Genomic DNA, 115,343 nt, shown 5'->3' with positions numbered 1-115,343 from the left:
AATACCGACCTTGTCTAAAATAAGAAGTACGTTTTTCTTTGCTTTTAGAAGTTTTTCTAAATCAGCTTTTTGTGTTCCGTAGCAATGCCCAAAAACGGTGGCATATTCAACAAAAGCTTGTTTCTTTATTAATGACTGAAAGCGTTCGTTTGAAATAAAGTGGTAAGAACTATCTTGAACTTCACCACGACGCATGGGGCGTGTTGTGGTTGTGATGCATCGAGCAAGCTCAAGATTTGATTTTTTCAACAATGTTTTTACAAGCGTTGATTTGCCTGTGGCTGAATTACCAGCAATAAGAAAGAGCGAGGTGCGAGACATAGATTAACGTGGGAGATCGGCCATCACCTGCGCAAAAGCAGGGTCACGTTCTATAGTATAGCTTTTTCTTTCTCCTGTCTCGGGATCAGTAAATTGAATCCCAACACTTTGCAGAAGAAGTTTTGGACTCTTTGTGCGATCAAACTCGGTTTTTTTAATGGTATAGAGACCGTCGCCAATAACAGGGCATCCAAGGGCGTGCATATGAGCACGAATTTGGTGCGTGCGACCACTTAAAATTTCTACCTCCGCTAATGTTGCAACACGAAAGCGTTCTAAGACGCGATAGTGTGTCCAAGCGGCCTTACCCTCGCTGTCATTTTGGGGGAGTGCCGCCATACGAGCCTTGCTTGTCGAGCGTGCGATACGAAATTTGATATCGTCTTCATCGTGTGGAAGTGCTCCGTGTACGAGAACGATATAGGTTTTCTTTACATTACGTTGCGCAAACTCGTCTTTAAGAGCATCAAAGCCTTTTTGCGTACGAGCGATAAGCATGAGGCCGCTTACATCTTTATCAAGACGATGCACAATACCAGGACGTGATGGATCTTCACCAACTTTTACGATCTCTGGTTCTGCCGTCAAAATAACATCAACCAAGGTGTCACCTTCGCCACGATTATCAGGGTGAACCATGAGTCCCGCTGGTTTGTTGATAACGTAATAATCTGGATGTGTATCAATTAAAATGCTCGCAAGCGTTGGCAAGCGTAGTTCTGGGTTTTTTACTTTTTCTTCGGCGCGTTCAAGGGCGGTTGGTTTTACTTCTGGTGTAAAAATAATTTCGTCACCTAAACGTAAAAAGCGGTGCACCGTCGGTTTTTGACCGCTTACCGTAACGAGGCCTTTTTTAATCGCGTTTTGCAAAGACGAACGGGTCTTATCCGTTTCTTGAGTCAAGAAGTGATCCAAGCGCATATCAACTTGGTCTTCTGTGACAGTCCATTTGAGTGTCGGGGAGGTCTTTGGCATGCGGCGATACTAGCCGAAATTGGCTTTTTTGTCCATGGTAAGCCAATAAACAAGGGGATTGATCACTCGGAGCAAAAAGCGTACCGTAGGGCCACATTAGGGACCATAGCTCAGTTGGTTAGAGCAGTCGTCTTATACACGACCGGTCGATGGTTCGACTCCATCTGGTCCCACCATCATAAAACCCTCCGATCGGAGGGTTTTATGATTATCTTCTGAGAAGACCGCCCCATTCAACCAGAGTGAATCCTGATCGTTTTGCAGTAGTAACTTCCTTAGGTTTTTCGATGGTCGCATCTGCGCTTACCGGAGACCAGTCCATAAAGAGTCTAATCGTAGTATCCGGCTTTGGTGTTACATCTAGAGGTACATTTTGATCCCATTCATCAGTGATAAAGGAAACACGCGTGGTTGGGTACTCTTTCATGATCGGCACCCAGAACTCACTAAATTCTTTTGTTTCTTGATCATTTAACCCGTAGTTACGCAGTGTGGTGTTCAAGAATGATTCTACGTCTTGTCCTTTAACAATAAAGCCTGTTGTTGGTGTTTTATAGGTAGCTCCATAGCCTTCCCAAAAAAGTGAGGTGTAACGGCTTCCGTCAGACATGGTGAGATCTCCATTAGGTTTCGCTACGGTCGTCCAGCCGTTTTTTGGATAGGTAGGTTCAGAGACGGTTACATCGATACTCGTAGGGAGCTTAACGTGTACTTCGGTTTCTTGTGGAGGATAGAGGTAGATAACGGGCTTACCACACTCAGCAAAAGATCCAATGCCAGCAGCGGTATACATCGTCCAAGTACCAACAGAATCTTTAAAGAGGAAAAACGGTAGGTCATTCATTTTTAGAAACTCTTCGTAAGTTGGTTTTAGGCCGTCTTTCCATGACGGTAGATACCATTGTTCATAAGCACGTTCGTAAGCCGGGTGCTGAAGATTTGTTACGCGGTATACTGTGGATCCTGTGCCCGTTCTGATCGCTTTAAGTTCACTACTTTTGAATGTGCTTTCTGCAGCATTCTTGTTTGAGGAAGAATCGATAAAGACGACCGTCGCAGGGCCACCACAGCCACCGATTTCATAGGGAGCTAAGCTACCTGGAACGAATAAGAGATTTTTTTGAATTCCTGCACTTTGTAACTGAAGAGAATCATCGCTACGGTCATTATCCCTAATCGGTTCTTCAAAGTACGTAGTGAAAATACCACCTGGATATTCAATAAAATAGTAGCCTTTATCAGTCAGACTCACAGTGTATCCTTCTTTCGTCTTCATTGTTTTCATGATTAAACCGGAAAAAGCAGTGTTTAAATCCCAGGAAAAATATGAATCGTGTACTGAAACGACTTTGCCACCCGGTAAAGTAGCGCTTTGGTTTGGTATCTCGAAGTAGGATCTATTCTCATAGTCTTCCGTAGAACCACCATTCTTTAACATAGGTAGCAACACTGGTTCTTGATTCGCATTATCATTGGGAGGGATTAATGCATATGAATAATTATAGCCTCCCATACCAGGCTCGCTGCGCATAACAACAAAATTCCAGTTAAGGTATTGAGCATTTTTTACGACACCACTAATTTGTCCAAAATTAGAATCAATACCATATAAGCCTTGGTCCCAGGGCATATCTCTAAGGCGATATTTAAAAATCATCTCTTCCGAAAGCGGCACAGGCTTTTGCCAATCAATATCAAGAACAATATGTTCTATCTCTTCTGGTTCATCCGTATTCTCATCTGTCAGTGGCTGTTGAGGGATGGGTTTAGAAGCCACAGGAGTTGATTGCGTTACCGTAGTTTTGATTTGATCAACGAGTTGTTTTGTTTGATTATACAAAACACCGTTCATCACAAGGCTGACAAGCAAGACAGCCCCTCCCGCCATAAGAATGGCATTTTTTATTGTTGGAGAAATTTTCATAATTATAGGTAAGTGTAGCTTAATATACTGATGTTAACGAGCTTGTACGCTATCGATGACAGGTTTATTTAATCCATCGATTCGTTCAAAGGGTAGATCGATACGTGTGGTGGTCGTTGGGGTAATAACCTCAGCCCAATCTTGTTTTGTCGACGTTGTGATTATTTGATCAAACCCCCAATAATAACGGTCTTCTATGCTGTAGATCTTTCGACTTGGGTCAGTGTAAAGAATGGTTGAAACTTCTTCTGGTACTTCGCCTTCGTTTGAATAACGAATAATCACATGGCTTGTGCCCTCGCGTTCTTTTTTAGATTGGACCAAGCGCAATGAATTGGTATGGCTTTGAACGCTACCTTTAAGACCTAGGTCTCTCGAGAGCGTTTGGACAATCCTAGCGATAGGCGGATTATCAATTTCCATTGGTTTCCAGCGCTCTGGGTCTGGTGTCAGCAGATCTCGGATGGTGACGAGGTCATGAATATCGGCAAGATAAGCAGGGAGATAGTGTGAAAGATCAATGGTTGCAACGAGATAGGTATCGCCTCGTTGGAGTTCGGTGAGTATCCATTGAGCGAGACGATCAATCGTTTCAACGTCAGCATCTGCTTTAATAGTAATGGGAATGAGTTCAGATTCAGGCCAACGCTTTTTAAGAAAAGGCAGCAGTCCACGGATAGCATGCTCTCGTGTGAAGAGAAAATCTGATTTCGTGATAGGAGATTGTTCTGCGGCTACTGTAGGTATCGTGATTGCTTGATAGGAGAAGTCAGCTTCGGTTGTACAGACAAAAGTTGGACAACCAGAAAAATGATCTGGTGCTAGCAGAATAACGCGTTTTTCATTTGGCGCCGACGCAAATGCTTCACCAATTTGTTTAACGGGGAGCAGGTGATGAGGGACAAGTAGTATTTTAGAGTCAATCATTGGTTGATCCTGCTTAATAAAGGATAGTCCATAATCAATGTAGAACTCAGGCTGATCATTAATAGGGATAAGTGTTTTCTGTATGGTTGGCTTTGTTGCTGGGAGTTGCTCTACTACTTCTTCTGTTGCCGGTAATCGTAGCGTTAAAAGCAATACAAAGAATACTATAAGCGATACGCCAACCAATCGTTTCATGGGTGCATTATAGCACGAAAAAGAACGTCTTATGGACGTTCTTCAATCTTTTGTACCTCTTCTTGGGTCTTAAGCCATTCGCTTTCTGTATGGGTGATAATTGTAGCGAGTGTTTGTAATCGGCGGTCGCGCTCAACATCTATTTTGGTAGGGTCAGTGAGAATAGACTTCATGAGTATTTCTCTTTCTAGCTCGAGATCTTCTAATTGCTTTTCAAGTTTTTGGACATTGCGTAAAAGTTCTTTGCGTTTTTCGTGACGTTCTTTTTTATTTACGGTTTCTGTAATAACATCGTCGTCTTGTTTTTCTTGTGGAATGCCTGCTTCAAGACTCAGTGCATAAAGATACTCTTCGTATGTACCAGGAAAGTTGCGAATAGCTTTGTCCTTTACCTCAAGAATACGCGTCGCAAGAAGATTAACAAAACTACGGCTATGACTAATAAAGAGCACGGTGCCGTTCCAGCGATGAAGAGCATCCGCCAATGTTTCAACGGTTTCCAAGTCTAAATGGTTCGTTGGTTCATCAAGGAGAAGAGCATCAGGAGCTTTCAAAAGAATACCAGCGAGTACGAGACGCGCTCTTTCGCCTCCTGATAAAACGCTGACGGTTTTATCAAGATCTTCGAGCTTAAATAAAAAGGCACCAGCCATACGCAAAACATCTTCAGCTTCAAGATAGCCTGCTTGTCGTTTGAGATAGTCTCCAATCGTGTCTTTTGGATGAAGTGTTGCTGCAGAAAACTGATCGTAGTAAGCGATTTCAATACGGTTATTCCAAGTAAATGTGCCATCAATTTTCTCGAGCGTTCCGCCAAGTGTTTTAAGAAGAGTGGATTTACCTGCGCCATTTTCACCGAGAATCGCGACTTTTTGACCACGATCAATTTCAAAATTTCCATCACGAGCAATGATTCGATCGTCATATCCAACAACGAGGTCTTTCGCTTTTACCGCAAACGTTTTTCGCGGATCTGTTGATTGAATGCGGATATTTGTACTTTTTAATCTTTGCTTGATTTCAACCGGTTTTAATTTACGAATTTGTTTGAGCTTTGATTGGGCTTGTGTTGCTTTCGTCGCTTTTGCACCAAAACGTGTGACAAAATCCATCAGATGCTTTTTTTGCTGATCAATTTTTTGATTGAATTTGATATTGAAAGCAAGCCGCTCTTCTTTAAACGCTTCATACGTATTTACGTCGCCATCGTAGAGTGTGATGTCGCCTTGATCAATCTCCATGGTGTGATCACAAACGTTCATCAAAAAAGAACGATCGTGCGAGATGACTAAAACAGCGCCATTCCAGTTACGTAAAAACTCTTCAAGAAGAAGCTGGGTTTGTACATCAAGATAGTTAGTTGGTTCATCAAGAAGAAGGAGATTTGGATCATGAAGCAAAAGCCCAGCGAGCTGAACGCGCATTTGCCAACCACCAGAGAGTGATGACACGGGTACATGGAGCTTCTCTTTTTTAAGGTCAAAAGCACCTGCTATTTTTGAACACTCCCATTCAGCTTTGTAAGAAATGCGCTCTAGATAATGTAAAACGGTTTCATCGCCTTTAAAGGCAACATGCTGCGAGAGGTAGGCGACTCGGGTTCCTGGATGGACAACGATAGTACCTGAATCTGGTTTTTCTACACCAGCCAGCATTTTCATAAGGGTCGTTTTACCGGCGCCATTTCGGCCAATAAGGCCTATTTTTAGTCCTTCATATATGGCAAAAGTACCCTCGTGAAAAAGCACGCGAGCACCCAGGGTCTTCGAAAGACCTTCGGTATGAAGGAGAACGGACATAAGATGTGGCGAACCTTAGCCTTTTTTACAAAAAATAGCCATATTTACGTAAACTATAATATTGACAAAATATCGATATTATGATATAGATAGTATGTGCTTTCGGTTATCAGTCGGCACCGGGAGCACGCCAATAGGTGCGCGCATGAACGTAAGTTCTAGGATGAAACATCCATTAAGTAGCGTGCTTGGCGGCACTGTAAGTTCGACTGATACCCTCCTCACAAAGGGGGAGAGCATGTGTGAAACATAAAAAGTCCTTTTACCAGACACTGAACTACAGTGATAGGTAATTGGACTACTTCCTGGAGCCCGCCAAATGTACGATACCCTACTTAGGATGTCTGTACACTCGGCGGGCTTCTTTAATTGTTTTTATTTCACCCCTTTTTTAGCGTACTTGATGAGGATTTTAAGGCTTTCAGCAAGGTGTTTGTCGTCTATAGCTATAGAGTGCATTTTACCGCTCAGAGTTGTGAGGATAAGAGTGTTTCCAAAAACAGTGATATTAGATTTAAATGATTCTATCGAGCTAGGTAAATAGTCGTAGTGAGGTTTCTTGGCTCCGGTACTTGCTACGCGGTACAGTGAGTGGACAGTGTGCTTTCGATCTTGTATAGCTTTTTTTATTGGGTCTCTCTCATTGTTTACAAGTATCGTGCTCAATGCATCAAGATCTGAGAACTCATAAATATCCTTAGCGCGTGTTTTGCTAACTTCTTCTAAGTGAACACGGACGCTCTCCTTACCTTCATAAAGGCGTACAATAGGTCTTTCGCCGGCAACTTGAAGCTCGAGTTGTGGAATTGCTTTTTCTAAATCAGCGATATATTCATCAACTTTTTGCGCTTGTCTTTTTGCGTGTGCAAGAAGCTTTGTTGGGGGCTCTGCCGTAAAGTAACGCTTTTTACCACGTTGGATACTCGACATGAGGCTGCGCTCGGTCATGGCGTCAATTGAAAGATAGACAGCCTGACGTGAGAGCCCGGTGCGTTTAGCAAGGTCAACAACGGTGCTAGGACCGTTCTGAAGTGCGTTTAAATAGGTGGTTACATCGCTCTCAGCAAGGCCAAGAGAACGTAAAATAGGAGAAATGTCTTTCATAGGTATAGAGGGAGTCTAAACGAAAATGGACATTTTGGCTAGGGGCAAGCCTAAAGCCATCTGTTACGGAGAAAGATATAGAAGGTAAAGACGGTAGATGTAACAATGGTCCCAAAGACAATAAAGAAGGCGAGCGGATGTTGGTCGAAAGGTAGTTTTACATTCATCCCATAAAGACCAGTAATGAGATTTGGAATCATCAAAATAACCGTTAAAGACGTAAGGAGTTTAATCACACGATTCAAGTTATTCGTCATGATGGTTGCCGTGGCTTCGCGAAGCGAGACAATTGTTTTGAGATTGGCTCTACATAACTCGACAAGTTGATTTGTGCTCAAGACAAGATCTTCGACAAAATCCTTATCTTCTTCGTAAAGCTTGATAATGCGACCTGAAAGTATCTGTGTAAGTATTGCATTCGTTGGGATAAGGGATGACATGAAGTCTTGTAAGACTCCTTCATAGGCAACGAGCTGACTAATCTCACGGTTTTTAATGTCGGCCGTATGGAGTTGTAAACTAATGGCGCGAATCTGACGCGCGATGGTATTTACATGAGTAACGAAAGCGGTATTAATGTGCTGAAGGATCTGCAATAAAAGTTTTGTACGTTGAGTGGTGATAATAGTCTTGTCACGACTGATCCATTGGTCGATAGACGTAAGTTTTCTATTACTGACAGTCACGATATTGTCAGTAGTATAGGCAATAAGGATCGGAACGGTCACCGCTGTGCCGTCATCTTTTACAGGGATACGAGTAAAAAGATATACGGTTTTATCTTCTACCTCAAGACGTGGTACCTCAAGCGGATCTGTCGCATCGTGCAGATGACCGGGTTCCAAATCAAACTGAGAAACAAGCTTAGCGAGCTCTTTTTTATCTGGATTTTCTGAACGAATCCAAACACCGCTCTTATGCGTCTTTATTTCGGTTAGGGCTTCTTCTTTTAATGAGCGAAAGTACATCGAATACATGTGAACATTGTAACATAAAAAACACTGCTCGGTTGAGCAGTGTTTTCATTATTTGTGAATCACCATCGATCCATCTTGCTTGAGTACGAAGCTAAGAGTTTGATCGCTCTTATAGAGAGGAATATAGATATAGCGTTCCTTATAGTAATCCAGTGAACTCACATGGATGTCCGTAAAGAGTATGCCCCATTGCTCGCCGTACATTTCTGATAATGAACAGTTTACCGTGTAAGGTTTATTAAGGGTAATAACTTCATCGTTAACCAAGAGCTTCGTGATGACGGACTGTGTTGTAAGAGCCTGTGATTTAGAGCCATGACATGTTTCACCTTGTGGTTTAACGGTATAGCTATGATTTTTGCTCTTTACGGTAAATTCCATGTCCGATGATTGCGAAATAATCGTAACGATATTTCCTTCTTTATCAAGCGTAATACGCTCAACAATACGGATTCCTTCCCACGCTTCATCGATGGTAAGAATATATTCGTTACGGCTAAAGCTTCGTTCAATAGTTGTTGTGAGTCCATCAGGTACATCGCTTCTAAACTCGTGGATATTCTCAGCGATATTTTTGTCTTTATCTACGCGCCACAAGCTTAACGTGGTGTGATAGTTACCGTCATCAGAAAGTGGAGTATAAGCAATGACAATGTGTATAGAGTCAGAAACCCTAAGCACTTCTTGGATGGTAAGGTTTTCTGGTAATAGCGAACGAAAGTCATTTTCTGCTAGCACTTCAGAGCGTTGTTCGATGGAAAAAGGGATTCCGTCGGCTTTGCTAGGATTTGTGGTATTAAGGCGCATATATGCGGCGGTAGCAGTACCTACGAGCAGAGTCGCTGCAAGGAGGCTAAGTAAAGCGATTTTTGGTGTGTATTTCATAGTAGAGTGTGTGGTTATACTTAAAAAACGGCCGAAGCCGTTTTTATGACAGTATACTTTGATGCCCGTTATTTAACGGGAGTAACGAGCCTCTACTTTGCTCCAATTGAGATTCTTCCAAAAAGCCTCGATATAGGCTCCGCGTTGAGTTGGAGTGTAGTCAACGGTATAAGCGTGCTCCCAAACATCCATTGCAAAGAGGATGTCCGTACCTGCGAGATGGCCGTATTCGTGATCACTTACCCAAATCGTGTGGAGATTGCCTGATTCTTTGTCGTTAATAAGTAAGACCCAGCCAATGCCACGCATCATGCCGGTAGCCGTTACTTGCTGCTTCCAGGCTTCAAATGAGCCGTATTGAGCTGCGAGAGCGTCTTGAAGTGCTGTTGCTGATTCTCCACCTTTTTCAAATTGTGAAAAATAGATTTCGTGGAGACGCATGCCATTCCATTCAAAGCCCATGCGACGCGTGAGCTCTGAAAGCTCGATCATCATCGACTCAGAATTTTTCTTATGCGTCTCAATTTTCTCGATGAGAGCGTTAGTATTTTTGACATAGCCCGCATAGAGCTTAAGGTGTTCTTCGATTTGTTTTGCGCTGAGGCCTTCGAGCTCTTCAAGAGCAAAGGTTTTTGCTTCGTAGGTTTTCATCATATGCAGATAGGCTAGTCTTTTAGAGCAAAGTAGGCAAGTAAAACAATAACGCCCAGAGGGCGCTATTGTTTGATATGCGTAATCATCGCATTGATAGACTCAGAGGTTTCTTTTAAGAATTTCACCTGATAATCATTGAGATTTGCCTCATTGTCGAGTTGAGCGAGAACAAAGTCTCGATACTCGCTAAGGCTATTGATGTCCGCATCACGAGCTTGCTCACAAGAGTAGGCAAGAAGGTGGGTTTGATTGGTTGAAGGGTCTGTATTGAGAACACCCTGACGGACATAGTACGTTTCGGTGCTATTGCCGTGACGGATCTCAATCGGTGCAAAGGAGAGTGTCGCTGTCATCGCCATGTGACCGGGGTAGATCTGAAAGGCCCCGAGTTCACTCACACCGGTAATGACACTTGCTGGACCTTCGTAGACAATCTCGTTAGGCGTTCGAAGTATCAGCTGCATGTCGTTCATAAACTTCTTCGATCGTGCCCGCCATATAGAAATGCTGTTCTGCGATATGATCACAGTCACCATTTAAAATAGTGCCAAAGCCCTTCACGGTGTCTTCACGTTTTACAAATTGACCAGGAGTGCCGGTAAACTGTTCTGCAACGTGAAAGTTTTGTGTTAAGAATTTCTGAATCTTACGTGCGCGATAAACGGTGAGCTTATCTTCTTCTGAAAGTTCATCCATACCAAGAATCGAGATCACATCTTGAAGTTCTTTATAGCGTTGAAGAGTGCGTTGTACGCGGTTAGCAACGTCATAATGATCTTTGCCAACGATAGCCTCGGTAAGAGCTGTTGAGCTTGAATCAAGCGGATCAACAGCAGGATAAAGACCCATCGAAGCTTGCTTACGCGAAAGCGTAATCGTTGCATCCAAGTGGGCAAAAGTTGTTGCAGGAGCAGGGTCAGTCAAATCATCCGCTGGCACATACACCGCCTGCACCGAAGTAATGGAGCCCTTACGAGTTGTTGTAATACGCTCCTGAAGAGCCGCCATCTCAGTAGCGAGTGTTGGTTGATAGCCTACCGCAGATGGCAAACGACCAAGAAGGGCAGAAACCTCAGCACCAGCTTGCGTAAAGCGGAAGATATTATCTACGAAGAGCAAGATGTCTTTGCCTTGGTCGCGAAAGTTTTCAGCGATCGTAAGACCTGTAAAACCAACGCGTAAACGTGCACCTGGCGGTTCGTTCATTTGGCCAAAGACCATAGAGACTTTGTCGATAACACCAGATTCTTTCATTTCACGAATAAGATCATTGCCTTCGCGTGAACGCTCACCGACACCTGCAAATACTGAGTAGCCACCATAGGACATGGCAACATTGTGAATCAGCTCTTGCATGATAACGGTTTTACCAACACCAGCACCACCAAAAAGCGCTGTCTTACCACCCTTAATAAATGGGACGAGTAAATCAACAACCTTAATGCCAGTCTCAAAAAGCTCGACGCTACCACGTTGTTCTGCAAACGTTGGAGGCTTTGCATGGATTGAACGTGTTTCTGTTTTTGCTGGTAATGGTTTACCGCCATCGATGATTTGACCTGTTACGTTGAGCACGCGACCCAAGACCGCTTCACCAACTGGTGTTTGGATTGGGGCACCGGTATCAGTAACTTCTTGACCTGCTTTGATGCCATCCGTTGAAGACATGGCAACACAGCGAACGATATTATCGCCGACATGTGATTGGACTTCGAGGATGCAAGTCTCTCCATTGATTTGCGTCGTGACGGCGGAGTAGATGTTCGGGATGGCGTCCGTAAAGGCGACATCGACGACCACGCCCACGGCGCGAACGACGGTTCCTGTTGCTTGTTTCATAGTGTGGATTGTTCCATGGCGCTAATGGCTCCAGCGAGCTCAGCAAGTTGCTGAGTGATAGAGGCTTGGCGCGCTTTATTGTAAACGGTGGTAAGCGATCGAACTTGTTCACCGGCCGATTCAGTTGCATTTTTCATGGCAACCATACGACTTGAATATTCACTGGCCTTTAGTTCGAAAAATGATTGGGTCATGAGTGACTGAATCACTTGTAACGTTAGGGCTTCGATAACACGTTCTTGTGAAGGCTCGTAGAGATGATCCCGTGTAGAGACGGCGTCTTGTTGAGGAAGAGCGTGGCTTTTGAGCATCTCATCAGTAAAGGGGAGATATTGTTTAACCGTTGTATTGAAGACAAACGGATTAACATACTCTGGAGCAATGAGGTGAATAGCCTTACAGCTTTTGTCATCCCAGTAAGCCATGATGCTCTTCACAAGTTCTAGGGCAACGAGCGGTTCAAAGGTTTCTTTAATACCTTCAAAGGCTTCGATAACTTGAATGCCTTCATTACGTGCAGCTTCTGCCGCTTTGCGACCGATCGTGATAACAAGTTGTTGATCGCGAGGTGTTGCCTTCCAAGCTGGGCTTTGGAGAAAGGCGCGAAAAAGCTTTGCATTTAATGCCCCACAAAGGCCTTTGTCGGATGAGAGTAAGACAAAAAGCGTCTTACCTTCTTTACGATCTTCTCCGTAAGGACTTTCGCTTAGCGCTTCTTGTCTTGATTGAAGGAGTTGCAGCAAGTCGGTGGCATAGGCACGAGAGCTCAGAGCTTTACGCTGAAATCCTTTCATGCGACTGGCGGCAACCAATTGCATGGCTTGTGTGATCTTCTTGGTATTTTGTACCGATTGGATTTTTTTACGGACTTCGATGAGCGATGCCATAGACTAGTTTGCTTGGAAGAAGCGTTTGATAGCTCCTTTGAGCGCATCAGCAACTTCGTCCGTTAACTTTTGTCCTTCTTGAATGGTTTTTACGAGTTCTGCTTCGTGCGTTTCAAGATGGATCAAGAAGAGTTCAATAAATTTACGTACTTCTTGTGGCTCTACATTGTCGAGCGCGCCTTCTTTTGCTGCCCAGAGGGTTGCGACTTCTTTCCAAAGCGAGAGAGGCTTATGGGCTTTTTGTTTAAGCGCTTCTACCGTGCGTTGTCCGCGGGTGAGTTGCTTTTTGGTTGCGTCATCGAGCTCACTCGCAAATTGTGAGAAGGCAGCCAACTCATTAAATTGTGCAAGATCAAGTTTCGTTGTACCCGATGTTTTCTTCATGATATTGGTCTGTGCCGCAGAACCAACACGTGAGACCGAGATACCGACGTTAATAGCAGGACGAATACCACGATAGAACAAGGTCGTATCCAAGAAGATTTGACCATCAGTAATCGAGATCACATTTGTTGGAATATATGCCGAGACATCTCCAGCCTGCGTTTCGACAATTGGAAGAGCGGTGATTGAGCCTCCGCCAAGTTTTTCATCAAGCTTGACGGCGCGTTCTAAGAGACGTGAGTGCAAGTAGAAGACATCACCAGGATAGGCTTCACGACCAGGTGGCGTACGAAGCAAGAGTGACAATTCACGATAAGCAACAGCATGTTTTGAGAGATCATCGTAGACAATAAGCACGTCTTTGCCTTGATGTAAGAAATGTTCAGCAATTGCACAGCCAGAATATGGTGACAAGAATTGCATAATCGCCGGAGACGATGCGCTTGAAGACACAACTACCGTATAGTCGAGTGCGCCGTGTTCACGAAGCGTACGAACAACTTCAGCCGTTTTGCTATCACGTTGACCAATGGCAACGTACACACAAATCATGTTCTGATCTTTTTGGTTGATGATGGTATCAATAGCAATGGTTGTTTTACCCGTCTGACGATCACCGATAATCAACTCGCGCTGACCACGACCAACAGGGATAAGCGCATCAATCGCTAAGATGCCTGTTTGCACAGGTGTCTCAACAGGAGAACGAGACATTACGTCTGGAGCAATTTGCTCGATAGGACGAAGATGTTTGGTAGAAATAGGCTTGCCTTCATCGATTGCTTGACCAAGAGAGTCAACAACGCGGCCGAGCATTTCATCACCAACAGGGATAGAAAGTGTTGAGCCCGTTTGTTTAATGGCCTGACCTTCTTTTACGCGCTGGCTATTGTTTAAGACCACGGCAAGACCGCCATCAGCTTCGATATTCATCACCAATGCTTTCGCATCAGCTTCTTCAATCTGAAGCACTTCGCCGAGGGATAAGCCTGGCAAAGCGATTATTTCAATAATGCCGTCCTTGGTAGAACGGATGAGCCCGCTTTGTACTGGTGTCGATTCACGCTTGTCTTGCGAAAGCGATTGATCGATAGCGGTGATAAGGGATTGTAGAGAGTTACGAGACATAGAGACGTTGTTGAATCGATTGCATCAGTTTACCTAGGGTACCGTTCCACGTTTCATCCAAAAGCGTACCGTCTAAGAAGAGTCGCATACCGCCATACAGTTCTGGTGATACACGCTGTTGAATAATCGCTTTCGGATATTTTTCTGTAAGGGCATGAATCATGCCGTCACGCTGTTCTGTCGAAGGCGTTGCCGCACTTTGAATGATAAGGAGTTTTGGCTTACCAAAGGCTTTTGCTAAACGATAAAGTCTTGTACTTAATTCGTGATAGCTGCCGGTGATAAAAAGTTTTACCGTAATCTTAATAGCCGTTGAGTGTTTTTCGGTAAAAAGATCAAGTGCTTGTTGACGACGACGAGGTGAGCTTGCGAAGAATGATGCATCAACCGTATTGAGAAAAATGTTGAAGTCTTCTGTTAAAAAGGTGAAGAGTTCATCACGAACACGTTGCGAGATCATAGCTTCGAAGATTGTTTGAGTTTGTCCCAAGCATTCTTTACGCTCGATTGTACGGTTTTTTCGTCCGTGCGTGTCTCATCAAGCACGTGGCGAACAATGCTTTCGATGCGACCAAGAAGATCACGCTCGATGTCAGATAAAAGACGATCTTTCATCCCGGCAATATCCTCATTTGTTTTCGCGAGGAGTTGTTCGCGTTGTTTTTCCGCCTCTTTCAACAAATGCTGTGCTTGTTTTTCAGCGTTTTCACGAATTGCTGTGAGGTCGTGATTTAATTGTTGATCACGATCACTTGCTTCGGCAGTCTTACGCGCCATCTCTGTTTGAAAGTCGATGCGTAGCTGCTCAGCTTCTTGAAGGTTTGTGCGGATTTGATTGCTGCGCTCATCCATTGTCTTCGTGAGCGGACGTATGACGAATTTGTTTAAGATAAAAAACAAAACACCATAGTTCACCAAGTAGAAAAGAATGCTGGCGCCATCAATGCCGAGTTTTTGCAAAGCTTCCATAGAGGTATGGCGCGCCTCGCGTTAGACGGCGAAAAGAATGATCAATGAAATAACCAAAGCGTAAATACCGGTTGATTCGGTAATAGCCATAGCAACGATCATGTTTGGGATGATCTTGTCACCTACTGCTGGGTTACGACCAATAGCTTCCATAGCCTTTGATGCAACCATACCTTCACCAATAGCAGGACCAATAGCACCAAGACCCATACAAATACCTGCAGCGATAACTTTAGCGGATACGATGTCCATAGAGATAATACAATAAAAATAAATAAAAAAGCCACAAGATTGTGGCTTTTTTGCGAGAAAACGTCAACTATTTACTCGCCCTCTCTTGTAGCGCTGTTCCAGCGGTACCGGCAATGAAGAGCATCGAGAGCATGGTGAACACCGCGGCCTGAACAAAACCAGAGAAAAGACTAAGAAAAATGAAAGGAATTGGCACAAAATAATAGGTTGCCGCAGCCAAAGAAGCAATAACAACCACCATCACATCCCCGGCAAAAATATTTCCAAAGAGACGACCAGAGAGCGAAAGGACCTTGGCGATCTCGCCAATAATGTCCATAAGACCTAAAAAGACCTCAATCAAGGCATTACCAAAGTCCTTTAGCGAGCGAACTTGCAAAAGGGGTTTTATTTTAATGTAATTTCCGAGATGCTGTAGAGGATGTGCGGTAAAAGCTACGATATGTGCAAAAGCAATTACCGCAATCGCAAGGGCAATCGTATGAGAAAGATCTGAGGTTGGCGTTCTAAAAGCTGGCACGCTACCGAAGAACACAGATCCAGCAAGAGGGATTAAAGCAAATTGATTGGCTAATGTTAGCAAAATAAACAAGGTAAAGAACATCGGGAGCATCTTTTTTGCGAGCTCTTCTGAGCCAAAAGCCGCCGTGGCTTGTTTGATCCAAAACCCATGAACAACTTCCATCGTCGTTTGTGCACGACGTGGCACAATCTTTAACGTATAACGAAACCAAACAGCAAAAATAGCCACAAAAAGCGTAATCGCAGTTGTTGCTAGCATGCTATTTGTGACAGGCAGAGGTCCGATATTGAAGAGGACTTCGGAGGGGAGTTGGATATTTAACATAGGGTTTGGCGATTTATCGGCCGTTAGTATGCTCGCTTTTGAGGATTTTAATCAAGATCCACTGTCCTAATGGAAATGAGGTAAGAACACCAAGAATCAAAAAGAGGGGTTTCTTGTCGAACTTTACATCAAGCCAATAGCCAATGCCGGCAAATACGCCAATCATGACGAGATTTGTCAAAATGACCCAGACTCTTTGGCGCCACGTAAAAATCTTCATGGCCGGAGAGTAGTCTTTTTTAAAGAAAAAGAAAAGCCCTTACTATTAAATACCCAAAAACCTCTTCACAAACGGCAACCACTGTTCAATAAAGGCTGGTTTTTCTAGGTGATGGTCACCGTTTTTCACCACAATCTCGTTTTCAAAGGTAGCGGTGACATTTTGACGCGGCGAAGAATGATCTCGATCACCGTGCACAAGAGCGCGTTGTTCTTGCGGAATGGTCTCAGCAATCGGATTTACATTGAGATCAAGAAGGTCACGATAAAAATCTGAAGAAATCTCATGTGAGAATTTTGTTGGATGAAACGGTTTTTCAAAATCTTATCAATCAGGGCACATTGTTTGAATCGCCAAGCAACCCTCTCTACGAGAGAGCGCGCGGGGTGAATCGAACGAAAGGGAGAGTAAGCAGCGCGCGTTTCAGCGTTACAAAACGACTGATGCTCGCATGATCAAAAGCTGCACCAAAGAAAATAATCTTTCCGATACGTGATGGATTATTTTTCCAGTACAACGATGTGATGGCTGTACCGATGCTGTAACTTGCGATCTCAACATTTTCGTCTGGTGCAACATGATCGAGAACCAAAGAAAGATCTTCGAGCATGGTTGCAATACGTGTGTCACGAAACTTTCCGTCAGATAATCCATTGCCGCGATAATCAAAACGAATCACGCGATAACCGTGCTTCGGTAATTCTTCGGCAAGGACACGAAATTTTTGATCAATGCTTGCCGGCCACTCAAACCCATGAACGCAAACGAGTGTCTTTAATTTGTGTTCAGCCCCCTCTTTAGTAAAAGAGGGGGTAGGGGGAGTTCGTTCAGTAATGGTGCCGCGAATCAATCCGTCTTTAAATGGCGCCTCAAGTAAAGATGTTTTATACGTCATAATAAGCCTTCTTGTTGAAGAAACGCGAGCGCTTCTTCTTTTGTTTTAATGCGTCCGCTATCACGTTCATTCTCAACGGTGCGTAGTAAATTACCTAAGTGTTTACCTGGTTGTACACCAAGTTGAATCAGCTCCTCGCCGGTGACAAGAAGTGTTTTAGCAGCAGCATCGAGGTTAAATGTTTGGACGGTATCATAAAATTTTTTACCAATTTCAAACGGATCATTTTCTATATCTGGCAATGTTCGTCCACGATAGTCGGCCTCACAACAAAGTAAAAAGATTTTCCAGTCATAAGGTAAAATCTTTTTTAAAAATTTACGAACGGCATTTTCATATCCGCCTTCTGAAAGATTGCCTTTTTCCCATTCACGAAAAAGCGCGGTTGGTTGTAAGTGATAGTGCGCGACATATTCGCAAAAAAGATTTACGTCTTCACCAAAAGTAAAACGGCTTAATAATGTTCGTGTTGGTTCGACGCCGGCTTTTTCGTGACCGAGTGATCGCATGCGTATGATGCCATCTTTTTCTTGCGGAGCGGTGGTCAATGCCTTGCCAAGGTCATGACAAAGCGCACCAAGAACACACTGGAGTTTTTGTGACGGCGTAAGATTGTCACGTGTAGACAGTAGCGCCGCTTGATCAATAACCATCATTGTGTGAATCCATACGTCACCTTCTGGATGCCACTCAGGTTCTTGGGGAGTCTCTTTAAGTTTGGCGAGTTCAGGATGATAACGATCAATAACGCCTGTGGTCTTAAGCATTTCGAAGCCAAGTGAAGGCTTATCGGAGAGGAGAAGTTTTTTTAATTCATCGGTAATACGCTCTGACGGTAACTCATCTAAACTACCATTTTTATTCATGGTTTTTAGTAATTCGAGGGTCTCGCCTTCGATATCTAGACCGAAACGCGCAACAAATTGAGCCGCACGATAAAGGCGCAATGGATCCTCGATAAAGGTCTGCGTATTTACGACGCGTAGCTGTCGCAAGCGAATAGCCTCTTGCCCGTTATAAGGGTCGATGAGCTTTTTTGTAAGAGGATCCTGGAAAATAGCATTCATCGTAAAATCACGACGACGCGCCGCGTCTTCAAAAGACATGGTCGGGTCACCCGTAACTTCAAAACCACGATGACCGGCAGCGATTTTTGATTCGCGTCTCGGTATAGCAACATCAAGAGTTCCGTTTGAGCAGGGGATATGAAATACACCAAATTGACGACCAACAAGGTGTACACGCCCAACAAATAATCGTTGCAAGAGTTCTTCTAGTCTTTGAGGTTCTAGGCCATAGATCTCGATATCGGCATCATCTGTCTCTACTTCAAGGAGCATGTCACGAACATAGCCACCCACAAGCAGCGCTCGAGGCGATCCTGTCCATCCTGATACGGCCTGAAGTTTTGCTACTTCGGTTGCAATAAGCTGAATTCCTTCTTGAATCGTTTGCATAAGGCTATCATGGCTATTTTGGAGCAAAAGAAAAGACCCACCCCATCAGTAGATGTAGGTGAGCCAAGCGAGCTTTATCGGACTTAATGGCCACGCGGTTAAACGTGCTTTGAATTGATAAAGACAAAAGTACGGAATCCCTTTGATGGTTTCGATGCCACAATGAATGCCATTGCACATTAAGGCGTCATACACATTGTACAGCTTGGCTAAATCATCCTTACCTAGTCTCAAGAAATCAAGGTAGTCTGGAGTGGTGGATTTACATCGCAAAGCTGTGTAGTTGTGGTTGACCGTGTGTTTGAGCGGTGACTTGGTTTTATATTCCCATTCAAGCGTTTGAGTAACTTCTCGCGTGGGCGCAAAGACAAACAAGTGAATATTCTCCAAAAGGATATTCTTTTTGTCTTTGTTTTTACCCCGAAGAGTTTCTGTTTTTGGATGGGGATAATGAATCGATTCTCTCGCAAATCGTATTCATGAGAGATGAATTCAATATAGCAATCATCACTCATTATTTTTGCTTTCGTCGGACAGACGATGAAGTTTGTTGAGTGGGTTTTTGCATCGCAAGCCAACGCATCTGAAATGCCTCAAGTTCAACAAAGGACGGATCGTAATGCCTCCTGTTCATGTGCGCGTAGAGCCGACGGTGCTTCATATCAAGCCTGAGTGCGAGACGTTGATGCTCAAACAATTCACGTAGTGCTACGGTGCAGCATATCTGATTTGCTGTATAGTCATCTTCGTTTTCTATGTCTTGCAATAGCTCTAGATAGGCGGTGTTAATCTCAGCTTCATCAAAATCAAAAATTATTCTTGGTTCGATGGATATCATGAGATGTAAGCTAGCGCTCTTCGCTTTTGATCGGTTTGAGAAGCGAATATGAAAGCCTTTTGAGAGGAGTGCCGGACCTCTGATCATGAAGCTGTCAGCGTTACTAGCCACCTCTATCAATAGGTTGTCGCGCACATTATGTAGTTCATCGGTGCAGCGAAAAAAATGTGAAGGTACTTCGAGAAAGAACGGTTTCTGATAGTCATTGGACATGATGACCCTCCTGTCTAAACGACGTTATGCCGAACTTCGTTGCACGTCAAGAAAGAAAAACCTCCATAAACTGGAGGTTATTGACCAAAAAGCCAAGAGGCTTGAAGGGTATTGAGTGTAACGGGTTTAGATTCTTGTCCGTTGTAGCGGATATAAAGACAGTAGATACATTGAGATTGAAATTGAATGGTTACCGAAAGGTGCGGTAATATGTCTTGCAAAAGGGCGATCCAGAGATATTCTGACTGACTTAGGACAGTTAGCGGAACTTCTGCATAACGGCCGAAGAGCACGGCATATCTGAAGAGTACGTCAAAGCTGTCATAAGGGATGCGTAGAGCATCGCTAAATATGCACGGAATGTTAATGTTTTTATTGAGTGAATTCTGATGCAGTATCAGTCCAAGTTCATCACAAAACAATGTTTCATCATGTACGCGAGGATGCTTATTTAGAGCTACATACGGAGAGACGTGTCGCTGAAAATTTGAAGGTCCAAGCAAAATTAAGGATTGAGCAGGGAGCGGTAATGCAGCGCCCTGGAGTGTTTTGCTAAAATAACGAATGTCCATTGTAGCCTCCGCTTTCCTTTCTATCAGGTTCTTTTTTGCGCTGTCAATCAGCAAGAAGCTTTTTTTGTAATAGTGTTTTTAACGCATCAAGTCCCTCGCCTGTTTTAGACGAGACAAAGAGAGGGGTATATTCTTTATACTGTTTTTTTAATGCTATCTTTGGAATCTTTTTAAGAAGATCGATTTTGTTAAAGACGTAGATCTTAGGAATCTCATGAACCTTGAGTTGTTCTAAAATGGCCTCAACCTCGGCAATTTTTTCGTGGACATGTTCATCAGCCACATCAATAACATGGAGCAAGAGATCCGCATCAACCGTCTCATCAAGTGTAGATCGAAAGGCATCAATAAGCTCTGGTGGGAGATCTTGTATAAAGCCAATGGTATCTGAAACAAGCAGCTCTTTGCCTTTGCCGGCTCCATCTTCGCTTGGATACCAAATCTTTCCTACGCGTGTATCTAACGTAGCAAAAAGCGCATTAGCTACATAAGCGCCTTTTTGCGTAAGAGCATTTGTGAGTGAGGACTTACCGGCATTGGTATAACCAATAACAGATACCGTTTTTAGACCTAAACGTTCTCTTCGTGCGCGATGCCCTGCTCTCGAGATGGCGATTTTTTCTAATTCTTTGCGTGCGTGTTGTTCTTCTTTAAACACATGGCGCTTCATGAGCTCAGTGTTTGTTTCACCTTGTCCACCACGCGTTGAGGTACCACCTTTTTGTTGCATCATTTCAAAACCCATCCCGTAAATGCGCGGACCCATATGTTTGAGTGCCGCGAGCTTGATTTGGAGCTTTGCTTCTGCGGTGGTCGCATGCTTATCAAAGATCTTTAAAATCAGATCAACACGATCCCATACAGCGGCAGTAGATTTTGCTTTGCGAAAACGCTCTTGCAGATTATAGACTTGTCCTGGTTTTAGAAGGTTGTTCACGACAAGAAGTTCTGCTTTTTCTGCTTTTGCTAGTTCAATAAGTTCATCCACTTTGCCGGTTCCAACATAGGTTTTGTAATCAGGTGTTTGCCGACGTTGAATCATTTTAACGACCAAAATACCACCAAACGTATTGAGTAACGATGTGAGTTCAGTAAGTCGGCGCTCAGCTGCAATCACATCCATAGAAGGAGGAATCACATCAATGAGTATAGCTCTTGGTACTCGAGTGGTCTTCATAGGTTAGAGTCTCCAATTGCCAGAAGCATACCAATCTGGTGCATGTTCTAAGATCCAGTTTTGAAAGACGATGTCAGCATGGGTAAAGATAACAAAAGCAACCAAAATAAGGAGTAGACCAAATACGCGTTGAATCCACGGGATGCTCTTCATGACTTGCGCGAGTTTTTCTGATGCTTTTGCTCCGCTTTTTGCAATAAGGAGCATTGGTACACCGACGCCAAGAGCAAAAATCGTTAAGAGAAATGCGCCACGTACGATGCTTTGACTTGAAGCGATAAGAACAGCGATAGAGCCAAGCGCAGGCCCAGCGCATGGTGCCCAAACAAGTGCGAGAGCACCACCAGCGAAAAAGGCGCTACCAAGATCTGTTTTGCTAATGAGGTCGTTTGGACTTGCTTTTGCGAAGGCAAGCTTCAGTCTATTAAACACGAGTGCACCCAGAGTTGGTAAAAGTGAAAGAATACCAAAAAAGCCAAAAAAGAGAGCCGCAACTGTACGCCATGTGCCAGATGAGATGCCTAAAAACGATCCAAGCGTTGCAATAGCAAGTATTGAAATGACTTTTGTGCTCACAAAACCGCCAACGATCGCATAGGGTCGATGAGGGTGTTTACCATTTGCTGCAATGCCAAAAACAATCGGTAAAAGTGGCAAGGTACAAGGACTTGCTATTGTTACGATGCCTGCCGCAAAGGCAATGAACGCTTCTAGCATGGTTTATTGTTGAGCAATAAGTGTCAGCGCTGAGCGAAACTTCTCTTCATCCAACGAGCCGGTAAGTCGCATTTTTTCTTTGCCGTCTGTTCCGATAAAGATGGCGGTGTTTACGCCCGTTACATCGTAGGTCTTTCGAAGGGTCGCTTCATTATCAAAATTTACTCGCATTCCACGTAGTCCTCGAATATCTCCATTAATCCAGGTTGCAATACGACGATCATTTGCAAGAGTAGCCTCATCCCAAGGAGCAAAAAAATACAAGATAATTGGTCGTTGTTCGCCAAGGGCTAACTGAAGTTTTGATGGCGCGAATTCTTCATAATAAGAATTTCCGGTAGTAGGTATTGTTGTAGTGGCTCCGAGAGCGCTGCTCGACGAAGGCGCAACTTGAAGGTCTTGCTTTAGTGGTACGAGGGCATAATTCTCCGAACGGCTCGCTTCAGAGGGGACGATGGGCTGATTGGTCTGTGGCGGTACGGTAGGCACGGTTCTTTTTTGGCAGCCCCAGCCCGTCACAATAAGTACTGCGGATAATGCTCCGAGCGCAAACTTTGTGGTTGAAATAGTAGACATAAAGCTAGTATAGACTGTATGTAGGAGCATGAGAATAGAGTTATCGTATATTGGGTAACTTTCGTGTTCAGTAATCCTGTCATTAGTGCTATACTCCTGTCATTAATCCTATGATCGACCGTTATGAGTAATACACGATCACCCAATGTGGGTGTCGACGAGCAACAGCTCCTTATGCGGGCCAAATCCAATCCACAAGCCATTGGTGAGATTTATGATCTATACGCTGACAAGTTGTATGGTTTCTTATTGCGCCGTTGTGGGCATCAAGAGACCGCAGAAGATCTGGTTTCGAAAGTCTTTATTAAGTTTATCGAACAGGTTCCTCACTTAGAGTGGAGAGGTATCTCAATAGGCGCCTATCTCTATCGAGCAGCAACAAATACGCTCACAGATCATTGGCGCAAAACAAATAATCGTGAACAGTACGTCTTTGATGGTGAGGACGGCTGGGAGCTCCCATCCGAAATCACCTCGCCTTCATGGCATGCCGAGATCTCTATAGAGAAAGAAAAGCTACTCGAACTGATAAAGGATTTATCACCACGAGATCAGCAAGTGCTAGACCTTCGTTTTTACGCCGGTTTAGAACCGGATGAAATAGCGGAAGTGCTCGACATTTCATCCAATCATGCCTCGGTGCTGGCTTACCGCGCCCTAGGTCGGTTACGAGACCGTTATATAACACGATATGCAACAACAACCTGAACGCAATGACATGCTTCCTCCAGCATTGGAGAAGGTATCGCAAGAGCTCAAACGAGCGTCATCTGAACGCTCAGATGTCCTCGCAAAAGATATTAAGGACCGACAACGGGCCATGCTTATAGAACACGCAGAAAAAACCCTTATGCCAAAAAATGTCCCTGAAAAGAAAGCTATTACTCAAGAAAAGACCTCGCGCGCACCGTTTTTTGCTTGGGGAGGCTTTGCCTTAGCTGGTGCCTTAGCGGTATTCGCCTTTTTTGTCGTAACAAAAGATCTTCCTACTGGCGAAAAAGCCATTCGTGCTCTGCATATTTCTGCAGCGCATGCGCAGGATGCATTTTCGTTATCCGCTGAAAAACAAGATGCTCAAGGCGTTGATACGGAATCAGCTTTTAAAATCGAATCAAAAATAGTACTGCAAGAACAAGATCTAAAAGACGCTTTGCGTATTTCTCCTCCCATTCAATACGAACTTGAAAAGACAAATGACAATGAATATCGCATTCTGCCAAAAGAGGCATTAGAAGAAGGCACGGTTTATAAAGTGAGTATTGCTACGGTTGTTGATGAGTCGATGCCGATCGCTCGTGAATTTTCTTGGGCAATGCAAACAAAAGAGACCTTTAAAATGGTCTCATCGATCCCAGCGACGGGTGCTAGCAATGTTCCGATGAATACAGGTATTGAGTTTAAATTTACCCAAAGTGGGTTCGAAGCTCCGACAGGCTCTCAGTTCACTATTACTCCAGCAGTAAAAGGACGTTTTGAGATTTACGGCCGTACATTAGCCTTTATCCCGACTGAGCCATTAACGCTCGGAACCTTATACGAGGTTCGTCTCGAAAAAACATTTGCTCCTACAGGTTCAGAAGAACACATGGACGAAGATGCGGTGATTCGTTTTGAAACGAGCACGAATAAGCCAGGAGAATACCGTCGCCAAATTCGTGCCGAGGTACCAGAAACCGTCTATAGCGCATCAAATAAAGATGTTACCATTGATTTAGGTTACCGTGACGATAAGCTAAACGCGATAAAAGTAAGTGGTTATGCAATTACACAAGATGTCGCAAAATCACTCATGGAGCAAAAGCTTTCTGTGCCTGGATTTGCCTATGCGACAAAAGAAAGCAACGATCCATACGAAAAAGCAAACAAGACACTTTCGTTTGATCTTGAAGCGAACGTCACAAATAATAAGCTCGGTTCACCAGAAATTGTTTTACCAAAAATCGATAAAGGCTTTTACTTGGTACGCTTTGAACCAAAAGATGTTGAGAACAGCAAGGCATCTTGGACGCTTCTCCAAGTAGCGGATATTGCGGCGTACACAACCGTAGATAAAGACGGCATCTATGTTTGGGCAATAAACTCAGTCACAAATCGCCCGCTCGGCGCATTACCAATCCAAAAAGACCACGAGCGTGTCATCACAGACGAAACAGGTGTTGCACGTCTTGCAACTCCATCATCGTTTACAGATACGACGAGAAGCTTGGGACAAGCGATGCCGTTTGCATTGCTAACGCTAGGAGATGGCAAAGACGCTATCGTTATCGCTTTGCAACAAAGTTACTACTCCTATCTTGATTTTGTTCGTCCTGGTTATCCAACGACGATACATAATCGCACCATGGCCTTTATTCGTGCAGAGCGTGCGCTTTATCGTACAAGTGATGAAATGAAGGTATTTGGTATTGCGCGTGATCGTGAGGCAAAAGTAGGTCTGCATGACGTAACCGTACGCATCACAAAAGGCGATCAGCTTTACGATCTTCGTACGGGTGGTCTTAAGGTCTATCAAGAAGTTCAGGCAACCCCAGATGCAACAGGTCGTTTTACAGCAGACCTAAAATGGTCAGATCTTGCGCAAGGTAATTACAACGTAGAAGTCGTTCGTGACGGTAATGAAGTTATCGCAACACAAGGCGTAGAAGTAAGAGAGTTTATCAAGCCAAGTTACTCTATAGAGGCATTACCTGAGCAGGATCGATACTATATGGGAGATACGGTCACGGCTCCTGTAAGAGCGAGATTCTTTGACGGCACTCCTATTGCAAATACCACCTTGCAAGTTGATGTTGAGGCTACGGGTATGACGTATCATGGCCAAGTCATCACTGATCTTAATGGTAATGCTACGGTACAGATTCCTACCCAATACGTTGCTTGTGATGCCATCACGCCAAAAGATACGAATTCTTGCAATCAAAACGTAACGGCCTTTGTGTATATTCGTCCTACCGTTGGAGAAGAGGCTGATCAAGAAACAATGTTTACGGTTGAACTTTACCGTTCTCGTGTAGGTATTAATCTAGACGTTGATATTGTTGATACGGCGGCAAGCGGAACCATCTCTGTTTGGGCAAACGATTTACAATCACCAAACCTTGGTCGTGATCGCAAGCTATCGCAAGCGGTCAAAGTAACCGCCTATCCAAAATACTATGTAAAGAAAGAAAATGGCTCCTACTACAATCCAATCACAAAACTCAACGAGCCTACGTATACGTATGAGCAGCTTAATGATGATCCAATTGTCTTATCGCTAGTAACAAATACAAATGGCATTGCAACGTTTAAAACAGAAATGCGTGCAGATAGACACTATAGCTTTTACGTAGACGCGCTTGATGAAAGAGGTCAGGTTGCACGCGATGAGCGCTATATCTCGAGAATGTATGATACGTCTTATCCGGACCGTTTAGACAATGTGTATCCAGAACTACGATTCTCGGCACCACAGCGTCAGTACATGATCGATGGTGAAATGCGCGATGCAGGTTACGAATTAAACGAAGAGATTACGGCGACCTATCACATGGGTAACGATCCGCTTGATACGGCAAATACGCCAGGCGTCCTCTTTGTGCTGGCAAGTCGCGGTATTGTAAAAACCACGGTACAAAATTCACCAAAGCTCGACTTCAGATTAGAAGAGCGTCTTACACCAAATGCACAAATTATTGCGGTAACATTCCGTGATGGTGCATTTGAGACAGTGCGTGGAGGCGTAAGTTATGCGAGCGTAAACAACGAGCTCACGTTTGATATTAAGCCTCAAAAAGCGACGTATGCACCAGGCGAAAATGTCACCGTTGATATTAGCGCAAAGCGAAAAACAACAGGCGAACCAGTAAGTGATGTTGTGATGAGCTATGCGGCGGTTGATAAGGCATTGCTCGCGCTTGGGGGTGGTTCTTATATCAATCCATTACAACAAATGTATGGCTGGGTTGCTGACGAGATTCTTATTGAATCAAAAACACACGCAGAACGTTTTGGTCCAGGTGGTGCCGAAATGGGTGGAGGGGGAGCTATGCTCGCAAAATCAGATATCCGAACCAATCTCAAAGACGTGGCTATCTCCGGTACTGTTCGTACCGATAATAACGGTAAGGCAGAAGTATCATTTGTCGCGCCTGATAATCTCACGACATGGCAATTTGATGTTGCTGGTGTGAGTGATCGTTTGGACGGTGGGCTTAGCTCTGGAGAAGTGCTCGTAACAAAACCTATTTTCGTCGATATCGTGATGCCATCTGATATTTTATCAACGGATAAACCAACGATAAAATTACGTGCTTTTGGCGTCGGGCTTACTGATGAAGAAGAAGTTACTTTTGAGGTTGACGCACCAACCCTTGGTATCCAGAAACAACTCTTTAAGGGCAAAGCAGGAAGACCTATTACCTTTGCTATCGAAAACACAACCGTAGGGACTCATGTATTAACGCTCGGAGTTATTACCTCAAAAGGTTCGGATGGGATTCAACGTACGCTTACCATTAGTGATACGCATGCCCGTCACTACGAATTGCAGTCTATTGAAGCAGCACCAGGCACAACGCTTCCAGAGGCAGATGCACCAGAGACAGCGGTAACCTTTGTTTCGCATGGTCGCGGTTCCTATCTTGGCCAGGTCTATGAATTGGCTTGGGGAGATTATCCACGTGCGGATGCTGTTATTGCGCAACGCTTAGCAAATCGTTGGTTAAAAGACTACTTTGGTAGAACGGATGGTATTGCCGATGATGCAGCACTCCAGGCAGCCTTTACGGACTATGTAGAATACAACGGAGCTATTCGTCTTAAGCAATACGGTTCTACCGATATTGAACTCACGAGTGAAATTGCCGCTACAGCGCCAGAGCTACTTGATAAAAAGACCGTCGCTCAATCCCTTTGGGCATCACTCGACAATCGTCGATCTTCTCGCTCAATGCAAATGAGTGCACTCGCTGGTTTAGCCGCCTTAGGTGAGCCAGTGATCTACGAACTAGATCGTATGTCTGCAGTAGAAGATCTCACGGTGCGTGAACGTTTGGTTTTGGCGCGCGGCATGGAAGCGGCGGGTAATCGCGAAGCAGCAAGGTTCTTATTAGAACAAATTCTTGGTACAGCCGTTGTTCATGATCAATTGCTCTCTATCGAAGTTTCAGAAAACAAGAGTGAAAACATTGAAGCCACTGCTGACGCTGCGGCGCTCGCTATGCTTCTTGCTGATACACGTGCTGAGAAGCTCATGAACTATGTAAAGACAAATTGGTCGAATGAAGCGTTTCCGGTTTTGGCAAAAGCGCGTTTTGTAAGCGCTGGGCTTGCAACAGCTGTTAATCGCGACATCCAATTAAAATACGCTATTGGTTCAAACGAAAAAGAATTGGTATTTAACGATGCACAATCTGCTCATGAGCTTATCTTTACGCGAGAAGAGATGAAGAATCTTGTTATTACATCGGTTAATGGTCCAGTCGATATTTCTTATGTTAGAAACGTCGCAGGCAATATACCAAGCACGCCTGGCTTATCGATTAAGCGTACATATACACACGCCGACGGTATAAGCTCGAGACCATGGAGCGAAGGAGACCGTGTAAAAATTACGCTCGAGGCAAGCTGGGAGAAAAATACACAAGACGGTTGTTATACGGTGCGTGATTACTTACCAGCAAATATGCGCGCCGTCTTCTCATGGGAGAATTACGGTACGTACTATCTCACAAAAGGAACGGCGACAAATGCAGATTTCGTAGTTTGTAAAACAGAAAAACCACAAAAAATTGAGTATACAGCACGTATCTTTAGCCGTGGTAGCTATACAGCTGAAGCACCACGTATGCAGCATCTCAATGCACCATCCATTACAACGATGGGCAACAATGAAATAATCACTGTTGAATAAGAATGAGCAAAACACGAAAAATCATTATCGCATGTATAACCGCGGCCTTGGTGGTCGCGGTTATTGTGATGCTCCAATTCTTGCCTCAAGCGCCAAAAAAGAGTGCTTCGCAGAAACAAGGCGTTATTCCTTATCAATTTGCTTTTGATGAAGCGATAGAAAAACCTTTTGTTGTACAGACAAAACCATTTGTTGCAGAAGATCGTGTTCGACAAGCGTTTGCTACGAATGCCCCATTGATGGAGTGTTATTCATTTCGTGCGGGGATCGTAAATCATCACGCGTTGGCCGCGGACTTAATCGCGCAAAGTGCACGACTATTAAAAAAATGTCGTCCAGACATTGAGACGATCGTGATTATTTCGCCTGATCATTTTTATCGTGGAGCGCATTCGATAACAACGGCAAATCCAAGTTATGAAACCAGCAGCGTTACGATAAAAACAAATGAAATATTGTTAAATCAATTACGCCAAGAAGTTCCTGTTATGGGTTTTGAACAAGCGGTTTTTTTAAAGGAGCATGGCATTGCGGCCCTTATTCCATTTTACGCGCATGAGTTTCCTGACGTGGAAATCCTGCCAGTAACAGTAAAAGGACGTATATCCGAGGAAGACGCAGATCTTTTTATTAAGTGGCTAGAAAAGGTGCTTCAAGATTCTAAAACAATGGTATTGATCTCGGCTGACATGTCGCATTACCTTGATAAAGAGCAGGCACTCATTAATGATCAAATAACACTTAAGGCATTAGACGAAAATAATGCTACATTTTTGCCACAGCTTCTGATGATTATATTGATAGCGGTGTTCAGGTATCATTGCTACTCCGTGCTTTAAAGAATCCAACTTGGCATCTTTCTCAACAGAAAATTTCAACGGATTATACAAACGATCAAGCAAATACAACCAGCTATATCACGGGATTTTGGAAATAGAAAACGCCATGTAAGGCATGGCGTGTGGAATGACGGATAAAAATCAGCCTTTGAGTTTTTTGTAGAGGTCTCTACTTGGAGAGCTCTTATACAGCGATAGATCAACAAGAGGTTTGTCTGTAGTATCGTTATTTTTGATTCTCTCTACTAGCCATCTATCTGCTAGCGAAGCAGTGCTGTCATCAATGTCGCTCAGCAGAGTCAGCGTTGGTTTGTAGATATAATCTTTTTGGTCGTCTTGATACAAAAGCACAAGACTCGCTTTAAAAGCTGCATCGATATTTGGGTGTTGTTGAATCGTGTTGCGGATATCATCCTTGATGAAGGGATGAAAACGCGCACCAATGGTGAGCGTATCCGCATAATTCAAGATATAGCACTTATTGCCACCCTTATAACCAACGGCATCTGCAAAAACGACGGCTGAGCCTTTGTTTTGCAAAACCCCGTCAATCGTTGTGTTGATGGTAGGATGCCACATGTCGATGACGACGCCACTCTCGTCTAACGTTGCGATACCTATCGCAAAAGCGAAAGGTTCTTGATAATCAGGGCGCGATCGTGCTTCTGACACGTATTGATCAAACGCTTCTTTCGTATAGATCGTTGCGGCATGCAGAGGCATTTGAGAGACACGTTCTACTGACATGTGGTTCCTTTCAAAGGTGCAAAATTGCTTACTGTCATTAACAATAAAATGTTATTTTGTCAATCATCTCGCTTGATGAAACCGTAAAAAACCTATACGCTCTGCGCACGTTTAAACGCGCCTATAGCTTAACGGATAAAGTCCCGGTCTTCGGAACCGGTTATGGGGGTTCGATTCCCTCTGGGCGTACCACGCAAAAAACCACCTATTAGGTGGTTTTTTGATAACAAAATCCCCGTCATCAAAACGGGGAGAGAAATATCAGGGATTAAAAGGTGATTCTGCTCTACCAAAGGACTCGCTGTCGATTTTGATATGACCACGGCGTGTCAGCGGATCATATGTATAGATGACGTCTGATGGTAGCGGCATACTGAGTTCGATAAGTCGCTTCACTGCTTCTATGTAGAGGTCAATTGGCGTCGCAAGGGTTTGTGTACGATGTGTTGGTGATTTCGCTTGAAAGTGTTTTCTTCTGCACAAATTGCAGTAGCTTTTTCCGTTCGGTAGAAGTTTTTTTGGAGAATGGAATTGTCTGCAAGTGTTATTGCTGCAGCGAATTTCGCCAAGATCTCCCATGATTTACCGTGCCTCTTTGGATGTATGACGATAAGGTTCGGTATCGAACAAAATCGACGCTACGATGTTTTGAGAGGATGGTCAATAGGCTATTGTAAAAATATGAGAAAATAAAGAACCCGCTCAAGACAGTGATGTCGAGCGGGTTCAGGTAGGTAATAGGGTGGGGAGTAGGAGGCTACTTCCGCTTGCCCTTGTTCTTGGCGTCCTTCTTCGAGCCCTTGGGCTCATCGGCGATGCGCTGCCGATTCTCGAGGCGCCGCTTGTTGGAAGCGGCCTTGTTGGCACGCTTCTCTTCGTCGCCGATGGGCAAGAAGAACTTGTGGAAGAAGTCCTTCTCACCGTTCTCGCCCACGAACTTCAGGATGATCTGACGATCGACCTGATGGTGCATCGTGACACCGGCGGGCAACGGGTTGCCCGCGATGTAGGCCTCGGCGGCCGAAGCCTTCAGGTCCTTGCGGGCCTGAGTCTCCGAGAGCTCCTTCTTGGGCTTGATAGGAGGCGCGGCCTGCTGCGCCGGCGTGCTCCAGGGAGCCGCTTTCGGCATCAGATGCCTCTTCTGCCGGAATTCCTCCCGGCACTTGAAGCAGTGGAACTCCCAGTCGGGGTTGTACCCCTTGCCTGGGGCCTCGATTGTTTCGCAGCCCGGCGTGACGCAGAGAAGCGCCTTGCCGTTGCCAGCCTCGAAGTCTTGCAGGAGCTGCTCTTGCTTCTCGAGATCCTTCTCGAGCTTGCGGAGCTCCTCTTTGGCCTTGCGCTCTTCTTCGCGCTTGGCCTTGGCGATCTCCTGCCTACGCCGAGCGCAGGCCGGACAGATCTTGTAGCTCGCCTTGGCGGGCACGAAGAGCCCTCCTTCGAGCTGACATTCCTCATCCTTGCACTTCACCATCTTGGGTGGTGCAGGCTTCGGGATGACCTTCGGGGGCGGCGGCTGCAGCGCCTTCTGGATGGCGCTGAGCTTCTTCTGCTTGAGCTCTTCTGCTCGCGCCTCGAGGGCGGCCTTGCGGTTTTCGATGCTGGTCAGGCTCAGGGCGGAGTTGTTCGTGTCGTTCATGTACCTTACCGGCTATTGCCGGCCTCCTTTATATGTGGAAGAACGTATCGCAAAAGCAACAGTGCCTTTGAAATGCCCAGACATAGTAGCAAAAACCACCTATTTTGTCAATAAGTGGTTTTACATATGAATCATCTCCCTCATTCCCTCTTCTTTGGGAAAGAAGAGGGAGGTCTGAATCTGAATCGGTTGCCCTTCTTTCTCAAAGAAAGAGGAAGGGATTATTTGGCTCTACTTAGCCTCTTTTGGCGCCTCGCGTGTACGTCTTGTGCGCCATTGCTTAGCCTCGAGTCCAGCTTCGGCGGCGGCAACCTGAGCTTCTTGCTTAGAGGTACCTTTGCCAACGGCAACCAAGTCTTTGTCCAAGAAAACACCTATAGTGAACTCTTTAAGATGATCTGGCCCGACTTCTTCTAGTACTTTATACGTTGGTGTAATACCTAAGAGTTCTTGCGAGGTCTCTTGAAACTTGCTTTTAGGATCCACATAGAGCTCAAATTCAAGAATTTCTTTCAGTTGACTCAAGATGCATGAGTGTATGAACTTTTCGGCGGCAACCATACCTCCATCAAGATAGATAGCACCGATAATAGCTTCGATAGCATTTGCAAGAATATACATGCGCGCCTTGCCATCTTTGTCACGTGCCTCACCTTTGGACATCAAGATATAGTCTTCAAACTCAAGTCCGCGTGCAATGCCAGCTAATGTCTTTGCATTAACAAGTGCGGCCCGCCAATTAGTTAAATCGCCTTCGTCATTTTCATACGTTTTATACAAGTGCTCAGTCACAATGAGCTCAAGCACAGCGTCACCTAAAAATTCTAGGCGTTCGTTATGAGGAAAGGTGTGATCGGTGTTTTCGTTCAGATAAGAACGATGGGTGAGGGCCTGCAGGAGGAACGAGCGGTCACTGAATGTGTGTCCCAATCGTTCCTCCAGCGGGCGGTAGTCTGCGTCTGGTGGATACATAGTGATGATAGAATAGCGTAAAACCCCTCCTTTTAAAAGGAGGGGTTTTGTTTGTTTATGCTGTTGGCAAGAACCATTTAGGATCGTATTGAACACGATCATTGACGTGCTCATAAGCGTAAAGCTCGGTATCAGTGAACCAGATTTTGATTTCGTTGTCGGCTTCTTCAATAGTACCGGATGCGTGAATCAAGTTACGCAATGGGCGACCTTGGGAGTTTGCGAGTGCGTAAGTATCATGTGAAAAGTCTCCACGAATCGTGCCTGGAGCAGAAGAGGCAGGCTCGGTTGCGCCAACAAGTTTGCGCACGAGGCTTACGGCCATCTCGCCTTCAAGAACGAGTGCGACCACAGGGGATGACTTAAGAAAATCGACTAAACCCCGTTTGATTTCGCCACCGTAAGCTTTGTGATCAGCAAATGGAAATACTTCACCATTTGCGTCATATTTTGCTTTTGCCTTGGTGTAGACGGTTTGCATCCACTCCTCGGTCATTTGATAATGGCGATCAACATCTTCGTGTGAAGGGTGAACCATTTTCATGGCGACGAGCTTAAGGCCTGTTGTTTCGAGGCGAGTGATGATTTGACCGACCAAACCGCGTTGAACGCCGTCTGGCTTGATGAGGATGAGAGTTTTTTCCATAGTTGGCCAAAGAATAGCCGATTTGTAGGCTTTTTGGCAAGCCAAAGGCGATTATTCTGATATTTGTGCGATATCTCCCTTCTAGAGTGTTTTGGGGTTGCTTTTTTTTGTAGGTTCGGCTATGATCCCGTCATTCAATTTATCTCTCAACACTATGGGTCTTCCTGGACATCGCCGAACATCATCTCATAAGCGCCGTCGCGCTTCACACTTTGCGTTGACTGCACCTGCACTCAGCACAGATAAAGCTAATCGTACTCATCGTATGCACGTTGCTGCCCCAGGCGCGACCGAATACAATGGTATTAAAATTCATGTAAAAGGTCTCGAACGTAAATTGCGCAAGCTTGTCGCCAAGACCAAATCACATGACCACGACCACGCTGGTCACGAGCATGCAGATCACGCTCATGACGAGAAAGCACCGAAGATTGGCAAGACAAAACCTGTTGCAGGAGCACCGGTTTCAAAGCCACGTCGCACAGGTTCTCGTAGTAAATAATTTGTGTTATAGTAAGGGGCGTTAATCGCCCCTCGTACTTTCTCTATGTCCAGCCGCCACCTTGCCCGCGCCCTTGCGCTGCAGTCACTCTATGAGTGGGATTTTTATGGTGGAGCCAAAGACCCGCGCGTCATGATTGAGCGAAATCTAACCGATGTCGCTCCAGAATTTGACGAGCGGGATTTTGCTATCCAAATTGTCGAAGGCATCGTCAAAAATCAAGCTATTATCGACGCTTCGATTACGAAGTTTGCTCCTGATTGGCCATTGCCAAAGATTACCGCTGTAGATCGCAATGTGTTACGTCTCGGTGTGTATGAACTTCTGTTTAATTTTGAGATTCCAAGCAAGGTAGCTATTAATGAAGCTATCGAATTAGCAAAAACATTTGGCGGTGAGTCCAGTGGTAAATTTGTTAATGGTGTTCTTGGTGCTGTCTATCGTGATCAGGTTGCTCAAGGTATTAGCAAAGAGTCAGATAAACCAAAGGAACCCAAGGTAGAAGTCAATGAAGATGCAACAAATGCTAAACCTGAAGTCAAAACCCCAACAAAAAATCCTTTCGAAGCAATACCTGAGAGCGAAGTAGCTCAAGAGCCAGAAGAGAAAGCGATGACAGAAGAAGCTGCTGAATCTGTAGCAGCATCAGAGCAAGAATAATATGCAGAAGTTTAAGGCATGGCTTCGCCGCCTTGGTCCTGGACTTGTAACGGGAGCTTCTGACGATGACCCAGCCGGAATCGCAACCTACGCGCAAGCAGGCGCTTCGTTTGGTTTTCATCTTCTTTGGACGCAAATGCTGCTATTACCATTTATGGTTGGTGTTCAAGAGCTTTCAGCTCGCATCGCACTGGTAACGAAAAAAGGCATTGCATCAAATATTCGTAGCCTATCGCCATTCATGGCATTTTCATCTGCAGTATTATTGCTATTTGCAAATATTTTTAATATTGCTGCAGATCTTAATATTCTTGCACTGACGCTTAACCTTGCTCTACCAATAAGCGTACCAGTAATGATGGCTGTGTTGACGTGTATTGTAATTATTCTTGAAATATTTTTAGACTATGCAACATATGCAAAAATGTTGCGCTGGCTCTCTATAAGTCTTCTCTCATATGTTCTTGTTGTCTTTTTCTTACGTATTCCTTGGTTAGAAGTAGGTCAATCGCTTATACGTCCAGAATTTCATTTTCATTATCCGTATCTTTATTTGCTTGTTGCCTGTATTGGTACAACCATTTCTCCATACCTGTATTTTTGGCAAGCAAGCGAAGTGATAGAAGAAGAAGAAAAGGGGAGTCTAAAGAAAAAAATAACAATGATGCGAGGCGATACAATCGTAGGAATGGTTTTTTCAAATGTTATTGCATTATCCATTATGCTCGTTGGGGCATTGCTTGCTACGCAACTTGGAGGATCAGTGGATTCGGTATCAGAATTAGCACTTTTGCTCGAACCACTAGCAGGTAAGGGAGCGCTAACACTTTTTATCGTTGGTATTGTAAGTTCTGGTTTATTAGCGATTCCTGTGTTAGCGGGTTCTGCTGGATATGCCTTAGGTGAATCACTGGGCTGGAATGTTGGAATGAAGAAAAAATGGTTTCAAGCAAAGGGCTTTAATGCGATTCTCGCCGCCGCTACCTTATTTGGCTTTATCATTAATGCCGCAGGTTTTGATCCAATTGATATGCTTGTAGGCTCTGCAGTATTAAACGCTGTCGTTGCCATACCTTCATTGGTTGCAATCATGATATTGGGCAATAATAAGGACTTAATGGGTAAATTAAAAAGTGGTTGGTATTCGAATATTGCCGTTGGATTTGCGTTACTTTTACTTACGGTTTCTGTTTGTTTTATGGCATGGACCACGATACCGGCCGAGGCGTTTGCGAGGTTTTTTTGATGATGTTATTGTTTCATTATCCGGTGTGTGGCTTCGGGCTAAAATTCGACTTCGTGAGATCCGGTCTGCATTCACCTTGGTGAATGGGCGACGATCTCGGGCGGCGTACCACCCATTTGTTACTCAGTGTCGGTCATTCATACCCCCAGACTTGGGGGCAGGGGGGCTGATGCGAGAGAACAGGTAAGGCATGGCCCCATTTCTATAAGCCGAATGCCACATATCGGATTTTGCGTACCTTTTTTGGAGGTTGTAATGTCACAAGAAATAGATTTCGAAGATACATGGTTAGCTCAGGCGTATTTTATTCGCCAAGCACATCCGGTCGGTAAGCCACCACTCAAGGTGAAATATGAAATCGACGTGAGAAGCTTCGATAGGGATATCGTGCAATTAACGGATAGCTATTCTGTGGTAATGCCATGGTTTAAGCCATCAACACCAGATCATTTACTCCCACAAGAAACGCTCGATTTTCTCAAGGAGTTAAGGGGTAATATGCCGCCAATCGCTCCTGTGCTCGAAAGAAACGTAAAAGATCTTGTTACTGTTTTGCTTGGAAGGGCAGAAGTTGCGCCTAATGGTTGGCTCGTTTGTGCCTGGGGTAATACCAAAGAAGAGGCAGTAATGCTTGCAGAAACAAAGCTATTACAATTAAGACAGTAATGACGGCAAAAAAAAAGCCACGAAAAAACCCACCAGACTGGTGGGTTTTAACATGGTGCCGGGAGTCAGGATTGAACTGACGACGCAAGGCTCTTCAGGCCTTCGCTCTACCACTGAGCTATCCCGGCAAAGGGTGCGAGGACAATACCAAATCTCGTAAAAATCGGCAAGAGAAAGGCGATTGAAGCGCTGCCTATTATGATATGAAAAGAAGCCTCCGAAAAGGCTTCTTCAGTAGGGTGTCTCTATGAAAGTTTCACGAGACGTTTACGCATTGCCGAGCAGCTTCGAAAAGCTTGCCGTAAAACATCGTATCAATGATGTTTCGCATGTCACTAAAGCTTGTATAGCCAGCATTGAAACAGGCAAAGTCCATCGACTCAATGAGACGAGGAGCATACCCTTCAACATGATGTGGCGTCAGCAGTAGGAGCGGTATGTTCTGGGTACTACAGGTTTGTATGATGACGCTCATGAGCTCACCACCGAGTGATGGTAGAGCGAGAACAGCGTAATCTGAATTTCGCACATCATCGATGCACTGACGAATCTCTTCTGCTTCTTGTTCGCAATGCGAGCAATGTTGCTGATGACGTTCGTTATTTGCATGAACAATAATGCTTGGAAAGGTATCACTTTCGCGCTTTGTTGAAAGCGGATTTGTGATAATGGCATGCTTTGCAATTTGAGCATGCAAAGCGGTATCAAAGTCAAAGTGTTCCTCAGCTTCTTTCAAGATCTTGTCGACCTCTTGAGAGCCAAGTTTACTCAACGCACCGTTATCTGCACGGCGCGATTTGACCGTGTGAACGAATACGTTGGGTTTTGTTTTCACGTGAACTCCTTTCGTAAGAAGTATATCACAAAATGTTTTTTCATTTTTCTTTTTGTGTGCAAAAGTTTTTTCAAAGAAAATTTTTCAATTGTGTTTTCTTGTTTTGAAAATGTTCCATCAAAAAATCACTCAACAATGTGAGTGATTTTTTGATGGAGCGGGTAGCGGGAATCGAACCCGCCTCTCAACCTTGGAAGGGTCGCATAAAAGCCACTATACTATACCCGCGTTTTGAAATGTTGGTTCAGATGATAGGCGTTTTACCAATATCTTGCAAGATTGTGTAAAGGTGATATGATCCTGCCACATTGGTCATATCGGGCTGTAGCGCAGTTGGCTAGCGCATCTGCTTTGGGAGCAGAGGGTCGTGGGTTCGAGTCCCACCAGCCCGACCATACAAATAACCCGCCGAAAGGCGGGTTATTTGTATTCCAGAACAGAAAAATTGACATTTTGATAATAAAATGGTTGGATTTGCAAAGATTTGTACCTTTGCACCAAGGAGGTGTGTCAATGTCTGATATCAAGGAGGAGAATGTCGCGAGAAGAACCATCGACCGCAAGACCTATATCGTTGAAGGCGTTCCAAATGGAGAGCGTAACACGACGATTACGGCGAACATCAAGTGCTTTTCTGAAGAGTGGGCATTTGAAGGTACGCTGAGTCCAAAGCGCATAGAGCTTTGTATCGCTGCTTATCTCGTGCACGAAAAGTCACTCTCACAAAATGAGTTACAGTTTTGTGCAGGTATTGGTACGGGCATGGGGCTTAATGCTTACCACGGGCTAGGCTTTGCTTCACCAGCAGAATTTGAACAAGCCCTCAAAGTGCAGGCTCATCAAGAAAACTCGTTTATCAAAGAACGGGTGGAGTCTATCGTAAAAGAAGTTGTGAAGAACGGGGACCGTGTCATTTACTCCATGATGCTCCGAAGCAGAATGGTAAATGATGCCCGTGTTTTTACTTGGCTCAATCCATCTGTGCAGAGTGCATTTGATGGAGTGAAAGAAGCTTTTTCTGAATCAGATTCGATCTTTAGCAGGGATCCATTCAACGAGAATGGCTCTTGATCTGTCTACGAGCAAGCGTTGCCGCAAGGTGGCGCTTTTTTCATTCTCGTTTTAGGCTATGGCTATGCATATCGCAATCGATGCTCGGATGATGGGCGCGGGTAAAACAAGAGGGATAGGCCGTTATATTGAAGAGACGGTAAAGCAACTCGCCACTCAGCAACCTGATTGGACATTTACCTTGCTCGTTCGTGATCCTGAAAACACTTCTTTTCATGCGTCGAATATTGTTTTTAAAAAAGCGGATTTCTCTTGGTACGGATTAAAAGAGCAGCTGCTATTGCCGCGTATCGTAAAGGAGATTGATGCAGATCATGTTTGGTTTCCGCATTGGAATGTTCCTTTGTTTTTTCGAGGAAAATTTTCTATAACGATTCATGATTTGTTATTGGTGCACCAGCCACAAAGCGCCAAAGCTTCTACACGTCATCCCATGGTCGCTTGGCTTAAGAGAGTGGGGTTTTATCTTGTCTTAAAAAACGCCATACGGAAATCACAAACGATTTTTGTACCAACACAAGCCGTAAAGAAAGATTTGTGTTCTTTTGATAAAAGCGTAGAGCATAAAATATTGGTAAATGGCGAGGGACTATCTTCGTTGCCACAACCTCAACAAGAAAGAATCTTTCCTACACCATTTCTCTTTTATGTCGGATCAGCTTATCCGCATAAGCGTTTAGAATTGTTGTTGGATATGTGGCAAGTTATTTCAATAAATCACCCTGAGCTCACATTGATTGTTGGCGGCGAAAAAGATGTGTTCATGAATAGAATCATGAAGTGTTGCGAGGATCTTGGATTGCCAAGGGTAATCTTTACAGGTCAATTATCGGACCAGCAAATGGCTGATTATTATGCACAGGCAAGCGCCTTTGTCTTTCCGACGTCTTTTGAGGGATTTGGATTGCCCCCTTGTGAGGCATTATCGCTAGGTACACCGGTGATTTCTAGTGATATTGAAGTCTTAAAAGAAGTGCTCCCGCAGCAAGGCGTTTTCTTCTTTGAAAATGGTTCCGTGGATGGTATGATAAGAGCGATCGAAACCGTTCTTGTTCAAGGAGAAGATGCTCGAACACAAGCTTTACTCGGAGGCGAAGAAGTCCGCCGTCGACATAGCTGGGCTTTTACCGCAAAGTCCATGATCGAATCTTTTCAAAAACACGAAACAAAACGGTGAGACATTCGTGTATCATGCCACGCTCCCGCTCTAAAAAAACAGAAGTGCCAATGTGGAAGATGATGAATCTTCGCAAGCAACTCGAATCACAGCTCGAGAGCGTTATTGTTATTGACGAATCAATAGCGAATGATCAAGTAAATACTGACGATCGAAAAAAAGAAGATCGTGTTAATGGAACAAATCGTCGATTTGAATCTATCGCTGTCCAAGATCCGTTTATTTCTAGAGACCAAGAATTGCTCGAGTCTTTATTTGTTGATGATCGTCCCTCTGTTGTTGAGATAAAGCGCATATCCCACAAACCAAGCGAGCATGTTCTCACCTTAAAAAAAATAGCACAGCGCATTGAGACGCCTACTCAGGATGATGCATGGAAGCACGCACCTTCTTGGCAGGCTCCGACAAAGGCAGCGGCAGACATGGGGGTTTTAGAAGGGCTTACGGCGTTGCAGGTTCCTTTAATTCGCGAGACTTGGCTGATCGATCAGTACACACCGCATGATGCAGAAGATGCGTTTGAAGCTCAAAACAGCTTTTCTAGTCGTCTACGACTGCCATTGGTAAGAATGACATCACTTACGCCAGTAAGCATACCGATGCCACTTTCTGCCGAGTCTGTAGATCAAGAGGTTGTTGTCCATGATTCATGGTTCGCGCGTTTAACAGAGCGACTTCAAGGATTCTTAGCAAATATAAAAAGCAAATCGGCATCTACAGCAGCCGATATTCATTTTGCAGAGGCGGATATTTTAACGGAGGCAGAAGAGGCTTGGCATATTCCTATTGTCGTCCCTCGTATCTCGTATTTGCGGGTCGTTTCGAGTTTTATGGTTTTTGCCTTGTTATTGTCATTGCCTGCGGGCGCTGTGTCATTGGCGCGCTCCGCAAAGTCATCTTGGACAACGATTGAAACCCAAGGTCGATCAACGCTCGCAAAAACGGAGCTTGCTCTTGCCACAAGTCCAGAAAAGGCAAGTGAACAATGGCAGCAAGCTGCTCAAGGGTTTGCCGATTCTGACAAGGCGTTAAACGAGGTAAATGTATTAGCTGTCGCTTTATCAAAGGTATTACCACAAACACGTAATGCGTATGCGTCAGCACGCGCACTTCTTGATGCGGGCGAACAAGCGTCTCAAGCGGCAGCCTTATTTTCTCAAGGAGCGGAGGCAGCGCTTGCTCGCGATGCGCGTCATCCGACGGATCGATTAAAAGTATTCACAACCTACATTGATCAAGTAGAAGAACGTATCGCAAAAGCGAATGAAGCTATGTCTCAGGTTGATATGGCAGTGATTCCATCTACGCAACGTACACAGGTAGGGGAGTTAAAGTCCCGCTTACAGCAAGCGTCAAAAGCGCTTCAAGAAGTAAGACAGTTTAGTCAGATCATGCCGAATATCCTTGGAGAAGACCACCAACGTAGATATCTCGTTATTTTTCAAAACTCATCAGAGCTAAGACCAACCGGTGGGTTCATGGGCTCAATGGCAGAAGTGGTTTTAGATCGTGGTTCTTTAAAGCAAGTTCACGTGATGGGAGGTGGGCCATACGACCTACAAGGGCAACTAAAAACACGTGTAAAATCTCCTCAACCACTCTCGTTGGTTTCTGCGCGGTGGGAGTTTCAGGATGCAAACTGGTATCCTGACTTTTCTGCATCAGCAGAAAATATTCGTCGTTTTTGGAGTGATGCTGGTCAGCCAACGCTCGACGGTGTGATTGTGCTCAATGTGGGTCTTATGGAAGGATTGCTTGAGGATATCGGCCCGATAGAAATGCCAGAATACGGAAAAGTCTTTACAGCAGAAAGCTTTAGAGAAGAGCTTCAGCGTGCGGTAGAAGTTGAGTACGACAAATCAGAAAATAAACCAAAAAAGATTATTGGTGATTTATTGCCGCTCGTACTTGAGCGTGTACTATCGGCCGATAATACCCTTAAGCCAAAGCTACTAAAGAGATTGAGTAAGGCGCTTAACGAAAAAGACGTCCAGCTCTATTTTACCCGCGAATCTGAGCAATCCGTTTTCTCACGTTATGGTTGGACGGGCGAATTAAAACCCGTTATTGGTGATGCGCTAGCGATTATCGGCGCAAATATTGCAGGTCAAAAATCTGATGCAGCGATTCATGAGAACGTGCATCACGATATCCATATTACAGAAGACGGAAGTATTACCGATACAGTAACCATGGTCCGTGAGCACACTGCTGACAAAGGTGCAGAGTTTACGGGAGTGAATAATGTACAGTTTGTACGCTTTTATGCACCAGAAGGATCCGTTCTTTTATCAGCGGATGGATTTAATGCACCAACAACAAGTTTATTTGAAGTTCCATTACCTCAAGACGGTGACGATCTTTTCTTGTCAGAGATCGAAAAAAGACAACGTCAAACGACAGCCGGTTTAGTAGCAACAGATGAGTTTGGGAGAACATCTTTTGGGGGATGGATTCAATTAAAGCCAGGACACACGGCAACGACAACCATTAGCTATAAGCTACCAGTGAATGCTTTTGATTTAGCAAAGCGCTGGTATCCATCACAAACCGAAGTGCATCATGCTGCGTATGTGTTAAACTCGACGAGTCAGTCAGGTTCACAGCGTTCACTAACACAGACGATTACTGTGCCAGAAGGCTGGAAGGCAATCTGGTCAAATACGGATCTCGCAACTGAAACTCCTTGGAAGCAAGACCAACTTAATGCCATTCTTTTTGAAACACCATGAGCGAGCAACAGCCAAAAGAACCTAAAGCAAAGCGAGAACGTACCACGGCTAAGCCTTGGAAACGCGCTTTTTTTCGCTTTGATACCAATACGGATGAGATGAAGTCCCAAGAAGAAGAAATGGAAAAGGGCCTCGAAAAAATCTATGCGGAGAGTGGCGACTTAAAAGAGATGCAACAGGGGAGTTCTTGGTGGTGGGTGAAATGGTTTGTTTCTATTAGTATCGCGCTTTGTGTTATCTCAGGCTTGTCTTGGTGGGGACTTTCTGTTTTACAGCCGCATTCAAAACAAGAGGTGGCGGCATTACAGGTAAGCATTCAAGGCCCAGAAGATGTTGTTATTGGAGAAGAGACGGAATATGTTATCGAATGGAAAAACGCTTCATTTCAGGCAGTCCAGGATGTAGAGATACGATTAGGGATCCCACCAGTATTACAGGTTACTTATATGGACCCATGGCCAATTGATCGCGATACAATGTCCTGGAAACTTGGTCTCGTGGCTCCTGGCGCAGAAGGAAAGGTTACGTTGCGAGGTATTCCTTTTGGACGTATCGGTGATACAACGGCACTACAAGCTGTACTTACCGCTCCTGATCAAGGCGCTACTGATATTAAAGATGCCTTATCAACAAAATCTATCGCGATGAAATCATCAATTATCGAAGGCAATTGGTCGGTGCCGCCGCGTATAGTGGCAGGTGATGAGATAGAAATTGCACTTGATCTAAAAAATACGGGCAAAACGGATCTAGAAAAATTAGATATTGCGATTCGTTATCCAGAAGCATTTGTTCCTCAAGCATCCTCGACGTCAGCAAATACTTCTACGCATACATTTTTAGCATCTATCCCTCGTTTTGGCGCAGAAGCTACAACAACGATTCGTTTTCAGGGGGCATTTGCTGCAGGCGTATCAGGGGAGCAGTCCTTCTACGCAGATATCAAACAGCAATATGAAAAAGCCGCAATTGCGATTTATAGTGCCTCAACATCAGCGCCTGTATTAGCGAGCGATCTTTCAATTCAGGTAATTGCAAATGGCTCAAATACCGGGCGCAGTATTTCGCCAGGAGATCCTGTGCGTGTGACGGTAGCCTATTCAAATACAAGTGCAGATACTTTGTCTGATGTATCATTATTGCTCGCCTTTGAATCACTAAGGGATGGAAAATCAGCAACGGGCACGTCATTTTTATCTTGGTCAACCCTTGATGATACAAATAAGGGTGTTACGAGCACTAAGACTCGCATTCAGACTCTTCTTTATGATAAAAAGAGTATTCCTGCCCTCGCATCGCTAAAACCCGGCGATCGTGGAACGATTGATATTACTTTACCAACGCTAGCGGTTACAAAGCCTACAAATGATGCAGTGATTCGCATTGTATCTACGGGCAAGGTGGGACGTGTTGGTGAACAAGAGGTTCAGCGTTCTATCTCTACGCAGCCATTAAGCTTACGCTATCGATCAGATGCGGTATTTGTTGGTACAGCGCGTTATTTTACCGAAGAGGGCGCACCAATTGGTTCTGGTCCATTACCGCCAGTTGTCGGAGAGCCTACTACGTACAGAGTATATTGGGCGATAGAAAAGAGTCTTCATGAACTTGATGCCGTAACCGTTACAACAACATTGCCTGAATCTGTTGTATTTGGTGGGTCAAAAGAAATTGGTGCAGGCTCACTCGTCTTTACAACATCAACCAGAGAATTACGCTGGTCATTAAATAAATTGCCAGAGGACGTTTCGCTTGCCGAAGTGTCATTTGATCTTGTATTAACGCCAAATCCTCTTGATAGCGGTAGATTTGCTCCATTAACAACCGGCATGCTGTTTACCGCTAAGGATAGCCTTTTAAATGAAGCAATTACGCAAAATAGTACAGCGCTCTCAACCGACCTTCTTGATGACGATGGCGCAAAAGGAAAAGGCGTCGTGAAAAAATAACAAAAGTGGATAAGTTTGAAGAAAAAGTGGATAAACTGTGGTATACTCCATTATAACTATGCACCCTCCAAGACGGCGTCCAGGCGCGGTCCATATTTCGGCCCCAACCTTCTCAACATCAGCGCGTACAAGCGTCTATCGCAAGATAGCGTATGTCTTTATTGCGCTTACAGTAGCGATTATTACCTTGGTGCTTTGGCTTACCTCGGTAAGGGCTGATATCATCGTCCGTGTTAAAAAGGAAAGTGTGCGCTTAGACGGCGTTGTTGAGGTTTCAAAAACAGCACGAGCAGGTCAAATCCCAGGACGTGTATTACAAGGTGTATTTGATCGTACGCAAGAATTTCAGGTAATGGACGTCGAAGAAGACGTCGCTCCACCAACGGCAGTAACAACAACACCGATTGAGCCAACGCCACCCCCTGTTAATCAAGACGTTATCGCTCGCGGTAAGGTAAAAATCGTAAATAAATACTCAAAAGACCAGCCTTTAGTTAAAACAACGCGTTTATTAACCACCGACGGAAAACTCTATCGCATCGATAAAACCATTACGGTACCTTCTGGTGGATCAGTTACGGTAGATGTTTACGCTGATAAACCGGGTACAGAATTTGCCATCGGCCCGACAAATTTTACGATTCCGGGTCTCTATATCGACTTACAAAAACATATTTACGGTGTATCTGACACCGCATTCACTGCTGTACCACGTGGCACGGTTGAATCCTCGCAGACTTCAACACCAACAACGGCAGCACCCGTTGTTGCTACAGGCAAAGGAAAGCCCGTCACATTTGCAGATATTGATCGTGCAGAAAAACAACTCACTGAAGCAGTGTTAAAAAAGGCAACCGAGACACTCACGGCTGATATCCCTAATCGCGAATCGTTACAACCAATTGTTGTGTATAACGTGATCGAAAAGAAAAGCAATGTCACCATTGGACAAGTTACCGAGTCATTCCTTACATCGGTTAAGCTTGATGTAACGATTATCTACTATACGCAAGAAGATATGCAGTCACTCATTCGCTCAAGAATGAAGGAGCGCGTGCCACAAGGTCGTGAATTTGTCCCAGCAGATAATGGTAATACCACCTATGCTCTCGAAAGTTCTGATCCACAATCTGAAACAGCAACGATTCGCGTCAGCTCAGATGCTCAGTATCGCCTAAGTCCGCAAAGTCCATTGCTGCAATCTTCCGTTATTGCAGGCAAAACAAAAGGCGAAGCAGAAGCAATTCTTAAAGCGGTAGACGGTGTTGAGTCCGTTACGATCACGATTAAGCCACAATGGCTAGACACGATCCCAACCCTTAAAGATCGCATCAATTTGACGGTTGAATAAGAGTTTGCCACTATAGTTACATCCTTCTGGACTCACCAACCAGACGCAGACAATTGCAGAATGAGCGCCCCGACGAAACTCGGGGAACTCGGGTGGAACCACCGTGGCTTGCCACGGTCCCGAGCCAAATAGCCCTTTGGGTTATTTGGCTCATTTCTTTTCTCTTCATACACTATGTCTTCACCATCCTATCCAATCGAAACTCGTCGTCACAGCGCCGCACATGTCATGGCAGCTGCTATTAAGCGTCTTTATCCTGAGGCAAAGCTTGGTATTGGTCCTGCTATTGAAAATGGTTTTTACTATGATGTTGATACAGCAAAACCAATCACCGAAGATGATCTTAAGCTAATCGAAAAAGAAATGCGTCGGATCATGAACGAAAAACCGGCGTTTACACGCGAAGAAATCACGCTTGACGAAGGTATTAAGCTTTTTACGGATCTTGGTCAAACGTATAAAGTGGAGCTTTTAAACGATCTCAAAACAAAGGGTACAACCAAGGTAAGTGCCGAAGAAGCGCAAGATGTAGATCCGCAAAATATCGGTTCGATCACACTCTATCGTACAGGTGACTTTGTTGATTTATGTCGAGGCCCACATGTCACAACAGCAAATGAAATCGGTATTATAAAACTCAATAAAGTAGCTGGCGCTTATTGGCGCGGTAAAGCGGAGAATCCACAAATGACGCGTATCTATGGTCTTTGTTTTGCTACTGAGCAAGAGCTCAAAGACTACGAGTACATGATGGCCGAAGCTGAAAAGCGTGATCACCGTAAACTCGGTGTTGAACTCGATCTTTTTGCTTTCTCACCACTCGTTGGTTCTGGATTGCCACTGTTTACACCGCGCGGTTATCAATTGCGTCAAAACCTCACGGACTTTGTTTGGGATTTGATGAAGCCATATGGCTATCAACGTGTTTGGATTCCTCATATCGCCAAGACGGATCTTTATAAAACATCAGGTCACTGGGATAAATTTGAAGATGATCTTTTTCATGTCTCAAGCAAAAAAACCGATGATGCGTTTGTGTTAAAGCCGATGAATTGTCCGCATCACACCCAGATCTTTGCATCGAAGCCTCGTTCGTATCGTGATTTGCCTTTGCGTTTGTCTGAAGTGACAACGGTATATCGTGATGAAAATACCGGACAACTCGCAGGTCTCACACGTGTACGTTCTATCACGCAAGACGATGCTCACGTTTTTTGTCGACCTGATCAAATTGAAGCAGAGGCGCTAGCTATTTATCGTATCATTGAGGGCTTCTACTCGGTAATGGGGATGTCGCTCAAAGCGCGCTTGTCTGTGCGTGACCCAGGAGCACCAGAAAAGTATCTTGGTAGTGACGAGGTCTGGACGAGCGCGGAGAAGTCATTAATGAATTTACTTGTGTCAGTAGACCAAGAATATGAAGTTGGAGAGGGTGAGGCTGCCTTCTATGGACCAAAAATTGATTTCATGGCCCAAGACTCGATTGGACGTAAATGGCAGCTAGCAACGATTCAGCTCGACTTTAACCTCCCTGAACGATTTGAGCTCGAATATGTTGCCGAGGATGGCACAAAACAACGCCCGGTGATGATTCATCGCGCAATTCTAGGTTCGTTGGAGCGATTCTCAGGTGTAGCGATTGAGCACTTTGCCGGATCGTTTCCGCTTTGGCTCGCACCAACGCAGATCGTTATCTTGCCGGTTGCTGATCGTCACGTAGAATTTGCAAAAGCTTTAGCTACCGAACTTGAGTCACATGATCTCCGTGTTGATATTGATGATTCAACAGAATCTGTTGGTAAAAAGATTCGTAATGCAGAAAAAATGAAATACCCACGCATGATTGTCGTAGGGGATAAAGAAGTTGAAGGCGGAGATCTTACGGTGCGTATTCGTGGTCAACAAGATCAAATCACGATAAGCAAAGAAGCGTTCATTACAAAGACCGTTGAAGAAAACAAGAAGCGGTTATCGTAAAAAAAGAAAAATCGACAAAATAAATTCGACCCATCGGAGTATTCCGTTGGGTCGATGTTATTTTTGCGCTAACTCTTACTTCAGCGAACTAACGTAAGAGTTGCTCTAGGTCGTGGCGAAGGTGACTTGTCTTGCGGATGCAAGATATTCAAATATGAATCAACATCTTCTTGGTAGTCACGAAGCGCTTTGTCAAAGAGCGTATGGTCGCTATCTACACAGTACCAGGTTTCGACAAGCTCACGTGTCGGCTGACACTGATAAGCGAGGTGGATCAGAATATCCTCGTAGATTCGCAAGACAAGTTGCAAAGCACAGAAGGTCGGTAGATGATCAGCGTGCTTATCACGTGTATTGAGCAAGACATTGTAGTCTCTTAAGCAGGATGATGGTTCAAGCCCGTCTACTTGAACCGCAAAGCAAGCACTGACATAAGCATGACGAATCTCATTTGTCAGATAACGGTAGTTCGTTTTCATCCATTGAGGTTCCATTTTGCACAAGGATGCCATCCAAAGAACAAATGTGTGCTCAGGGTTTTTATTGAGAAACCGGTCTCTTGAGGCTGTCTTCATAATAGCTCGAAGAGGCTCTAGGGCTACTTCGACGTTATCCGTGCTTATATGCCTTTGTTCATGGCTATCAACCAAGTAGAGAAGAGCCTGGCTACAAGGGCCAGGCATATTCGAGCGTGACATATCATGGCCCAGATGATGATCGATAGAAGAAACGAGTTGTTCCCAATGACGATAGCGAGCTTTGAGTGTCTTCATGTTGCCTCCAATAAAATGTGCTCGCGCAGAGTAATAGATCTATAATAAATTGTCAATCAAAATACCCTCCCTGCTAGTAGGCATGGGAGGGTTTTCGTAACCAGCATTCTCAGATGGCTCCACCAAGAATGAGGCGGAGCATAGGACGACTTTTGGATGGCGTTGGTTCAGTCTTCGTTTGAAGATCTTTGCCTTCCAATCGCTTTAGTTCGCTTTCATATAGGGCAAGGTGCTTTCGATAAATCGAGCGTGCCTTTTGGGCCTGATGATCCGCTCTTGGGACCATAAAAGGATCGCGTTGTATTCGCGAGGTAACCGTCAGAAACCCTGGCTCTGTTGCATGAGCGATATGCGCAAGGAGATTGCGATAGAGCTTCGCGCAACGGTGCAAAACAAATCGTCGAGCATGGCTGCTCTTGCGTTCAGCAATCACTTTTTTCTCGAACGAGTCTAGGGTCGCTTGTAGCTGCTTCGGATGAAGTCCGAATAGGTGATCCTTACGGCAAGGATCGGTAGCCATTGCTACGAGAATCTCTCGCGTTTTATTATCAATGCCACAACGAAAGAGATTGAGCTCATTTTCGTGAAAATGTTCTTCGTGATCAATGGTATTGCCTTCGTCGGCGAGTTGCCAACCAAAGTTATTCAGCTCAAGTCCCGTAGGCTTATCTGAGTATGGATCTAACACCATATAATCATCTTCTGAGGTAAAGACCTCAGAAGGTACATGTGTATAGATCTCCTCTAGCGCTGCAAAGAGATGGTCGTGATCTGCACGCGTTGAGAGGCCATGCTCACCGAGTTCGGTGAGCATCCAAAAGATTTCGGTGATGGGATAGCTAAATGGGCTAAAATGACCATCGAAATCATGTGGTGTAATGGCTGCGTCTTCTGTTTTCATGGTGCACCTCGTAGAAATGAACCTAACAGAAATATAATATTTTGTCAATATTTTAATCAAATAAAAAACTCCGTATAAACGGAGTTTTTTGATTAGCCAGCCTTCTTATTTGATCTTGGTTTTATTGTGCCTTGTAAAGACTTTGCGAGTGGCGGTACCGCTCTTGATCGAACGGCTTTAGCGGTTTTTTGGGCTTCTTGACGATCTTGCTCCTTTAAGCGAGCTTGTTTTGCGTCGTTCTCGGCCTTACGAGCTTCAAAGGCGGTCATTTCTTCACGCCCTTGTGCAGATACCTGGGCCATCTTCGTTTCTTCGCTATCTTCTACATCAAGTAGGTCTTCTTCTGTAAGTTCAACAGTAACAGTGGCTGCAAATGCTTTGACAGCGGCGAGCTGCGCTTTGACCGCTTTGAGACGTTCTTTATCAGCTTTTGTGACGCGGCTTTTTGTCTTTGCTTCTATCATTTGTTCTTCGGTAGCCATTGCTCGATAGGTGTCTGCCATTGCACGAGCTGTAACAGCTTTAAGTGTAGCGGCTGATGCATCAGGCACCATAAGCTTATAGGCCTTGGCAGCATCTTCTTTGGAGAAGGCTGCTAGCCAAGCAACTTCACGATCCTGTTGTTCATTGCGTTGATCAACTGGTGAGTCGATGGTCTCAGTTTTTGTGGACGTCACTACAGGTTTTGCGACTTCAGTTTTTGCGAGTTTTGCCTTTGCTTTATTAATGGCATTAGTCCATTCAGCTTCTTCGACTGTCTCTTTGGCAGCTTCTTTATAAGCATTAGGCGTCTCTTCATTGATGAATTGCGTATCAAGTTTCTGTAATTGATCATAAAGCGCACCTGAAGCGCTGCCTACTTTGCCAGAAATTTGTGTACCAGGGATAAAGCCACCTGTTTGTGACCCACCACGTTTTGTTTTTGAAGCTGTTGTACTTTGCTCATCTTCAGTGCCTAGCGTTGAGCCAAACTTTTCATAACGTGCACGAGCAACTGTCTGAAGAAGGATATTGGCACTCTTCTTATCTTTCGTTAAGAGCTCGTTATAGGCTGCTTCAAGCTGTGCCTGATGGTTAACCGCGTCATCAAAAGAGATAGCGAGCTCTTCATTTCTTGACTCTAGGTTTGCAGCGACAGGTTTATCCATCTCCATCGGAGTGTTATTAACTAATTCAGCGTTATCACCACGAGTTGGCATATTGCCACTACGTGTTGGCCGACTGCTAGGCGCATCTTGCATTTGTCGAAGAGCTTTATTTTTGTCTTCGTTCATGATCGATTCAGCTTCGGTATAGCGCTTCATAAGAGCGTTAAGTTCGGCAGGGTTTTTACCGGCCCAAGCTTGGCCAGCGAGACGACGGAAGAAATTTTTTGTACCGCTAAAGCGCTCGGTTTGTTCTTCTAAGGGATAGCTCTCTAGCATCTTTAAGAACTGTGACTGTGAGAGACCTGATTGAGCGATCTGCTCCTCCTGGGTTTTTTTAGCTGCTTCTCTACGTGCTTCAAAGACCGCACCTGGATTCGTGCGATCCTCGTTAGATTCATTCATTTGTTTACGAATGCTTTCAACGGCGCGTTCATCGCGTGCAGCGGTACGTTCTTCTGTTGCAAGCTTATCAGCTTCGGCCTCAAGAGCGTTTTTACGGCTTTTGCTCATGAGTTCTTTTTTTGCAGCAGGCATTGTTGCTGGATTCTCCATCACAGGTGTGTTTTCTATTGGGCCTGTCTCCAATTTTTTGAGTTTACGTGGCATAGATAATCGCAGTATAGCAAATTAATTCACTATATATTTTATACTAGTGGATAAGTCATGATATACTGACACTATGAAAAGCGAAGTACCGTCTTCAAGAAGACGTCATCAGGCAGATTCTCCCGTATGGGAAGAGGTTTCAGGTGTGAGAATCAGACCAGCGTCACCAATATTTGTAGATGATGGGGGAGACATCATTACTTCGCTCGACTTAAAGAAAACGGCTGCTGAAGACGCAGAACGTTTAGAGAGGCGTCAGCAAAATATCGACGCTCTCGAGAGTCAACGTTTAAGTCTGCGTTCACGTTTGTTTAAAGCGGGGTTAGATGAGTATAAGCTTCAACTCGCGTTGGTATATGCCGACCAAGAACCTAACCCATATATCCAAAAAGAATTTTCGCGCTATCGTGGTTTATTGGGCCTAGCTAAACGTGAAGAAATAGAACAATGGGCAAAAGAATTACTTGCTATTGAAAAGAGTCTCGAGTCTCTTCGAATACAGCAGAGCCCTTCTAACAGATATCCTCAAGAAGAGACGGGTGTTCGTGCACAACCCGTTGGAAGACTCGCGGTTGAGCGTAAATCAGTATCAATGTCGGGAGGATCTCCAACGAGCGCCCCTTCTTTTAAGGGCTCAACACTTGCGATTGGTCAAAGAAATAACATGATACGTTCTGAGCAGCCTTTTGATGCAAAGAGCTATCGGTTAAAGTGGCAAAAAGTCATTCAGCAGATGTCCCCAGAAGAAAAGGCTACGGCATCACAACGTTTTGCGAAAGCAAAGAATTTTCTTGAAGATAAGCGTTTTCACCCTATTAACCGAGCGGCACTTCAGAGATTGTTTGGCACAGAAGATATTGCTACGGCTTATGCTTTGCATGCCTATCAACTAGATCGCGCAGAAGCTACGGGCGTATCTGATATGGGTGGCGATATCGCGCAACGTGTCTATCAGCGGGCGACGAGATTATTAGAGCACGGTATTCCAACACGCGATAAGCAAGACATTGATCGCGCTCGCACATTGCACGGACTTGTTTCAGAGCGAGCAAAAAGTGCAAAGAAAAATCCAGTAGTTCTTTCAAAACCTCGCGGAGTCCCTCCTTTGGCAAAAGAGCTTCGGATGGATCGACTTAATACGTTTGCGGATAAATTGGTAGCAGAAGAACAGCAACAACAAGCGTTTCTTGCAAGCGAACCTAAAGCACAAAAATCACCAGCAATCCCCATGACGCCAAATGGCGAGATGTTAGATAGAGAAAAAGACAACGATGATTATACAGAAGCTTTTACTAGTAACCCTGTAAGTTGGGAGTCTATCGATGAGTATCTTGACGAGCCTCCAACCCTTACTGATCTTTCTGCTCAATTCGAACAAAGTTTTCAAAAACAAGAGCCTATAAGCGAGATGCATCAGCCTCAAGAGCAGCGCGTATCGAAAACAGAAAGTCTACGTCGTAGAATTATAGAAATGGATTCAAATCAGAGCGATGGTAGTTATGTCACGCCATCAACCAAGTCACCCAAAGCCAGTATTCCTGAGTCTGCAAAAAAATATCCAAAGGTAGATCGTGATAATCAAAAGAGGAATGGAGCAGACGAAGATCGAGCATCTAATATCGCTGATCAGCTCATGTCAGCAATAGTGAACCATAAGCCTACTCCTACAGAATGGATCACCACTGAGCTTTACAGCGTCCCTACACGTGAGGCGAGAGCTGAGGTCTTAGAATATCTCATTAAGACGTTTGATTTGGGTCCTGCCTATAAAAAAGATATCGCTTTTATTAAACGTGGAACGCATCAAGAGGCAGAAGCGCGTTATGATAAAGTGGTAAAACGTTTTATCCCTGTATTCATTAAGTCATTAAAAATAAAAAGCTTGTTACGAAAACCGGGGTTGAAGATTTTGTGGAGAAGCTCCAAACCTTTTCGGTGAGTAAAAAGCTTCATAGTAAAAAACACCTCGAGATGATCGAGGTGTTTTTTTTATTGGGATTAACCCTTTGCAATTTTTGCAAAAATGTTTGGATGCTTTGCAGCGATTTCTGAAAGAACCACACGGTTCAATGAGATATCACGTTTTTTGAGATCACCCATGAGCTTTGAGTAGCTCACGCCGAGTTCACGAGAAGCAGCGCCGATGCGCATTTGCTGTAAGCCGCGATTTTCACGCTTCTTGAGCTTGCGACCGACATACGCATTTTTACCTGCCTTTACAGCAGCGATTTTTGCGAGTTTAAGTTTGGATTTGCGACCCCACATCATGCCTTTAGTACGGGCAAGGATATTTTTGCGACGTTTTACATGTTGGGTACCGCGTTTGACTCTTGGCATACGTTATTCAGAGGATAGGTTAGTTATGCGGGGTGAGCGTCTTCATGGTGCGGACAAATTGGTCTGCAACGGCAATATCGCGACGCTTATTGCGGGTTACTGTACCGCTTTCGCGGCTATTGAAGTGGCCTTGGCCGCCTTTACGCTTCAAGAGCTTGCCGCTCTTGGTTTTGATAATGCGCTTAGCGATGGCTTTTGTAGTTTTAATCTTCATAAACTCGGATGGGTGTGATGAGGCCGAAGGTTAGGTTATTTTCAAAAAAAATGCAAGAGCTTAGGTCTTTCTGGCGATAATAGCCGAAACATTGCCTCCGCTACGAGTAATAGGTTGTTCTACGGTAACGCCATACTCAAGGGCGATTTGATCAATAAAGACCTGTATTCGATCCTGGGCAAGGTGACCATGCTCTTTTTCGCGGCCACGTAATCTGATCTCTACTTTAACCTTGTCGCCTTCTTTAAAGAAGGTTTTTGCTTGGTTTACACGTGTATCAAAGTCATTTTGACCCATTTTTACCGATAAACGAATACCCTTAACATCAATTTTCTTGGCATGAGCTTTTTGGGTACGAAGCTCCTTTTCTTTGTGGTATTTAAATTGACCGTAATTAAGGATTTTACAAACGGGAGGATTCTCTTTTGGGGAGACTTCGACCAAGTCCATTTCGCGTTCTTGGGCTAAGGCAAGCGCTTTTTCGGTTGCCATGACGCCTAAGAACTCTTCGTTATCATCAATAACACGTACTTCAGGTACGCTGATCTGCTCATTAATATTGTATTTAACGAGTTCTTCTTTCTTTTGTTGGCCGCCGCGGCGACGATAGTGGATTCGCATTGTATGTAAATAGTGTTGTCACCCCGAGCAAAGTCGAGGGGTGGTGGAGATGGGGGGTATCGCACCCCCGTCCGTCTAACCTAATCACCCTTTTCGCTCACAAGCTTAGTTCTTTCTAAGAGCTAGTCTAGATGGGATAAAAGAACAAGATCATCTAGATGGATGCTCAAGCCTGTCCTCCTTGTGCCGAGCATGGGCACTTGGAGCTAGCCTCGAAGTATAACAGCCGTTTGCTTAAGAAGGCGCTTAAGCAAGGACCGGTCCGAAGGTATTCGCGTTAAGCGAAGGTCGGAACAAAGGCTGGAGCACGGAATGCGTGAGCAACCGTTTCGCGAACCTTGGAAATGACGTTGGCAATTGTCATGTGTAAAACGATATTTACGAGCGGTTTTACAGGCTCGGCTTGCAAAGATGTGAATGGACTAAACGTCGATGCTGATTCATCCCCGTTATTCGTCTTCGCCACGCATAACGCGACGGACGGTGCGCTCAATGTCTCGCTGTTTTAAGGCATCACGTTTGTCATGGGCTTGTTTACCCTTGGCAATCGCAAATGAGAGCTTGATGCGTCGCCCGACAGGGTAGAACGAAATAGGCACCATTGTCAAACCTTTTTCTGCTGATTTTTCTGCTAATTCTCGCAATTCTTTCTTGCTTACGAGTACGGTAATTGTTCGGTTTGGGTCGATGGTCTCGCGATGCGCTGCCTTGCTATAGGGCCGAATATGGCTACCGACAAGCTTGAGTTCACCACCAAGTATTTTAAGATAACTCCCATCGAGCTTTGCTCCACCTTCGCGTATCGCTTTAACCTCGTGGCCCTCCAATACCAAGCCAGCCTCAATGGTTTTGAGAAATTGATACTCGTGCCGCGCCTTACGGTTCTCGGTAAAAAGCATGGCCGTATCATGTCACTATTTACCCACAGTGGCAACGTTTTTACGCAGGCGTTATGCTTTGTCTATGGATCGCGTTTACAATGTAGAGCTATCACTTAACTCCTTGCTTAAGACCTTGGCTTTTTTGCTTGTCATAGGCTTAACATGGGTACTTCGCGATATTCTTGTATCGGTGTTTCTTTCGATCTTGTTGGCTGGCTTGCTCTATCCGCTTGTTGTTTGGGCAAAGCAAAAAAACATTCCGAAAACGCTAGCCATCGGTGGACTCTTACTCGGGTTTGTTATTATAAGCGCAACACTCGTAGCGTTATTGGTGCCGGCAACGCTTACACAAGCAAGGCTCGCTATTGATTCATTTAATATCCTTAGCGCCAATCAACAATGGTCATCCTATATTGATATTGGTAGCCTGCAAGATATTATTCCTGATCCAAAAAGCCTTCTTTCTCAGTTTGCATCGAGTATTGATATTGTCGCCACGTCATTTGCAAACATCATCATTGTCATTGTTTTAGCATTCTATATGCTCTTAGAAGAGAGTGCGGCAAAAACATTATTTCGTTCTACGATACCTGATAGATATCAAGAGTTTGCCACAAAAGCATTGTGGCAAGTCGTAGAAAAACTTGGAGATTGGGTACGTGGTCAATCGTTTCTTTCTGCGGTAATCGCAGGAGCTTATTTTGTTGGTTTTAGTATTGTTGGTGTGCCGTATGCCTTGCTCTTGGCGCTTATTGGCGGGCTTTTAGAATTCGTTCCGTATATCGGTCCAGTGATGGCCGCGGTGCCGGCATTGTTTTTTGCCTTCGGTATTTCGCCATGGCACTCATTGGCAGTCCTCTTATTTATGTTGATTGTTCAACAATTACAAAATCATGTGCTTTCTCCGCTTGTGATGCGCCGCGCAGTGGGACTAAGCCCAGTTATTAGTATTCTGGCTTTTCTTATCGGGGCTAAGCTTTTTGGGATTGCTGGTGCGCTTTTTGCGATCCCGGTTGCGACAGCGCTTTCAGTCGTGTATACCGAATACAGAAAAGCCTTTTCTTTACGCGTGACATGATATTCTTGCTTTTACGATCACTGCCGCTTCTTGCTGCCATCAGCATCTTGTTTTTGAGTCGGTGGCAATTTATTGCTTGGAGAACGTTTCCTCTTTTATATATTGCTTCGGCGCTCGTATTTATTGTATCGGCGGCACTCATTGGTTACCGTCGTCTTGCATGGCGTGAATGGATAAAGGTAATCCCACCGGTTGTGACCTTTCTAATCGCTGGTGGTGCAGCATTACTTGTAGAGAGCGGTTCACAACAAATACTATTTAGTCTTTTTGTGAGTGGACTTGCTTACCTCACATTAGAACTGCTTTATCTTTTAGGCGTAGAGCCAAGTAAGTATCCCGTACATGGATTATCGAGACTTAACCTCGCACTTATTCCATTAGGGATGTTCTTTTTGACGATGACACTATCAGGTTTGCAAGCCTTCATTCGTTTTCCGTTTTGGATGAGTCCGTTTTTTGGTCTCGCATATGGTGTTTTAACATTTGCCTGCACCTCTCATCATACGGCTGACAAAGAACAAAATAAACGCTGGTTATTTATGGGTGGTCTTGTAGGATTGCACGCAGGTATCTTTGCTATGATATTGCCTCTTGATGTTATCGCTAGCGGAGTTATGGCAGCGCTTCTCTTTGCATTTCCGTTTCGTGCACGCAGATATAGTCACGAACCAAAACCAAAACGAAGAAGTGGCCTCATTGAAGCGTCGTTATTCTTGGCGTGTTTTTTTGCCGTCATCTTATTTTCGCGCTGGGCATAAAAAACGACTTCGTGGTATCATGGCGTCATGAAACAACGCTTAGAGCCGTCTTTTTTTTCTCGTGACCATGCGGTGGTAAGTGCTATTGTCGCATTATTTGCGAGTGGCCTTATTTCTGGAGCTCTCTATTTTATTTTGCTTGCCCCAGCTATCCAAAAGCTAGACGCAAAAATCAACGAACTTGTTTTAGGTTCAACGAGCACAACGCCTATTCCTCAAGTGCCGCAGGTTGAGGTTGTGCCAATCTCAAGTCGTCCATTACTAAGCGCATTACCAAGCGAGCTCACAAGTCAGCCGGTGAGTACGGTAAATATTATTCGGCGTTCTACAGCTATCGAAGCCGAGGGGATTATTCAAGGCGAGCAGACTATTGGGCATGCTATTGCCGTTACAAGCGATGGTTGGTTTGTTGTTCCATATTCGATCATCGAAGGAGAATCAACGAGTCTTCTTGCTTTGCAGGTTCGCGGAGGTCTCGTATCAATAAAAAAGATCATTCACGACAAATCTACGGGATACGTTTATCTTAAAGCAGATGCTATCACGATGACGGCAGCAAGCTTTGTTCGCCCAGAGCTCATCGAAGAAGGTGCTACCGTCTATGCAGAAATTGCCCCTACTATATTCGTACCTGTTACATTGAGCGATCTTGCTTTATCGCCTGGTTGGCAAAGTTCTGAAATCTCTACAAGAAGACTTCGCGTTATTTCTCCGCTTGATGCCCCTTTGCAAGGCGCTCCACTTCGTGATGCCACTGGTCGTGTTGTAGGTATGATCGATCAATTTGATAAATCACTTGGCTCATGGCTCGCATTGCCTGTTGGTACCGTTGCAAGCGATATTAATTCGATCACCGCTAATGGATTTATCCAGCGAGCGACGCTCGGTGTACGTGGTATCGATCTAGCGCAAACCATTTTACCGACGACAACATCAACCGTGGCAGAACCGCTCGGCTTTTTATTGAAAGCAAACAAGCGTCTTGGCGCTGCGGTAAAAAGCGACAGCCCCGCTTCTGGTAATATGGTCGAAGGTGATATCATACAACGTGTAGAACGCGATGTGCTTGATGGTTCGGTAGATCTTGCGAGCTTACTTATGGATTATCGCCCTGGTGTAAGTATTACGTTTTACGGCAAACGCAAAGAAGAGGTCTTTCAAACAAAAATAACTCTTGGCACAGCCACAACAACCGAAATGATTAAATAGTATGAGTAATAAAGAACATCCTTTGCAGATTCTCACGATAGGCTGGAAGCGTATCGTGGGCTACACCATCCTCGGTGCATTAGCAGGCTTCGCCTTATCCTTTTTGTCGCCGTTAGAGTATTCATCAAGTGTACGTCTTCTTATCACCCAGCCAAATACGGTAAATGTTGATTCGTTTACGGTATTAAAGTCTAACGAGAGAATCGCGCAAAATCTTGCCCAGCTTCTTTCGACCTCATCGTTTTTTGATAATATCGTTGCTCAAGCAGAAAATCTTGATCGATCACAAATCCCCCAAAACGAATACGATAAACGTCGTTACTGGAACAACGCTATTAATGTCGGTGTTGAGGCTGGATCTGGTCTAATGACCATTACAGTCTTTGATGAGCGCGTAACCCAGGCAAGAAGTCTTGTAGTGGCCGCATCAAATGAAATCGCAAAACAGGCACCTAACTACTTTGGTTCGGTGGTTCGAGTAGCGGTTATCGACTCTCCTCTGGATTCTAGATGGTATGCAAGGCCAAATATCCCGATGAATACCGCCTATGGTGCCGTCATCGGAGGGATGTTATCAGTCGCGTGGCTCCTATTACGTAGACAAAAAAGAGGCTAATTTAAAAGATATCACCCCGGCTTCGTTATCCTCTCTTGCCCTCCGTGTGAACGAAGGTGACACCCCGTCATGCCGACCGACGACGCAGCACCACCCCGTCATGCCGACCGACGACGCAGCACCGCCTCGTCATGCCGACCGACGACGCAAGGAGGAGTGGAGGCATCTGTCCATCACTACGAGATCTCTCCACTTCTTCGCTATGCTCAGTCGGTCGAGATGACGAGTAGCGTACCTCTCCACTATGCTCAGTCTCTTTCGGCGTTGCTCGAGACATGGGTCGAGATGACGAGTAACGTACCTCTTCGCTTCGCGGAGAGGCTGGAGAGGATCGAGAGGCGAAGACACCGTCAGAAGTCAAAAACCTCCATTTAGTGGAGGTTTTTGCTATTTACTAATTCTAGAGAAGAATCAGTATAATGCAAAACAGAAACTTGACAAATAACCTGATATTTGCTATAGTGTAGTTAAGAAAGAAGAGAAGTGTTCGGTTGTAACTTCACACAATATTCACGAGATGGAGGGCGTGACAAGAAATAATGATTGGTCTCAAATAGTCTATTTTGAGATACATAATCATTATGTCACAAGCCCCTTGACAAAATGGGTTTTTGGCGTATACTATTTCGTTAACTTGATAGCCCTTTTCGTTAACTTGATAGCCCTTTCATAGATTCTGTAGCCGTTCCGTTGCACCGCATCCTCCTTTGCGAGGCTGCGGGACGGCTGGAGAATCGATGACATCTGATCCTCGGTTTACCAAAACGTCCCATCACCCACAGGCCCTCGCGGTAGTGGGGAGGAGTAGAAATGTCCTTTCAAATCAAGTTTTTCAAGATGGTCATCGTCATGATGGTCATCACTGGTTCGTTCTCGATGCCTGCGTTCGTGCAGGCTGACGAGTTCGAGCCACCGCCCACGGCATCGGCGCCCAATGCGTCGGTGATGCCGATTCCGGCCAATCCTCGCACCTGGTGCGAGGAGGAGGGCTACTGCAGCCCTGGTGAGACCACCACAACCGTGGTGATCGACGACGATCCGCCGCCTCCCACGGCATGGCGAATCGTCGTCAACGCCACCTCTCTGGCGGACGTCAAGGTTCCCGTCAGCACGGCGAGGTCGAAACCGACTACGGTGTTGCCGAGTACGGTATCGGTGGTGAAGCGGTTTGTCCGCCTAACACCGTTCCGCTTGTCATTGCGCCATCGGGGCTTCGGCACCTGCGCGACGCGGCCGGTCATCGGTTCGTGGCTGGTACCTTCTGCGCCGTCCCTAACGGGTCGGTAAGGCAAGGTGACACGATCAACATCGACATGAGTGAGTACGTCACCGTGGTGATGTTCGAGGAGCTTGTCGCGAGGCTAGAAAGAGACGAGCGTACGCTCTGGCTGCACATGTGCAGCGCGAACTACCCCAACGTCATCTTCGAAGAGTGGTTCAACGCCACTCCAGAAGGTCGCAACGCGCTTTGTCCGGACGTGGACCCGGCGCAACAGCGGCAGATCGACGACAACCTCGAGACGAACTATCGGTTCGAGTGCGCTGACAAGATGGACGTCGTCACCTTCCAAGAATGGGAGGCTGCGACTCCGGCTCGTCGTGTCGAGCTGTGCCCCCCGAGTGCGGGTGGAAGTTCGGTTGGCGAGTTCCTGTCGCAGAACGTCGACTTCCAAGTCGACGTCAACCTCTGCGCGGGCCAAAGCGGTCTCGAGTCTTCGCTGGTTTGTGGCGAGATCGGTGGGCAGATCAATCTGCGACCGTTCGCCTCCAATCGGGTCGGCTTCGTTCTTCGTGGCTCGTTCGGTGGTGGCAACATCGGTGACGAAAGCCTGGCCATCCAGGACTACGTCCCGGTCGATCGGTTCACGCGAGGCTCTGTCTCGCTTGGACTTCAGATCACTCTGGCGCCGCGCCTTCGTCTCGATCTTCTCGGCGGCTTCGTCCGTTACACAACGGGCAACAGCGCCCCGAACGGTTCGGGCGACGGCGCTCGAGGCAACGGTCTTCGGACCGAGTTGGCCTTCACGGTCGACCTCACTCGTCCTCGAGAAGGATTTAGGGCCGTTCCCTACTTCCGTATCGGGGTCGACGTGCAGCGCATCACCTGGGACATCTTCACGACGTCCGGCGGTCACAACTACGTGAACCGCACAGGTGTGGCTGGGATGATTGGCTTCGGCCTTCGCCTCGGCTCGGGTGCGATCCTCGCACATTAGTTTGGTCTTCTGCCCAGCAGTTGAGAGTTGAAAAACTTTCCTGCTGGGCCTCCAATACCTCGTGATGACTCTGTCGTCATGAGATTGAGGGGTAAACGTTGCAAGTATGCAGCGCCTCTCGTTCTTTAACAATCAACCCAATCCCCACCCACCCCTCACGGGTTAGTGGGGAAGGAGACATCATGAAGAAGTTTCTGATTCTAGTCGCAGCTCTGCCGCTCTTCGGCTTCAACTGCACAGGCCCGGTCGACGACGCGCCCGACGGTGTCGTTCGCTACTGTACGCCGGGAGAAGTCCTGGATGCGAACGACTGCGATGCCTCGTGCGATGACGGATCGACGCACCTCGTGTGCGACGCCTCCGGCACCACCGGCATCTGCGCAGTGAAGCCCGGTGAGGTCTGCGAAAGCAGTCCGCCGGCCCCGTGTCAGAATGACCCTCGCTTCGACGAGATCGGCGACGCCTGCACCCCGCAGGGTTGCCCCTCGGGTAGAGGCCAGCTCTTCTGCAACAACCAGTCGGTCATCTGCGTCGCCCTCGCGGCGTGTGTGACTCCGGTCACATGCTTCCGTGATGTCGACGGTGACAGTGTTGGTGGGACACAGAGTCAGGTGTTCACCACCGGCGTCTGTGACCCGGCTGGGTTCTGGTCACGGGAGACTGTGACGATAACGATCCCGACGAGAAGTTCGACTGCTCGTCGGGAACGACCTGGTACGAGACTACGACGACGATGGCTTCGGCTGTCAGTGGCGACCTGTCACACTCAGGTGTCAGTGACGCAGCCTGAGGGCTACGTGCTCAAACACCGTGACTGCGACGACCACAGTCACAGCTCCAACGACTGCACGCCGGTTCCTCAGGCGCCCCCACGAAACGGACGCCCTTTGCCACAACGGTGAGGACGATGACTCGCGACCGGGCTCGTCGACCAACGATGCGGATGCGTACCGGTCTCGCCTCCTCCCGAGGGTGGCACCCTCAGTGTTCGAGCTCAGCGCAGCAAAAGCTGCGTCGTCGTTGCCGAACCGAGCCATTGCAATTCGACAACGTGGGTAACCCCGCCTTGTCCGGCTTCACGCAACGTACTGGTCGAAACGATCAACCCACCTTCGGTGGTGAAAGCTCATCGTCTGGGGCGGGTTCGTTCGAGCGCAGGTCGTCTGCGATGGACCGACCCGGTCGGCATGCGCAACAACCTGTCTCGGTGGTGGGAGTACGGACGTCTCATCACGCTACCGCCTGTTGGATCGGACTTGTCCGACAACGGGTTTCACTACACCTTCAACGGCATCGCGTTGACGGGTGACACGATACGTGATCGCGCCTGGCGGCCGCGTGGCGTGCAAACCGTCTCTGCCTGTATGTCCAGTAGTATCTGATGAATCTGGGTGAGGCTTGAGTGTATTCTACATTTCACCTCCATCTATGAGTCCATCACATACGTGGTGAACCGATAGTTGGAAGGTGAAGAAACCTTGACAATGTCAAATAAATAGTGTACAATATCCTCTAGTTGAATTAGCGTCTTCTTAGGCATTGGGCGTGAAACATCATTCACTGTCAATGCGTGTGAAGACAAAATATGCCAGGTGGTCTTATGAGTCTGTTCTTTCAAAGTTTCGCGTCGAAATGCACGATTCGACGTTGCCCTAAGGAGGGCAAAATGACCAACGTAAGCAGATCTCGATCCTGCGGCCCTCATCATCGCATCTGCCGGCGCCGCACCCCATCGGGTGCGACGCGGACCTCATCAAGCCCCGACAGCGGGATGGCAACCCTCGACAGCGGCGTGATCACCCCGACAGCGGCGTGATCACCTGTCCGGCCATCCGCTGCCCGGGGCAGCGCATTGACCCAGGGTCGGATGGATGTCAGTGCCCACCGCACGTCACCGTGGCGAGGACGCTCGCTCCGGTCGCATTCGTCGATCGGATGGTCACGCGATGTCCTGCCTCCGATGCGTCGGCACGGCATCGAGCGATGCCGGCACGACCAGACGATTCGTCTGCGATCTGGTGTCGGCTCCTTCCGACACATCCACGTCCGCTTCGGCGAACGGCAGTCCGGCGGTCACCACCCGGTGTTGACGACAGGATACGCCAGGTGTTCATCCCAGGTGCAGAAGGCTCACCACTACGGGTGTTCGACCGCCCCGGCGTCAACGTCGAGGCAACCACTGCCGGCGTCTACGACGCCACGGTCGTTCTCGACGACTTGAGATCCGTTCCTTGCTCGCACCTCGGTGCGAGCACCAACTGCTGAACCCATCACTTCTCGTGGTGGGTTTTGCGTTTTAGGCTTTGACAGGTGATTGCGGGTTCGATAGACCAAGAGAAAGATTATGAAACACCTCATTACCTCGCTCTGCGCGATTATCGCTGTTACGACATTATCTGGTTGCGGTGAGTTACCTGCTTTTTAGATAAAGATGAACCAATAACGGTAACATCAACAGAACCAGTACCAGCAGCAAATTTGGTTGTATTAGACGAGATTAAACCTTGTACCTATAAACAACCAGACTGTACGGGTACTTTAGTGGTCACAGGTACGATTGATCGCTCTTGGAGCGCTGTAACGTCTGTAGAGATGGTGTCAGGATTTGTCACGAGTGCTTGCCAAGTGTGATATTCAAACACCTATAGACAAGCCGTCAACATTATTTGGCTTTACCTGTATCACCAAAGACATCCCAGAAGATAAGCAGTTTCTTGTGCGTTTTTATGCCGGTGATGAGCAATACGCTGTCGTGACCAATTACCCAAAACGTGGTGAACCTACCAACGAATGTCAGTTTGCCAGAGGTCTTATTGTTCAAGATATTCGTGTAAATGGCGCTAGTTTAGAGCATCGCATTATTGATATTGCCCAGAAAAGGCAACAAAGGAGAATGATTGTAGAGAGGATTTTAAGGCTTTCTCCGCCTTTCGCTAACGGGCTGTCATCCTGGCTTCGTTATCCTCCCTTGCCCTCCGTGTGAACGAAGGGTGACACCGCCTCGTCATGCCGACCGACGACGCAGCACCACCCCGTCATGCCGACCGACGACGTAAGGAGGGTGGAGGCATCTGCCGTGCTGCGATGATCTCTCCACTTCTTCGCTGTGCTCAGTCGGTCGAGATGACGGTAAGGGTTCCGCAGTGTACCTCTTCGCTCCGCGGAGAGGCCAGGAGAGGATCGAGAGGCTATTACTGTCATTCCGTGGGCGGTCTGACGTCATCCCGAGCGCAGTCGAGGGATGTCGCTACGGGGGTTGACAAAAACCATATTTTAATGGTAAAGACCAACGTCCACACAACTCCTTATCGTAAATGAGAAGAGCTTGTTTGGAGAACATCCGCACCCTATTTGCTCGGTTTGTTTGTCTATCTCCTCCGATGACAAGCGTGCCGGGCGAATTGGTTGCGGATGGGCCGCACCTTCACAAGGAGAATTACGATGAGAAAAACAATCATCGTGGTCAGCGTGGTGCTGGCGTGGGCGGCCCATACGGGGACGACTCATGCTCAAACCGAAGCAGATCAGGTGGCTGCATATAACTGTGCGATGACATGTCTCAATCAACTGGGGCAAGCATGTGCAGATCCAACGGCAGCCATTCAGTGCGTTGCGAGTCAGCCTGATTGTGTAGGTAACCCTGCGCGTATCACGGCTGCTACCATGTACATCATTGGGGCGAATAGCTGCAGTAATGTGCCTGCACATGTGGCAACACCACAGGCAGAAACGCAGCAGCCTCGGCGTCGTCCGACAAGAACGACCACGAGACGAACAACGACGGTTGTCGTAACGCAAGAACCTAGCTCACCAGCGGTGGATAATACGGCGTTGACCTATGTCATTCCGTCGCTACCGATTTTGGGCGAAGGTCCTGCAGCGCGCGATGGTCGTGCGCAGATTGCGCAGACGCTTTGTGAGCGACTTGGTGGTGTGTGGTACGGCGAAGGTCGTACAGCAAATCCTTCTCGCGCTCGTTTCGTTGCACTCATCCAAAACCTCGTCGAGCCCAATAGTGGGTCTGGCGGTACACCGGATGAGGATCGCAACCCCGGCGTTTGTTTGACGCCCGAAGGTGTCATTCTTGCCGAAGTGATTCGGCAGGCGATGCTCGAGATGCGCACCGCTGACCTGACACAAGCGCAACAAATCGAAGCGCTTCGAGAACAGGTCGGAGATCTTCAAGCTCTTCGTATGCAGATCGAAGATCTTCGTCGAGAGATTGGACAAGTGCGAGCAGATTCGCTCGAAATGGATCACGTCATCTTGGAACACGTACGTGTCATGGTGCGTGGCATCTACCGAGCGCAGCGTACTCAGCTATGCCGACCCGGCCAAGAATTTATTGAGTACGAAATCGGGGGCACGACAGAACGATTGTCCTGTACGACCTCTGAAGTAACTACTCATTCGGATTCGGCCGCAGGATCCAGCACTGATGCTGAAGGTGACGAACCTTCACGACAGTCACCTTTGTCAACAAACGGAGATGATCGTCAGGGCATTCAGGTGCCGGAGCTTCGTCGCTCACGTGGCGGTCGTCGAACAAACGAAGGACGTGTCGGCTTGATCGTCGAGACATCCTTCGCTACCTCGTACTACCAATTGGTAGCGCACGCTGGATCAAGATCGCCGAAGTTTTTTGGCCTCGGACTCGCGCTCACGATTCGGCTTGTCCCTCATCTTTACCTTCTTGGAGGTGTTGATGCAGGCGCTGGTCTTCGTGACGGTGTGCATGTCCCCGTTCAAGGGCAGGTGCATTATCGCGTCGGTCTGCTCGGCGTCGCCGCAGGTCATTTGCTCCTCGGAGCGAATGCACATTTTGGCCATCGCTACTCCGGTAACGGAGAATTGGCGGAACAAAATGGTACTTGGTACCAACTGCGGCAACGAGGCTTGCGTCTCGACGTGGGTTATACCTGGCGTGAACGAGGATGGTCGCCATTTGTGATGGTGTCAGGTGTGATTGGCGTCGCTGATCATGCCGATCGTCGCTTGAACGATGGTGCCCAAACCCGTTTTGATCCGGGCTTGATCATCACGATCGGCGGGATGAACCTCGGTCGTTAGCTCTTTTAGATTCACTTAACTCGTGAGTCACACTACTGAATGAGAGCCCTGTCTTTTGATGGGGCTTTTTTCGTTTGACGCTATCTCGCACGAACGGCACACTCCTCTATATGAAGCCATGGCAAGATGTCGTTGTTCGTCCAGAGTTATTACGTGTATTAAAGCGTATCGCCATACAGCCGGTAAATGGCTATTTATTTTTGGGTGCACGAGGTACAGGTAAGCGTTTTATTGCAGAGCATGTTGCGGCAGAGTTATTAAGAATTGATGATGTTGATGCGCTCGAACATCATCCAGATTTTATGGTATTAAAGCGCGAAGAAGGCGCCAAAGAAATTAAAGTAAAACAAGCACGTGATCTTATTTCTCGATTATCACTTACATCCGCAAAGGGTGGTCACCAGGTAGTTATTATTGAGGCGATTGATCGTTTAAACGAAGAGTCTGCAAATAGTTTGTTAAAGCTTATCGAAGAGCCACCGGCAGGTGTAGTTTTTCTTTGTACGTCCGATCGCGAAGAGCGTGTTTTTGGAACGATTCGTTCACGTCTCGTGCCGATTCGTTTTTTGCCCCTTGATACAGTGACGATTCAGCAAGAACTTATCGGCAGAGGCATCAAACCTGACGAAGCAGGTATTGCAGCAACATATGCACATGGTGCGATGGGTATGGCGCTAAGACTTGTTTATCAACTCGATACCGTGACACGTAATCGCGAAGAAGCTTTTCGACTTGTCAGGGTTTTGGTTGATGGTAATCCAGGTCGTGTAGTGAGTGAATTAGAGCGGCTCGCGAAGCGCTGTCAGTATGCCGAAAACTCAGAGCAAGCTTGGGAGGATGAATTACTTTTGTTGCAATCTGCTTCTACGACAATTATGAAACAAGACGGAATGCGTTCAAAAGAGGTCGCTCATGCTATAGTATGGGCATGGAGATTATTGGGTACGGCGATTTCTCCGCACCTTGCTCTCGAATGGGGAGCGCTAAAACCGTATCGTGACCCACAACATCGAATCCCTACTTTTATTAAAACTCTTTTTGTATGAACCTTACTTCTCGAATGATCGCGCCTGTTTTGATGGCGCTTGTCCTTACCGGTGCTGGCTGCGGTACATCAACCGCGCAACCAACAGGTCCTGATGGCGGTATTTTTATCACGCGTGATCAAGGCGAAATCTGGAGTCAGCTAAAAGTGCTAAACCTTGGTGTAAAACAAGCGAGTATTGCCAATATGGGGATCGTGACCCTCGCAAGCGATCCGCAAGATGCCAAAGCGATGTATGCAGGCACCGTTGAGAATGGCGTCATCTACTCACTTGATGCGGGCGAGTCATGGCAAAGCGCTGGAGGTTTAAATGCAGGACATGTAAATGCTATCAGCGTACATCCAAAAGAAAAGTGTACGATTTTTGCCGCTCGTAACAATCAGATCATGAAGACGGATAACTGTGCGCGTGATTGGACACAAGCCTATTTTGATCCACGCACCGACAAACAGTTTCTTTCGATGATGATCGATTGGTATAATCCAAATATTCTCTACGCTGGTACTTCTGATGGGGATATTGTGAGATCAGATAATGGTGGAGTTGCCTGGAAGGTTGTTCATCGTGTAGAAGGAGCAAAGATTCTTCAGCTCATCATGGACCCTACCGATTCTCGTGTTGTGTACGGTTTGGTAGATCGTCAGGGATTAGTAAAATCTGTTGATGGTGGTCAAACATGGACGCAAATCCGCAAAGAGCTCGACGCTTTTGATGGCGCTCGTCGTGGAAACTTTATCGCTCTTGATCCGCTAACAAAAAATCGCCTCTACCTTGTTTCAAAATTTGGTATTGTTCGATCTGATGATGCAGGCGCAACGTGGACGGCTCTCAATCTACCAACGCCACCAAACTCTGTTGAAATGCGTGCTTTCGCCGTTCATCCAAAAGACGCAAACCGCCTCGTCTATGCAACTGACAAGGCTATCATTTGGAGCGCGGATGGTGGTCAAACATGGACGCCAAAGAAACTTCCTTCGAGTCGCGGGGCATCATTCTTTCAATATACCGTAACACCGACACAGACGACGTTGTATATGGGAACATTGCCAGGAACAAAAAAATAAACGCAAAAAGCAACCGTGAGGTTGCTTTTTCTTTTAGCTCGTGGCAATCTTCGCCTAACTATGGCTAATCATATTGATGCAAATAAAGCAGAATTTCAGGCGGTGATTGATCACTTTCACCAAGAATTACAAGGTTTTCGTACAGGGCGCGCTCATCCAGGTTTGGTTGAGGGCATTCATGTTGTTGCCTACGGTCAGTCGATGGATTTAAAATCCTGCGCTTCGGTTACTGTACCGGATGCCAAGACACTTCAAATTGAGCCTTGGGACAAGACCATCGTAAAAGATGTTGAGAAGGCTATTGTTGAGGCAAATATTGGGATGATGCCAAATACGGCAGGAACGATTATTCGTTTGGTAATGCCACCAATGACCGAAGACAATCGTAAATCGATGGTAAAGCTTTTACGTCAACGCGAAGAAGGAGCAAAGATCGCTATTCGTAACGTACGCGAAAAAGTTCGCTCAGCAATCCAGCAAGACAAAAAAGACAAAGCGATTGGTGAAGACGAAGAACGTCGTGAGCTTGAACGTCTTGATAAAGCAACAGGCGAATGGAATGCTAAAATCGAGATCATGACCGAAGACAAAGAAAAAGAAATCATGACCGTCTAACCTCTCTACTATGATATCCAACGAGAAAAAAATGGAGCTCCTTGTGTCGTTATGCAAACGACGCGGCTTTGTGTATCCGGATTCGGATATCTATGGAGGTTTTGCCAACTCTTTTGATTATGGTCCATACGGTACTGAGCTAAAAAACAATATTCGTGATGCATGGTGGAAGATGTTTGTGCATGGTCGCGAAGATATTGTTGGTGTTGATACGCCTATTATCCAAAATCCAAAAGTATGGGAGGCATCTGGTCATCTTGAAACATTTAGTGACCCACTTGTTGATTGTAAAAAATGTAAAAAACGTCATCGTGCTGATCATTTGATCGAAGCAAAGCAAGCAGAGGTTGGCGAAGAAAAAGCATCCAGTATTACGATTCATGATACCGTCTGTCCTTCATGTGGTGGGGAGCTTGGTGAAGTGCGTAATTTCAATTTGATGTTCAAAACATTTATCGGTGTGACGGAAGACACGGTAAATACCGCTTACTTACGTCCAGAGACAGCCGCGGGGATGTTTACAACCTGGAAGGATATTCGTGACACCATGCGCAAAAAATTACCATTTGGTATCGCTCAAGTTGGTCGTGCTTTTCGTAACGAAATCACACCTGGCAACTTTATTTTTCGTACGCGTGAATTTGAGCAAATGGAGATTGAGTACTTTGTAAAACCAGAAGAAGCTCCGGAGCACTTCGAACATTGGTTGAGCGAGATGAAGACATGGATCCACGACGTACTCAAGCTCAAGCCAGAAAATGTGGTCTACAAAGAAATTAGCGAAGCTGACCGTGCTTTTTACTCAGCTCGTACCATTGATACAGAATACCAATACCCATTTGGTCAAAAAGAGCTCTACGGTTTAGCAAATCGCACCGACCATGACCTTGGTAGACACATGAAGTACTCAAACGAAGATCTTCGTTGGTTTGATCAAGAGTCCGGTGAGCGCTATATCCCATACGTCATTGAACCAACGTGGGGATTAAGCCGCACTGTTCTTGCTGTGCTTTGCGAACATCTCGATATCGATGAAGCAGATACAGCAAACGAAGGCGAAAAAGAACCACGTATGGTATTGCGCTTGCCTGCAGCACTCGCTCCAGTAAAAGTCGCAGTGTTACCTGTTGTAAAGAAAGACGGTTTACCAGAAATTGGTAAAGAGATCACCGGTGAATTGCGCAAAGCAGGTATCGTTACCGAATATGATGATTCAGGATCCATCGGTAAGCGCTATCGTCGTCAAGACGAAATCGGTACACCATGGTGTATCGCAATCGACGGCGCCACCAAAGAACAGGGCACCATCACCATCAGAGATCGCGACACCATGGAACAAATCACCATCAAAAAGAAGAATTGGTTGGCTGGATCAAATCCAAAATCTAAAACTCCCTTCGGGGAGTTTTAGATTTCACTATTCTCAATATAACTCAATCACCCCGGCCTCGTTATCCTCCCTACCCTCCGTGTGAACGAAGGGTTACACGCCTCACTGTCAATCGATGACAAAGCACCGCCCGTCATGCCGACCGACGACGCATCCCGCCCCGTCATGCCGACCGACGACGTAAGGAGGAGTGGAGGCATCTGCCTGTCGCTACGAGATCTCTCCACTTCTTCGCTATGCTCAGTCGGTCGAGATGACGGTTAGGGCTGTGTACCTCTTCGCTACGCGGAGAGGTAAGGAGAGGATCGAGAGGCTAAGGCTTGATGGTTATCTGTTGGCTCAGTACTCTATGCGCTATGTCCACAAAACCGCAGTTAAAAACCCTAAACAATGGGATGAAGGCTATTCTTGTGCCGCAAAAAGGCGCTACCTCTACGACCGTAATGGTGTTTACAAAGGTTGGGTCACGTTATGAGTCACCAGAGATTAATGGCGCCTCGCATTTTATTGAGCACTTGATGTTTAAAGGGACAAAGCGTCGTCCTACCACGCTTGATGTCTCAAAAGAGCTTGATCGATATGGTGCAGAATATAACGCCTTTACTTCAAAAGATCTTACGGCGTATTACGTTAAGATGGATGCTACGCAGACAAAACTCGCGATCGATTTACTTCACGACATGCTTTTCCATTCAAAGTATGATGCGAAAGAAATCAATCGCGAACGTAGCGTGATTATCGAAGAGATTAATATGTACGAAGATAATCCTCGTATGCATATTGATGACATTATGGAAGAAGCGCTCTTTCAGGATTCAACGCTTGGATGGAATATCGCCGGACCACGCGAGAATATTCGCAAGGTGACCCGCCAGCAGCTTATCGACTATCGTGACGCGTACTATGTGCCGGAGCGCATGGTGGTGACAGTGACGGGCAAGGTGGACGCACAGGTGATGACACAGCTACAAAAGACCTTTGGTAAGGTAAAAAGTCCAAAAACCAATAAAGCAAAAGACTTTGTGCCGTTTGTATCACCAGAGTCTCTCGCTCATCCGATAGCGTTTCAGAAAAAAGAAACAGAGCAGGTACAGCTCGGGATGTCTTTTTATGGTTTACCTCTTGGCCATAAAGATTTAGCAGCCATGAGCTTATTGTCGACGATTTTAGGTGGCACCATGTCATCGCGTCTTTTTATCGAAGTTCGTGAACGTCGTGGTTTGTGTTACTCCGTCTATGCTTCTCACCAAGCCATGGAAGACGTTGGGATGTTTCAGGTAATGGCCGGCTTAGATAAAACACGCATCGAAGAAGCCGTAAAAGTTATTTGGCAAGAATTAAAAAAGATGACGAATAAGCTCGTTACCGCAGAAGAGTTAAAGCGCGCTAAAGATCATGTTCGTGGAAAGTTTTTACTTGCCTTCGAAGATTCTTCAACACAAGCCGACTATTACGGAAGACAATGGATTTTTCAAAACAAACTTGAAACACCCGAAGAACGTATTAAGCGCATTCAAAAAGTCACAGCGGCAGATATTAGACGAGTGGCAAAGCTTGCGTTTCAACGTGATCGCATGGCCTTTGCGATCATCGGGCCATTCGAAGATAAAGCAGCCGTAGAAGCCGTATTTAAAAAAATACAATAACTAGCTTCGTTATCCTCCCTACCCTCCGTGTGAACGAAGGGTGACACCCCCGTCATGCCGACCGACGACGCAAGGAGGAGTGGAGGCATCTGCCCGTTACTACGAGATCTCTCCACTTCTTCGCTATGCTCAGTCGGTCGAGATGACGGTTAGGGATGTGTACCTCTTCGCTTCGCGGAGAGGATGGAGAGGATAGAGAGGCGAGGTATTGCGGGGATGAATAATATAGGTGAATGAGAGGTTATTGAGACTTGCTCAAATCTAAAATTTAAGGTAGGAAAGGGACATGACTATGCGTAAATTGGTAATAGCCAATTGGAAAATGCATTATGGCCCAGTAAAAGCTGGTGCCTGGATCCGTGCCTTTCGTCGCGAACGTTTGCCAAAAGATCTCGACATCGGTGTAGCGGTACCGCATGTTTCATTGGCGGCTGCCCGAGCCTCGCTCGGCCGTGCTGGAGTCCCTTTGCTTGGTGCACAGGATGTTTTTTGGGCCAACGAAGGTGCTTATACCGGCGAAATCTCACCAGCAATGTTAAAGGAGTTTGGACTCTCTTTCTCACTTGTTGGTCACAGTGAGCGTCGCATGAATCTTGGTGAGACTGATGAAATGGTTAACAAAAAAGCGATCGCTCTCCAAAAGGCAGGTATTCGTCCTGTTATTTGTGTCGGCGAAACCGAAGCGCAAAAGAAAAAAGGTGAAACATTAAAAGTTGTTCGCGCTCAAGTAACAGCAGCTTGCGCAGGCCTCGAAGGCGATGGCGAAGCAGCTCCTGTTTTTGCGTATGAACCTGTCTGGGCAATCGGCTCAGGCAAAGGCTGCACCGCAGAAGATGCAAAAGTTGTTCATGCGGCTATTCGTGATGTTTTAGGCAAGAAACTAGGCAAAGAGATTGCAAAAGAGATCTCGATTATCTACGGTGGATCCGTTGATCAACGCTCCGTTGCTGAATATGTTTCAACGACAGACATTGATGGCGTACTCGTTGGTGGCGCATCACTAGACCCTCGTGCCTTTGGCTTGCTTTGCCGCGCGGCAAATCCAGCGTAAACTACCCCCATGTCCTTACTTGCTTGGATCGCTCTGGCGGTTCTGATTCTCTCACTTCTTACGATCGGCTGGCTCCTGCTTATGCATTGGGGTGATTTACGATTGCTCGATCCAATGACGATCAAAGAAGAGCGTCAAAAGAAAGAACGCCAAGAACTCATGAATCGTCGCTTCGAACGTGTGAGCTCAGAACAAGCAGCCTCACTATCACGCGCCTTTCGTGGACTTTGGAAGTCATTACGTGACTCCTATCGTTCATTCTATCGTCGCTTACGCGCTTTAGACGCCTCCTACAAGAAGGTAAAAAAAATCCACTTGCTTCAATGGCACCTTCCCAAAAAGATCGCGTCACCAACGCTTATCAGCGAAGCAAAATCACTTGCCCGTGATACCAAATGGGCAGAAGCAGAACGTCGCTATTTAGACGTCTTGCAAATCGATCCAAGAAGCATTGATGCCTATAAAGGCATTGGCCAAATCTATCTCAAAAAAAAAGCTCTATCCGCAAGCAAAAGAAACGCTTGAATTCTTGCTTAAAACAAAAAGACCGACGACACCACCTTTGCCTGTCTTGCAGAAATCGCCGAAGCCGAAGGTGATATGGAAAAGGCCGAGGTCTATCGCGTAAAAGCGGCCGAGGCATCTCCAAACCAAGCCTTTCGTCATGCAGAGTTAGCTCAATTTTATCTCGCGCGTAAGCGTCCAGAATATGCCTGGGGTCCTGCAGAGCGCGCCATTGATTTAGAAAAGCAAAGCGTAAAGTTTCTTGAATTAGCCTTTGATGTTGCTATCGCGAATAGAATGCCAAAAGAAGCACGCGAGCTCTATCAACGATTACGTATTGCCGCCGATGACGCAGATCGTGCGTCTCACTGGAAAGAAAAACTCGAGCAAATCGAGGAGAGCATGGGAGTTGCCAAAGACATGTAGTTCTGGTTAAATACCGCCACCCTTCGACTCCCCTCAGTTCGCTTCGCTCGCTCGGGGTCGCTCAGGGTGACGGGGTCGAAAGAGCTAATATGCCGTTGTAGCTCAGTTGGTAGAGCACATCCATGGTAAGGATGAGGTCACCAGTTCAATCCTGGTCAACGGCTCCATCCCGTAAACCGCCTAGGGGCGGATCACGGGATTACATGGGTAGATACCGAAGTGGTCAACCGGGGCAGACTGTAAATCTGCTGGCCTTGTGCCTTCGAAGGTTCGAATCCTTCTCTGCCCACCACCAAGAAAACTCCGCCGAAAGGCGGAGTTTTTGTGATGAGAATAATAAATAGCAAAATATTGTTAGTGTTGAGATCCAATGATATCCTTAGGATAATTTATGAATAAAGAAGCACAGGCACGTATTAAAATAAATAAGCTTCTGGAGAGCGCTGGTTGGCGTTTTGAAGCCGATAAAACCGGTCCAGTGAATATTCAGTTGGAGCCAGGTGTAAAACTCTCGGATCTCGGTGATGATTTTGAAAACGCCCAAAAAGGATTTATTGATTTTTTGCTTTTGGATAAAGATGGCCGAGCTCTTGTTGTTGTTGAAGCAAAGAAAGAATCGGTGGATCCATTGTCGGCAAAAGAGCAGGCGAGAAATTATGCGCGCAATGTAAGTGCTCGTTTCATTATTCTCTCAAACGGTAATATTCATTATTTCTGGGATACTCTTCATGGTAATCCAGAAACGATCTCTCGGTTTCCTACTCAAGAATCGTTAACGCAGTATCGGTCATATATTCCAAATCCGAATGAGCTAGCTAATACGGCTGTCGATGAAAATTATATTCTTACTTCTCAGATGGCTAGCTACGCAAAGGATCCTGCTTTTCTAGGTGAAAAGACGAGAGCTGATTTTTTACGTAAACATGGCTTGGCTCAGATGCGCCCCTACCAGGTACAGGCTATGAAAGCCCTACAGGCTGCTGCAAAAGAAGGTAAGAGTCGATTCTTGTTCGAGATGGCTACCGGAACAGGTAAGACACTTACCTCGGCGGCAATCATTAAGCTCTTCCTAAAATCCGGCAATGCTCGAAGAGTGTTGTTCTTGGTTGATCGAATTGAGTTAGAGGATCAATCGTACAAAGCTTTCAGAAATTATCTAAAGTTGGACTACAAAGCTGTTATCTATAAAGATAGTAGGGATAGCTGGCAAAATGCTCAAATCGTTGTATCCACCATTCAGACATTTATGGCAGGGGATAGATATAAAAGATTTCTCTCCTACGGATTTTGAGTTGGTGATCTCAGATGAGGCACATCGTTCAATCGGTGGTAATAGCCGTGCTGTTTTTGAGTACTTTGTTGGTTATAAGCTTGGTCTCACGGCAACACCAAAGGACTATCTTAAGGGCTTTGATACAGAAGACGATGATACGCAACGCGAATTTGAACGTCGTCAGCTTTTAGATACCTATAAAACGTTTGGCTGTGATGCTGGTGAGCCAACCTTTAGATACGATCTTTTATCAGGGTAAAAGACGGTTTCTTAATTAACCCTATCGTTGTTGATGCGCGCACCGAAGTGACAACGAAGCTTCTTTCTAAGGATGGCTACGCCGTGCACACGACGACTGATGAAGGTGAAGAGATTGATAAGAAATATAATGCTCGCCATTACGAGCGAAAGTTCTTTAATGAAGAAACGAATATCGCTATGGCGAAAGCATTTCTTGATAATGGTCTCTTGGATCCTGTTGCACACGAACGGGGTATAACGTTATTTGGCAAAGGTATTGTCTTTTGTGTCTCACAAGCACATGCGGCACGTGTTACCAATATCTTGAATAAACTCGCTATGGATCGTTGGCCTGAGTACTATTCGCAGTCAGATTTTGCTATGCAGGTCACCTCTTTAGTTCAAACTGCGCAGCAAATGACTATTCAGTTTTCTAATAACAACTTAAACGGCAAGGTAAAGGCGCCTAGCGGCTATGAATCTGGAAAGACGCGTGTTTGTGTAACCGTTGGCATGATGACAACTGGCTATGATTGTCAGGATCTTTTGAATATTGGCTTGATGCGCCCAGTATTCAGCCCCGCAGATTTTGTTCAGATTAAAGGGCGTGGTACACGCAAACATCGCTTTGAATACATGGATTATGAAAACAAAGAGGTATATAAAAAGATAAAAAGACATTCAAACTCTTTGACTTTTTTTGCAACATGTGAGTATTTCGAAAAAGAATTTGTATACGACGAGAAATTAAAGTTACCGGTTATTAAAAAAAGTAGCCGAGGCCGAGCTTACCGTTTCCGAAATGGGCGAAGTAAAAGAGTCAGAATACATTGATGAGCAAGGCAACAAGGTATTTAAAGGTAAATTCGATCTAAAATCTGACGATAGAATGGAGTCTCTTCAAGAAACTGAGGTCAGCCCTGAAGGGATGCGTATTGATCGTGAAGGCTTTAGAAGGGCTGTCGCAGAAGACGTTGTGGGTAATGAGGTACTTAAGACAATGTGGGACAATGGCGATGTTGAGGCTGCTGAAGAGTACACAAAACGTCATATTCTTAACCGACCCTCACATTTTTGAACCTGGATAAGATCCGTAAGGCTTTTTAGCCTCGATCGTCGCGTGACAATCAAAGAGTTTTTACAGGTTGCTTTTGGTCAGAAAGAAGGTTTTGAGACAAAAGAAGAGCTTCTTGAGTCTGAATGGGGTAAGTTTCAAGAAGAGTACAGCGTAGACCAGGTGCACTACGATCCAGTAAAGATGCTTTTCAAGTCTTATATTGTCGACGAAGACGTGCGCAAGGCAATTGATGAAAAACATACGGTAGACTTGATGAGTCACCTGTTTTTCAATGGAAGAGTTACTTGCTTGCAATGGCTACAAAGAAACTGTTCCGAGATACGTGAAAGATTATGTGCCTCTAACCGCTTTTGCTGAATAATCTATGTTGAACGCTGAGACCAAACGACATATTGATGCAGCACGTCAGGTGCTTGTTGGCGTTGTGCCAAATCCATCGTCACAAATCGAGCAGATCACGACGGCTTTGATCTATAAATTCATGGATGATATCGATCAGTCATCAATTAATGCGGGTGGAAAGCCAGATTTTTTGTTGGGCCACTTGAAAAATATTCATGGACGAAGCTCATGGATTCTCGCCTTGAAAATCAGGGCAAGATGAATCTATACACAGAAGCTCTTCAGGCGTTTTCTGAATCGAAAAAACTCCTGAGCTTTTTTCGCGACATCTTCAAGTCAGCCTTCTTGCCGTATCGCGAGCCAGAAGTTCTTTATCTTTCTTGAAAGAGATTGAATACTTTGACTACTCGCACTCGGAGGAGCTGGGTAACGCGTATGAATACCTTCTCTCAATCATGGGTTCACAGGGCGATGCAGGACAGTTCAGAACCCCGCGTCATATTATCGATTTCATTGTAAAAGTCGTTAACCCAACGAAAGATGATAAAATCTTAGATCCTGCTTGTGGCACGGCTGGCTTTTTTGATTAGCGCATACAAACACATTCTAGATCAGCACGATGGTAAGAATGAAGACGGCTCTAAGAATGCTGAAAAACCACTAACACCGACAGAGCGCAAGAATCTTCGTGAGAATTTCGAGGGCTATGATATTGATCCGACCATGGTGCGTATTTCTCAAGTAAATGCCTACTTACATGGTTTTAAACAGCCGAAGATTTTTAACTATAATTCGCTTGCGAGCGAAGAACGATGGAATGATAAGTTTGATGTGATCTTGGCTAACCCTCCGTTTATGTCGCCGAAAGGCGGCGTGCGACCACATAAGAAATTTGGCGTTGAATCTAATCGCGCTGAAGTGCTTTTGTGGATTATATAATGAGTCATCTTAAGCCAAAGGGCAGAGCGGGTGTTATTGTTCCTGAGGGTATTATTTTCCAATCTGGAAATGCATACAAGCAGCTACGTAAAAATCTTGTAGAAGACGGCCTTTTTTGCTGTCGTTAGCTTACCAAGCGGTGTCTTTTACCCTTATAGTGGTGTTAAGACGAGTATTTTGTTTTTTTGATAATGAGGTAGCTGACAAAACTGAAGATATTCTATTTGTTAGAGTTCTTAACGATGGCTTTGACTTAAATGCCCAGCGCCGCCCTAGACCTGACCTGCCTAATGATTTGGATATGCTAGGGGATCAGCTTGATGCAAAAAAGCAATCAAATATTGGCGAGAGCATGTTTTATTTGGTGCGAAATGGAGCTTGCCGGATAAAAACTCATTCGCCTGGAAAATCAGCAAAGAGGAAATTTCAAAGACGGGAGACTACAGTCTTTCTGGTGATCGTTATCGCGTGGCAACGGATTACACTAACGCAAAATGGCCAATAGTCAAATTTGATACTGTTGTTACAACGATAACTCCTCCTACTAAGATCTTGAAAGAGAACTATAAGAACAAGGGCGACTTTCCTGTAATTGACCAGTCACAAGTTGAGATTGCAGGATGGACAAATGATGAAAGTGCTTTAGTAAAAAGTGAAACCACTAGTGATATTTGGGGATCATACCTGTGTGGTCAAATATGTTGACAAATCGTTCGCGCAGGGTGCTGATGGTATAAAAATTCTACTTACCAATGACCAATTAGTACCAAAGTTTCTTTACTATCTTTTAAATAAAAACCAATTGAATCAGAAGGCTACCAACGACATTTTACGAAACTAAGACGGTACGAAATCCCTCTCCCACCTCTCGAAATCCAAGAACAAATCGTGGCAGAGCTAGACGGCTATGCGGGTATTATTAGTGGCGCTAAACAAATCGCTAAAAACTGGAAACCGAGGATTGAGATTGATCCGGAGTGGGAGAAGGTGAAGATTGAAAGTATAACCACCTTGGTACGCGGTAGTTCACCAAGGCCACAAGGGATTCACGTTACTACGGTGGCACCATCCCACGACTTATGGTTTCAGATGTTACTCGTGATGGGATGTACACAACTCCCAAGACTGATTTTTTAACAGAAGAGGGCGCGAAATTAAGTAGGCTAATGAAAAAGGGAGATGTTGTAATGGCAGTGAGTGGAAATCCTGGTTTACCTTCTATACTTTCCATAGATGCTTGTATTCACGATGGATTTGTTGGTTTCAGAGCTCTGTCTTCAAAGCTATTACCCGAATTTCTGTATTTCGTCTTTCTTCATCAGCAGGAAGCAAATAATTTACAATCTGTCAGGGCAGTGTTTAAAAACCTAACAACGGATCAGATAAAGCAGTTTGAAATTCCTATTCCACCTCTAAATATACAGAAACAAATAGTGGAAAAAATCGAAGCCGAGGGTACCCTTGTTGAATCCGCCAAAAACTTATTGAAATCTACGAACAAAAAACCAAAGAGGTGATTGCGAAGCTTTGGAGTGAATAGATAGCTCTGAAGAGAGTCATAGGCGGCTAGATGGTACGATACAATTAATTTAGTAATAACGATGGTATATGCATAAAGAAACAGCATATTCAATAAATATCTTTCTTCCTGATGGAAATCAGATGGGCTTTGGGTTGTGACGATAGGTGGATTAACGATTACGGCGCTCGTGTGTCCTCGTGCGTTATTGACTGTAAAGAAAAAGAACGGAAGGAGCTCGAGAAGCCTGGTGTTTATATATTAGTGAACCCAAAAGAAGAAGGTTTACAAAAGATTTACATCGGGGAGGGTGATCCAATTATCGATCGTTTGTTGAATCATGAGCGAAACAAAGACTTCTGGTCAAAAGTAATCTGTTTCACAACAACGGATCAAAGCCTGAATAAGACGCATATACAATATCTGGAATCGAGACTTATCCAGATAGCGAAAGAGTATAAGATTGCTGATCTTGAAAATAGTAATTCGCCAGGACTTCCTAGCATTTCAGAATCAGAGCAAGCCGTGGTAGAGAGGTTTTTCACAAGTATTTTGAAAATTGCTCCAATTTTGGGTGTTGATGCATTTGAAGAGCCGCCAACCAGCTACTCGGGTGTAGAGCTTTCAATTAGTGCAAAAGGCGTAAAGGCTTTTGGTCATGTCACGAACCAAGGGTTCTTGGTTCTAAAAGGTTCAGAGGCTGTTATAAACGAAGTCCCATCACTCTCAAACTCTATGCATGTGCTCCGTGAAGGATTGATACAGCGGTCAGTTTTGGTTCCAACAGATGAAGGTAAGTATGTTTTTTCACAGGACTTTGATTTTGGTTCTCCTTCAACCGCGGCAACCGTTGTGCTTGGTCATAGTTCAAACGGGAGGCTGGCTTGGAAGTCATCGAATGGTAAGTCGTTGGCAGATTTGGAGGCAATGGATTATGTCAACCCTGCGGGGAGATCGGTTAGTACAAGCTAGTACAAAAATATATTATGCCAACAAAACAGGTTTTTACTATAAATGATCAGTATGATAAAGCGAGTTAAGTCATTAAGAAAATATAGCAAGAGGCTATAACAAACCCCACCACCCGGTGGGGTTTTAGTTCATTATGGGCACTAGTATGTCCTTGTTCTCTTTTGTTCTATATGCTAGAATAGAACTCATATGAGTTCTTCGCCAAAACCTCTCTTTATCCGTAATAGTACGGCAGAGTTTTTGATGTTCACCTCGGATACACGGCAAGAGTCTATAGAGGTACGTTTTGAAGATGAAATGCTCTGGCTGACGCAAAAGCTTATGGCTGAGCTTTTTGGCACCACAGTACCAAATATCAACACGCATATATCGAGTTTGCTTACTGATGGCGAAATAACTGAATACGCAGTTATTAAGGATTTCTTAATAACTGCCGTGGACGGCAAAAGAATACCGCGTAAAACACTATAATCTTGATGCGATTATTGCCGTTGGTTTTCGTGTAAATTCAGAACGGGCTGCGGCGTTTAGAAAATGGGCGATAGATGTTTTAAAGGAGTTTTCAATAAAGGGTTTGTTCTTGATAAAAAACGTTTAGAAAATGGCAGCTATCTTGGTATTGATTACTTTGAAGCATTACTCGAAGAAATCCGCGAGATTCGTGCAAGTGAGCGCAGATTTTATCAAAAATTACCGATATTTATGCTACGGCGTTTGACTATGATCCAAAGGCTTCGTTTACGCAGCGATTTTTTCAGACTGTCCAAAATAAATTACATTTTGCTATACATGGCTACACAGCGGCTGAGCTCATTATGAATCGTGCTGATGCTGACAAGCCACACATGGCTTTAACAACGTGGTCACGTGCACCAAAAGGCAAGATCATCAAATCAGACGTTACCGTGGCAAAAAATTACCTCACCGAAAAAAAACTTACTTCATTAAATCGTATTGTGACGATGTATTTAGATTATGCCGAAGCTCAGGCTGAGCGTGGCGTGCCAATGAGTATGATGGATTGGGGAGCGAAGCTCGATGCTTTTTACAGTTCAATGAACGAGAGATTTTAGATCATCCAGGCAAAATCACAGCCGAGATAGCAAAAACCTTTGCCGAAGGTGAATTTGAAAAATTCCGCGTAAAACAGGATAAGCTCTATGAATCAGACTTTGACCGAGAGATAAGGAAGCGGATTGGCAAGTCAGTCGACAAAGCTTTCTAGACCTCAATCTTGACCAAATAATAAAATCGTGGTTGTTTATAGGAGTTCTTTTGCTATGAGGAGGTTGGATGCGAACAGGGACATATCGTCGCGTTAAAAAAGAACGAGACGTTTTTGTTCTCGTTCCGTATATCTATCTACCTTTCCGGCATCGCTGTGGCCATTTTGGTCCAGCAAACTTTATTCTCGAGTTTGATCGTCGACAGGTACGGTTTACTGCAAGAGATGTTTCCGCGTGCTTTGAATGTGCGCTCAAGAGTCGCCTCGATAGCGCCATTCGCTGTCCAAGGTGTGAACGTTTGATTGTGACAGAATTTGTCGTCGCAGCAACGCGTGCAAAGCTCTCAGATCGTTTTGTCCGTGATGCACATTATATCGATAGCGATCAAAACTATGTTTTAGTCTGTGATGACTGCGTAGGAGGAGGTCAGGCAACGTACGGTTGTTGGACGGGCCAAAAGTTTCAAGACTTCTGTAGTTAAAACCCCGCTCAAATATGAGCGGGGTACTTTAATTATATTTTGACCTCTAAAATACGCGGTGCTTTACTAGATGTGGAGGAGGTATCATGAACCTTATCAAGCGAATACAGTACCGAAGGATAATCCTTGATTTGCGGTTTGCGATTATCGTCCCGCGTTTTACGCAAATGAATGTGTTTCATTGCCGCCATCATGGGCCGCGATCATTTTTCTACGAAATCGAACACCAGCTCTTGAAGATCAAGGCTGATCATCCAGAGAAGCAAGTGTGCGCCAGATGTTTGATAGGGGATTTGAAAAAAGCTCTCGCGCGTTGTCCTCGATGCCGTCGATATATTGTGCCGCTGCGACTATTGGACGCACCTTTTGTAAATGTATCAGATCTATGTGAGCTTTCACCCGAAGCGGTGGAACGCATTATCGCAGAAGAACATTCCTGTGATCCTCGCGATTACACCAACTACTAAAACAGCCCTCTCCACGGAGAGGGCTTTGTCATAAAATAAATGCGAGTTTTAGAATATCTAACACTGTCATAAAGAGTAATGTGACAAAGGCAAAAACTGGCACTTGGCTGAGAACGCGCATGTTCATAAAGATCTTCGTTTTTTCGCGATCAGAGCGATAACCGCGAGGAGAGTAAGAGTCATAGTGATACAAGCTATAACGCACGTTTTGTAGATTTATGACATAATGGCTGTATATGGCTTATATCCCCGACGACAAGCTCCCAAAAACCGAAGAAGAGTGGAAGGCAATCCTCACCCCTGAGCAGTATCATGTTTTGCGTGAAAAGGGGACCGAACGTGCCTATACCGGCGCGCTTGATCATGAGTTTAATCAAGGAATGTATGAATGTGGCGCTTGCGGACAGCCGCTGTTTTCTTCAAAAGGTAAGTACGATTCTGGTTGCGGATGGCCGGCGTTTTTTGAGGCGCTTGATCCAGAAGCCGTGCATTTTACCGAGGACAAGTCACTCGGGATGTCTCGTATTGAGGTAACCTGCAATCGCTGCGGCAGTCACCTAGGTCACGTTTTTGATGACGGTCCAAGTGATAAAGGCGGTAAGCGCTTTTGTATTAATTCGGCTTCTTTAGCGTTTAAGGGAGAATAGTTGACATTTATAATAAAATCTGTAAGATCGTAACTATGGCAAACCGAACGCTCATTTACTCCGAACTCGACGACAATTTGCGTGAAGCAAGTGCGCACACTATTACTTTGGCGGAGGATGGATCAGTAGATCTTTCGCAGATGCCAAAACGCTTTCAAGAGTCATGGACACGACACGGTCTTTCAAGTGATACAAATCAGCTCGTATTCCCAAAAGACGGTGATGCATTTCTGAATACGTTATTGCAACGCGCAAACGCCTATTTTCGTATCAAAGAAGTCGAATAAGTTTCAGTTGGTAGTATATGTTCAATCTACCAAAGCTCGTCACTGACGAGCTTTTTGTTTTTGTGTGGTATATAGGTATACTTTGGTTATGAAACGAGAATCTTCAATAAAGGACCCAGCGAAAGAGGATCGTATCTCTGGTATTCAAGAAGCTGAATATGAGGATGTTGATTTTGGCGAAGTAACCTTAGAAGAAACGCCAGAACAGGCAGAGTATCGCCGAATAAGGAACGCAGAGCTTATAAAGGCTACGCACGATTTTGATCAGAAGATCAGCGATCTTCTTGAACGGCGCTGGATGGAAGGACAATCTGTATCAGTGGATTATGCAGAGCGTTTGCAGGATCTTTCGATAGTAAACGAAGGTGAGATCAATAGTTTGAGTATATCAATGGCGGTGCCAATGGTACGAGATTATTATTTCTTACGACTCCAAACACAAAAAGGGAGATACAAAAACCGCATCAATGCCTGTTTTTGAAAAATCTTTTGGAGGAGAAAAACGCAAATCATTGACCCTGCTACTGGTGATTTATTAACCTTACGTAATAACTGGGTGACACAACCTGATGGCACAAAATATCGACAAACAACCTATGCGCGCTCTGGTGACAATGAAGGTCCGGCGACATTAAAGCGAGAAAAGATCTTTTTCAAAAGCCGTGAAATGTTCGAAGAAGCCTATCAGGCTAATTTTGCTAAGTATTACGCGTATCCTCCCGAACAGTATCCCGTAGATAAAACCGGCTTTGGTTTACGTCATTTAGAAGTAGGAAAAACGTTAAAACGTGAGTATGTGTGTGCGGCAATTGACGCACTGTTTGGATTACACACGGTCCCGACTACAACGCTTATAACAGACGGAGAAGAACTCTACAGTCGTCAAAAAGGAATTCTAAAAACTCAGGTATTAAGTGACCCAGAAGCCGCTACAGGTCAGCTCATTGGAGCTGTTATCCATAAAGAACCGCATCCCGCAAAGCAAAGCTTGGTGAGGTTAGCGGTACTGCACGACTTGGTAGAGAATACAGACGGACATCTTGGAAATATCTTGCTCGACAAGCCCGATAAGAAGGGCTATCAAGAGCTTCATGGAATTGATTTCGGTTACTCCTTGCCTTTGCATACACAGCTCAAGACAGGAGAAATCGTTTCTAGTGATCCAATAAAGTCAGGGGCCATTCAGCTGGTAGAGCTTGATCCAGATCTTCGGTTAGATAATGAGGCGATGAATACAATAAAGACCGTTTACGAAGAAGTAAAAGATTATCTCTTGTTTAAGAGCTTAGACAAAGTAGACAGTAAGATTGATGATAAAACTCGCCAACGCTTAGCTTCCTTGTCTGATACAGTGAAGTCCGGTGAAACAGCTAAACTTCTTTATGAGCTATTGGCCTTTGCTTTTGAGGTCGAAGGCAAACCAGAGATCACGAGAGCCATTACCAAAAAAGAATTCTCATTATTTATGGGACGAGTAGAGCATATCCTAGAAACAGGACGACCCCGTATGCCAAAAACAGATTTTTACCATGGGAAGTTTGCCAGGATCGGTGAGTTACAAGAGCAAATCCTAGGAGAGCAAAAAACACCTATACAACACAACTTGGCAGATACGGGCGCGCCAGGGGACGAGATTCATTTTTTAGATGAGTAGCATATTCAATAAAACACCTAAAAATAGGTGTTTTTGCTTATAATATTGACAATTTATTATATACGTGGTAACAAAAGAGTGATCGGAGGTGCCTAATGAATGACACGGAACTTGCTATCGAGCGAGAGCGCGTCAAAGAGCGCTTCGTTCAAGTCCTTATCTACATGCAGGTAAAGATGCGCATGGGTAGATACGAGGTTTTGACACCGATTCAGGGCTTGATTAAGAGTTTGATCAAGCAACACAATGTACCGTCTTTCATCTTGCGAGACGCAGATATCCTTGCCGAGCTCGATCAACATCAGCTCGAGATTGTCTCCTTCGCCATCGAGCACTTGTATGGCGATCAATGTCCCAAGGTACCTATGACAGGCACGTGACAGTGCTCTCAGAAAACTATGCAGCCACCAGCTTAACAGCGCGGTGGCTTTCTTTTTGCTATACTGCGCGTATGCCTCCTTCTCCAGATCAAATTGATCGCGAACGTATCGGTACGGTAAAGCGCACACATGAACGTGCAGTCCTCAAGTCTGCTTTTGAAGAAGCGAAGGCTCGTTATGAGATCGCGCTCACGAGTAGTCTCACGGATCGTTCAACAGAGATTGCCAAGTATGATCTAGATATTGCACAAATGAACTTGGAGCTTTTTGAGTCAGAACATGATCCAACGGGCGCATGGAAGGGTGATCGTTTTGGTGGAGATATTGCAAAGATGTTTGAACATGATTTTATACAAGAAGATCATGGAATGCTTGTGCCAACCGAAGAGCTACAGCAAACACATCTGCTTACGATAAGCATGAATGAGCTTGATCGTCTTAATAAAGAAGGCGGGCATGCTTTGGGTGATGAAGGTATGAGCATGACCTATAAAGAGATTGCTTCTAAAGTCGAGGCTACCCTACATGGGATGCATCCAGATTTAACACCAGAAGAGCTAGCTTCAAACTATGATATCTATCGAACGGGTGGTAATGAATTTAGTGTTGTTGTCCGAAAGGTTCTCACACCTTTTGCGATGCAAGAGTTGGCAGCTCATTTTGCTACGGTGGATGCCGTGTCAGAAAAGTATGAAGGGATAGAAGCTCCAACGTTAGCAGCTAACCATGCGTCAATGAGCAAGGTTTACGAAATATTAAACAGCCTTCGACATGAAGATGGAATAGAGGATTTTAAAACATGGAGCAATAAAGATAAAACAAATTTAGCGGTGGACGTGGTAAAAGAAACCTTAAAATCTGACAATGACGTACGTAAAACATTGTTACGTCTTAATCGTTTAGAGGAGCTTTTACGCTCTGATGATGAGCCAAAGGCGCGTGCTTTTTATGATAACTATTTAAAAAAGGCCTTAGGAACACTGCTATCAGACAACCCTGAGGAGCCAGCGGATTTTGATGCAGCTAAAGCGACCTTTAGCCAAATGGGTGCGTTAGATGAGTCTTGGGCAATACAATGGGGGGAGCAAAAATCACAAATCGCTATTGACGAAGGTTGTAAATTGTTGCGTCACAAAGGAGAAGAGGCACGTTCTGGCGAAGCAAATCTGCAAGCAGCAACGGTACAAAAAATAAAGCAACGTTATTTTGAATCCATGCCAAAATACGGGCCGCGTCAAAAAAATGAAGCGGAGTTTGTCGCGCCTCTTGCTACAGAAGGCTTAAAAATCCTTTTAAATAAACAACAGCAGGCAGAAGAAGCGCAGAAAGCCTATGAACAAGAATCAGGTGTTATAGAGGGCAAGAAAGCAGAGGTCGTTGATTTGGATTACCGTATAGAGGCTGCTCGTCGTGATACGTTAACCGGTCTTGAGCTACGTGGCGTTTTGTTTGCTGATATGGAAGATGCCATCAAACGCAATGAGTCTATGTCGACGTTATTTATTGATATGGCATTCTTAAAATACTTTGATAAGGTTGGTGGTTCTTCGGTGGGGGATATGGCAATTAAAAAAGCTGCAGAAATTTTAGATACAGTTACACGCGATCCAGAAATCAAAGAAAAATATCCAAACGCCAAGATCAAGGCCTATCGTTATGCTGGTGATGAATTTGTCGTTTCGGTAGAAGGCTCTGTTTCTGGCATCGCTGAAGAGCTTCAGAATCTCATTTTGCAAAAAGCAGAAAGCGCGGGCTCCGTGCCAAGCTCCGTTTCGAAAAATCCTGCGTATACCCCTGAGCGTATTTCTTTTAATATCGGCACTTCTTATGCAGAAAGCGCATCATCACTTGAGTCACAAGTAGTAGATTTAGGCTTACCTTTGCACGGAGAGCCCGGTTCGCCAGAACGTGTAAATCATCTTGCCGAATATGCGATTCGTTTTGCGGATAAAGAAATTGAAATCACTAAGGCGATGGATCGTTATGAATTGTTAATCGCTCTCATTCTTGGACGTGGCGAAAACGATCCTCACGTTGAGCAAATGATGATCTATTCACAAAAAGCGATAGCAGGAAAAGAAGGAGAGGCTTTGGTAAGAGGGTGGGCACAATCACTCATGGCAGCTCAACCGAGTGAATATGCTGCCATCAATAAAGCGGCAAATTTAGATCTTTTGGATTTTACCTTGAGAATGCAAGAAAAGGCCTTGGAGCAAAAAAATGAACGTGATCAAGCAATAGAGCGGCGTATCGAGAATCATATCCGATCACAGTATCTTGAACGACGTATCGAGCAGCTTCAAAGCCGTCTTTCGAGCTTAGAAGAAAAACTACAGCAAGCTCAAGAAATGAACGAAAAAGATCGTAAGAACCATGATCGTGAAATCGCTCTTTACAAAGAAGAGCTAGAAGAATTACAAAATATCAAGCAGCAATTTACTTAGTTCATTGCAATGTTGTATACGATAAACTATGATTTCAGCATATGTCCGCAATGAATTTTGAAGGGGTGTCACCTGTGCAAGAGCCACCAAAACGGTTAAAGCCTGAAACGATTGATCCTGATAAGCCTGAAAGTGCCTATCAGAATCCAGAATTTGCAGCACAGGCAAAGAGTATTCAGGAGGCCGCCGCAAAAGGTGAGCTAGAAGATAAGATTATGCAGCACGCGTTACAAGAAGCGATTAAGGCTGGTGATTTTGCGATGATTGACCGCATCACAAGCGGTACCATTGGTAAGTCTGGAGAAGACGGCGAGGGAGGTCATAATCCGATCGAGCTAGTACCAATTGAGCAGCAAGTCGAGAGTTCGGTTGATCAAGCTGGTGAGGCGACACCATTGGTACGTCCAGATGAGATGTTTTCAGCTAATAATACCGAGAGTCCTTCTGCGCTGGTGGAGCTCTCCACTTTATTAGAAGGTGAGGAGCCGGTAAAGCCAAAAGCTCCAAAACAAACAGGTATTTCACGTTTAAAAGGAATCTTCGGTGGGTAAGGGGGTTTATCTTGACCATTTGATGTGTTTCAGTTAATCTTCTCCTCGTTCGGAATAGTTTCACCTGCCGGCGTAGCTCAGCTGGTTAGAGCAGCGGTTTTGTAAACCGCAGGTCGTCGGTTCGAATCCGACCGCCGGCTCCACGCTCGTTTTTCGCCTAAAGCGAAAAAACAGGACCCGGTGCAGGCAAGAATCACTGTTTCAATAAACACAAGCATATGTCCCAAGACAATTTGATCAAACTTGAGTGCACCGATTGTAAAAAGGTGAACTATCACTCAACCAAAAACAAGAAGCTGAAAACGCGTCTTGAGCTTAAGAAGTTCTGCAAAAACTGCAAAACAAATAAGCCACACAAAGAAACCAAATAAGATCATGGTTTTCAACGCCCGCTTTATGCGGGCGTTGTTTTTGTTTTTCGTTGACTTGCATTTACATCGTTAAACCTCTAGCCTTTACCCATGATAAAGCCTCACGACTACCTCACAGGCCAAGATTTCTATCGTTTTTATCAGTGTCCGCATTGGCCCTATTGGGAGCGTTTTGGTGATCCAAATTTACGTCGTCCACTTTCTGAGTCTGAAGAGCAACGTTTAGCGGACGGTCTCGCTCATGAACAAAATATTGTCACAAAAATCTACGGGAGCTTTGATGAGATAGAAACAAAAAACGTTGATGACGCATTTGCGCAAACAGTTGTGCTCATGAAACAAGGGGCGCCAGTTATTTATCAAGCGTGTTTAAAAGACGGAGAATGGGTAGGCCGACCAGATATTCTCGAAAAGCGTCCCGGTAAGAGTGAACTTGGTGATTGGTACTATGTTCCTGTTGAGGTAAAACGTGCGCATGAACTCAAAAAAGAGCATATGGCTCAGCTTACGTTTTATGCCGTTTTATTGGAGCGTGTTCAGGGGGCATTTCCTCCAGACCCAGCGATTTTAAATGCAGATGGTGAGCGTATTCCGTTTCGGGCATCGTCAAGCCTTACAGACTTTTATGACATTGTAGAACAGATCGAGCGTATGCGCGCAGGAGAATGCCCTGATCCTGTCTATCGCAAATCCTGTATGGACGTTTCTCCATGGGGAGCGGCATGTGAGCATCTCGCAAAATCCACCAATGATATCGCGCTTCTTTATAATGTTGATGTACGAAAGTTAAAAGCATTACGTTCTTTTGGTGTAAGGACGGTTGATGATGCCGCTACCATGGATCTTTTAAAACTTGAAGGTCAGGCCCCGGGACTTACCCAGCGCGCATTAGAATCAGTCCAGCGCCAAGCGCGTTCTGTGATGACGAGCTCGGTCTTTATTCGCGAGCCCTTTATTGATGAGTTACGTGGACTCGAAATTCATTTTGATATCGAAAGTCACCCTCCAACAGATACGGACTATCTCTATGGTTTTTGGATTCCGTCTGAACAAAAGTATCTTTCTTTTGTTGCAAGATCACCAGAAGAAGAGGGCAAGATGTGGCAGGAATTTTTAGCCTGGCTGGAAACGCTACCAAGCGAATATACGATTTACCACTATGCGCCCTATGAGGTTCATAGATTACGTCTCTTATCGCGTCGTTATCATACCGAAGAAAATCCGTGGCTCTTAAAATTTGTCGCAAGTATGATTGATCTAAAGGACATTGTTTCAAATCATCTTGTTTTTCCGCTGCCATTTTATAGCTTAAAGGCAATCGGAAAATTTTTGGGTTTTGCTTGGGACGGCGAGGTACATTCTGGTGGAGAGTCTGTGCTTGCTTATGATCGATGGATAGAAAAAGGCGATGAACAAATCTTGCAGTCGATTATCCAATATAATCGTGCTGATGTTCGCGCTACGGCTCACTTACTTCATTGGATTCGTGGTTATGCGATGGAAGTGAATACTTATGAACCGCCATATCCGTGGCAATCTTAAACGTGTTATGATTTAGATCTTATGAAGAAGATATTGATGGGTTTTTTTCTTGTCGTCTCATGTATTGCTGAGCCTGCTTTTGCGCAGTCGACAACAACAACGGCAACAACCACGCAAGAAGTTGCACCAACGGCCGAAATTCAAGCACAAGAAACGGCTATAGCGGCCACCTCAGAACAATCGATTACGGATCAAGCCGGTCAATATGAGCGTGCTTCTATTGAAAGTGTTCGTACGGCACTTAATCCAACCGAGGTTGGAGGTGAGCAAACAACCGTTTTTCAAGTAACGTTTTTATCAGGCCCACTCAAAGGTCAACTAAGAGATATTTCCTCCGATCTTTCGAGCAATCCTTACGCTCTACAGCCAAAAAAAGGAGACAAGGTCGTTATCATGATGCAACGGTCAGGTGATGATTGGAATCTTTATATTGAAGGATTTGACCGACGAACAGCAATGATTTGGTTGGTTGTTTTATTCGTGTTAATGCTTGTTGTGTTATCGGGTTGGCAGGGTTTTAAGACGGCGCTTTCTATTGCGCTTTCTATTGCGATGATCGGTTACCTACTCATTCCAGCCTTTTTAGCAGGGATGAATCCGGTGCCAGTTGCTATTGTATTAGCCGGAATATTTACCTTGCTTTCTACGGGGCTTACGTCGGGATGGAATCGTAAAGCGTTGATTACCTCGGTAGGTACCATGGGAGGTGCACTTGTTGCTTATGCGATCTCCCTCTTTTTTGCAGACTGGGCAAATATTAGCGGTCTCTCAACCGAAGACGATCGACTCTTCTTTAATAAAAATCCGATGCTCAATCCACGTGGGTTGATGTTTGCTGGTATCATTATCGCTTCTGCTGGTGTTGTTGAAGATGTCGCTGTGTCTATTGTTTCTGGTATTAGCGAAGTAAAGCGACATAGTCCACGCGCTACCAAAGCCCAGCTCTTTACCTCAGGGATGGTGGTAGGAAAAGATCATATGAGCGCTCTCGCTAATACGCTTGTCTATGCATATGTTGGTTCTTCGCTTTCTACATTGCTGCTCTACAAACAATTTGGTGGATCATGGCTCAAGTTTATCAACTTTGACTCGGTGGTTGATGAGGTATTGCGCTCACTCGCTGGTACCATCGGTCTTATCTTTACCGTTCCTATTACTGCCTTTCTTGCGGCTTGGTTCATGTCGAATGAAATGGCCGCCGAGGGTGACACGAGCCATCACGGACATAAGCATTAAAGAGGCTTTACCCTCCTCTGCGCTTTGCTAGAGTATCCCTTTTCACTTCGTGAAAGGGAGGATATCGATTGTTCCTTATGTTTATCTCTAAAAGAGATAAACGGATAAAAAATACATTCGGTTAACCTAATCCCCTTTTTCACGAAGTGAAAGAGGTGCCGAGCAACGCGATGGCGGAGAAAGCCTCATGGTGCTATGCTTTTGGCAATTATGAAAAAGCATTTGATTATTACTGTTTGTATTGTTTTGTTAGCAATTTTACTTTGTGTAGTAGGTTATGCCTGGTCGCTCGGAACGGTCGATACCGTTGCACCGCTTACGACGCATATCGAAGTACTAAAAGGTACGGCGGAGTTAAAAAAGAGTAATGCCGATAAAGCTATTTCGGTAACGGGCACCTCTACGGTTTTAGAAGTGGGCGACACAGTAAAGGCCGGTGAAGATTCTCAGGTTGAGGTTGTTTGGGGAGACCAAGGCGTCACACGTTTAGAGAATGGTTCTGAGATTGTGATAGAAAGCGCACCAGATTTTCAGAGCGAAGAGACGGCGGCTATTTCAATTAAGCTCACCGCGGGTCGTATTTGGAGTCGTATGGTAAAGGTTTTAGATCTCGATAAGCCAATGCAAGTAAGAGCGGGCGATGTCGTGGCTACGGTTCGTGGTACGACCTATGGCGTTGCACTAGAGGGTGACGACACCATGATCGTGGTTGATGAATCCGTCGTTTCGTATGCGAGAGACAACGAAAACGAAACCATGGTAGCAGATCTACAAGCGGCCTTTGTTGGTGATGGAGGAAAAACAGACGTAATTGAATCTGCAGAACAAAATGCTTGGCGTCTTGAGCAACAGCAAAATGATTTTCGTTTTGATCAGCGCTATGCAGAATGGATGTTTAAGCGTGAGACAAAACAATCACAGCGCATAAAAAATGCCCCAAGAGCTTTGATTAATCTTGGCGAAAGAATGCGTTTAGCTACGGCTGGTTCAAAGAAAAAATCTGAGTTAGCCGCTTCTTATGCAAGGCGTTCGGTGGCTCTCGCAATCGTTGATCCAACAAAAGCAGATGCTGCAATGAATGCCATGATGGCTCGCATGGATAAAGCTGATAAGAACGGTAAAAAAGTGGCTCGTGAGTTAAATGCGATGCAAAGCTTTATGAATCGCACAAACTTAGACGGTCCTAAAGACTTTGGTGTGCGAACACCGTCTGCGTCACTCATGAAAAAAATGCGCACACAACGCAAGTCACTCGCAAAACTTGATATAGATCAGTTGTATCGTGAAACGTTGGATATTGATGAGGATATCGACCAGCTACTCTACATGTCGGATGATCGTCGTGACGCAGATATTACCATCGCGAGCTTACTTGAGCGTATCGATACCATCGATAGCGCAATCAAAAAAGTAAAAGACCCAAAGGCAAAAGAGTTGGAGAAGAAGCTGGCAGCATTACGTAAGCGTTTGGAGCGATGGTTTGATATAAAAGCATCAAAACCAAAAAAAGAAGATGACAAAAAAAAGGATGAGGTAACTATCGAAGAACCAAAAGATATTCCAGGTATTCCAGGCAGCAAGCCAACCACCATCAAACCTCCAAAAGAAACAACAAATGAACCAGTGCCTGCAACGCGTATTTATCAGCGCTTAGAATTAGTTCCTACGCCTTCGTCGTTAACGCTAAGCGAACGCACAACGGTACGCGCATTCGGTATTCGTCCAGATGGTGCTGTTGATGATATTACGTCACAGGTGCGTTTTGCTCCAAGGTATTCGGGTGATGGCGTTTTTGTAGGAAATGTATTTAAGCCAGCGATTACAGGTATTATTAGTTTGAACGGTACCTTTGTAGATCCGCAAGGGGCACGTACAGCGGCCGTAAGTATATCGGTCACGGATGGTGCTACGGCTATTAATCCAAACGAATTGGTGTCAGTTGCTCTTGTTACGACGAGTCCAACAAATGTTTCTTGTGGGGTAACGATCCCATTTAAAGTTATTGGTACCTATGGTGATGGCACAAAACAGGATGTAACGGTAAAAGCATCGTATGCTACTAGCGATAGCAAACTCGCCTACGTCGGTGATGCAAAAGTCAGTGTGTTTTGTCCTATAGAGACATCGACAGCAACCATTACCGCCCGCGTAACTGAAGGAGCAGTAACGAAATCGGGGAGTATGATGATTACAGTGACTCCTGATCCTATCAGTAATACAGGTAGACCAAATGGGAATAATTACCCATTTACCTATGTGCCATAAAGAGAAGTAAAATCATGTATAAAAATTCCTCCCGGTACGAGTAAGTCAGATGACTCATTCGTACCGGGAGGTTTTTGTTGCTCAAGCGTTACCGCGAGCAACCGGAAAGGTTGTAGTAGGGCACCCCTTCGCCGTCGTGCCGTTGGGCATTGGCGAAGTTGAAGCCGTCTGGGCAGGTGACATCCTGCCCACAGTTGAGCGCGCGCCGTGCGCTCGCACGAGCAGGTGCATGTTCGAGGTTGAGGCTCGAAGTGCACGCATCAGGTGCGGCGATGGGCGTCGCTTGAGGAGGCGTCTCGCAAGACGGACCTTCGCAAGGCTCAGCATTTTGAGTCTCGCTGGGGTTGTCTACTAGTAGTTGCGACGGCTCCTCGACCGGGCTTTGGGAGAACTCGAACGAGTTCTTCCAAATTCCGACAAAGCACAAGATCGCGATCGTGAGCATGATCAGGTGCCAGACATGCGCCGCACACCAGTTCTTGATGCGCCTCACGTAGACGTTCTCGTTCGCCATCTTGTTACGGATGACTTGAGGTACGTAGGCCTCCTGAGTCTCAGCTTCGGCGCGAGCCACTTGCTCAGGGGTGCTCACTGCACCGACCTGAGGTTCGACGGTCACCACGGGAGGCGTCGGAACCGGAGTGGAGGCTGTTGCCGTCACGGGTTCCGGGGTTGCTACCGAAGCCGTCACAGCGGGGGCCGCGACGGCTTCTAGCTTCTCAGTTTCGACTGCATTCGTCGCATTGTTTGCGTCGACATGCGACACGAGCTCGGCGAGCTCGTCGTCTTGTAGCGATACGCTCGGTATCACTACCTGAGGCTTCGGAGCCTCAGGATTCTTGGGGCGCCGAATCCTTGGCGCCTTGGCCACGGGCGGAGCCGCCGCCGCTTCCTTCGCCTTTTCGGGTTCAGGTGTCTTGGAGGTAGCTTCCTTGGGTGTGCTGGGCTTTCCGATTTTTGAAAGGTCCATTCTCTCTCCTTTTGAGGCCTTTTTGGCCGAAAGTGGTTTATCCTACGGCTTTGTAGGACAGGTAATTATCCCATATTTTGACATTTTTGTCAATGTGTCGATTGTCATTATTACTGACAGTGGTACGAAAATAGAGTACTATGCCGATATGGTGATAAAACCCGTAGTTTTAGCGATTATAGACGGTTTTGGGATAGCGCCTCCGGCAGAAGGCAATGCTATTACTGATGCGAATATGCCGGTTTTTCGGAGGTTGGTAGAAAGCTATCCTGCAATGACCGTACATGGCTCAGGGGGTGCTGTAGGGCTTTCTTGGGGAGAAATGGGCAACTCTGAAGTGGGCCATATTACGATTGGTGCAGGCCGTATTTTTTATCAGAGTTTGCCCCGTATCAATCTTTCGATTGAGTCGGGTGAGTTTTTTACGAATCCTGCCTTTCGCAAAGCATCCGCCGCTGTTCGGGCGAGTGGTGGTACTTTGCATCTGATGGGGCTTGTGTCAGCTGGTGGTGTTCATGCAGCTCAAGAGCATCTGCATGCATTATTAGATTTCTGTAAAAGAGAAAAAATAGACAAAGTAGCAGTACATGCTTTTTTAGATGGTCGTGATACGCAATACAATTCTGCTGCAGGTTTTTTAGAGACATTAGATACGATGTTTAAAACGTATGGCGTTGGTAAGCTTGCGACACTTGCTGGGCGTTTTTATGCGATGGATCGAGATAATCACTGGGAGCGTATCGAGCTTGCTTATCGGGCTATTGTTGAGGGTCAAGGTCCGACAGCAAGCACTTGGCGAGAAGCGATTGACGCGTCCTATGCAAAAGAAATTTTTGATGAGCAATTTGTTCCGACGGTGCTTTTAGAAAAAAAGAAACCGGTGGCAACGATTCAAGAAGGCGACGCAGTGATCTTTTTTAACTTTCGTCCAGATCGTGCCCGTCAATTAACAAAAGCGATCGTTTTGCCGGCATTTACTGGCTTTGAACGAACCTACCTGAAGCAACTTACCTTTGTGTCGATGACAGAGTACGAAAAAGGTCTGCCACTAGAAGTTGCCTTTCCACCACAACTTATTGAGACATGTTTAGCAAAGGTCATCGCTGATGCCGGGATGAAACAATTACATATTGCCGAAACAGAAAAATATGCCCATGTTACGTTTTTCTTAAATGGCATGAAAGAAGACGCCTTTGCAGGCGAAGAGCGAGTTATTGTTCCATCGCCACGTGTATCAAGCTATGACGAGGTTCCAGAAATGTCCGCTTTTGTTATCGCGGAACGTGTTGTAAAAGAATTGGCTGCAGGTAACTTTGATTTTATCGTACTCAATTTCGCAAACCCAGATATGGTAGGGCATACGGGTAATCTAGAAGCGACGGTAAAAGCCTGTGAAGCCGTTGATAAAGCGATCGGTATGATTGCCGACGCAGTATTAGCAGTAAACGGAGCGATGATTATCACAGCAGATCATGGCAATGCAGAAGAGGTCAAAAATCTCATTACGGGAGATATGGATAAAGAGCATTCTACAAACCCTGTGCCTTGTCTTATTGTGGCAAAATCATTAGAAGGGCTAAAAGCGCCAAGTGGAGATGTGATTGGTGGGGATCTTTCCTTAAATCCACCTGTTGGGATGTTGGCAGATATTGCGCCTACTGTTTTAAAATTACTTGGTATCGATCAACCGCCTGACATGACAGGTCAACCGCTCGTATAGTAGGGTGTTGGAGCTCATTCACTAGGAGGATGAATGCAGGCAATTCGGTTATTCGTTCTTTTTTCGTTTATCACCTCATTAGCCATCGCTGCTATTGTTGTTGAATACGTGCCATTTTTGCTGGAGATTGGTTTCAGTCTTTCTGAAGTGGCGCTCCTTGGTCTCGGCTATAGTATCTTGATTGCCTTTATCGAAGTGCCGTCGGGTATTTTTGCAGACATCTATGGGTGTAAACGAGCTGTGCAATTGAGCCAGACGATCTATTGCTGCGGTATTTGTTTCTATGGCTTAGCAAGTAGCCGATACTACGTCTTCATTGCCGTTCCAGTAACAGCTTTAAGTTTTGCACTCCAAAGTGGGGCGAGACAAGCCTGGATGGTTAGCCAATTGTCTATTGATACGCATCCAACAATCGTGAGGCGTGCCTTCGCTGATTCTGCACTAGCATCACAATGCGGAGCGATCTTAGCTCCAATGCTTGCTTCTGCCGTTAAAACGCAATGGTCTCTCAATTGTTTTTTTCTGTCTGGAATTCTATCGACTGTCGCTCTTTGCGTAACAGTTTTTTGGAGCAATGACACGCCGAAACATCGAGAGCGAAGAGGATGGAAGACGGTATTTCACGAAGGAAGCAAGGTTGCTTTACGATATCCACTCCTGCGCTGGCTCGGATGGTTATCCTTGGTCTTCTCACTTCTATCGGTCATCACCAATCTTTGGTCACCGGTTTTACGTGAATCATCTTGGGACCTTGATGGTTACTGGGTATGGTTCGCAATGCAGCTCGGGTTAATGATTGGTTCGGTTGCTTATAGATTGTTGCCGAGCGACCAGGCCCCGCTTGCTATGGTCATTGCCTTGGCTATTGTTGGGCTCAGTCTTATGCAAGCGGTACGTACGCCTGATACGATTTGGGTAGGATTGCTTATGGTGATGCAGATGGCACGAGCCTTCTTTCAGATAGCACGTGATCATCTCGTTCAAATAACAGCACCAAAAGAAGTTCGTGTTACGGCCGCATCGTGGATATCTCTTACGAGCCAGGTCGGTACTATGCTTGTTCTTGGTGGTATGAGTATAGCGATGATGCAATGCGTTAACTCCTATGATGCAATGAGTGTTACTTGGATGCCCGCAGGTTTCGTTCTCTGTGTGAGTTCGGTATTCTTTTATCTTCGCTATCGATCAAGACGATCGCTATGGTGAGCCTCGTGTCTTGTGCACGGGGTTTTTTATTGGACGAAGTAATGTTTACACGCCATGATTTAGCTATGCGTCAGTATAAAGAAGTATTAAAACGTTTAAGGTCGCGTTATACAGATCCAGCGATGATTGATTTTGGTAATGCAGAAGACACGCTGATTGCAACCTTATTATCAGCACGAACAACGGATGTTCAGGTAGTAAAAATCTATCCAACATTACGTAAAGCATTTCCGACATTAACAGATTTTGCAAATGCTCCATTAAGCCAAATCGAAAAAAAACTTTCAACTATCGGACTCTATCGTCAAAAGGCAAAAGCCATAAAAGAGCTTTCTCGTATTCTGCTTGAGCGCTACGGTGGACATGTCCCAAAAACGATGGAAGAACTCGTCACATTGCCGGGTGTTGGTCGTAAAACTGCGAGCTGTGTATTGGCTTACGCGTATAATATCCCAGCAATTGCTGTAGACACGCATGTCTTTCGTATAGCAAAGCGCTTAGGTTGGGCAAAAGGCAAAGATGCACTCGCTGTAGAAAAAGAATTGCGTCAAAGTGTGCCAGAAGAGTTTTGGATCGCTATCAATCGCGCATTTGTACCTTTTGGACGCGAATATTGTAAGCCGAGTAAGCCAAAATGCTATGAATGTCCTGTGAGGGACTATTGCCCCTATCCACAGAAGACAAAGACCCCACCCTCAAGTACACTGAGGTCATGATAAGTGATTTACAGATCGTGATTGCTCTCCAATCATTTGTTACGGTCTTGCCTGGCGGGCGCTCTATCGCTGCTTTTTGTGCGCAATGGCTCATGTATGTATTTATCGGTTTTACGGTCTTTTTTTTCGTTAGAGAAAAGCCGTGAGCAAAAAGAGGGATACTATGAAGCAATAGTATCCGCACTGATAGCCTTTGGAATAACGTACGTTGTTGGTCATTGGTTTATGCGAGTAAGGCCATTTATTGCTTTTCCTAGTCTGGTCATACCATTTATCGACACTCCATTAACGCTATATAGTATGCCGTCAGGTCATGCGACATTCGCTTTTGCGCTTGCAGCATCATTATCTTATGTACAACGCAAGCTAACACCAGCCGTATTTACAATAGCTTTCTTGATTGCGATCGGTAGAGTGGCTGTTGGCGTACACTACCCCAGTGATATTATCGTGGGCGCTATGATTGGTATGGCAACGGCTCTTGTTTTACATAGCGTCACACAAAAGTATTTTCATAAACATTCGCATTTTGCCAAAAAATAACAACTCCTATGATACGCAAATGGTTTTTCTTTTTTGTTGTCCTGGTAATTATCGGTTCGGGCTACTATGCCTATGACCAAAAACAACAAGCCGCAGAGCGTGCACGTCTTGCAGCATTACAAAATAAACGCGAAGAAATCACTTTGCGACTCATCGAAGGCTGGACCGTCGATGAAATCGCAACTTACGTAGAAGAAAAGAGTGATATTTCTGCAATCGATTCAAAAGCATTGATTGGCGCATCTGTAGACCGTTTACCAATGGCTGCATCATGGCGTGATAAGTATTCATTTTTAAAAAGCGTGCCGGCTAATCGGTCATTAGAGGGTTATCTCTACCCAGACACATACCGTGTATGGAAGGATCAAATGCCAAAAGCGCTTTTTGATAAACAACTCACTGAATTTGAACAAAAATTTGGTGATACGGTTATTGGCTCGCAAAGCGCACCATTAAAAACGCTTGATGATGTTGTTATTCTTGCTTCGATTGTTGAAGCAGAAGTTACGGCGAATACAGATCGTGCCATTGTCGCAGGAATCTTTTTAAATCGTTTGCGTATCGGGATGGCCTTGCAAACAGATGCTTCGCTCTCGTATCTCCATGGCTCAAATCGTGCGCAAGCAACGGCAGCTGATCTTGCTTCTGATTCGCTTTATAATACCTATAAACATCCGGGCTTGCCTCCGGGTCCTGTTGGCAATCCTGGAGAGGCATCCATTAAAGCCGTGCTCAATCCCACAAAAACGGATTATTTCTATTTTTTAACGGATAAAAATGGCAAGGTGTATTACGCAAAAACATTGGCAGAGCACGCGGCAAACCGTGCTAAGGCAGGGATCTAGACTTTGTGATATTGTCTTGTCATGACATTGTCACAGAATACACGGATGGTCCCTATAGATTATGCAAAAGCCCTCAATCAAGAGCAATTAGACGTTGTTCTTCATGGTGATGGGCCTTGTCTTGTATTAGCGGGTGCAGGTTCTGGTAAAACGCGTACCTTAACGTATCGCGTTGCTTATTTGATCGAGAAGGGGGTATTACCAGAAGAGATCTTACTTTTAACATTTACCAACAAAGCCGCTCGCGAAATGATTGAGCGCGTCGAAGGTGTACTTGGTGATCGTGCGCGTGGTATTTGGGGTGGAACCTTTCATTCGATTGGTTCAAGATTTTTGCGCATGTATGCCGAGGTGCTTGGTTATAATCGATCCTTTTCTATCTTGGATGCTGATGACGCAAAAGATCTCATTAAGGCAGTCATGAAGGATGCAAATATTGATACAAAAGATAAGCGCTTTCCTTCAAAAAATGTGGTGTCTGATATTATTTCGTATGATCGAAATACCCAAAAACCATTTGCTGAGGTGGTAGAGATGAAGCATCCACATTTTTTGCATTGCCTAAAACAGCTAGAAGAAATCGCGGCGCAATATCATTTACGAAAACGTGAGGCAAATGTGATGGACTTTGATGACCTACTCACCAATGTCGCTGGTCTTCTAGAGGATCCGATTCATGGTGAACGTCTTAGTGAGCGGTTTAAGTATGTGCTCGTTGATGAGTACCAAGATACAAATACCGTCCAAGCGCGTATTGTAAAAGCGATATCGAGAGTTCACGCTAATGTGATAGCCGTTGGTGACGATGCGCAATCTATTTACGGGTTTCGAGGGGCAGATGTAAAAAATATTCTAGCGTTTCCAAAGATTTGGAACGGGGCAAAAACCTTTAAATTGCTCACAAATTATCGTTCTACACCTGAGATTTTAGATCTCGCGAATGCCTCGCTTGAACACAATATTGATCAGTTTCAAAAAGACCTCACCGCCCTCAAAGACCACGGCGCAAAGCCTGTACTCGTTTCGTGTTCATCCGCCAATCAAGAAGCAAAGCATATAGCTGACGAAATCCTAAAACAACGTAAGCAGGGGACAGATCTCGCGAATATCGCCGTACTCTTCGCTCGAGTGCACACTCACAGACATTAGAATTTGAACTCATACGTCGCGATATCCCGTACGAATATCGAGGCGGGCAAAAGTTTTTTGAGCGTGCACACATCAAAGACGTGCTTTGCTTTTTACGCGTCATAAATAATCCTAAAGACGAAGTCGCTTGGTTACGTATTTTAGGGTTACAAGTCGGGATCGGAGCGACAACCGCAGCAACACTCGTCCAACAACTGAAAACATTTGATACGGTAACCGACGCACTGCTACCAGGCGCACCCATTCGCGTCCCTTCTCGTGGCAAATCTGGATTTGATGAATTAGTAACGATACTAAAAGAAGTACAGTCACAAGTATTATTGCCTTCAGTACTTATCCGAACAGTCACTAGCTCAACCTATCAGGACTATCTAGAACGAGAATATCCAAATTACCGCGAACGCTTAGAAGATCTTGAACAACTCGCTTCTTTTGCGGAGAGCTATGAAACATTAGACGCCTTTTTGGCTGACATTGCTCTGTATGACGAAGTTGTCGCCACACGCGAGCAGGCACAACGTCCAAATGAGGAGCGTATGATTCTTTCTACTATCCATCAAGCAAAAGGACTCGAGTGGGATACGGTCTTTATTATCCATCTAACGGATCAGTCATTTCCGAGTGCAAGAGCACTTTCGTCAGAAGAAGGTATCGAAGAAGAACGTCGATTGTTTTACGTTGCAGTAACACGCGCACGTCGCATGTTGTATCTCACGTATCCAATGACCATGGGTTATGACGCGCTCTCGTTTTGTCAGCCGTCTACATTTCTAGAAGAGGTCTCCTCTCGCTTATTTGATAAACGCGAATTACGAGAAGGACGATTTGCTGCTGGCCCGCGTTCTTCAACAGCATTTACAGACTCTTATGATGAAGGGGATGGTTTTGCAGAAGATGACGTTATTCAACTTGATGGTTTTGGCGAAAAGCGTCCTTCTTGGAGAGCCAAACCTTCAAAAGAGTCACAAGCGACCACAACGCTCTGGAAGAAAAAGGATTCTAGCCCCGAAAAGACCCCTAGTAAATCATTCTTACGCTCTATTGAGGATCTTTGACGTCTACGCTAAGGTCGGGCCATATGGCCTGGGCACGGGTGAGCGGACCTGGAGATTCGGATGCAGTTTGTGACGCGATAGCGGCTGCCATTGCTGAAGAATACTTGCGACGCGATAGCGGCGCGCTTTTGGATATCCACGTCACAGGTGGTCATGGAGCCCTGTTTGTCACCGGAAACGTATCATCAACAGCCGATTTTGATGTCTCTTCTATTATTCGTCGAGAGCTAGGCAAGATCGACCCTACGCTTCAAGCCGAACCTTTTATTACATTAGAGCCGATGCCGGAGCCCCGAGCCTTTGGCGGAGCTGAGCCATGGACGGCAATGAGTGCCGCCTCGTCGGCATCAGAGTTACTTCTACCCGATACACAAGGATTTGCTATTGCGTGTGTACGAGCGCTTGAGCAAAAAAGACAACAAGATCCTGACTGGTATTGGCTCACCTCGGATTACGCCATCGCCGTAACAGACGAAAAAGACAAGCGACGTGTACAGGCAAACGTGATCCATTCTGACGGTGTCACTGCAGATGAAGTGCGTGTGAGATTCGCAGCGCTCTTATCAAATATCTCTTCCCAAAAAGTGTTAGACGTTGAAGTCTTATGTCAGCAAGGGGTGCACAGTCTCATGAGACGAGTAGGTGCCTCGCGTAATCATCGAGCTTATTCGTATGCGCGCATGCCAAATGTCTTGCAAGGATGTGGTCGAGAATTGTCACATCCGACAAATCTAGGACAGTGGTATGCACGAGCGATCGCAAGAGAATTGCTTAAATCTCAGCAATTAGAATCCGTAGCGATTGAGCTAGATTGGTATCCTCACGAATCAAAACCAAGAGCTGTTCGTGCCATTGATCAAGCTGGTCGTGACCTCGCTACGCTCGTTGACCTTGATAGATGTGATCTCGCTCGACCACCAACAGGCTGGGATGATCCTTCGCTTCTATTAAAAAGTGAGCAATTCACCTATACCGTAGACGAAGTATTGCCTTGGGAGCGTTAGCTTTGTATCGTATGTGTCTATGAAACGATCCGCACCTCTTATCACCACCGCAGCCATCCTCACTCTTATGGGTGCTGGCTGTAACAAATCTACTGGCGCTCCCGAAAACGCTCTCAATCTTCAATACGGTCAAAACCCACCAACAAATACTCCTGTTGATACATACGCAACTTCTGGCGCAAACAGCGAAACCCCAGAAGCCGTCACAACGTCATCAACTTCATCCACAGCTCCTACAAAACCTATGACTTACGCATTTCCTGGTATTCTCTCAAAAGAAGAAGCAAACAAAAAGTTCGTATTAAAACAAATCTTGGCGATATCGTTGTTCAAACCGATGTCGACATGGGTCCACGTGCGGCATCCAACTTTGTCTATCTCGCAAAAGAAGGTTTCTATAATGGCACTATTTTTCATCGCGTTATCCCTGGTTTCATGATTCAAGGTGGTGACCCAACAGGCACAGGTATGGGTGGTCCTGGTTATAAATTTGATAATGATCCAACGAGTGAACCTGTGTATAAGAAAGGTTTCATTGCTATGGCAAATGCAGGACGCAATACCAATGGTTCACAATTCTTTATCATGGTAGCGGATTACCCACTTCCTCCTGATTACTCCATCTTTGGTAAGGTGATTGAAGGGCAAGATATCGCAGACAAGATCTCTGGTGTAGATCGCAGCGGCTCTGATCGTCCGTATCAAGAAGTGAAGATGATTGAAGTCACCGTTGAATAAAAAAAAATCTCCGCTTAGGCGGAGATTTTTGTGGTAGAATAGCGACGATGTCAACATTAAAAAATGAGATTATTACTGATTCAGTGAGTAACCGAGAATCACTTGCTTATATTTGGATGCTTTTTAATAAATATCCTTTGGGGTGGTTTTTCGTGATGATCGGTGTATTTATGTCTCGTGCTGGCTTAATTGGTGTTATGTATGCCTTTAAGCTCGCTATTGATGCTGCAGTCATTGGTGATGAGCAGGGAATGATATTTTGGTTTATTAGTTGTGGGTTTATCTATATTGGTTTTCATGTCGGAAACCGGATTCGCGATTATGCAGGAGAAAGAACAGAGGATAGAACAAAGTACCTTGCCGAAAAAGAGGCAATGGAGATTTTGGTAAGTAAGGATGCTTCATTCTATGAAAATCGTTTTACAGGGACGTTATCTCGATCGGTAAATGGACTCGGCGGTTTATTTGCAAATATTAACTCTCAAATCATTTGGAATATCCTTCCATTCGTTTTTAGTCTTCTTCTTGGATTGGTGGCAGTTTGGTCGGTAGGATCATCTTTTGCCCTAGTGATAGCTATTTGGGTTGTGCTCTTTAGCGTTGTCCAGATTAAGTTGTATGAACGTGCGCGTAAAATATATTCAGATAAACGTGAGACTGCTGATCAGCTTCTGTCTGGGGCTGTCACCGATACGTTTACCAATGTGCAGACTGTGACGTTATTTGGTAGCGCAAAACGTGAGATTGATGGTTATGATAAGGCGGCAAAAAATTTATTAACGAGTGCGCTCAATGAAACACGGGGATATACTCAAATCTCCTCGACGGCAAGTTTGCTTGGTATTATCCTATATATCTTGGTTACGGTACTCATGTTTTTTGGATGGAGAGACGGTAGACTCACTCCTGGAGATTTGATGTTTGTTCACGCTCAGATCTTTCAGATGTTAAGCGAAGCATGGGGTTTTACTGCAAGTATTGGTCGTGTTAATCGTGGGCTTTCTAGCCTCTCTCAAACCCTTGGAATGATGAAAGAAGAGTCAAAAGTCACTGATAAAACTGACGCAAAAACCATCAAAGTAAAAGAAGGTTCTATCGATTTTGAAGATGTCTCCTTTTCCTACAAATCCGGTAGTAACGCACTCAGAAAAACTTCCATCCATCTCGAAGCTGGTAAATCCTACGCACTCGTTGGTCATTCAGGAGCCGGTAAATCCACGATCATTAAATTGCTATTGCGGATGTACGATCCAACGTCTGGTTCTATCAAGATCGACGGCCAAGATCTTCGCGATGTGACATTAGAGAGTCTGCGTAAATCGATCGCCTACGTTCCACAAGATCCAGCACTTTTTCATCGTAGTATCATGGATAATATTCGCTATGCTAAACCTAAGGCTAAGATAGAAGAGGTTATAAAAGCAGCAAAACAGGCACAATGTCATGATTTTGTATCAAAATTAGAGAAAGGTTATGATACGGTTGTCGGTGAGCGTGGCGCCAAAATATCTGGAGGAGAACGTCAACGCGTAGCGATTGCGCGCGCGATTTTGAAAGATGCGCCAATTCTTCTTTTGGATGAAGCGACCTCAAGTCTCGATTCTGATTCAGAACACGAAGTCCAAAAAGCGCTCGAAGCGGTGATGAAAAATCGTACGTCTATCATTATTGCGCATCGTTTATCTACGATACGTAAAGCGGATGCGATTCTTGTTGTAGAGGGAGGGCGTATCGTAGACCAAGGAAGTCATGAAGAATTACTCGCTCGCAAAGGTATCTACAAGGATTTATGGGATCGCCAAAGTGGCACCATTTACTAAGCTCTGCTACGCTCATCAATATGAAACAATCAAAAGCTCAATCAATGCGCAAGCAGCTCATTGCCATAGCACTGCTTATTATCACCGCCATAATAATGGTGATCTTTCTTTGGTCGGAGCGTGTAGCGATTCGTGATTGGTATAGCGATGTACAAAAACCTGTTTTACCGGCTGAGCAAACCATCATTCAACCAGGGGATGTACCTGTTGCGACAACAACCAAAGCAACAACGACCAAGCCTCAGGCAAAGCCAATAGAGCCGAGTAAAAACGATCCTGTTTCTGTTACTCCTGCTGTAACTTCGTCGGGCGAGTTTCCAAAAGAGCTCAATTTAAGTGTGCCTTTTGTCCTTCAAGCACCTTTCCAAAATTGGGTATTACCCTACGAAGAAGCGTGTGAAGAAGCCTCTCTCATTATGGCGGTGAATGCGGGCAAAAAAGCCCCTACGGCTACAGAAGCCGACAAGCTCATTAAAGCACTCGTTGCACGTCAAAATGAGTTATTTGGTGATTACTTTCATACGAGCGCAAAACAGACTGCAGAGCTTGCGAAAGATTTTTTTGACGTAAAAGAGACACGTATTTTTCCTATTACGAGTGCTGATGACATCAAGCGTGAACTCGCCGCTGGGCATCCTGTGCTAGTACCAGCAGATGGAAAGCTTCTAAAGAATCCAAACTTTAAAAACGGTGGTCCGATTTATCATATGCTTCTCATTAAGGGGTATTTGGCAGACGGTCGATGGATTACCAATGATCCAGGCACGCGTAATGGTAAAGATTATATTTATGGCAAAGAGCAATTGCTTAATGCCATCCATGATTGGACGGGTGATGCCGCGAATGGTGCGCGAGTAGGTCTCATCGTGGTACCATAGGGTCATGGCGATACGTAAACGAACAACAAAAACAAAAGCAGTTACAACAAAGAAAACCATAAGCAATAACGGGATGCTTTGGTTTTTTTTGTTTCTTGTAGGTATTGTCGTTGCTGGCTTAACATTGATATGGCAGCAATTACCAACGAGGCCAAGTTATTTTGCCGACCAACAACCCGTGCAAAAATCACCCTATCAAGAGCAACGCAATAGCTGTATGCGTGCTGGTGGCAAGTGGACGGATTGCGGTAGTCCTTGTCTTGATCAAGAGGGTGATAGTTGTGCCAAGGTTTGTGAGCCGCAATGTCTTTGTGGTGGAACCCCGCGATATAGCTGCCCTGCTAATACCATTTGTTCAACAAAAAATGCCGAGCCGGCTATTGAGGATATTGGTGTTTGTCGATCTGCAAATGTGGTTCAAGAGAAAACACCTAAGGCACCAATAGCTGAGATAAAAGCGTCTATTGATGCAAGTCAGTATCCGTTTATCGCTACAGGTACAGTGATGAACGCATCTCGTTCGATTTGGTGGACCGCTTATGACGCGTCTGAAACGATCGTGGGCAATGGGGTTATCTCCTTAGAGAAAACATCAACATCATCATCATTTGAACAAACATTATTCTTATCGTCGATGCCAACATCTACTTCATTGCGTTTTTTCTTTACGGCAGGATCACCCGAAGACCGCATAGAGATTGGCATAACTTCAGCACCGTTGGCGGCGATGACACGTACTATTTATAAAGGTGATCTTGAGTCAGATCAATGCGAGGCGATTCTAAAAGAAGAAGTAAAGATCCCTAAAACGATTTACCCATACGAGGCAACGATGCGCGCTGCTTTAGGCGATACCTTGATTGATCTCTCGGTGGTACAAGGTAAGGCGACGATCGTTGTTCCAAATCCCGCGATCTATTCTGCAAATTGTGCCGGCACCAGAATTCGAGCGATTGCTGAGGCGATTACAAAAGATTTCTCATCGGTAAGCGACCTTGTCATTCAAGAGCAAAACGTTCAAACTCAACCCTAATCTATGAATACGCAAAAAACGCTTCTCCTTACAGTAATGACCCTTTCGTTGGTTGGCGCTGGGTGTACGAGTAAAAAAGTAACGATTCCAACAACGCCAGCCCCACAAGCTCCTAGCGAAGTGGTAACAGAAAAGCCTACAGGTATCCCAGCTCCAACACCAATCGACTCCAATTCAGCGTCAACGGTTGTTGATAACCCAACGGGTTCGGATGTACGTAATCCGGTTGTTTATGCCGAAGACAAAGAACCGCTCCGACCACGTCCTGCCGGAGAAATTTGCGATACAAAAAATTTCATCTGTACGAGCTCATCTCTTGTCTACTCAGAGATCGGATCAACATTTAGCGTAACCGGCACAGGTGTTGCCTTTGAAAATACGATCAGCTGGCGTATCGAAGAAGAGGGTAAGATTATCGCAAGAGGTTTTACCACAGCTGATGCACCTGATATTGGTCAGCCTGGGCCATTTACCATTACCGCTTCAGACATTGGCGCATCGTCAAAAGTCGTACATCTCATTATCTTTGAGTCTTCAGCAAAAGATGGTGAGCCTATCCATGAATTACGCATTCCATTGCGTAGAAAATAGCTTTCTGGCAACGTAGCGGTATGAATGATCGTCAAACAAAAACCTTTTTGATTACTTCTACGATCGTCTTTACTATCACCGTATTACTTGTGGTTGGGTATTTTCTTCGCCAAACGGTACAAATAACGCCCAATGCTACTGCTGATGAAGTCACAAACGTAGCTATTATTGAGCAAAAACCCACCTCGCCGATTTTTATTGAGCAGGCGCCAACGAGTACGGGCATTCAACCTACGACAACGACCATTCTTTTTGTTGGTGATATTATGCTTGATCGTAATGTACAAGCAAGAACGGATGCATCAAAAAATCCCTCATACCCTTTTGCTAAACTCCCATTACGATGGTTTGAGAACTTTGATTATGCAGTGGCGAATCTTGAGGGGCCAGTGACAGATCAGCGTCGTTCACCGGTCAAGAGTATAGATTTCCTTTTTCGTCCCGAATGGTTAAAAGTATTGGTATCAGAGGGGATTGATGCAGTATCACAAGCGAATAATCACGCCTTTGATCAAGGTCGCATTGGTTTTGAGGATTCAAGAAAACGTCTAACCGCAGAAGGGATTTTGGCTTTTGGTGAGCAAGTCGAGGATGGAGATATCGCACTCGGAACAGCGACCATCGGTGATACCAAGGTTGCGTTTTTGGGATGGAACTCTACCGACAATCCCGTGATTCGAAAAGATGCCGAAGCGGTTATCGCAAAAGCAAAAGAGCAAAACGATCTTGTAATCGCGTACTTACATTGGGGGACAGAGTATCGTGCGCAACCAGACGCATCCTCAGTAGAATTGGCGCATTGGTTGATTGATCAAGGAGTGGATGTTGTTATCGGTGGTCATCCTCATTGGTCGCAAGGCGCCTCAACCTATAAAGGTAAGCCGATTCTGTGGGCATTGGGTAACTTTATTTTCGATCAGGATTGGTCAGAAGAAACACGATACGGTCTAGCCGCCTCACTAGTGGTTGTGGAGAAAAAAGTCGTAGGGATTGATCTGTATCCAGTACGAATTGATCTCAGTCAGCCACATCTATTAGAAGGTGAGCAAAAACGTTTACGATTAGAAGAGCTCGCCAAGCGTTCTGACCTAGAGTTGGCAGACGGTGTACGGTCTGGCAGGATCATACTCAAATGACCCCACAGTTTTTTACCGTTAGCGATTTTGTTAGCTATATAAACGATACGCTCAAAGCAATTTGGGACGGAGATGCTGTTGCTATCGAAGGCGAAGTATCGGGTTTTCGCGTATCTCAAGGTCAATGGGTAAACTTTGATATCAAAGATGACGGGGGACTGATCTCGGCTTTTATGGTTTTACCTAAGCTTCGTGTCCCGCTCGAAGACGGTATGAAGGTACGTATTTACGGTACGCCACGCATCTATCCAAAATACGGAAAGTTTTCTTTTACGGTAGATCGGTTAGAGCTTGTAGGTGAAGGGGCAATAAAAAAAGCCCTCGCGCAACTGCGTGCAAAATTGGATACTGAAGGATTATTTGACCCATCACGCAAACGTACTTTGCCACGCTTTCCTAAACGTATTGCACTCGTCGCTTCGCGCGAGTCTGCAGCCTATGGAGACATCATTCGTATCATAAACGAACGTTGGGCAGGGTTAGAAATTGAGTTATTTCACGTTGTTGTTCAAGGGGATCGAGCGCCGGCGAGTATTATCAAAGCCTTAAAACAAATCCAAAAACGCGAACAAGAAAATGGCGCGGGGTATTATGACGCATTAGTCCTTACTCGTGGTGGTGGTTCATTTGATGAGCTTATGGCATTTAATGATGAACAGCTTGTTCGAGAGCTCTACGCCTCAAAAGTGCCAACCATGGTTGCTATCGGCCACGAGCGCGATACAACGCTCGCCGAAGAGGTCGCAGATGTGCGTGGATCTACACCAACAGATTGCGCAAGACGACTTGTGCCAGATAAAGAAGATGTTTTGTATGAGCTATCAATGCTTGAGCAAGCTATCGGTGATCGTATGCAAGGGATTATTGATGAGTATACACAAGTAATCCACACTATTTTTACGAATGTTGATAAATGGCTTGTGACCGTATTGCATAGGTCTCAAGAATTAGCGGTAGCAACGAGTACCTATGCGCAACATTGGATAATACATTTACTGCAGAGAGTCGATGGGTATGAGCGTTTCTTAAAATCGGTTGATCCTACCGCTGTTATGGCACGCGGATATGCCATTATCGAGCTCGCAAAAGATGAGATTATTACGTCAGCCAAACAACTAAAAGCAGGTCAGCATATCAATATCCGTTTGCGAGATGGTACCGTCCATGCCACGATAGATGGCGAACAGGCTACATTGCTTTAATAAATCCTATTACTACCTATGACGACAAAAAAGAAAAAAACAGATGCGTCTGTTGATGTATCAAAAGCCTTCGAAGAGCTAGAACACATTGCCACCTGGTTTGAATCTGACAAAACAGATATCGACGAAGGGATGGCAAAATTTGAGCGTGCAACCGAGTTGGCAAAATCTCTCAAAGAAAAGCTTACTGAGGCACAAAACCGAATCCAAGAAATTCGTGGTACTATAATTGACGAATAACCTCTCTTCTATGATTAAATTTATCTTACGTCTTCTTCTTAATGCTGTCGCTATTTTGCTTGTTGCAAAGCTCGTATCCGGTATCGTTGTCTCGGGATATAGCACAGCAATTTTAGCTGCATTAGTTCTTGGTATTATTAACGCGCTTATCCGCCCATTGATGCACCTCTTGGCGCTACCAATCACCATCATTACGTTTGGTCTTTTTGCGCTTGTTATTAATGGTTTGATGTTTGGTCTCGCTGCTGGTCTCGTGCCAGGTTTCAGTGTACTTGGTTTTTGGCCAGCGTTTTGGGGAGCGATTGTGTACTCAGTGCTTTCTTATGTGATTAATGGGTTATTGATGCCCACTCGTGATTAAGACTTGAAGGAAAATAATTGTTTGTGTAGGTTGAAGCAAGTTCTTTAGGAGGTGGCCATGTCTCGATCATTGTCCAAGGTAGAGCGGCATAATGGTTCCGAAGTAGGATGGTACTCAGAAGATGGTACCTTTGAGATGATCTTCTACTATCACCAAAGCACGATCACATTTGATGTAAAGAATGAGCGAGTTTCCCTCAAGGCCTTACCGCAAAAATATCTTAAATTGGATAGTCATCGTATGAGAATAGCGGATCTGCGTCTCGCTCCTTGGCGTGATGAGCTTTTTATTCATGTCACCCTTGATGCGTGGAATGGTCAAAGTATCGAAAACTACATTCAGCGATTAAAGTTTCCGATAAATAAAAATGTGATTTATGCTGCGGACTCAACTGACGTTATTGAGACCAAACATCATCAGCATTGGTTATCGGGGATGGGATTTGATCACCCAGATCGGAATTTTATCCTACCGTTCACTGACGAAGAACGTAATACTGTTCTGTTGGTTAAGAGTCTCGAAAAACCACCAAGTTGTGTTATCACAGAAGATATTGACATACTTTCCTGTGGGTTTACACATGCAAATGTCTGGTGGATTGGTGCGTCGATTTATACCCCAAAGGGTCGCAAGTGGTTTGTACAGGCCTTCGGAAAGCCCCGTTTTTATCTACCATGCGCACTGCCTCCAGAAGGTCGTCTGCGTGTACTGAGCAACGGCTCAATTCAGGCGAGCATGGAGTCTAAGGGTGATAGATGGGCAACCTATGGCACATTTTAAGCTCTGAAACCCCGAGTTCTTGACGAATCTCGGGGTTTTCGCTATAAATAGCGCAAACGAACGCAGTCCTAAGACAGCTGAGCCCCGTAAGGGATAATGGTTTAAACCGCTCGCCGAGGATCGTGATACCTCTCAGACCTCCTCATAACGTGGAGAACGAGGGGTCGATCGACCGCAGGACATGTTGTTTCTGCGGTCGTTTTATTTTACACATTAGGTATTTACACCTATGCCAAAATCCCGTTCTCAAAAGAACGAGGAAGTTGCCGCTCTTGCGTCCGCCCTTAAGGAAGCAAAGTCCGTCGCCTTCTCTGATTTTCAAGGCATGACTGTTTCGAGCATCACCGATCTTCGTAAGAAGATGTTTACCGAAGGTGTTCGTTACGTTGTTGCTAAGAAAACGTTGCTCACTGTAGCAGCAAAAGAGGCTGGTTTTGACGTCGACTTCAAATCCTTTCCGGGTATGATCGGTGCCGCCATCGGCACTGAGGACGAAATGGCTCCAGCAAAGCTCACCGGTGAAGCTAGTAAAGATACGACTATCAAATTGGTAGGTGGTATCTTTGATGGCCAAATCGTTGACAAGGAATACGTCACCACGCTTTCCAAGCTCCCAAGCCGTTCGCAACTCCTCGGCCAACTCCTTTCTGTCCTCAATGGTCCAGCTGGTGCCTTCGTGCGCTTGCTTAACGCCTATAAGGAAGAACAGGAAAAAGGTTCCCCAGCTCCTGCTCCAGCCGCTCCGGTTGCTGAAGCTCCTGCTGAACCTGCTACTGAAGCTCCTGCAGCTGAAGTCGCTCCAGAAACTGCTCCAGAAGCAGCACCTGAAGCCGCTCCAGCCGAAGCTCCAGTCGAAGTCGCCCCTGAGGCACCTGCTGAACCAGCTCCAGAAGCTCCAGCAGCCGAATAATCCCTTTAGATCTTACTTACATTCCTATGTCGGAAATGAAGAACGTTGAGATCCCAGCAAAGTTCACGGACTTAGTCGCTGCGATCGAAAAACTTACTGTTATCGAGCTTGCTGAGCTCGTTAGCCTCCTCGAAGATAAATTCGGCGTATCCGCTGCGGCTCCTGTCATGATGGCAGCTGGTCCAGCGTCTGCCGCTGAAGAGCAATCCTCCTTCACGGTTGAATTGACAAATGCTGGCAGCAACAAGATTGCTGTTATCAAAGTCGTTCGCGAATTGACCGGTCTCGGCCTCAAAGAAGCGAAGGATATCGTTGACGCAGCTCCAAAAGCTGTAAAAGAAAACGCTCCTAAAGCAGAAGCTGAAGAAATCAAAAAGAAGATTGAAGAAGCTGGCGGTCAAGCTACGCTTAAATAATCCTCTCGGTACCAAAAACACCTCGATATTATGTCGAGGTGTTTTTATGAAAAAAAATTATTGTGTTGTTGTTGCGGTACTTGTTGTGAGCACAGGTGCGGTAAATCCAATAGCGGCACAGGTTGCCTCAGACGCAGCTGATGCGCTTGCCGCCATTTCGCAAGTTGCTTTATCGAGTGCTTGAATCAGTAAATCTTGAGCGATTTCTTCTTGATGTGTTTGTTCGTAAGCGTAGGAAGTGAGCCACTTCCAATCAACTTGTGTGAGCGCGGCGATCGATACAACAAGTGCACAGGCAAACATGGTCCACATCAAAAGCCAAGAGGCGAGATGATGTCCTTGTGCCTCAGCTTTTGGTGAGGTCTTTACCACTCGAGGAGTGGAAGATTTTTTTGCAGGCGCACGTTTTTTGCGCAAAGGTTTTTTTGTCGTCATAAAGAGCAAGTCATTCAACTTGCTCTTAGTATAACGGATTTTTTCTTTTTAAGAAATAGCACACGTGGACAACATTAAGGCAGATCTAGTTCCCAAAGAATATTATTGTCGGTAACGTAGAGTTTTTTCTTTTCGCCATCACCTGTTACATAGGTAGGGCCTTGAAAGTTTGGAGAGGTGAGTTGCGCGATAAAAGCACCGTCAGATTTACGCCTAGACAAGAATACGTTTGCCTTGTGGATCTGTAGCGACAATGCGATCGTGATTTGCTGAATCCGTCCAAATAGAACTGATAGAGGTAACCGCTGGATCAACCGTTGCGACGGACCAAGATTCTTCAGCTCCTGAAAGGTAGCGTTTGATGCGACCATCACTCCAAGAAACATAGACAGACGAATCAATAGCGATACCACTCGTATTTGTAAGAGGGGTAGATGTTTGTTTGATATAGCTTGTGCCTGCACCAAATCCGGAGCCACTCGCTTCGTGACGTAACAGCGTGCCATTTTGTGGATTAAGGCTATAGAGACGACGGTTATAGATCGTCATTGCGGCCAAGGTAGAGGTGCTAATGGATCCTAACGAGGTTGTATTGCCTGTTGTTGGGTTCATTGAGAGCGCATTGCCACCAGAGGTTACGAGGAGGCCAGTTGTAGCGCCTCCGGCTGCAGCGACAATCTCGCCAGAGTCAGCGGTAAATGGATAGCGTTGAACATTTGTTTGCGAAGGGTCAACCCGAATAATGCTTTGAGCGCTTTGATCAATCGCGTAGATATTACCACCCAAGATAAATGGCGTGCGAAGCGCTCCTGGTTGAGCTCCTAAAGATGCGCTCGCAAGCTGCACAGGTGTGACGACCACATTACGACGAATTTTTACAGCGACCGCATCAAGCTCGTTAAGAAGGTTGGTCTTTTTCTCTTTTAGATCATTTTCGTCTTCGCTAAGTCCATTTGCGAGAGTGCGAGCTTCTTGAAGAAGATTACGCGCACCTTGCTCATTGCCATAGAGGAGTGAGCTTTCGGCGCGTGTACGTCGATCTTGAGCTTGTTCAAATTGTGTATTCCAAAGAGCTAAGGCTTTTTGTTTTTTTGTATGCGAGTTCCAAAAAAGTCCACCAATAGCAATAAGAAACAGGGTAGCTCCAAGTAGGATCAACTGACGTTTACGCGTCTTAGAGAGAGCGGTGCCGTGTCCTGCACCCATATTTCGCATACCAGCTAAGGTGGTAGCATCCTTTCCGAGATTGCTTAGTGGCGAGCGCTTGCGTTGTTTTAAGGTATTTTTAAATTCTGCTAAGAGTGCGACAAAGCTAAAGCTTGTTTGTGATCGACGTGGTGAAGGAGGAAGATCATCGGTATCTTTTTCTACGAGTTTATTACTCACCGAGGGTGAGAGCATTTGTTCGGTCGCTTTTTCACGTTTGTAGAGATCCTGCATCGATTGTCCGCTGTGTTGAGGTTCAGATTTTGGCGCTATTGTTGTAGGACGTTGTTGAACGGCATTGCAAGAGATAACAATACCGGCAAAATCCTCATCCGTAGAATAACGCTCGATTTCTTGCGTGATTTCAAGTGCAGCGCTCACAGGTGGGAGAGACTTTAGTTTATTTACGAGATCGAGCTCACCACGCAATCGTTCAAAGTTTGATGTGCCAGCAAAAAAGACATCACCCGGCTTCATATCGCCACACACTAATGCGCTAAATAACTTATTCGTATCAGGGACGGCCGGAACATCTAATGAACCAAAAAGATCAAAGGTACGATAACTGTCTCCAGCCTTTTGTAAGAAAGCGTTACTAAGGTGACCGATACCACTTACGCACAATGATTTGTCATGAATTTCAAAGACATAAAGACTTACTCGACCCCAATTCA

The 115,343-nt window shown here is 45.3% G+C and carries 109 protein-coding genes, 8 tRNA genes, 1 other RNA gene and 3 pseudogenes (2 of these 121 running past the window's edge); 75 read left to right on the top strand and 46 right to left on the bottom strand.

All coding sequences use genetic code 11. The features are described 5' to 3' along the window. Positions 1–321, bottom strand: partial view of a guanylate kinase gene (locus H6759_04785; protein USN52306.1) — the 5' portion only. The gene continues 243 nt to the left of window position 1, outside the view; the window shows 321 of its 564 coding nt (coding positions 1–321); its start codon is at positions 319–321; its stop codon lies beyond the left edge, outside the window. Positions 322–324: 3 nt separating this feature from the next. Then, a complete protein-coding gene (locus tag H6759_04780) occupies positions 325–1,296 on the bottom strand; it encodes an RluA family pseudouridine synthase (GenBank protein USN52305.1) in 972 nt (323 codons plus the stop codon). Positions 1,297–1,395: 99 nt separating this feature from the next. Here H6759_04780 and H6759_04775 point away from each other — a divergent pair. Continuing rightward, positions 1,396–1,472 (top strand) — tRNA-Ile (locus H6759_04775). A gap of 32 nt (positions 1,473–1,504) precedes the next feature. Here H6759_04775 and H6759_04770 read toward each other — a convergent pair. From H6759_04770 to H6759_04655, 24 genes are all read right to left on the bottom strand, one after another. Then, complete coding sequence (locus H6759_04770) at positions 1,505–3,220, bottom strand: hypothetical protein (GenBank protein USN52304.1); 1,716 nt, start codon at positions 3,218–3,220, stop codon at positions 1,505–1,507. Between the two features lie 33 nt (positions 3,221–3,253). Further along, the gene (gene amrB, locus H6759_04765) at positions 3,254–4,342 is read right to left on the bottom strand and encodes an AmmeMemoRadiSam system protein B (GenBank protein USN52303.1); all 1,089 of its coding nucleotides are present in this window, start codon (positions 4,340–4,342) and stop codon (positions 3,254–3,256) included. Between the two features lie 29 nt (positions 4,343–4,371). Next, on the bottom strand, positions 4,372–6,141 hold the full coding sequence (locus tag H6759_04760; protein USN52302.1) for an ABC-F family ATP-binding cassette domain-containing protein: 1,770 nt from the start codon (positions 6,139–6,141) through the stop codon (positions 4,372–4,374). A gap of 375 nt (positions 6,142–6,516) precedes the next feature. Continuing rightward, complete coding sequence (locus H6759_04755) at positions 6,517–7,245, bottom strand: hypothetical protein (protein USN52301.1); 729 nt, start codon at positions 7,243–7,245, stop codon at positions 6,517–6,519. A 50-nt stretch (positions 7,246–7,295) separates the two neighbouring features. Next, positions 7,296–8,222, bottom strand: coding sequence for a magnesium transporter CorA family protein (locus H6759_04750; GenBank protein ID USN52300.1), 927 nt, complete (start codon positions 8,220–8,222; stop codon positions 7,296–7,298). A 48-nt stretch (positions 8,223–8,270) separates the two neighbouring features. Then, positions 8,271–9,107, bottom strand: coding sequence for a hypothetical protein (locus H6759_04745; protein ID USN52299.1), 837 nt, complete (start codon positions 9,105–9,107; stop codon positions 8,271–8,273). Positions 9,108–9,179: 72 nt separating this feature from the next. Further along, entirely contained in the window at positions 9,180–9,761 is a 582-nt protein-coding gene (locus H6759_04740; protein ID USN52298.1) for a superoxide dismutase, read from the bottom strand. Between the two features lie 62 nt (positions 9,762–9,823). Then, positions 9,824–10,234 (bottom strand): hypothetical protein, encoded by a 411-nt coding sequence (locus H6759_04735; protein ID USN52297.1) that lies wholly within the window; start codon positions 10,232–10,234, stop codon positions 9,824–9,826. Beyond that, positions 10,200–11,600 carry a F0F1 ATP synthase subunit beta gene (locus tag H6759_04730; protein ID USN52296.1) on the bottom strand — a complete coding sequence of 467 codons (1,401 nt, stop codon included), beginning with the start codon at positions 11,598–11,600 and terminating at the stop codon, positions 10,200–10,202. The genes H6759_04735 and H6759_04730 overlap by 35 nt, the downstream gene beginning before the upstream one ends. Beyond that, entirely contained in the window at positions 11,597–12,487 is an 891-nt protein-coding gene (gene atpG / locus H6759_04725; GenBank protein USN52295.1) for an ATP synthase F1 subunit gamma, read from the bottom strand. The genes H6759_04730 and atpG overlap by 4 nt, the downstream gene beginning before the upstream one ends. Before the next feature lie 3 nt (positions 12,488–12,490). Next, positions 12,491–13,999 carry a F0F1 ATP synthase subunit alpha gene (locus tag H6759_04720; protein USN52294.1) on the bottom strand — a complete coding sequence of 503 codons (1,509 nt, stop codon included), beginning with the start codon at positions 13,997–13,999 and terminating at the stop codon, positions 12,491–12,493. Continuing rightward, the gene (locus H6759_04715; protein USN52293.1) at positions 13,989–14,459 is read right to left on the bottom strand and encodes a F0F1 ATP synthase subunit delta; all 471 of its coding nucleotides are present in this window, start codon (positions 14,457–14,459) and stop codon (positions 13,989–13,991) included. The genes H6759_04720 and H6759_04715 overlap by 11 nt, the downstream gene beginning before the upstream one ends. After that, positions 14,456–14,968 (bottom strand): ATP synthase F0 subunit B, encoded by a 513-nt coding sequence (locus tag H6759_04710; protein ID USN52292.1) that lies wholly within the window; start codon positions 14,966–14,968, stop codon positions 14,456–14,458. Before H6759_04710 ends, H6759_04715 begins: the two co-directional genes overlap by 4 nt. A gap of 21 nt (positions 14,969–14,989) precedes the next feature. Further along, entirely contained in the window at positions 14,990–15,220 is a 231-nt protein-coding gene (atpE, locus tag H6759_04705) for an ATP synthase F0 subunit C (protein USN52291.1), read from the bottom strand. 67 nt (positions 15,221–15,287) lie between these two features. Next, complete coding sequence (locus H6759_04700; GenBank protein USN52290.1) at positions 15,288–16,067, bottom strand: F0F1 ATP synthase subunit A; 780 nt, start codon at positions 16,065–16,067, stop codon at positions 15,288–15,290. A gap of 13 nt (positions 16,068–16,080) precedes the next feature. Beyond that, positions 16,081–16,287 (bottom strand): AtpZ/AtpI family protein, encoded by a 207-nt coding sequence (locus H6759_04695; GenBank protein ID USN52289.1) that lies wholly within the window; start codon positions 16,285–16,287, stop codon positions 16,081–16,083. A 367-nt stretch (positions 16,288–16,654) separates the two neighbouring features. Continuing rightward, the gene (locus H6759_04690; protein USN52288.1) at positions 16,655–17,182 is read right to left on the bottom strand and encodes an alpha/beta fold hydrolase; all 528 of its coding nucleotides are present in this window, start codon (positions 17,180–17,182) and stop codon (positions 16,655–16,657) included. After that, positions 17,179–18,639, bottom strand: coding sequence for an HD domain-containing protein (locus H6759_04685; protein USN52287.1), 1,461 nt, complete (start codon positions 18,637–18,639; stop codon positions 17,179–17,181). The genes H6759_04690 and H6759_04685 overlap by 4 nt, the downstream gene beginning before the upstream one ends. A gap of 45 nt (positions 18,640–18,684) precedes the next feature. Next, the gene (locus H6759_04680; GenBank protein ID USN52286.1) at positions 18,685–19,029 is read right to left on the bottom strand and encodes a hypothetical protein; all 345 of its coding nucleotides are present in this window, start codon (positions 19,027–19,029) and stop codon (positions 18,685–18,687) included. Positions 19,030–19,153: 124 nt separating this feature from the next. Beyond that, complete coding sequence (locus H6759_04675) at positions 19,154–19,690, bottom strand: hypothetical protein (protein ID USN52285.1); 537 nt, start codon at positions 19,688–19,690, stop codon at positions 19,154–19,156. A 77-nt stretch (positions 19,691–19,767) separates the two neighbouring features. Further along, positions 19,768–20,262 carry a hypothetical protein gene (locus H6759_04670; protein USN52284.1) on the bottom strand — a complete coding sequence of 165 codons (495 nt, stop codon included), beginning with the start codon at positions 20,260–20,262 and terminating at the stop codon, positions 19,768–19,770. Positions 20,263–20,305: 43 nt separating this feature from the next. Beyond that, complete coding sequence (gene hflX, locus H6759_04665; protein USN52283.1) at positions 20,306–21,439, bottom strand: GTPase HflX; 1,134 nt, start codon at positions 21,437–21,439, stop codon at positions 20,306–20,308. A gap of 3 nt (positions 21,440–21,442) precedes the next feature. After that, on the bottom strand, positions 21,443–22,156 hold the full coding sequence (locus tag H6759_04660; protein ID USN52282.1) for a cytochrome c biogenesis protein CcdA: 714 nt from the start codon (positions 22,154–22,156) through the stop codon (positions 21,443–21,445). A gap of 3 nt (positions 22,157–22,159) precedes the next feature. After that, on the bottom strand, positions 22,160–22,732 hold the full coding sequence (locus tag H6759_04655) for a hypothetical protein (GenBank protein USN52281.1): 573 nt from the start codon (positions 22,730–22,732) through the stop codon (positions 22,160–22,162). A gap of 123 nt (positions 22,733–22,855) precedes the next feature. Here H6759_04655 and H6759_04650 point away from each other — a divergent pair, with 123 nt between their 5' ends. From H6759_04650 to amrB (H6759_04640), 3 genes are read left to right on the top strand one after another with little or no spacing between them, the layout of a single operon-like run. Further along, complete coding sequence (locus H6759_04650) at positions 22,856–23,440, top strand: sigma-70 family RNA polymerase sigma factor (GenBank protein ID USN52280.1); 585 nt, start codon at positions 22,856–22,858, stop codon at positions 23,438–23,440. Further along, positions 23,424–28,625 carry an Ig-like domain-containing protein gene (locus H6759_04645; GenBank protein ID USN52279.1) on the top strand — a complete coding sequence of 1,734 codons (5,202 nt, stop codon included), beginning with the start codon at positions 23,424–23,426 and terminating at the stop codon, positions 28,623–28,625. Before H6759_04650 ends, H6759_04645 begins: the two co-directional genes overlap by 17 nt. A 2-nt stretch (positions 28,626–28,627) precedes the next feature. Continuing rightward, positions 28,628–29,464, top strand: a complete 837-nt coding sequence (gene amrB, locus H6759_04640) for an AmmeMemoRadiSam system protein B (protein ID USN52278.1) — start codon at positions 28,628–28,630, stop codon at positions 29,462–29,464. A gap of 141 nt (positions 29,465–29,605) precedes the next feature. Here amrB (H6759_04640) and H6759_04635 read toward each other — a convergent pair whose 3' ends face one another. After that, the gene (locus H6759_04635) at positions 29,606–30,211 is read right to left on the bottom strand and encodes a hypothetical protein (GenBank protein ID USN52277.1); all 606 of its coding nucleotides are present in this window, start codon (positions 30,209–30,211) and stop codon (positions 29,606–29,608) included. Positions 30,212–30,328: 117 nt separating this feature from the next. Between H6759_04635 and H6759_04630 the strand changes: the two genes are divergently transcribed. Continuing rightward, positions 30,329–30,403 (top strand) — tRNA-Arg (locus H6759_04630). Between the two features lie 69 nt (positions 30,404–30,472). On the opposite strand, the gene H6759_04625 is transcribed toward H6759_04630, so the two are convergent. The 4 genes from H6759_04625 to H6759_04610 form a co-directional block, all read right to left on the bottom strand. Further along, positions 30,473–30,694: a hypothetical protein gene (locus H6759_04625; GenBank protein ID USN52276.1), complete on the bottom strand. Its 222-nt coding sequence runs from the start codon at positions 30,692–30,694 to the stop codon at positions 30,473–30,475. A 274-nt stretch (positions 30,695–30,968) separates the two neighbouring features. Further along, complete coding sequence (locus tag H6759_04620; GenBank protein ID USN52275.1) at positions 30,969–31,847, bottom strand: hypothetical protein; 879 nt, start codon at positions 31,845–31,847, stop codon at positions 30,969–30,971. Between the two features lie 231 nt (positions 31,848–32,078). Then, the gene (rnc, locus tag H6759_04615; GenBank protein ID USN52274.1) at positions 32,079–32,819 is read right to left on the bottom strand and encodes a ribonuclease III; all 741 of its coding nucleotides are present in this window, start codon (positions 32,817–32,819) and stop codon (positions 32,079–32,081) included. Between the two features lie 55 nt (positions 32,820–32,874). Continuing rightward, a complete protein-coding gene (locus H6759_04610; GenBank protein USN52273.1) occupies positions 32,875–33,465 on the bottom strand; it encodes a nucleoside-diphosphate kinase in 591 nt (196 codons plus the stop codon). Positions 33,466–33,619: 154 nt separating this feature from the next. Here H6759_04610 and H6759_04605 point away from each other — a divergent pair, with 154 nt between their 5' ends. The 4 genes from H6759_04605 (at position 33,620) to H6759_04590 (ending at position 36,539) form a co-directional block, all read left to right on the top strand. Further along, on the top strand, positions 33,620–33,967 hold the full coding sequence (locus H6759_04605; protein USN52272.1) for a 50S ribosomal protein L32: 348 nt from the start codon (positions 33,620–33,622) through the stop codon (positions 33,965–33,967). Between the two features lie 45 nt (positions 33,968–34,012). After that, positions 34,013–34,627: a transcription antitermination factor NusB gene (gene nusB, locus H6759_04600; protein USN52271.1), complete on the top strand. Its 615-nt coding sequence runs from the start codon at positions 34,013–34,015 to the stop codon at positions 34,625–34,627. Position 34,628: 1 nt separating this feature from the next. Then, entirely contained in the window at positions 34,629–35,873 is a 1,245-nt protein-coding gene (locus H6759_04595) for a divalent metal cation transporter (protein ID USN52270.1), read from the top strand. A 255-nt stretch (positions 35,874–36,128) separates the two neighbouring features. Beyond that, a complete protein-coding gene (locus H6759_04590) occupies positions 36,129–36,539 on the top strand; it encodes a hypothetical protein (protein ID USN52269.1) in 411 nt (136 codons plus the stop codon). A 53-nt stretch (positions 36,540–36,592) separates the two neighbouring features. On the opposite strand, the gene H6759_04585 is transcribed toward H6759_04590, so the two are convergent. The 3 genes from H6759_04585 to H6759_04575 all read right to left on the bottom strand — a co-directional run bounded on the left by H6759_04585 (position 36,593) and on the right by H6759_04575 (position 37,602). Next, a tRNA-Phe gene (locus H6759_04585) sits at positions 36,593–36,667 on the bottom strand. Between the two features lie 128 nt (positions 36,668–36,795). Next, the gene (locus H6759_04580; GenBank protein ID USN52268.1) at positions 36,796–37,374 is read right to left on the bottom strand and encodes a hypothetical protein; all 579 of its coding nucleotides are present in this window, start codon (positions 37,372–37,374) and stop codon (positions 36,796–36,798) included. 153 nt (positions 37,375–37,527) lie between these two features. Next, a tRNA-Gly gene (locus H6759_04575) sits at positions 37,528–37,602 on the bottom strand. Between the two features lie 90 nt (positions 37,603–37,692). Between H6759_04575 and H6759_04570 the strand changes: the two genes are divergently transcribed. The 7 genes from H6759_04570 (at position 37,693) to thrS (ending at position 47,631) form a co-directional block, all read left to right on the top strand. Next, positions 37,693–37,769: transfer RNA gene (locus H6759_04570), tRNA-Pro, on the top strand. 118 nt (positions 37,770–37,887) lie between these two features. Next, entirely contained in the window at positions 37,888–38,445 is a 558-nt protein-coding gene (locus H6759_04565) for a hypothetical protein (GenBank protein ID USN52267.1), read from the top strand. Between the two features lie 64 nt (positions 38,446–38,509). Beyond that, on the top strand, positions 38,510–39,622 hold the full coding sequence (locus H6759_04560) for a glycosyltransferase family 4 protein (GenBank protein ID USN52266.1): 1,113 nt from the start codon (positions 38,510–38,512) through the stop codon (positions 39,620–39,622). Positions 39,623–39,636: 14 nt separating this feature from the next. Then, the gene (locus H6759_04555; GenBank protein USN52265.1) at positions 39,637–42,354 is read left to right on the top strand and encodes a DUF4012 domain-containing protein; all 2,718 of its coding nucleotides are present in this window, start codon (positions 39,637–39,639) and stop codon (positions 42,352–42,354) included. Next, positions 42,351–44,303, top strand: a complete 1,953-nt coding sequence (locus H6759_04550; protein USN52264.1) for a hypothetical protein — start codon at positions 42,351–42,353, stop codon at positions 44,301–44,303. The genes H6759_04555 and H6759_04550 overlap by 4 nt, the downstream gene beginning before the upstream one ends. A 58-nt stretch (positions 44,304–44,361) precedes the next feature. Continuing rightward, complete coding sequence (locus H6759_04545; GenBank protein USN52263.1) at positions 44,362–45,654, top strand: hypothetical protein; 1,293 nt, start codon at positions 44,362–44,364, stop codon at positions 45,652–45,654. 174 nt (positions 45,655–45,828) lie between these two features. Next, complete coding sequence (gene thrS / locus H6759_04540) at positions 45,829–47,631, top strand: threonine--tRNA ligase (GenBank protein ID USN52262.1); 1,803 nt, start codon at positions 45,829–45,831, stop codon at positions 47,629–47,631. Between the two features lie 80 nt (positions 47,632–47,711). Here the strand turns inward: thrS and H6759_04535 are convergent, their stop codons facing one another. The 3 genes from H6759_04535 to H6759_04525 form a co-directional block, all read right to left on the bottom strand. After that, complete coding sequence (locus tag H6759_04535; GenBank protein USN52261.1) at positions 47,712–48,404, bottom strand: hypothetical protein; 693 nt, start codon at positions 48,402–48,404, stop codon at positions 47,712–47,714. A 109-nt stretch (positions 48,405–48,513) separates the two neighbouring features. Further along, the gene (locus H6759_04530) at positions 48,514–49,305 is read right to left on the bottom strand and encodes a hypothetical protein (protein ID USN52260.1); all 792 of its coding nucleotides are present in this window, start codon (positions 49,303–49,305) and stop codon (positions 48,514–48,516) included. A gap of 92 nt (positions 49,306–49,397) precedes the next feature. Next, positions 49,398–51,059, bottom strand: a complete 1,662-nt coding sequence (locus H6759_04525) for a hypothetical protein (GenBank protein USN52259.1) — start codon at positions 51,057–51,059, stop codon at positions 49,398–49,400. Between the two features lie 73 nt (positions 51,060–51,132). Between H6759_04525 and H6759_04520 the strand changes: the two genes are divergently transcribed. Next, positions 51,133–52,998 (top strand): hypothetical protein, encoded by a 1,866-nt coding sequence (locus H6759_04520; GenBank protein USN52258.1) that lies wholly within the window; start codon positions 51,133–51,135, stop codon positions 52,996–52,998. Positions 52,999–53,057: 59 nt separating this feature from the next. On the opposite strand, the gene rplT is transcribed toward H6759_04520, so the two are convergent. The 5 genes from rplT to smpB form a co-directional block, all read right to left on the bottom strand. Then, positions 53,058–53,396: a 50S ribosomal protein L20 gene (gene rplT, locus H6759_04515; GenBank protein ID USN52257.1), complete on the bottom strand. Its 339-nt coding sequence runs from the start codon at positions 53,394–53,396 to the stop codon at positions 53,058–53,060. A gap of 19 nt (positions 53,397–53,415) precedes the next feature. Next, a complete protein-coding gene (locus H6759_04510) occupies positions 53,416–53,610 on the bottom strand; it encodes a 50S ribosomal protein L35 (protein ID USN52256.1) in 195 nt (64 codons plus the stop codon). A gap of 60 nt (positions 53,611–53,670) precedes the next feature. Then, positions 53,671–54,231 (bottom strand): translation initiation factor IF-3, encoded by a 561-nt coding sequence (locus H6759_04505; protein USN52255.1) that lies wholly within the window; start codon positions 54,229–54,231, stop codon positions 53,671–53,673. Positions 54,232–54,272: 41 nt separating this feature from the next. After that, positions 54,273–54,679: a transfer-messenger RNA gene (gene ssrA / locus H6759_04500) on the bottom strand. A 1-nt stretch (position 54,680) separates the two neighbouring features. Then, positions 54,681–55,130, bottom strand: coding sequence for an SsrA-binding protein SmpB (gene smpB, locus H6759_04495; GenBank protein ID USN52254.1), 450 nt, complete (start codon positions 55,128–55,130; stop codon positions 54,681–54,683). 64 nt (positions 55,131–55,194) lie between these two features. On the opposite strand from smpB, the gene H6759_04490 reads away from it, so the two are divergent. The 38 genes and pseudogenes from H6759_04490 (at position 55,195) to H6759_04305 (ending at position 93,715) form a co-directional block, all read left to right on the top strand. After that, the gene (locus tag H6759_04490; GenBank protein USN52253.1) at positions 55,195–56,190 is read left to right on the top strand and encodes an AI-2E family transporter; all 996 of its coding nucleotides are present in this window, start codon (positions 55,195–55,197) and stop codon (positions 56,188–56,190) included. Beyond that, positions 56,187–56,948, top strand: coding sequence for a hypothetical protein (locus H6759_04485; protein ID USN52252.1), 762 nt, complete (start codon positions 56,187–56,189; stop codon positions 56,946–56,948). The genes H6759_04490 and H6759_04485 overlap by 4 nt, the downstream gene beginning before the upstream one ends. Positions 56,949–56,975: 27 nt before the next feature. After that, a complete protein-coding gene (locus H6759_04480; GenBank protein USN52251.1) occupies positions 56,976–58,157 on the top strand; it encodes a serine protease in 1,182 nt (393 codons plus the stop codon). A gap of 1 nt (position 58,158) precedes the next feature. Beyond that, on the top strand, positions 58,159–58,773 hold the full coding sequence (locus H6759_04475) for a hypothetical protein (protein USN52250.1): 615 nt from the start codon (positions 58,159–58,161) through the stop codon (positions 58,771–58,773). An 810-nt stretch (positions 58,774–59,583) separates the two neighbouring features. Next, positions 59,584–60,060, top strand: a complete 477-nt coding sequence (locus H6759_04470; GenBank protein ID USN52249.1) for a hypothetical protein — start codon at positions 59,584–59,586, stop codon at positions 60,058–60,060. A gap of 26 nt (positions 60,061–60,086) precedes the next feature. Further along, positions 60,087–60,989: a hypothetical protein gene (locus H6759_04465; GenBank protein USN52248.1), complete on the top strand. Its 903-nt coding sequence runs from the start codon at positions 60,087–60,089 to the stop codon at positions 60,987–60,989. Positions 60,990–63,594: 2,605 nt separating this feature from the next. After that, positions 63,595–63,972 carry a hypothetical protein gene (locus H6759_04460; protein USN52247.1) on the top strand — a complete coding sequence of 126 codons (378 nt, stop codon included), beginning with the start codon at positions 63,595–63,597 and terminating at the stop codon, positions 63,970–63,972. A 458-nt stretch (positions 63,973–64,430) separates the two neighbouring features. Further along, positions 64,431–66,059, top strand: coding sequence for a hypothetical protein (locus tag H6759_04455; protein ID USN52246.1), 1,629 nt, complete (start codon positions 64,431–64,433; stop codon positions 66,057–66,059). Between the two features lie 110 nt (positions 66,060–66,169). Further along, positions 66,170–67,105, top strand: a complete 936-nt coding sequence (locus H6759_04450; protein ID USN52245.1) for an AAA family ATPase — start codon at positions 66,170–66,172, stop codon at positions 67,103–67,105. Beyond that, positions 67,102–68,169 (top strand): hypothetical protein, encoded by a 1,068-nt coding sequence (locus tag H6759_04445; protein USN52244.1) that lies wholly within the window; start codon positions 67,102–67,104, stop codon positions 68,167–68,169. Before H6759_04450 ends, H6759_04445 begins: the two co-directional genes overlap by 4 nt. A 60-nt stretch (positions 68,170–68,229) precedes the next feature. Then, positions 68,230–68,784 (top strand): ribosome recycling factor, encoded by a 555-nt coding sequence (frr, locus tag H6759_04440; GenBank protein ID USN52243.1) that lies wholly within the window; start codon positions 68,230–68,232, stop codon positions 68,782–68,784. Between the two features lie 10 nt (positions 68,785–68,794). After that, positions 68,795–70,195 (top strand): glycine--tRNA ligase, encoded by a 1,401-nt coding sequence (locus H6759_04435; protein ID USN52242.1) that lies wholly within the window; start codon positions 68,795–68,797, stop codon positions 70,193–70,195. A 335-nt stretch (positions 70,196–70,530) separates the two neighbouring features. Next, positions 70,531–71,820, top strand: a complete 1,290-nt coding sequence (locus tag H6759_04430) for an insulinase family protein (GenBank protein USN52241.1) — start codon at positions 70,531–70,533, stop codon at positions 71,818–71,820. Positions 71,821–72,112: 292 nt separating this feature from the next. Then, positions 72,113–72,871 (top strand): triose-phosphate isomerase, encoded by a 759-nt coding sequence (locus H6759_04425; protein USN52240.1) that lies wholly within the window; start codon positions 72,113–72,115, stop codon positions 72,869–72,871. Positions 72,872–72,880: 9 nt separating this feature from the next. Beyond that, complete coding sequence (locus tag H6759_04420; protein ID USN52239.1) at positions 72,881–73,396, top strand: hypothetical protein; 516 nt, start codon at positions 72,881–72,883, stop codon at positions 73,394–73,396. Between the two features lie 75 nt (positions 73,397–73,471). Further along, a complete protein-coding gene (locus tag H6759_04415; GenBank protein USN52238.1) occupies positions 73,472–73,801 on the top strand; it encodes a hypothetical protein in 330 nt (109 codons plus the stop codon). A gap of 91 nt (positions 73,802–73,892) precedes the next feature. Further along, positions 73,893–73,968: transfer RNA gene (locus H6759_04410), tRNA-Thr, on the top strand. A 38-nt stretch (positions 73,969–74,006) separates the two neighbouring features. Then, a tRNA-Tyr gene (locus H6759_04405) sits at positions 74,007–74,093 on the top strand. 99 nt (positions 74,094–74,192) lie between these two features. Next, a pseudogene (locus tag H6759_04400) lies at positions 74,193–76,753 on the top strand (DEAD/DEAH box helicase family protein). A gap of 3 nt (positions 76,754–76,756) precedes the next feature. Continuing rightward, positions 76,757–78,178, top strand: a pseudogene (locus H6759_04395) (N-6 DNA methylase). A gap of 296 nt (positions 78,179–78,474) precedes the next feature. Further along, complete coding sequence (locus H6759_04390; GenBank protein ID USN53045.1) at positions 78,475–78,810, top strand: restriction endonuclease subunit S; 336 nt, start codon at positions 78,475–78,477, stop codon at positions 78,808–78,810. Continuing rightward, positions 78,780–79,190: a restriction endonuclease subunit S gene (locus H6759_04385; GenBank protein ID USN52237.1), complete on the top strand. Its 411-nt coding sequence runs from the start codon at positions 78,780–78,782 to the stop codon at positions 79,188–79,190. Before H6759_04390 ends, H6759_04385 begins: the two co-directional genes overlap by 31 nt. 134 nt (positions 79,191–79,324) lie before the next feature. After that, positions 79,325–80,164: a GIY-YIG nuclease family protein gene (locus H6759_04380; GenBank protein ID USN52236.1), complete on the top strand. Its 840-nt coding sequence runs from the start codon at positions 79,325–79,327 to the stop codon at positions 80,162–80,164. A gap of 189 nt (positions 80,165–80,353) precedes the next feature. Next, a pseudogene (locus tag H6759_04375) lies at positions 80,354–81,389 on the top strand (virulence RhuM family protein). Positions 81,390–81,457: 68 nt separating this feature from the next. Next, on the top strand, positions 81,458–81,871 hold the full coding sequence (locus tag H6759_04370) for a hypothetical protein (protein USN52235.1): 414 nt from the start codon (positions 81,458–81,460) through the stop codon (positions 81,869–81,871). An 86-nt stretch (positions 81,872–81,957) separates the two neighbouring features. After that, positions 81,958–82,338, top strand: a complete 381-nt coding sequence (locus H6759_04365; GenBank protein ID USN52234.1) for a hypothetical protein — start codon at positions 81,958–81,960, stop codon at positions 82,336–82,338. A gap of 245 nt (positions 82,339–82,583) precedes the next feature. Continuing rightward, positions 82,584–82,985 carry a peptide-methionine (R)-S-oxide reductase MsrB gene (gene msrB / locus H6759_04360; protein ID USN53044.1) on the top strand — a complete coding sequence of 134 codons (402 nt, stop codon included), beginning with the start codon at positions 82,584–82,586 and terminating at the stop codon, positions 82,983–82,985. A 35-nt stretch (positions 82,986–83,020) separates the two neighbouring features. Then, the gene (locus tag H6759_04355; protein USN52233.1) at positions 83,021–83,272 is read left to right on the top strand and encodes a hypothetical protein; all 252 of its coding nucleotides are present in this window, start codon (positions 83,021–83,023) and stop codon (positions 83,270–83,272) included. An 88-nt stretch (positions 83,273–83,360) separates the two neighbouring features. After that, positions 83,361–83,753, top strand: a complete 393-nt coding sequence (locus H6759_04350) for a hypothetical protein (GenBank protein USN52232.1) — start codon at positions 83,361–83,363, stop codon at positions 83,751–83,753. Positions 83,754–83,828: 75 nt separating this feature from the next. Continuing rightward, complete coding sequence (locus tag H6759_04345; protein ID USN52231.1) at positions 83,829–84,926, top strand: hypothetical protein; 1,098 nt, start codon at positions 83,829–83,831, stop codon at positions 84,924–84,926. Positions 84,927–85,021: 95 nt separating this feature from the next. Next, complete coding sequence (locus tag H6759_04340) at positions 85,022–85,306, top strand: hypothetical protein (protein ID USN52230.1); 285 nt, start codon at positions 85,022–85,024, stop codon at positions 85,304–85,306. A gap of 71 nt (positions 85,307–85,377) precedes the next feature. After that, complete coding sequence (locus tag H6759_04335; protein ID USN52229.1) at positions 85,378–87,750, top strand: diguanylate cyclase; 2,373 nt, start codon at positions 85,378–85,380, stop codon at positions 87,748–87,750. A 41-nt stretch (positions 87,751–87,791) separates the two neighbouring features. Further along, complete coding sequence (locus tag H6759_04330) at positions 87,792–88,301, top strand: hypothetical protein (GenBank protein ID USN52228.1); 510 nt, start codon at positions 87,792–87,794, stop codon at positions 88,299–88,301. A gap of 66 nt (positions 88,302–88,367) precedes the next feature. Further along, positions 88,368–88,444 (top strand) — tRNA-Thr (locus tag H6759_04325). Positions 88,445–88,519: 75 nt separating this feature from the next. Further along, a complete protein-coding gene (gene rpmG / locus H6759_04320) occupies positions 88,520–88,672 on the top strand; it encodes a 50S ribosomal protein L33 (protein ID USN52227.1) in 153 nt (50 codons plus the stop codon). A 90-nt stretch (positions 88,673–88,762) separates the two neighbouring features. Further along, positions 88,763–90,214 carry a TM0106 family RecB-like putative nuclease gene (locus H6759_04315; protein USN52226.1) on the top strand — a complete coding sequence of 484 codons (1,452 nt, stop codon included), beginning with the start codon at positions 88,763–88,765 and terminating at the stop codon, positions 90,212–90,214. 21 nt (positions 90,215–90,235) lie between these two features. Then, complete coding sequence (locus H6759_04310; GenBank protein USN52225.1) at positions 90,236–91,450, top strand: YibE/F family protein; 1,215 nt, start codon at positions 90,236–90,238, stop codon at positions 91,448–91,450. A 210-nt stretch (positions 91,451–91,660) separates the two neighbouring features. Next, entirely contained in the window at positions 91,661–93,715 is a 2,055-nt protein-coding gene (locus H6759_04305; GenBank protein ID USN52224.1) for a FecR domain-containing protein, read from the top strand. Positions 93,716–93,803: 88 nt separating this feature from the next. Here the strand turns inward: H6759_04305 and H6759_04300 are convergent, their stop codons facing one another. After that, complete coding sequence (locus tag H6759_04300) at positions 93,804–94,685, bottom strand: hypothetical protein (GenBank protein USN52223.1); 882 nt, start codon at positions 94,683–94,685, stop codon at positions 93,804–93,806. A 148-nt stretch (positions 94,686–94,833) separates the two neighbouring features. On the opposite strand from H6759_04300, the gene H6759_04295 reads away from it, so the two are divergent. The 20 genes from H6759_04295 to rplL all read left to right on the top strand — a co-directional run bounded on the left by H6759_04295 (position 94,834) and on the right by rplL (position 113,028). Next, positions 94,834–96,405 (top strand): 2,3-bisphosphoglycerate-independent phosphoglycerate mutase, encoded by a 1,572-nt coding sequence (locus tag H6759_04295; GenBank protein ID USN53043.1) that lies wholly within the window; start codon positions 94,834–94,836, stop codon positions 96,403–96,405. Positions 96,406–96,438: 33 nt separating this feature from the next. Beyond that, positions 96,439–97,611, top strand: coding sequence for an MFS transporter (locus H6759_04290; protein ID USN52222.1), 1,173 nt, complete (start codon positions 96,439–96,441; stop codon positions 97,609–97,611). A gap of 65 nt (positions 97,612–97,676) precedes the next feature. Next, the gene (locus H6759_04285; protein USN52221.1) at positions 97,677–98,327 is read left to right on the top strand and encodes an endonuclease III; all 651 of its coding nucleotides are present in this window, start codon (positions 97,677–97,679) and stop codon (positions 98,325–98,327) included. 96 nt (positions 98,328–98,423) lie between these two features. Beyond that, complete coding sequence (locus H6759_04280; GenBank protein USN52220.1) at positions 98,424–98,870, top strand: phosphatase PAP2 family protein; 447 nt, start codon at positions 98,424–98,426, stop codon at positions 98,868–98,870. An 8-nt stretch (positions 98,871–98,878) separates the two neighbouring features. Further along, positions 98,879–99,715 carry an endolytic transglycosylase MltG gene (mltG, locus tag H6759_04275; GenBank protein ID USN52219.1) on the top strand — a complete coding sequence of 279 codons (837 nt, stop codon included), beginning with the start codon at positions 98,879–98,881 and terminating at the stop codon, positions 99,713–99,715. Positions 99,716–99,736: 21 nt separating this feature from the next. Next, on the top strand, positions 99,737–100,864 hold the full coding sequence (locus H6759_04270) for an ATP-dependent helicase (GenBank protein USN52218.1): 1,128 nt from the start codon (positions 99,737–99,739) through the stop codon (positions 100,862–100,864). A gap of 11 nt (positions 100,865–100,875) precedes the next feature. Next, positions 100,876–101,919 carry an ATP-binding domain-containing protein gene (locus H6759_04265; protein ID USN53042.1) on the top strand — a complete coding sequence of 348 codons (1,044 nt, stop codon included), beginning with the start codon at positions 100,876–100,878 and terminating at the stop codon, positions 101,917–101,919. A 23-nt stretch (positions 101,920–101,942) separates the two neighbouring features. Beyond that, complete coding sequence (locus tag H6759_04260) at positions 101,943–102,923, top strand: hypothetical protein (protein USN52217.1); 981 nt, start codon at positions 101,943–101,945, stop codon at positions 102,921–102,923. A 300-nt stretch (positions 102,924–103,223) separates the two neighbouring features. Next, the gene (locus H6759_04255) at positions 103,224–103,661 is read left to right on the top strand and encodes a peptidylprolyl isomerase (GenBank protein ID USN53041.1); all 438 of its coding nucleotides are present in this window, start codon (positions 103,224–103,226) and stop codon (positions 103,659–103,661) included. Between the two features lie 47 nt (positions 103,662–103,708). Further along, a complete protein-coding gene (locus H6759_04250; GenBank protein ID USN52216.1) occupies positions 103,709–105,481 on the top strand; it encodes an ABC transporter ATP-binding protein in 1,773 nt (590 codons plus the stop codon). Between the two features lie 20 nt (positions 105,482–105,501). Beyond that, the gene (locus H6759_04245; protein ID USN52215.1) at positions 105,502–106,359 is read left to right on the top strand and encodes a C39 family peptidase; all 858 of its coding nucleotides are present in this window, start codon (positions 105,502–105,504) and stop codon (positions 106,357–106,359) included. Positions 106,360–106,363: 4 nt separating this feature from the next. Beyond that, complete coding sequence (locus H6759_04240; protein USN52214.1) at positions 106,364–107,392, top strand: hypothetical protein; 1,029 nt, start codon at positions 106,364–106,366, stop codon at positions 107,390–107,392. Positions 107,393–107,395: 3 nt separating this feature from the next. Beyond that, positions 107,396–107,983 (top strand): hypothetical protein, encoded by a 588-nt coding sequence (locus H6759_04235; protein USN52213.1) that lies wholly within the window; start codon positions 107,396–107,398, stop codon positions 107,981–107,983. A 20-nt stretch (positions 107,984–108,003) separates the two neighbouring features. Then, positions 108,004–109,119, top strand: a complete 1,116-nt coding sequence (locus H6759_04230) for a CapA family protein (GenBank protein USN52212.1) — start codon at positions 108,004–108,006, stop codon at positions 109,117–109,119. Beyond that, the gene (gene xseA / locus H6759_04225) at positions 109,116–110,321 is read left to right on the top strand and encodes an exodeoxyribonuclease VII large subunit (GenBank protein ID USN52211.1); all 1,206 of its coding nucleotides are present in this window, start codon (positions 109,116–109,118) and stop codon (positions 110,319–110,321) included. The genes H6759_04230 and xseA overlap by 4 nt, the downstream gene beginning before the upstream one ends. An 18-nt stretch (positions 110,322–110,339) precedes the next feature. After that, positions 110,340–110,561 (top strand): exodeoxyribonuclease VII small subunit, encoded by a 222-nt coding sequence (xseB, locus tag H6759_04220; GenBank protein USN52210.1) that lies wholly within the window; start codon positions 110,340–110,342, stop codon positions 110,559–110,561. Positions 110,562–110,574: 13 nt separating this feature from the next. Next, positions 110,575–110,922 (top strand): phage holin family protein, encoded by a 348-nt coding sequence (locus H6759_04215; GenBank protein USN53040.1) that lies wholly within the window; start codon positions 110,575–110,577, stop codon positions 110,920–110,922. A 57-nt stretch (positions 110,923–110,979) separates the two neighbouring features. Then, positions 110,980–111,702 carry a hypothetical protein gene (locus H6759_04210; GenBank protein ID USN52209.1) on the top strand — a complete coding sequence of 241 codons (723 nt, stop codon included), beginning with the start codon at positions 110,980–110,982 and terminating at the stop codon, positions 111,700–111,702. Positions 111,703–111,931: 229 nt separating this feature from the next. Next, complete coding sequence (locus tag H6759_04205; protein ID USN52208.1) at positions 111,932–112,612, top strand: 50S ribosomal protein L10; 681 nt, start codon at positions 111,932–111,934, stop codon at positions 112,610–112,612. Between the two features lie 26 nt (positions 112,613–112,638). After that, positions 112,639–113,028, top strand: a complete 390-nt coding sequence (gene rplL, locus H6759_04200; GenBank protein ID USN52207.1) for a 50S ribosomal protein L7/L12 — start codon at positions 112,639–112,641, stop codon at positions 113,026–113,028. A 57-nt stretch (positions 113,029–113,085) separates the two neighbouring features. Here the strand turns inward: rplL and H6759_04195 are convergent, their stop codons facing one another. The 3 genes in view from H6759_04195 to H6759_04185 are tightly spaced (at most 56 nt apart) and all read right to left on the bottom strand, a layout consistent with a single transcriptional unit that may run on beyond the window. Continuing rightward, positions 113,086–113,481: a hypothetical protein gene (locus H6759_04195; GenBank protein USN52206.1), complete on the bottom strand. Its 396-nt coding sequence runs from the start codon at positions 113,479–113,481 to the stop codon at positions 113,086–113,088. A 56-nt stretch (positions 113,482–113,537) separates the two neighbouring features. Further along, complete coding sequence (locus H6759_04190) at positions 113,538–113,684, bottom strand: hypothetical protein (GenBank protein ID USN52205.1); 147 nt, start codon at positions 113,682–113,684, stop codon at positions 113,538–113,540. Further along, positions 113,677–115,343: the 3' portion of a hypothetical protein gene (locus tag H6759_04185; GenBank protein USN52204.1), read on the bottom strand. 307 nt of this gene lie beyond the right edge of the window; only the last 1,667 of its 1,974 coding nucleotides appear in the window; its start codon lies off the right edge, out of view; it ends in the stop codon at positions 113,677–113,679. The genes H6759_04190 and H6759_04185 overlap by 8 nt, the downstream gene beginning before the upstream one ends.

This window comes from Candidatus Nomurabacteria bacterium (assembly GCA_023898425.1).
In the GTDB taxonomy this organism is placed as follows: Bacteria; Patescibacteriota; Patescibacteriia; order 2-12-FULL-60-25; family 2-12-FULL-60-25; genus HK-STAS-PATE-2.
The sequence above is the reverse complement of the archived record's forward strand: the minus strand, read 5'-3'. Positions and strand labels throughout refer to the sequence as shown.

Excerpts from the sequence above, each read along its gene's own strand:
- H6759_04650 (USN52280.1), top strand. The coding sequence starts at position 22,856 with ATGAGTAATACACGATCACCCAATGTGGGTGTCGACGAGCAACAGCTC.
- H6759_04475 (USN52250.1), top strand. The coding sequence starts at position 58,159 with ATGAGTAATAAAGAACATCCTTTGCAGATTCTCACGATAGGCTGGAAG.
- H6759_04550 (USN52264.1), top strand. The coding sequence starts at position 42,351 with ATGAGCGAGCAACAGCCAAAAGAACCTAAAGCAAAGCGAGAACGTACC.
- H6759_04735 (USN52297.1), bottom strand. The coding sequence starts at position 10,234 with ATGAACGACATGCAGCTGATACTTCGAACGCCTAACGAGATTGTCTAC.
- H6759_04315 (USN52226.1), top strand. The coding sequence starts at position 88,763 with ATGATAAAGCCTCACGACTACCTCACAGGCCAAGATTTCTATCGTTTT.
- H6759_04685 (USN52287.1), bottom strand. The coding sequence starts at position 18,639 with ATGCAAACGATTCAAGAAGGAATTCAGCTTATTGCAACCGAAGTAGCA.
- hflX (USN52283.1), bottom strand. The coding sequence starts at position 21,439 with ATGAAGACCACTCGAGTACCAAGAGCTATACTCATTGATGTGATTCCT.
- H6759_04675 (USN52285.1), bottom strand. The coding sequence starts at position 19,690 with ATGTCCAATGACTATCAGAAACCGTTCTTTCTCGAAGTACCTTCACAT.
- H6759_04560 (USN52266.1), top strand. The coding sequence starts at position 38,510 with ATGCATATCGCAATCGATGCTCGGATGATGGGCGCGGGTAAAACAAGA.
- H6759_04485 (USN52252.1), top strand. The coding sequence starts at position 56,187 with ATGATATTCTTGCTTTTACGATCACTGCCGCTTCTTGCTGCCATCAGC.
- H6759_04730 (USN52296.1), bottom strand. The coding sequence starts at position 11,600 with ATGAAACAAGCAACAGGAACCGTCGTTCGCGCCGTGGGCGTGGTCGTC.
- thrS (USN52262.1), top strand. The coding sequence starts at position 45,829 with ATGTCTTCACCATCCTATCCAATCGAAACTCGTCGTCACAGCGCCGCA.
- H6759_04415 (USN52238.1), top strand. The coding sequence starts at position 73,472 with ATGGAAAAGGCCGAGGTCTATCGCGTAAAAGCGGCCGAGGCATCTCCA.
- H6759_04525 (USN52259.1), bottom strand. The coding sequence starts at position 51,059 with ATGCCACGTAAACTCAAAAAATTGGAGACAGGCCCAATAGAAAACACA.
- rplL (USN52207.1), top strand. The coding sequence starts at position 112,639 with ATGTCGGAAATGAAGAACGTTGAGATCCCAGCAAAGTTCACGGACTTA.
- H6759_04425 (USN52240.1), top strand. The coding sequence starts at position 72,113 with ATGCGTAAATTGGTAATAGCCAATTGGAAAATGCATTATGGCCCAGTA.
- H6759_04700 (USN52290.1), bottom strand. The coding sequence starts at position 16,067 with ATGTTAAATATCCAACTCCCCTCCGAAGTCCTCTTCAATATCGGACCT.
- nusB (USN52271.1), top strand. The coding sequence starts at position 34,013 with ATGTCCAGCCGCCACCTTGCCCGCGCCCTTGCGCTGCAGTCACTCTAT.
- H6759_04465 (USN52248.1), top strand. The coding sequence starts at position 60,087 with ATGAGTGAGTACGTCACCGTGGTGATGTTCGAGGAGCTTGTCGCGAGG.
- H6759_04205 (USN52208.1), top strand. The coding sequence starts at position 111,932 with ATGCCAAAATCCCGTTCTCAAAAGAACGAGGAAGTTGCCGCTCTTGCG.
- H6759_04655 (USN52281.1), bottom strand. The coding sequence starts at position 22,732 with ATGTCTACTATTTCAACCACAAAGTTTGCGCTCGGAGCATTATCCGCA.
- H6759_04480 (USN52251.1), top strand. The coding sequence starts at position 56,976 with ATGAAACAACGCTTAGAGCCGTCTTTTTTTTCTCGTGACCATGCGGTG.
- H6759_04230 (USN52212.1), top strand. The coding sequence starts at position 108,004 with ATGAATGATCGTCAAACAAAAACCTTTTTGATTACTTCTACGATCGTC.
- H6759_04240 (USN52214.1), top strand. The coding sequence starts at position 106,364 with ATGGCGATACGTAAACGAACAACAAAAACAAAAGCAGTTACAACAAAG.
- atpE (USN52291.1), bottom strand. The coding sequence starts at position 15,220 with ATGGACATCGTATCCGCTAAAGTTATCGCTGCAGGTATTTGTATGGGT.
- smpB (USN52254.1), bottom strand. The coding sequence starts at position 55,130 with ATGCTTTTTACCGAGAACCGTAAGGCGCGGCACGAGTATCAATTTCTC.
- H6759_04430 (USN52241.1), top strand. The coding sequence starts at position 70,531 with ATGTCCACAAAACCGCAGTTAAAAACCCTAAACAATGGGATGAAGGCT.
- H6759_04450 (USN52245.1), top strand. The coding sequence starts at position 66,170 with ATGAAGCCATGGCAAGATGTCGTTGTTCGTCCAGAGTTATTACGTGTA.
- H6759_04280 (USN52220.1), top strand. The coding sequence starts at position 98,424 with ATGTATTTATCGGTTTTACGGTCTTTTTTTTCGTTAGAGAAAAGCCGT.
- H6759_04435 (USN52242.1), top strand. The coding sequence starts at position 68,795 with ATGATATCCAACGAGAAAAAAATGGAGCTCCTTGTGTCGTTATGCAAA.
- amrB (USN52278.1), top strand. The coding sequence starts at position 28,628 with ATGAGCAAAACACGAAAAATCATTATCGCATGTATAACCGCGGCCTTG.
- H6759_04455 (USN52246.1), top strand. The coding sequence starts at position 64,431 with ATGAGAAAAACAATCATCGTGGTCAGCGTGGTGCTGGCGTGGGCGGCC.
- H6759_04445 (USN52244.1), top strand. The coding sequence starts at position 67,102 with ATGAACCTTACTTCTCGAATGATCGCGCCTGTTTTGATGGCGCTTGTC.
- H6759_04545 (USN52263.1), top strand. The coding sequence starts at position 44,362 with ATGCACCCTCCAAGACGGCGTCCAGGCGCGGTCCATATTTCGGCCCCA.
- H6759_04510 (USN52256.1), bottom strand. The coding sequence starts at position 53,610 with ATGAAGATTAAAACTACAAAAGCCATCGCTAAGCGCATTATCAAAACC.
- H6759_04300 (USN52223.1), bottom strand. The coding sequence starts at position 94,685 with ATGGACCTTTCAAAAATCGGAAAGCCCAGCACACCCAAGGAAGCTACC.
- H6759_04690 (USN52288.1), bottom strand. The coding sequence starts at position 17,182 with ATGACGTATAAAACATCTTTACTTGAGGCGCCATTTAAAGACGGATTG.
- H6759_04235 (USN52213.1), top strand. The coding sequence starts at position 107,396 with ATGAATACGCAAAAAACGCTTCTCCTTACAGTAATGACCCTTTCGTTG.
- H6759_04590 (USN52269.1), top strand. The coding sequence starts at position 36,129 with ATGTCACAAGAAATAGATTTCGAAGATACATGGTTAGCTCAGGCGTAT.
- H6759_04770 (USN52304.1), bottom strand. The coding sequence starts at position 3,220 with ATGAAAATTTCTCCAACAATAAAAAATGCCATTCTTATGGCGGGAGGG.
- H6759_04250 (USN52216.1), top strand. The coding sequence starts at position 103,709 with ATGTCAACATTAAAAAATGAGATTATTACTGATTCAGTGAGTAACCGA.
- H6759_04335 (USN52229.1), top strand. The coding sequence starts at position 85,378 with ATGCCTCCTTCTCCAGATCAAATTGATCGCGAACGTATCGGTACGGTA.
- rpmG (USN52227.1), top strand. The coding sequence starts at position 88,520 with ATGTCCCAAGACAATTTGATCAAACTTGAGTGCACCGATTGTAAAAAG.
- H6759_04660 (USN52282.1), bottom strand. The coding sequence starts at position 22,156 with ATGCTAGAAGCGTTCATTGCCTTTGCGGCAGGCATCGTAACAATAGCA.
- xseA (USN52211.1), top strand. The coding sequence starts at position 109,116 with ATGACCCCACAGTTTTTTACCGTTAGCGATTTTGTTAGCTATATAAAC.
- H6759_04620 (USN52275.1), bottom strand. The coding sequence starts at position 31,847 with ATGAACGACACGAACAACTCCGCCCTGAGCCTGACCAGCATCGAAAAC.
- H6759_04270 (USN52218.1), top strand. The coding sequence starts at position 99,737 with ATGACATTGTCACAGAATACACGGATGGTCCCTATAGATTATGCAAAA.
- frr (USN52243.1), top strand. The coding sequence starts at position 68,230 with ATGGCTAATCATATTGATGCAAATAAAGCAGAATTTCAGGCGGTGATT.
- H6759_04285 (USN52221.1), top strand. The coding sequence starts at position 97,677 with ATGCGTCAGTATAAAGAAGTATTAAAACGTTTAAGGTCGCGTTATACA.
- H6759_04555 (USN52265.1), top strand. The coding sequence starts at position 39,637 with ATGCCACGCTCCCGCTCTAAAAAAACAGAAGTGCCAATGTGGAAGATG.
- xseB (USN52210.1), top strand. The coding sequence starts at position 110,340 with ATGACGACAAAAAAGAAAAAAACAGATGCGTCTGTTGATGTATCAAAA.
- H6759_04740 (USN52298.1), bottom strand. The coding sequence starts at position 9,761 with ATGATGAAAACCTACGAAGCAAAAACCTTTGCTCTTGAAGAGCTCGAA.
- H6759_04530 (USN52260.1), bottom strand. The coding sequence starts at position 49,305 with ATGAAAACAGAAGACGCAGCCATTACACCACATGATTTCGATGGTCAT.
- H6759_04310 (USN52225.1), top strand. The coding sequence starts at position 90,236 with ATGAAGAAGATATTGATGGGTTTTTTTCTTGTCGTCTCATGTATTGCT.
- H6759_04385 (USN52237.1), top strand. The coding sequence starts at position 78,780 with ATGTACACAACTCCCAAGACTGATTTTTTAACAGAAGAGGGCGCGAAA.
- H6759_04490 (USN52253.1), top strand. The coding sequence starts at position 55,195 with ATGGATCGCGTTTACAATGTAGAGCTATCACTTAACTCCTTGCTTAAG.
- H6759_04295 (USN53043.1), top strand. The coding sequence starts at position 94,834 with ATGGTGATAAAACCCGTAGTTTTAGCGATTATAGACGGTTTTGGGATA.
- H6759_04565 (USN52267.1), top strand. The coding sequence starts at position 37,888 with ATGTCTGATATCAAGGAGGAGAATGTCGCGAGAAGAACCATCGACCGC.
- H6759_04535 (USN52261.1), bottom strand. The coding sequence starts at position 48,404 with ATGAAGACACTCAAAGCTCGCTATCGTCATTGGGAACAACTCGTTTCT.
- H6759_04645 (USN52279.1), top strand. The coding sequence starts at position 23,424 with ATGCAACAACAACCTGAACGCAATGACATGCTTCCTCCAGCATTGGAG.
- H6759_04520 (USN52258.1), top strand. The coding sequence starts at position 51,133 with ATGAAAAGCGAAGTACCGTCTTCAAGAAGACGTCATCAGGCAGATTCT.
- H6759_04760 (USN52302.1), bottom strand. The coding sequence starts at position 6,141 with ATGTCCGTTCTCCTTCATACCGAAGGTCTTTCGAAGACCCTGGGTGCT.
- H6759_04710 (USN52292.1), bottom strand. The coding sequence starts at position 14,968 with ATGGAAGCTTTGCAAAAACTCGGCATTGATGGCGCCAGCATTCTTTTC.
- rplT (USN52257.1), bottom strand. The coding sequence starts at position 53,396 with ATGCCAAGAGTCAAACGCGGTACCCAACATGTAAAACGTCGCAAAAAT.
- H6759_04755 (USN52301.1), bottom strand. The coding sequence starts at position 7,245 with ATGAAAGACATTTCTCCTATTTTACGTTCTCTTGGCCTTGCTGAGAGC.
- H6759_04245 (USN52215.1), top strand. The coding sequence starts at position 105,502 with ATGAAACAATCAAAAGCTCAATCAATGCGCAAGCAGCTCATTGCCATA.
- H6759_04720 (USN52294.1), bottom strand. The coding sequence starts at position 13,999 with ATGTCTCGTAACTCTCTACAATCCCTTATCACCGCTATCGATCAATCG.
- H6759_04305 (USN52224.1), top strand. The coding sequence starts at position 91,661 with ATGAAAAAGCATTTGATTATTACTGTTTGTATTGTTTTGTTAGCAATT.
- H6759_04635 (USN52277.1), bottom strand. The coding sequence starts at position 30,211 with ATGTCAGTAGAACGTGTCTCTCAAATGCCTCTGCATGCCGCAACGATC.
- H6759_04610 (USN52273.1), bottom strand. The coding sequence starts at position 33,465 with ATGGAAAAAACTCTCATCCTCATCAAGCCAGACGGCGTTCAACGCGGT.
- H6759_04330 (USN52228.1), top strand. The coding sequence starts at position 87,792 with ATGTCCGCAATGAATTTTGAAGGGGTGTCACCTGTGCAAGAGCCACCA.
- rnc (USN52274.1), bottom strand. The coding sequence starts at position 32,819 with ATGTATCCACCAGACGCAGACTACCGCCCGCTGGAGGAACGATTGGGA.
- H6759_04750 (USN52300.1), bottom strand. The coding sequence starts at position 8,222 with ATGTATTCGATGTACTTTCGCTCATTAAAAGAAGAAGCCCTAACCGAA.
- H6759_04350 (USN52232.1), top strand. The coding sequence starts at position 83,361 with ATGAAACGAGAATCTTCAATAAAGGACCCAGCGAAAGAGGATCGTATC.
- H6759_04745 (USN52299.1), bottom strand. The coding sequence starts at position 9,107 with ATGAAATACACACCAAAAATCGCTTTACTTAGCCTCCTTGCAGCGACT.
- H6759_04715 (USN52293.1), bottom strand. The coding sequence starts at position 14,459 with ATGATCTCGCAACGTGTTCGTGATGAACTCTTCACCTTTTTAACAGAA.
- amrB (USN52303.1), bottom strand. The coding sequence starts at position 4,342 with ATGAAACGATTGGTTGGCGTATCGCTTATAGTATTCTTTGTATTGCTT.
- H6759_04595 (USN52270.1), top strand. The coding sequence starts at position 34,629 with ATGCAGAAGTTTAAGGCATGGCTTCGCCGCCTTGGTCCTGGACTTGTA.
- H6759_04355 (USN52233.1), top strand. The coding sequence starts at position 83,021 with ATGGCAAACCGAACGCTCATTTACTCCGAACTCGACGACAATTTGCGT.
- H6759_04505 (USN52255.1), bottom strand. The coding sequence starts at position 54,231 with ATGCGAATCCACTATCGTCGCCGCGGCGGCCAACAAAAGAAAGAAGAA.
- mltG (USN52219.1), top strand. The coding sequence starts at position 98,879 with ATGATACGCAAATGGTTTTTCTTTTTTGTTGTCCTGGTAATTATCGGT.
- H6759_04370 (USN52235.1), top strand. The coding sequence starts at position 81,458 with ATGCGAACAGGGACATATCGTCGCGTTAAAAAAGAACGAGACGTTTTT.
- H6759_04380 (USN52236.1), top strand. The coding sequence starts at position 79,325 with ATGGAAATCAGATGGGCTTTGGGTTGTGACGATAGGTGGATTAACGAT.
- H6759_04670 (USN52284.1), bottom strand. The coding sequence starts at position 20,262 with ATGGACATTCGTTATTTTAGCAAAACACTCCAGGGCGCTGCATTACCG.
- H6759_04290 (USN52222.1), top strand. The coding sequence starts at position 96,439 with ATGCAGGCAATTCGGTTATTCGTTCTTTTTTCGTTTATCACCTCATTA.
- H6759_04420 (USN52239.1), top strand. The coding sequence starts at position 72,881 with ATGTCCTTACTTGCTTGGATCGCTCTGGCGGTTCTGATTCTCTCACTT.
- H6759_04470 (USN52249.1), top strand. The coding sequence starts at position 59,584 with ATGTCCTTTCAAATCAAGTTTTTCAAGATGGTCATCGTCATGATGGTC.
- H6759_04340 (USN52230.1), top strand. The coding sequence starts at position 85,022 with ATGAATGACACGGAACTTGCTATCGAGCGAGAGCGCGTCAAAGAGCGC.
- H6759_04605 (USN52272.1), top strand. The coding sequence starts at position 33,620 with ATGGGTCTTCCTGGACATCGCCGAACATCATCTCATAAGCGCCGTCGC.
- atpG (USN52295.1), bottom strand. The coding sequence starts at position 12,487 with ATGGCATCGCTCATCGAAGTCCGTAAAAAAATCCAATCGGTACAAAAT.
- H6759_04210 (USN52209.1), top strand. The coding sequence starts at position 110,980 with ATGTCTCGATCATTGTCCAAGGTAGAGCGGCATAATGGTTCCGAAGTA.
- H6759_04260 (USN52217.1), top strand. The coding sequence starts at position 101,943 with ATGGCCTGGGCACGGGTGAGCGGACCTGGAGATTCGGATGCAGTTTGT.
- H6759_04780 (USN52305.1), bottom strand. The coding sequence starts at position 1,296 with ATGCCAAAGACCTCCCCGACACTCAAATGGACTGTCACAGAAGACCAA.
- H6759_04695 (USN52289.1), bottom strand. The coding sequence starts at position 16,287 with ATGAAGATTTTTACGTGGCGCCAAAGAGTCTGGGTCATTTTGACAAAT.
- H6759_04365 (USN52234.1), top strand. The coding sequence starts at position 81,958 with ATGAACCTTATCAAGCGAATACAGTACCGAAGGATAATCCTTGATTTG.